Source organism: Streptomyces sp. NPDC053432 (genome assembly GCF_055585365.1).
This window is the reverse complement of record NZ_JBVJKF010000021.1, coordinates 1-112218: the sequence shown is the minus strand read 5'-3', so window position 1 is coordinate 112218 and position 112218 is coordinate 1. Positions and strand designations below refer to the sequence as shown.

Below are 112218 nucleotides of genomic sequence, written 5' to 3'. Positions count from 1 at the left end.
GCACCGCGTCCGTGGTGTACGGGCCGCCGCGCAGCCGGTCCTCGACCCGCCGCAGCCGCAGCGCGCGCGGCGTGGCCCCGGTGACCGCGATGCGCGGCCCGTCGGGGGTGATCCGTACGGCGGTGGCGGCGACCGGGTAGCGGGTGGCCCGGTCGGCGGTCTTCTCGAAGGCGCCGGCCCGTCCGGCGGCCGGCACCAGCAGCGCGGTGACGACGGTGGCGGCGGGGGCGCCGGTGGCGGCGAACTCCTCGGCGGTAACCGTCCTGCGCCCGCCGCGCCCGGCCAGCTCCACGGCCGCGTCGGCGGCGATGGCGGCGACCGGGAGGTCGGTGGCCCGCCCTCCCGCGGCGAGGTTGCCGCCGACGGTGCCGAGGTTGCGGACCTGTGGGTCGCCGTTGGCGCGGGCGGCGGCGGCCAGTTCGGGCGCCCCGGCCAGCACCAGGGGGTGCGCGGCGAGTTCGGCGAGGGTGGTGAGGGCGCCGATCCGCAGCCGGCGGCCGTCGGATTCGCTCTCGACGCCGCGCAGCTCCTCCAGGTGCCGTACGTCGACCAGCAGCCGGGCCCGCTCGGCGCCGGAGCGCAGTTCGGGCAGGAGGCTCTGGCCGCCGGCGAGCACCCGGGCGCCGCGGGTCCCGGCGAGCAGGGTGAGCGCCTCGTCGAGGCCGACGGGCCGGACGTAGTCGAACGCGGTGAGGATCACCGGGCTTCTCCTCTCAGGGCGCGCCAGACCTTCTCGGGGGTGAGGGGCATGTCGATGTGCCGGACGCCGAGGTCGCCGAGGGCGTCGACGACCGCGTTGACGACGGCGGCGGCGGGCGGCACGGTGGCGATCTCGCCGGCGCCCTTGGCGCCGAGCGGGTTGTGCGGGGTGGGCGTGACGGTCTTGTCGATGGTGAAGAAGGGCACGTCGGCGGCGCGCGGCAGGGCGTAGTGGTTCAGGTCGGAGCTGATCAGCTGCCCCTCCTCGCCGTATTCGGCGGCCTCCATGAGGGCCTGGCCGAGGCCGTGCACGATGCTTCCCTCGATCTGGCCGTGCACGATCTTCGGGTTGCCGATGTGGCCGGCGTCGTCGACGGCGGTGTAGGACACCACGTCGGTCTCGCCGGTGAGTTCGTCGATCTCGACGACCGCGACGTGCGTCCCGAAGGGGTAGTTGAAGTCCGGCGGGTCGAAGTGGGTGGTCTCGTCGAGGGCCGGTTCGATCTCGGGGGGCAGCCCCCAGCCGTACCACATGGCCATCGCGAGCTCGGCGAAGGTCTTGGCGTTCTCGGGGTTGCCCTCTTCGTGGACCCCGCCGCCCTCGTAGACGACCTTCTCCTCGGGGATGCCGAGGAAGACGGCCGCGGCCCGGACCAGCTTGGCCTTGATCTTGCGGGCGGTGAGGGCGACGGCGGGCGCGGCCATGCTGTAGGAGCGGGAGCCGTAGGTGCCCTGGCCGTACGGGGCCTTCTGCGTGTCGCCTTCGAGGACCTGGACGCTCGACGGGTCGATGCCCAGCTCGTCGGCGGCGACCTGCGCGAAGACGGTGGCGTGGCTCTGGCCCGTGGAGGCCGAGCCGACGGTGACGGTGACCTCGCCGGTCGGGTGGACGCGGATGTTCGCGCTCTCCCAGGTGCCGCCGAGCATGCCCTCCTGGGACATCCGGGTGGAGGGGCCCACCCCGCAGATCGCGACGTAGGTGGCGAGGCCGACGCCGAGGCGCTTGCCGCGGGTACGGGCCTCCGCCTTGCGGGCGGGCATGTCCGCGTAGCCGGCGAGCTCCAGGGCCTTGTCGAAGTTCGGCCGGTAGTTCCCGGAGTCGTAGGTCCAGCCGAGGCCGTTGTCGTACGGGAACTTCTCCTGCGGCACCAGGTTCTTGCGGCGGACGTCCGCCGGGTCCATGCCGATCTCGGAGGCGTACCGGTCGACGAGCCGTTCCATCAGGAAGGCGGCCTCGGCCCGCCCGCTGCCGCGCTGGGCGCCGAGCGGGACGGTGTTGGTGAAGGCGGCGTAGACCTCGCAGAAGGCGGCGGGGATGTCGTACATGCCGCTGATGGAGCGTCCCATCAGGGCGGTGGCGACGCCGGGGCCGATGGTGGAGGGGTACGCGCCGAGGTTGGCGTGGCTGGTGGCGCGCACAGCGGTGATGCGGCCGTCGCGGGTGCCGGCGAGGGTGACGTGCTGGCGGTGGTCGCGGCCCTGGACGGTGGAGTTCATCAGTCCGGTGCGGGTGTCGACCCATTTCACGGGCCGCCCGAGCGCCTTGGAGAGCAGCAGCACCAGTGCCATGTCGGGGTAGAGGTAGCCCTTGGTGCCGAAGCTGCCGCCGACGGTCGGGGCGATCACCCGGAGCTTGTTGAAGGGGATGCCGAGGACCAGCGCGGAGAGCAGGAACCGGTGGTTGTGCGGGCCCTGGGTGGAGGCGTACAGCGTGTACTCGCCGGTGGCGGGGTCGTAGTCGCCGACCGCGCCGCGGGGCTCGATGGGGCTGTTGATGGTCCGCTGGTTCACCAGGTCGAGCTCGACCGTGACCTCGGCGTCGGCGATGGCCGCGTCGGTGCGGTCCTTGTCGCCGCAGGTCCAGTACGCGTTCAGGTTGCCCGGAACGGCCTCGTGGAGCTGGGGCGCGCCCTCGGCGAGCGCCTCGTCGGCGCGGGTGACCACGGGCAGCGGCTCGTACTCGACGGAGATGGCGGCGAGCGCGGCGGCGGCCTGGCGCGGGGTCTCGGCGACGACCACGGCGATGGGGTCGCCGACGTGGCGCACGGCGTCGCCGGTGAGCACCGGGCGGGCGCCGGGAAGTCCGTAGGGGTGGGGCGGGAAGTGACTCTCGACGCCGCCGGGGATCCAGATGCACGGCAGCGGCATCACGTCGGTGAAGTCCGCGGCCGTGGCCACCTTGAGGACGCCGGGCATCTGCTCGGCGGCCTTGGTCTCGATGGACAGGATCTTCGCGTGGGCGACCGGGCTGCCCAGGATCGCCATGTGGGCGGTTCCCGGCAGGTCGATGTCGGCCACGTACGTCGCTTCGCCGCGCAGCAGCTGCGGATCCTCGCGGATGTCGAGGGGCTTGCCGAGCACGGTGTGTCCCGGGTCCGCCGGGACGTCGTGTCTGTCCGTGGAGACGGACTCCTGAGTCCGCTCCCCCGTCTCTGCGGTCATGTCCTCACACCTCCTGGCGGGCTGCGGCGGCTACGGCCTCGGCGGGCTCCTCGCCGCCGGCGGCGGCACAGGCGCGCTGCACACCGCGGACGACGCTGTGGTAGCCGGTGCACCGGCAGAGGTTTCCGGTCAGCCATTCGCGGATCTCGGGCTCGGTGGGGGTCCCGCCGCCGGCAGTGGAGTCGACGAGCTCGCCGAGCGCCATGACCATGCCGGGGGTGCAGAACCCGCACTGGGTGCCGTGCTCCTGGCGCAGTGCCTCCTGGAGGCCGGTGAGTTCACCGCCGGGGGTGGTGACGCCCTCGATGGTGGTGACCTCCGAGCCGGCGGCGGAGGCGGTGAGGATCAGGCAGCTCTTGACGGACTTGCCGTCGAGCCGGACCACGCAGGTGCCGCACTGGCCGGTGTCGCAGCCGACCTTGGTCCCGGTGAGGCCGAGGCCTTCGCGGAGCCGTTCCACGAGGAGTTCGTTCGGCTGCGCCGGGAACTGCTCGGATCTGCCGTTCACATTCAGTGTGATATCCATGCCAGCGCCTGCGCTTCCGTGAGCGGCCGGTTGAAGAGGGGCCCGCCGGGCTGCTGGAGAATTCCTCCGGAGTGCAGCGGGCCGGTGTCGACGGGGGCGAATCCCAGGTCCGAGATGATTCCCGCGACGATTTCCTTCGCTTTCACGTCGTCGCCCGCGGTGAAATGCGCCAGGCGCTCTCCGGGTGCGGTGCCGGCGACGGCGAGCGTTTCGAAATGCATGGTGTTGAGGGATTTCACGACCTGGGCGCCGGGATACCACTCGGCGACGAGATCGCTGGAGCCTCGGCCGCCGAGGTCGGCCGGGGTGCCGGGGCCGCCGAAGGCGTTGGTGGCGTCCACGAGGACCTTGTCCTGGACGACGTGCGGCGGCAGCAGCCCCCGTACGCCGTCGAACGGCACCATCAGGACCACCAGGTCGGCCCGGGCCGCGGCCTCGGCGGGGTGCGCCGCCGAGGCCGCCGGTCCCAGTTCCGCCAGGAGCGGGCCGAGGCTCCGGGGGCCCCGGGCGTTCGCGACCACGATCTCGTGGCCCGCGGCCACGAGGATCCTGGCGAGTGTGGAGCCGATCCGGCCGGCGCCGATGATGCCTGTCCGCATGTCGCTCCTAGGGAAAGGGGGCCGGGTTCCGGCGCCGGTCTCAGTCCATGCCGATCCAGACCGACTTGGTCTGGGTGTAGCTCTCGAGGGATTCGGGGCCGCACTCGCGGCCGTAGCCGGAGGCCTTGTAGCCGCCGTAGGGCACGGAGGGGTCGTACTGGTTGTAGCAATTCACCCAGACCGTGCCGGCCTTGATCTGCGAGGCGACCCGGTGGGCCCGGCGCAGGTCCTTGGTGTGGACTCCGGCGGCGAGGCCGTACGCGCTGTCGTTGGCGATGCGCACGGCGTCCTCCTCGCTGTCGAAGGGGATGATCGACAGGACGGGGCCGAAGATCTCCTCCTGCGCGATCCGCATGCCGTTGTCGACCCCGGTGAAGACGGTCGGCAGGAAGTACAGGCCCTGACTGGAGGCGCCCTCCGGGGTCCAGCCGGTGCCTCCGGTGCGCAGGACCGCGCCTTCCTTCTCGCCCACCTCGATGTAGGAGCTGACCTTCTCGAACTGTCCGCGGTGGGCCAGGGGCCCGAACAGGGTGGCCGGGTCGCGCGGGTCCCCGGGCTTGAGCGCGGCGGCCCTGCGGACGAGGCGTTCGACCAGTTCGTCGTGGATGGGGCGCTGGAGCAGCAGGCGGGAGCCGGCGGTGCAGATCTCGCCCTTGTTGTAGTAGATGCCGAAGAAGGCGAGTTCCTCGGCGGCGTCGAGGTCCGCGTCGGCGAAGACGATGTTGGCGGACTTCCCGCCGAGCTCCATCGTCACCTTCTTCAGGGTGCCGGCCGCCTTGCGGATGATGGACTGGCCGACGGCGGTGGAGCCGGTGAAGGCGATCTTGTCGATGTCCGGGTGGTCGGTGAGGGTCTCCCCCAGTTCCACGCCGGGACCGGTGATGACGTTCAGCACGCCGTCGGGTATTTCCGCCTCCTGGAACAGCTCCGCGATCTTCAGGGCGGTGAGCGGGGTGGCCGGGGAGGGCTTGTGGACCACCGTGTTGCCCGCCGCGAGGGCCGGCGCGATCTTCGTCATCGACAGCAGCAGCGGGAAGTTGAACGGGGTGATCGCGCAGACCACGCCGAGCGGTTCGCGCAGGGTGTAGGCGAGCTGCCCGCCGGCCGGGGCCCGCGAGGAGCCGTCGACGCGGGTGACGGCGCCGGCGTAGTAGTGCATGAGCTGGGCCGCCATGGGGGCGTCGACCGTGCTGGAGAAGGCGAACGGCTTGCCCATGTCCACGGTCTCCAGGAGGGCGATCTCCTCCAGGTCGCGTTCGATGAGCTCACCGACCCGGTTCAGCCGCAGCGCGCGCTCCTGGGCCGACAGTCTGCTCCACGGACCTTCCTCGTACGCCTTGCGGGCGGCGGCGACGGCCGCGTCCGCGTCGGCTGCGGTGGCCTGGGCCACCGGCACGATCTCCTGGCCGTCGACGGGGCTGATGTCCGGCTCGGTACGGCCGTCCTGGGCCGGGACCCAGGTGCCGCCGATGAACAACTTCCCGGGGTTGGCCAGGGGCTGGTCGCTGAGCGCGCGCTGTGTCATGGCTGCCTTCCGGATTCGGGTGCGGGGGGCTGGCGTCAGCCCTTCGCGAGCTGTGTCAGGAACGTCTCGGCGAGGGCCTTGGAGGAGTACGGGTTCTGGCCTGTCGTCAGCTTCCGGTCCACGACCACGTGCGAGTCCCAGATCACCTCGGCCTTCTCGTAGCGGGCGCCGAGCCTGGTGAGCTCGACCTCCAGGATCAGCGGGAGCCGGCCGGCCATGTTGGTGACCAGTTCCTCGCTGTGCGAGAAGGCCGTCATGCGGTAGCCCTCGAAGGGCCAGCGGCCTTCGCCGTCGCGCAGGGCGAGCAGCGAGGTGTGGCCGTGGCAGACGGTGGCCAGCGGCTTGTCCTGGGCGATGACCCAGCGCAGGATCTGGGCGAGTTCGTCGGACTTGGGCAGGTCGCCGATGGCTCCGTGGCCGCCGCTGACGTAGACGCCGTCGTAGTCGGCGATGTCCTTCTCGGTGAGGGACTCCAGGGCGAGGGGGGCCTTGAGCTGGGGGGTGTTCTCGATGACCCGGACGTACTCGGCGGCGTTGGCCGCGTCCTCGTCGGGCGAACCCTGGGGGCGGACCCACTGGAGGAACTGGGGGTCGATGCTCGTCCGGTCGACCGTCGGCGCCTGACCGCCGATGGTCGCGACGTCCACGGTGTGCCCGGCGGCCTTGAACAGCTGGTAGGGGACGACGAATTCCTCGGCCCAGAATCCCGAGGGGTGCTGTTCGCCGTCCAGCAGGTGGAGGGTGGCCTTGGCCGTCATGACGACGAGAATCTTCATGATTCTCTCCTTGTTCTGGATTCGCTGCCGATTCAACACGCCCCTCGCAAGGGGCGTAAGGGGACGACGTCAGGCCCGCGATACTTCGTCACGTGCGTCCAACGCCGAGATGATGGTGCGGAATTCACCGACCAGGGGGTGGTCGGGATGGGCTTCTGCGAATATGCGCTCCCCGTACAGCGCCGCCATTTCCGGCGAGTACGGAAGGATTCCGGCCAGCGGTGCCCCGTAGACCTCCTGCGCCCGCCGGCGGGCCCCTTCCCGGTCGACGCCGGCGGGGGCCATGCTCAGCACCAGGGTCCGCCGGCAGGGCAGGCGCCCGGCGAGGGCGATGGTCTCCTCGACTCCGGAGAGGTCGATCCGGTCCGCCCGCGCCATGATCATGAGTACGTCGGCGCTGGCCATGGCCGTCACCGACTCGTTGTTGAGCCCGGCGTGGGTGTCGAGGAGCAGCACGTCGAGGGCGAGGTGGCGGGCCAGCCGGTCGAAGCCCTCCGGGAGCATCCCCACGTCGTATCCGCTGGTCATGATCTCGCGCAGGGCGGCCGTCCCCGTGCGGGCCGGCACGACGTACAGTCCGCCGGGCCCGCCCGGGGCGCGCTCGGCGCCCACCTGCTGGGCCGCGGCCTCGATCTCGCAGCGGCCGAGGAGGTAGTCAGCCAGGGAGAAACCCGGTCCGAGCCGGAAGAGCAGGTCGAGGGTGGGTGACTGGATGTCGGTGTCCACCACCCCGACGCGGCGTCCTTCGGCCGCCAGGAGCAGCGCGAGGTTCGCCAGTACCGAGGACTTGCCCGTGCCACCTCGGTGCGAGTGCACCACGATGGTCCGGGTCATCAGGCCACCACCTGGAAGCCGGTGCCGTCCGCGTGCGGCCCCCGCGCCGCACGTGGCCGGTGGAGCGCCAGCATGGTGACGTCGTCGTGCTGTTCGGCGGTGCCGGTGTGCTCGCGGACCGCCCAGTCCATGCGGTCGACGACCTCCCTGCCGCTGGCCGGGGGGCCGGCGAGCAGTTCCAGCATGCGTTCGTCGCCGAGGAAGCGGCCCTGGGGGCAGCGTGCCTCGGGGACCCCGTCGGTGAAGACGAAGAGGGTGTCGCCCGGGTTCAGCTGGGCGTAGCCGAGGGTGTAGACGCAGTCGGGCAGGACTCCGACGGCGGGTCCGGTGATCTCCAGGGGGACGGGCGCGCTGCCGTCGGCGGGCAGTTTCAGGGGCGGGTTGTGGCCGCCGTTGATGTAGACGAGGCTGCCGGTGAGCGGGTCGAGCACCCCGAAGAAGAGGGTGGCGAAGTAGCCCTGCCGCAGGTGGTTGCGGGTGAGGTAGCCGTTGGTGGCGGTGACCGCGTTGAGCAGCGGGGTGGCGCCGACCACCGGGATGCGCCGGCTGCCTCCGGTGCGGCCGGCGACCAGGTGCTGGAGTCCGCTGTTCTCGGCGGTGTGCCGCAGCAGCGAGCGGATGAGGGCCATGAAGAGCGCGGCGCCGACCCCCTTGTCGCAGACGTCGGCGACGACGACGGCGAGCCGGCGGCCGCGGGATATCTCGAAGACGTCGTAGAAGTCCCCGGCGACCTGGCGGGCCGGCCGGAACCGTACGTCGATCTCCCACCCGTCCGGGACCGGCAGCCGTTCGGGCAGGAAGCCCGCCTGGATCTCCCGGCCGATCTCCAGTTCCTTCTCGTAGCCCATGAGCTCGGCGCGGGCGTCGGCCTCGCGCAGGGTGCGGCCGAGGCCGGCCCGCTCCGAGCAGCTGTGCAGGCGGGCCCCGACGAGGGCGGGCAGGAAGGGCGGTACGAGGTAGTCGTGCCCGAGCCGTACGTGTTCCTCCAGTGCGGCGAACTCCGACACGGTCCAGACGACCACGATGGGTTCTCCGGCCCAGCGGCGCAGCCGGCGCACGGCCATCCGTACGGACTCCCCGTCGGCCTCGGCAGGGGCGAGCAGTACGTCCGCGACGGGCAGCCGTTCCAGCGGGCCTTCGCGGAGCTCCTCGAGGGAGCGGGTGACGAGGTGCGCGTCCATCGTCCGCAGCGCGCCCCGCAGTTCGGGCGGCGGGGGCGGGTTCACGTCGAGGATGATCACGGTTGTGGAGGGCATGGGTCCGTCCCCTCAGCTCTCACGGTCAGCGTGCTGATGTTGCGGCCGTCCGTGCGTCTGTAGCCGAACCCGTCCACGCTGGTCAGCGCCAGGTGGATGCCGAGTCCGCCGATCCGCCGTTCCTCGGGGCGGACCCCGGGTGCGGGCGGGAGGCGGCCTTCGACGGGGTCGAAGGCGGGTGCGCCGTCCTCGATGACGATGCGCACCTCGCCCGGGCCGGAGCGGCCGCGGACGGTGATCCGTCCGTCGCCGCCCCGGTACCCGTGCATCACGATGTTCGTGGCCAGTTCGTCCACGGCCAGCCGGATCCGGTAGGCGGCGCCCTTGTCCAGGGCCGCCCGTCCGGCCAGCCGCAGGACGAAGGAGGCGATCTCGCCCAGTGCCCCCACCGTCGCGGGCACCTCCAGTACGGCGGTCTCCGTCGCCAGTTCGGCCATGTCGGTCACGGTGGTCACTCGTCGGCGAGGACGATGCTCCGGTCGAGTCCGGCCGTCCGGATGGTCCGGGAGACGGGCTCGATGGCGCCCACCACCCTGATCGTGACGTGGTCGGCGACCTTCTGCTGGGCGAAGACCAGGGAGCGCAGTCCGGCGCTGGCCATGTAGCCGACGCCGGCCATCCGGATCTCCACGGTGCTGGTGCCGTGCCCGGCGGCCTTCTCGATGGTCTGGTGGAAGTCCGGCGCGGTCTTGGCGTCCAGCTCGCCCGCCAGTTCGATCACGGTGGTGTCGCCGTCGATGCTCAGGGACACGGAAAGGGGCATCTCAGGTCTCCTTCTACTCGTCGGGATCGTTCGTGCGGCCGACCAGGATCACGACCGAGCGCGGGCCGATCAGGTACTTCCCGGCGTTGTCGAGCTCCTGCTCGGTGCCCGGAGTACGGATGTCGTGCGGCGCCTCGGCCCCGGTGTCGGCGAAGAGGTGCCAGCTGCGTCCGCCGGGCAGGGCGGGCAGTTCCAGGTCGTGGGACTCCCAGTGCGAGTTCATCGCCACGTACACGACGTCGTCGTCCCCGGTGCCGCAGCGGGCCACCGCCAGCAGCCGGCTCTCCTGCGACCAGTCGGGCTGCCAGGCCCGCTCCCCGTGCCAGCTGATGTCGGGCAGACCGAGGTTCTCCCGGATCCGGCCGGTGGGGTGGGAGGTCGCGCGCAGCTCCCGGTGGCGCTTGCGGAAGGCGATCATCTGGCGGGTGAAGCGGAGCAGTTCGGCGTTCTCGTCGACCTGGTCCCAGTCGAACCAGGACAGTTCGTTGTCCTGGCAGTACGTGTTGTTGTTGCCGCACTGGGTCCGCGCGACCTCGTCCCCGGACAGCAGCATCGGGATGCCCTGGCTGGTGAAGAGGATGGCGAGGGCGTTCTTCATCTGCCGGGTGCGCAGCGCGTTGATCTCCGGGTCGTCGGTCGGCCCTTCGGCTCCGCAGTTCCAGCTGTTGTTGTCGTTGGCGCCGTCGTTGTTGTTCTCGCCGTTGGCCTCGTTGTGCTTGTCGTTGTAGGAGACCAGGTCGGCGAGGGTGAAGCCGTCGTGTGCGGTCAGGAAGTTGACCGACGCGGCGGTCCCGCGGCTGGAGTAGAGGTCGGGCGAGCCGGCGATCCGGGTGGCGAGTTCGCCGGTGACGCCCGGGTCCCCCTTGAGGAAGCGGCGCACGGTGTCGCGGTACTTCCCGTTCCACTCGGCCCAGCGGCCGTACGCCGGGAAGTTGCCGACCTCGTAGAGGCCGCCGGCGTCCCAGGCCTCGGCGATGAGCTTGGTGTGCCGCAGGACCGGGTCGTAGGCGAGCAGTTCCAGCAGCGGCGGGTTGGGCAGCGGGGTGCCGTCCAGGTCCCGGCCGAGGATGGCGGCGAGGTCGAAGCGGAAGCCGTCGATGTGGTAGTCGGCGACCCAGTGGCGCAGGCAGTCGAGCACGTAGTTGCGCACGACGGGGTGGTTGCAGTTGACGGTGTTGCCGGTGCCGCTGAAGTTGAAGTAGTACCCCTCGGGCGTGAGCATGTAGTACGTGGCGTTGTCGAGGCCCTTGAAGGAGATCGTCGGGCCCTGCTCGTTGCCCTCGGCGGTGTGGTTGAAGACGACGTCGAGGATGACCTCGATGCCGGCCGCGTGCAGGTCCTTGATCAGGGTGCGGAACTCGTCGCCCTGCATCCCGTACCGCCCGGTGGCGGCGTAGCCGGCCTTCGGCGCGAAGAACGAGACGGTGTTGTAGCCCCAGTAGTCGAAGAGCCGCTCCCCCGTCTCGGGGTTGCTGCGCGGGTTGTCGCTCTCGTCGAACTCGAACACGGGCAGGAGCTCGATGCAGTTCACGCCGAGTTCCTTGAGGTACGGGATCTTCTCGCGCAGCCCGGCGAAGGTTCCGGGCGCGGTGACCCCCGAGTTGGGGTGCCGGGTGAAGCCGCGCACGTGGGCCTCGTAGACGACGAGGTCCTCGGCGGGGATGCCCAGCGGGGTGTCGTCGCCCCAGTCGAAGTCCTGGAGGCAGACGCGGGAGCGGTACTGGTAGCCGCGGCTGCGGTCCGGCTCCACGCCCCACACGTCGCGGCCGGCGATCAGCCGGGCGTAGGGGTCGGAGAGGACCTGGCGGGCGTCGAAGCGGTGGCCGGTGACCGGGTCGTAGGGGCCGTCGGCCCGGTACCCGTACTCGATGTTCTCGTGGTCGAGGCCGAAGACCGTCATGGCGAAGACGCTGCCGGTGCGGAACTCCTGGGGGAATTCCAGCTCGGCCATCGGCTCGGGCTCTCCGCGCTTGTAGATGACCAGGGTCATGGAGGTGGCCTGGTCGGAGAAGACGGAGAAGCTGACCCCGCCGGGGACCACGTTGGCCCCGAAGGGGAACGGTTTGCCGGCGCGGACGCGGTACCCGCCCACTTCGTGGGTCGGGTACGCGTCGACGCGCAGGACCTGCTCGGACCGGGTCTCGCTCATCGCGCCGCCTTGGCCTTGGCCTTGGCCGCCGCGGCCGCCGCCTCGCCGGTCTCGAAGAAGTCGAGGAAGCCGGTGGCCGACATGACGAACCGGACTTCCTCGCTCACCCCGTACAGGGTGACGGCGATGCCCGCGTGCTGGGCCTCGCGGTAGACGACGAGCAGGGTGCGCAGGCCGGCGCTGGAGACGTAGGTGACCGCCGTGAGGTCGATCCGCAGCGGCCTGCCCTCGCGGACCAGCGGCAGCAGCGACTGGAGCAGTGAGCCGGAGGTCTCGCTGTTGATCTCACCGGTGGCGACGAGCACGGTGCCCGTCTTGTTGCGGCGTTCCTTGACGTTGAGACTCATTGCTTGCATTCCCCTCTGGTTGGGGCGCCCCCCGTTGAGCGCGCGGTGAGCCCCCGTGGAACTACTGGGCCACGGGCCGGAGGCGGACCTTGACCTTGACCCGCCCCTGGACGTCGGGGAGGTGGACGGTCAGTTCGTCCGCGTCGAACTCCTCGTACGGCTTCTCGTCGATCTCCACGGACGCGATGCGCACGGAACCCGCCGGGAGCAGGTCGGGCGAGACGCGCAGGATCCGGTCGGGAAGGCCGGTCGGGTCGGGCTGGAAGTGGAAGTCCATCTCCCGGCCGTTGATGAGGAGGTTGTTGTAGACGGCGGCGAGGTAGCACAGCTCCGCCGAGTGGTACATGGACATCGAGTGGCTGCCCTTGAGCCGCTCGGTGCCGAGCAGGTACGGCGTGCCGCTGGCGAGCACGTTGAAGTAGACGGCTCCCTCGTCGTGGTCGAGGAAGAAGGTGTTGTAGAAGGACTGGGCCTGCCGGGCCTCGCGCAGGTTCGCCTCGCCGCCGACGGTGCCGCCCAGGATGAGGTAGGCGAGGATCGCCTGCTCCTGCTGCCACCAGGCCTTGCGGTCGTGCCAGGCGAATCGATACGCCTCCTGGTCGCCGGACTTGGTCCGCTCGACGACGTCGTACCAGCCGCCGCGCTGCAGGTCGCTGCCGACGGCCGGCATGATCTCGCCGATCTTCTTGGCGAGCTCCTCGTACGCCGGCTTGGCCTTCAGCGAGTTCATCCGCATCAGGTTCCAGGCGATCTTCAGGTTGTGGCCGACCACGGCCCGGTCCTGCTGCCAGCTGTGCGCCTTGTCGTGCGACCAGTCCCGGTGGAAGCGCTCCTGGACGAAGGGGCTGTTCTTGTAGTCCGGGAAGCGGTCCGCGATGGTGTCGAAGGTGTACTCCAGGAAGTCGGCGTACTTCTGGTCGCCGGTCGCCAGGTACAGGTTGATCAGGTACGCGGGCGCGTGGTCGCCGACCGAGTTCCAGTTCTTGCGCTCGGCGTTCTCGCCGAGGGACTCGTGGTCGGCGCTGAAGAGGATCGGGTCGATGTGCGAGTAGTAGCCGCCCTGCTCCGGGTCGAAGAAGAACTTGTCGAACAGCCGGATGGTGGCGTCCGCGTCGTTCTTGATCCGGACGTCGCCGGTGACCCGGTACGTCTGGATGGGGCCGGCCAGCGCGTAGATCTGCTCGTACATCGGGATCGCGTCGTAGTCGTCGGAGAACTCCGAGGTGAACAGCTTGCGTTCGGTGTCCCCGTCGACGCTGATGCCGTGGTACCAGAAGACCACGTCCTCCTCGCTGTCCACGACGCGCATGTGCTTGCGCAGGTACTCGGTGCCGCGCTCGGCGACCTCCAGGTACTCGTCCTTGCCGGTCAGCAGGTAGGCCGAGGCCATGCCGTAGACCAGGCGGGAGATGGTGTCGGTCTCCTGGACGTGGCTGGCGGTCTTGTCGCCGCCGAGCCGGATCTCGGTGCGGTACTCGGTGAAGTCCACCGGTCCGTCGCCGAACTGGGCCCGCTTGTAGAAGTCGGCCAGCGACTCGATCTGCTTGATCCACCAGCTGGGTTCCTCGAAGCGGTAGTCCTCGGCGCCGCGGCCGAGGAACACCAGGCGCTTGGCGTCGAAGCGCCCCCCGTGCTCGGGGTAGTGGATGCCGTACGCGAAGAGGAACCGGCCGGGCGAGAGCATCTCGTCGATGTGCCCGGATGCGTCGATGTAGGGCTCCTCCAGGTTGCGGACGAGCTCGGCGCTCGGGCCGCCGGCCAGCGAGACGTCGAACTCGCGGCCGTCGGAGGTCTTCAGCCGCAGGACGCGCGCCGCGGAGTCGAAGCGGACGACGTAGCCCGCGATGGTGTCGGAGAAGGAGAAGCTCACGGCGTCCGCCATGTCATGCACCGTCCTTGTCGTGAGAGCCGTCGTAAGAGCGGTCGTCCTCGTATCCCTGGCTGACCTCGACGATCACTCCGTCCGGATCGCGGAGCCAGACGGTCCGCCAGCCGCAGATGAAGTCGTCGAAGTCCAGCGGCCCCAGCGTCACGTCGGCCGCGTCGCCCAGCCGCGCCAGGAACGCGTCCACGTCGTCGGTCTGGAAGGCCAGGTGGCGCATCCGGCCGGGGGCCTGCGGCCCGTCGTCGTGGGCCGGGCGGGCCGGTTCGGCGGCGGCCGCGAAGAGCTCCAGGTACGCGTCCCCCTTGCGCAGGAACACGATCTCGGAGTCGCCCAGGTTCACCACCCGGGCCCGGGAGAATCCGAAGTACCGGGTGTAGAAGTCCTCGGTGGACTTCTGGTCCGTGCAGTTCAGGCCCACGTGCGACCAGCGCAGTCCGGCCGCCGCCATCAGGCGGCCCCCCTGCCCCGCCCGGCCGCGATCAGCTCGATGATCCGGCGGGCGAAGAGGTGGTGGTGGGCGCCGGTGCGGCCGGTGACGAGGTCGCCGTCGACGACCACGTCCTCGTCCACGTACTCGCCGCCCATGTTGCGGACGTCGCCGATGAGGTTGTTGTGGCAGACCACCTTGCGGCCGCGGATCTTGCCGGGGATCGAGGAGGCCAGCCACATGCCGTGGCAGATGATCCCCTTGAGGACCGTGGGCTCCTCGAAGGCCCGGCGCAGCAGCTCCGTGGCGGGGGCGAGCACGTCCACGTCCTCGGTGTAGCGCAGCCGGTCGGCCACCATGCCCGAGGGCACGATGATCGCCGCGTACCGGCGCAGCTCCTCGTCGCTCAGCCCCTCCAGGGACTTGTCGGCGGTGAACGGCGCCCGGTACTCGTGCCCGGAGAAGGTGATGGAGTCGTTGCCCCACAGCCGGGTCAGGAAGTCGACCTCGGCGCCCTCCTCCGCGAACCGGTGCTGGTAGTAGAAGATCTCCGGCTCGTAGAAGTCGCTCTCGACCAGGACCGCGATCCGGGTCCCGGTCAGCGCGCCCTCGCGCAGGACGGCGTCAGGCACGGGAGGCCCCCTTCAGGAAGTCCGCCGCGCGTTCGGCGATCATCGCGATGGCGGTGTGGCAGTTGCCCGACGGGACGGCGGGCATCACGCTCGCGTCGACGACGCGCAGGCCCTGCACGCCGTGCACGCGCAGCTCGGGGTCGACCACGGAGAGGTCGTCGACGCCCATGCGGCAGGAGCCGGCCTGGTGGTGGTAGCTCTCCGACTTCTGCTTCACGAAGCCGCGCAGCTCGGAGTCGCTGAGGTAGGCCGGGCCGGGCTGGAGCTCCTGCTTGTACCAGGGCGAGAAGGCCGAGGTCGCGAAGAGCTCCCGGGCGATCTTGACGCCCTGCACCATCCGCTCCAGGTCCCAGCGGTCGCCCAGGTAGTTCGGGTTGATCAGCGGGTGGGCCAGCGGGTCGGCGCTCGCCAGCCTGATCCAGCCGCGCGAGACCGGGCGTACGACACCCGGCAGGATGGACACGGTGTTCGGGTGGTCCTGGCCGACGATCACGTCGAACGGGACGTGCACGAAGGCGATCTGCAGGTCGGGCGCGGGCAGCCCGGGCCGGGAGGACAGGAACAGAGCGCTCTCCGAGAGGTTCTGCGTGGGCGGCGGGAGTTCCTGGGTGACCTCGGCCATCAGCCCGGTCAGCACGTGGTTGTGGAAGTTCTCGCCGACCCCTGGCAGGTCCGCGGTGACCCCGATGCCGTGCTCCCTGAGCTGGTGCGGGTGCCCGATCCCGGAGAGCAGCAGCAGCTTCGGGGACTCGATCGCCCCGGCGGCCACGATCACCTCCCTGCGGGCCCGTGCGGTGTGCGGGCCGGGCTCCGCGGGGGTGCTGTGGCCGTCCCGGACGGTCCGGCCGGGGAATTCCGGGGCGGGCTGGAGCTGCACGTACTCGACGCCCGTGCAGGTGTCCCCGTCGAAGAGCAGCCGGGTGCTCTGCGCGCTGGTGCGCAGGGTCAGGTTGGAGCGGTCGAGCGCGGGCTCCAGGTACGCGGCGAGGGTGCCCTGGCGGCGGCCGTCGGCCACGTCGATGTGGTGCCAGCCGGTGCCGAAGAGGCCGCGCCGGGGACCGTCGGTGTTGAAGTCGGCGATCTCCTGGTGGCCGAGCTCCACGGCCGCGTCGATGAAGGCGCGGGAGACCGGGTTGGGGGCGTGCCGGCCGGCGTTGGTGATGCGCTGCGGGCCCCGGGTGCCGGTGGTGGCGGCGGTGGCGTCCTCCTGGCCCTCCAGGAGGGAGAAGTACGGGAGCACGTCCTCGTACGCCCAGCCGGCCGCGCCCTGGTAGGCCCAGTTGTCGAAGTCCGAGGCGTGGCCCCGGATGTGCATCATGATGTAGAGGTTGCTGCTGCCGCCCGGGGCCTTGCCGCGCGGTTCGTAGGTGCGGCGGCCGTCGAGGCCGGGCTGCGGGGTGCTGGTGTAGCCCCAGTCGACGGGCCCGCCGAGCAGCTTGTACCAGGACGACGGGTCGTCCACCTCGGGCGGGATCCGGGAGCCGCCCGCCTCCAGGACGAGGACGGAGACGTCCGGGTCCTCGGAGAGCCGGTTCGCCAGCACGCTGCCAGCGGTGCCGGACCCCACGACGATGTAGTCGTACTCCTCTGCGCTCACGGGTCCCCCTCAGCCCTGGCTCAGGACCTGGAAGGGGGCCGTGTCGTGGAAGTTCGCCATGTAGGCGATCTTTCCGTCCACGATCCGGAAGAAGTTCATGACCTCGGCCTCGATGGCCTCGCCGGAGGCGCTGACCGCCGTCAGGTGCGAGACGGCCGCGGCCTTCTCCCCGCCGTCGTCGACGACGAAGTGCACGGGCTCGTTCCGGAAGACCCGGTACATGGTGCCCATGCCCTTCATCATCGAGCGCAGCACCTCCAGGCCCTCGATGCGCCCGGCGAGCTGCTCGTCCATGACCTGGTCGTCGGCGAACAGGTCGCACCAGCGGTCCCAGTCGCCGGCGTTGGCGTACTGGTAGTACTTCGTGAGGATCTCTCGCGGTTCCATGGCCTCGCTCACCCCTCTATCGGTCGCGTCGGGTGCCGTCCGGCGCGAAGGGCGCCCAGAACCGGCTGAAGGCGGCCGCCGTGTCGCCGAAGAGCCCGTCGCGGCCCTCGACGATCCGGCCGTCCCGCCACTTCATGAAGTGGAAGACCGGGTAGTCCATCCGCTCGTACGGCGACTCGCTCGCGGCGTCCGCGCCGTCGCGCAGGGCGACGTTGCGGCACACGTCCGCGCTGCAGTCCTCGCCCACGAGGACCGCCTCCAGGTCCATCCGGAAGGTGCCGCCGGTGAGTTTGTGGGTCTGCCCCATCAGCTCCAGGAAGGCGTCGAGGCTCTCGTACCATCCGGCCAGCGGGTGGTTGCCCGGCACCAGCCAGCGCAGGTCCTCGGAGTAGTACTCCAGGATGCGCGCCCGGTCGCCGGAGCCGAGGGCCGCGTAGGCCTCCCGGACCCGCTCCCGCGTCACTTCGGTCATCGTCGCTTCTCCTTCGCCGGCGGTCAGAGGGAGCCGGAACCGGGCATCGGAGCCAGGTCGTTGACGGTGTACTGCTTGATCAGCGGCCCGTCCGGGCCCGCCACCACCGTCCAGGTCTGGTCGGCGTCGAAGCCGAGCCATTCGCTGCGGGCGGCCGGCGGGTCCCAGATCTTGGCCTGCCAGTTGACGAGGACCCGGACGATGGCCCGGTCGCCCTCGATGACCGGCTCCACCTTCGTGACCGTGTGGACCTCGTCGAAGAACCGGTTGGTCACGGCCTCGTACCAGCGGCCGAAGCCCTGGTGGCCGAGGAAGGTGTCCTCGGGGACCTTGAACTCCAGGTCCTCGGTGATCAGGGCGAGCACCTGGTCCGCCGGCACGTGCCGGTCCAGTGCCACGTACCAGTCCTCGGCGAACCTGCGGATCGCGTCCTCGGTCAGCTGCCGCTCGGCGGGCATGCGGTCTCCTCCTGTCCGGTCGGGTGTGTCAGATCTGGATGTCGACGAGGAACGGTCCTGGGCGGGTCAGCATCCGGTTCACGGCCGCCACCGCCTCGTCCGGCTTCTCCACCCGCATCCCGCCGGCGCCCAGGGACCGGGCCAGCCCGGCGAAGTCGATCTCGGGGTGGGAGAGGTCGAAGGATCCGGGGAAGCCGTGCTGCGGGATGTCCCGCTCCCGCCAGTACTGGGCGATGTTGTCGTCCAGCAGCCGGTACTTGCGGTTGTTGCAGACCACGAACTTGGCGTCGATGCCGTGCCGGACCGCCGTCCACAGCGCCTGGTACGTGTACATCGACCCGCCGTCGCCGGCGAAGCCCACGACGAGCCGCTCCGGCCGGGCCAGCTTCGCGCCGACCGCCCCGGGGAAGCCCACGCCGAGCGAGCCGCCCCGGGTGAGGTGGTAGTCGCCCGGGCGTTCCGCGGGCAGGTACCGGGTGACCAGCGGGGAGGTGGTCAGCGCCTCGTCGAAGACGATCAGGTCCCCGCCGGTGCGCTCGGCCAGGGTCTTCAGGAAGACGGTCATCGGCGTGCCGTCGTCCTCCTGCGCCTGGGCCCGCACGGCTCGTGCCCGTTCCCTGGTCCGTACGTCGAGCCGGGCGGCCGCGGCGGCCCGCTGCTGCGGGGTGAGCCGCCGCTCCAGTACGCCGGCCAGCGCGCGCAGCGCCTGCCGCGGGTCGGCGGCCAGGCCCAGGTCCACCGGGTGGTTCTTGGCGATCTCGTAGGCGTTGAGGTCGATGTGGACGATCTTCGCGCCCGCCCGGAAGGGGTTCTCCAGTTCGGGGAACACCTCCGGGAAGACATAGGTGCCGACGATCAGGACCCCGTCGGCGTCCCCGATCAGCTCCTTGCTGTGCGGGCCGAACATGTGGCCCGTCTGGCCGCGCCGCAGCGGGTGCGAGGCCGCGATGTTGACCTCGGAGGAGTCGACCTCGTAGACGTCGGCGCCCAGCAGTTCGGCGACGGCCGCGAGTTCGCGCTGGGCCCCGGAGAGCGCCACCCCGTCGCCGACGAGGAGGACCGGGCGCTCGGCGGGGGCGAGCAGCTCGGCCGCCCTCCCCACCGAGGCCGGCGAGGGGGCCACGTCCGTGAGCGGCACCGTGGCGGGCAGCACGGGCTCGGAGTTGAGCTCGTCCAGCACGTCCATGGGCAGCGCCACGAACACGGGCCCGCGGGGCGGGGTGAGCGCGATCTTCACGGCTCGCCGGACGGTGCGCAGCACGGACCGCGGGTCGGTGACCCGGGTGGCGTACTTGGTCACCGGCTTCGCCATGGCCACCAGGTCGGAGGCCATCTGCGCGTCCATGGCGTCGTAGCGGACGCCGGCGTCACCGGCGACCACGACGAGCGGGGTGTGGCCGCGCAGCGACTGGTAGAGCATGCCGATGCCGTTGCCCAGCCCGACCCCCGAGTGCAGCTGGAGCAGGGCCGCGCCGCCGGTCGCCCGGGCGTACCCGTCGGCGATGCCGGCGGCCACGGTCTCCTGGAGGGCGAGGACGTAGGTGAAGTCCTCCGCCGCGTCGACCGCGTCGAGGAATCCCTGTTCCACCGTTCCCGGATTTCCGAACATCACATTCAGGCCGTCGGCCTTGAACTGCTCGATCAGCCTTTCCCGTCCCGGACTCGCCGGAGTGGCTTCGGCATTCATCGGACTCCCCTTGAAATCACCAGCCGTACCGGATGAGACCGTCCTCCAGGACTTCCACGATCTTCTGCCCCGTGAGATACGAATCGGGGGTCGAGCGGCCGGTGACGAACGGGAAGTCGACGATCACGGAAACCGGCTTTCCGAAATTGCCGTGGTACGCGCCGCGCGGGCCGGTGGCATCGCGCAGGATGTACTCCAGCGGGTACGGCGGCGGGCCCATGTTGAAGTCGGTACCGAGGAATCCGGTTCCGTCCTTGTAGTCGTACTCCTTGCAGTGGCCGGTCACGTGCTTGCCCCAGATGATGCTCTTGCGGTCGCTCCAGTCCCGGGCGAAGGCCAGGCAGGCGACGCCGTAGCACTCGGCGGCGACGACCTTGCCGGCCTTCTCGAAGGCCAGGATCAGGGCGTGCACGCGCTCGTTGTTGGCGAGGTCGGCGATGGGTCCGCTGCCGCCGACGATGAGGATCGCGTCGTACCCGGCGATGTCGGCGTCGAGCCTGTCCAGGTCGCGGTGGTACTGCTCCAGCTTCCGCAGGTAGCCCTCGTCGCTCGTGTACGGGCGCTCGGGGACCCACGCCTCGATGTCGAGCGGGGAGTCCAGCCGGCTGGACTGCTCGAACTCGCGGCCCAGCCGGGCGTTCTCCTCGGTGGTGACCGAGCGGCCCAGCGGGGGGTCGATGTAGTTCGCGTCGAGGCTCGGCGGAAGAGCGTGCGCACGCTTTCCGGTCGGCGTGGCGAATACGACCTCGTAGCCCCGCTCGTCGAACTTCGATACGGGGCCTATCAGTTCCTCGGCCCAGTAACCGTGTTCGGAGACAATGACCAGAATCTTTCTGCTCACGAATTCCTCCAGGCGCCGCCTGTTGTCGTTGGCGTCCACCACACTGGCCGCGCCCGGGGCATGCGTCAAAGCGTCGGTGTGCGACTTGGTGAGGTAGCGGCCATGGTCATCACGGCACTTCAGGAAGTCGCTCCGGGAGGTCATGAAGTCGATCCAGGACTACCTGACTTCGGCCGAATCCCTGAACCATCGCGGGGGCCGCGACCTATGGTCTGGACGCGCCGTCAATCACGGAATGCACGGGACACCGGCGCGAGGACGCGACGAGAAGGACGGGGACGATCGATGGACCTGTTGTGCACACACCTCGACCGGATACGTCCGGTGAAACCGGGCACCGAGGGCTGCGAGGAGTGCCTCGCCTCCGGTGACGGCTGGGTTCACCTGCGGATGTGCCTGAGCTGCGGTCACGTCGGCTGCTGCGACTCCTCGAAGAACCGTCACGCCACCCGCCACTACCGGGTCACCGAGCACCCCATCGCCGCCTCGCACGAGCCGGGCGAGGACTGGGCCTGGTGCTACGCCGACAAGCTGATGCTGGACCCGGCGTGAGCGCGGCCCCGGAGAGCGCGGCGGCCGTCACCTCCTCCGGCGCCGCCCCGGCCGAGCGCGCCGAGAACCGCAAGCCGGTCATCCTGGCCGTGGACGACGATCCGCAGGTGCTGCGCGCCGTCCGCCGCGACCTGCGCAGCGCCTACGGAGACCGCTACCGGGTGCTCGGCGCCTCGTCCGCGGCCGACGCCCTGAAGATCCTGGACTCGCTGGACGAGCGGGGCCACGACCCGGCGCTCTTCCTCGTCGACCAGCGGATGCCCGACGTCACGGGGGTGGAGTTCCTCCTCGAGGCCGTCAGCCGGTTCCCGGACGCGCGCCGGGTGCTGCTGACCGCGTACGCGGAGACCGACGCGGCGATCACCGCCATCAACCGGGTGCGGCTGGACTACTACCTGCTCAAACCGTGGGACCCTCCGCACGAGCGGCTGTTCCCGGTCCTGGACGACCTGCTGTCGGACTGGCTGGCCACCTACCGCCCGGCGTACGACGGGATCATCGTCGCCGGCCACCTGGTCTCCCCCGGCACCCACGCCGTCCGGGACTTCTTCACCCGCAACGGCCAGCCGTTCCGCTTCCTGAACGTCGAGCGGGACCCCGAGGCGCTGACCCTGATCGCCGCCGAGCCGGGCGGAGCGCTGCCCCTGGTCCGCTTCCCGGACGGGTCGGTGCTCTCGGCCCCCGGGGACACGGAGCTCGCCCAGCGGCTGGGGCTGGCCACCACCGCCTCCCGCCCGCACTACGAGTGCGTGATCGTCGGCGCGGGTCCCGCCGGCCTGGCGGCCGGGGTCTACTCGGCCTCGGAGGGCCTGTCGACGCTGATGCTGGACTCCCGCGCCCCGGGAGGCCAGGCCGGCACCTCCAGCCTGATCGAGAACTACCTCGGCTTCCCCTCGGGCCTCTCGGGCGGGGACCTCACCCGCCGCGCCACCATCCAGGCCTCCCGTTTCGGGGCGGAGATCCTGCACCCGGTCGAGGTGGTCTCGCTGACCCGGGACGACCCGGCGAAGGTCCTCACCCTGGCGGACGGTACGGAGATCAGCGCGGAGACGGTGCTCCTCGCCACCGGCGTCTCGTACAACCGACTGGAGGCGCCGGGCGCGGACCGCTTCGAGGGGGCCGGGCTCTACTACGGCGCGGCCACCACCGAGAGCTCGGCCTGCATCTCCCAGCACGTGTTCATCGTGGGCGGGGCCAACTCGGCCGGCCAGGCGGCGGTGCACTTCGCCAAGTACGCGGCGCGGGTGACGATCCTGGTGCGCGCGGCCTCGCTGGACGCGAGCATGTCCCGGTACCTCGTCGACGAGATCGACCGCACCCCGAACATCGAGGTCAGGGTCCGCACCACGGTGGTCCGGCTGGACGGCGCGGAGCACCTGGAGCGCATCACCCTCCACGACGCGGACACGGGCGCGGACACCGAGGTCCCGGCCCGTTTCATGTTCACCTTCATCGGCGCCCGCCCGCACACCGAGTGGCTCTCGGGGGTCGTGGAACGGGACGAGTACGGCTTCGTCCTCACGGGGTCGGACCTGATCGCCAACGGGGGCGAGCTGCCGGCCGAATGGAGCCTGGAACGCGCCCCCTACCCGCTGGAGACGAGCGTTCCGGGCGTCTTCGCGGCCGGTGACGTGCGGGCCCACTCGGTGAAGCGGGTCGCCTCGGGCGTCGGCGAGGGCGCGATGGCGGTCTCCCTCATCCACCGCTACCGCTCGATGGGCTGAGAGCGAACACCGGCCGGGGCCCTTGCGATCAAGGAGCGATCGGACGCAACGTTGATTACATGATTACAGCCGAACAGAGCGAAAAGCTCCGCGCGTGGTTCGCCGAGCGCCTGCCGGTGGACGTGTACGAGTCCCTCGTGTCGGTCACGGTCGACCGCGAGGAGATCACGGTCGTCGGCACCGTCCCGGCGAACGAATCGGTCGGGGAGTTCCGCGAGCGCACCCGCGAGCAGCGCATCGAGGTGGCGCGCGAGGCCGAGGAGCTCTACCGCCGCAAGGTGGCCTGGGGTGTGCGGTCCGGTGCGGAGACGGCCCTCTTCACGCACCTGGCCGTGCCCGTCATGACCCGGCTGCGCCAGTCCGAACGCCAGGTCCTCGACACCCTGGTCGCGGGCGGCGTGGCCCGCAGCCGGGCCGACGCGCTGGCCTGGTGCGTCCGCCTGGTCGGGCGGAACACCGACGAGTGGCTCTCCGAGCTGCGCGCGTCGCTGGACAAGGTGCAGCGGGTCCGCGCCCAGGGCCCCGACGTCGCCGAACCGGGCGACCCGGGTGAATCCGACTCCAGGAAGTCCGGTTCGGAATGACGGAATCACCCCACGACCGCCCATGATCGCGTAAGGCTGGCCCGGACCGACCACGAGGGAGAGGCACGCACCATGACCACGACCGTCGAATACATCCGCTACCGGATCGCCTTGGACGATCAGCAGGCCTTCGAAACCTCGTACGCGAGGGCGGCCGAGGCGCTGGCCGCCGCACCCGAGTGCATCGACTACGAACTCGCCCGCTGCGAGGAGGAGAAGGAGCGCTACATCCTGCGCATCCGCTGGACCTCGGTCGACGCCCACCTGAACGGCTTCCGCAAGGGCGAGCACTTCCCGGCCTTCTTCAGCGCGATCCGGCCGTACGTGACGGCGATCGAGGAGATGCAGCACTACACGGTGACCGATGTCGCGGGCACCGGAAAGGCCGCCGGACAGTCATGAGCACCACACCGTCGACACCCACCATCTACGAGTGGATGGGCGGAGCGGAGGCGATGAAACGCCTCACGGACGCCTTCTACGCGCACGCCCTGCAGGACGAGATCCTCGCCCCGGTCTTCGCGGGCATGGACTCCGAGCACCCCCAGCACGTCGCCGTCTGGCTGTCGGAGGTCTTCGGCGGCCCGGCGGACTACACCGCCCACCACGGCGGCCACCAGCACATGGCCACCAAGCACCTGGGCCGCGGCATCACGGAGAAGCAGCGCCGCCGCTGGGTGGACCTGCTGATGGACACGGCCGACGAGGTCGGACTCCCCACGGACCCGGAGTTCCGCGGGGTGTTCGCCTACTACATCGAGTGGGGCACCCGGATGGCCCTGATCTACTCGGGGCCCAATCCGCCCCCGGTGGACGCGGCCAAGATCCCGGTCTGGTCCTGGGGCCAGACCCCGCCCTGGATCCCCAAGGGCTGAAAGTCCGGTCACGTCCGCCCCGGACCCCTCCGGCCGGCCGCCTCAGCGCATGAACTTGTAGCGCCGAGGGGGCAGCCGCGGGGTCTGGGGCGGCATGCCTTCGGCGAGGAGCACGGTGAGCGGCACGGCCTCGGCCCCGTCACGCGGCTCCGCGCGCTGCCAGAACTCCACCGCCCCCTCCAGGATCTCCACGAACTTCGCCCAGTCCCCCGGCTCCGCCTCCGCGCAGCCCCGCCAGGACGTCACGGTCACCAGGCGTCCCGGCGCCTGCGGCAGCCACGAGAGGTCCCGCAGCACGTCGGCCAGCGCGTCCCAGTTCCCGCCGAACCACTCCGGCAGCCGCAGGGCCTCCTGGCAGCGCCGCATCAGCGCGGCCTTGCCGCGCACCCCGTCGAGGTCCAGCTCCATGACCGTCCAGCCGGCCTTCTCGGCGGCGTCGAGCGCCGGGGCCAGCGGCAGCGGCTCCAGGGAGGTGGACGGGGACAGGGGTGAGATCGGGCTCATCGGAGAACCGCCTTGAATGTGTCGTAGTGATCGTCTGTGTAGTAGAACTCGCCGCCCTGCCCCGTCACGATCCGCCGGGCGCCCCTGTCCGGCTCCCCCGGCGTCTTGACCGTGAACTCGTGGTAGTAGCCGCGCTTGCGCTTCGGCAGTGCCTTCTCGAAGTTGCCGAAGACCGTGCCGTCCTGGCGGTAGGGGTACGGCCCGCCCTTGTCGATGAGCAGGAGCACGTCCCGGGCCTGCTGCGGCAGCGCGTCGGCCCGTACGGTCGCCATCCCCTTGGCCCACGACGGGGCGGGTGCGGCACTGCCGGTGGCGGCGGCGGGCGCGGCGTTCGGACCGCCGCAGCCCGCCAGGCCGCCTACCAGCGCGGCGCCGAGGAACAAGGCCCCGAGCAGCCGCAGGAACGATCGGGGCGCGTTCCGGAGGATCATGCGCCGATCGTGCCAAATATCCGATTCGCTCGCGAATCGTCGGATGGCCCCGGAGGGCCTCAGAGGGCGGACATCTTGGTGTAAGGGCTCAGAACACGCTTCTGGACCGATCCGAAGTCGACGAGAACAGCGATCCCCTCCTCGATTCCGACGACACGGCCGAGGCCGTGCTCGTCGTGGGAAACCCGGTCGCCGACGGAGAACTGCCGGATGGGCTGTTCCTCGGGCGCCTTGAACGGGCTGGACGGCAAATGACGGCGAGGTACTGCAGATTTGGTCATCGGAACCAGTATGACCCCAGTCACCCGCGCCACGGGCCGCCGTTCGGATCTCGATTCAGGCACCATCCGTCCCGGCGCCCGCACCGGTCAGCCGTCCGGATCGGCCCGGTCCAGCGCCGGCCGGAGACCCGGGGCCGACTCGGTCAGCAGGTAGTCGGCGACGGCCGTGTCCGTGACCAGGCTGGTCACCAGACCCGACCGCAGCACCGCCCCGATCGCGGAGGCCTTGCGCAGCCCGCCCGCGATGGCCACCACCTCGGGGATCCGCCGCAGGCGGTCCGCCTCCACGGTGATGCACCGCTCGCCGAGGTCCCGGCCCACCCGCCGCCCCTCGGAGTCGAACAGGTGCGCCGACATCTCGGCCGCGACGCCGAGCGAGGCGTAGTGCGCCCGCTCCTCGTCCGTGAGCATGTCGTGGACGGTCGAGATGCCGGGCTCCCAGGAGCCGATGGAGACGGCCGCGACCGTCACCTTGTCGAAGTACTCGAACGCGCGCGCGATCCCGGTCTGGCTCCGCAGCGCCGCCGCGGTGGCCGGGTCCGGGAGCAGCATCGGCGCGTAGATCGGGTGCGCGTCCCCGCCGGAGACCTGCGCGGCCCGCCGTACGGCCTCCACCGAGCCGCGCTCCGCGGTCCCGGCGTCGTACACGCCGGTCAGCTGGACCACGGTGCACGGGGGCAGCCGGTGCAGGGAGGCGGCCATGTGGATCGTCGAGCGCCCCCAGGCCAGGCCGAGCACGTCGCCCTCGTTGACGAGCTCGCCCAGCAGGTCCGCGGCGACGGCACCCAGGTTCTCCGGGTCGGGGGCGTCCTCCGTCGCGTCGGCCGGGGACTCCACGACCACCGCGTGCCGCAGCCCGTACCGGGCGCGGAGCGCGTCGGAGCGCTCCGCGTCCAGCTCCGCGGGAACGCGGATCTCGATGCGTACGAGATCGCGTTCGAGGGCGGTCTCCAGGACCCGGGCCACCTTGAAGCGGCTCACGCCGAACTCCTCGGCGATCTGGATCTTGGACTTGCCCTCCAGGTAGAAGCGTCGCGCCATGGCCGCAGCCTGCACCAGCTCCGCGGGTCCCATCCGCAGGGCTGACCGTCCCGCCGAAGTTGCAGACACCGCGTTCTCCTCACTGCTGTTCACACTCTCGACTCGTCGTTCATCCTGTCAGATCCGACGGCCGTTGATCAGCCTGGACAGCTCCCGTTCACCGAGCCGTCCACCAAGCCTTCTCCTCAGTGGTCGCAGGCCCACGGCGCGGCCGCGATGGCCGTACCCGCCTGCTCACGCAGCGTGCGTACGGCGGCCGCCGGGTCGACCGCTCCGTATACGGCGCTGCCCGCGACGAAGACGTCGGCGCCGGCCTCGGCGCAGCGCTCGATGGTCGAGGCCGACACCCCGCCGTCGACCTGGAGCCAGATCTCCAGACCGTGCTTGGAGATCAGCTCACGGGTGCGGCGGATCTTGGGCAGCATGATGTCCAGAAAGGGCTGGCCGCCGAAGCCCGGCTCGACGGTCATGATCAGCAGCATGTCGAGCTCGGGGAGGATGTCCTCGTACTGCTCGATCGGCGTCGCGGGCTTGAGCGCCATGGAGGCGCGCGCGCCCTTGGCCCGGATCTCCCGCGCGAGACGCACGGGCGCGGCCGCGGCCTCGGCGTGGAAGGTCACCGAGCCCGCCCCGGCCTCCACGTACTGCGGGGCCCAGCGGTCCGGGTTCTCGATCATCAGGTGGAGGTCGAGCGGGGTGTCCGTGGCCCGGCTCAGGGATTCCACGACCGGTACGCCGAGGGTCAGGTTGGGGACGAAGTGGTTGTCCATGACGTCGACATGCAGCCAGTCGGCTCCCTCGACGGCCTTCGCCTCCTCGGCGAGGCGGGCGAAGTCGGCGGACAGGATGCTGGGAAAAATCTGGGCGGCCATGCCCCAAGCGTGCCATGCCACCGCGCGGTTCCGGCCACGACCCCGGAAGTCGGGATCGACTCGGCAGCGCTGCAGCGATACCGCAGAATATTCGGCTTGTCCTTGGAGATCGCCTTGCCGCCGTCGTCGGTCAGGCGGGCGGCGCGCCGCGCAGGTGGCGCAGCAGCCCCTCCAGCGCGGCCCAGCTCTCGGCGGTCTCGGCGTCGCCGAGTGCGTAGTAGTAGCCCGGCCGGGCCTGCGGACCCAGTCGCACCGGGCGTTCCTTGAGCGGCGTCCTCCTGGCGGTGTCCCGCCCCGCTTCCTGGACCTCCGCGGGGCCGAGTACGAAGGCGTACGGCAGTGGCGGGTTCTCGTAGTGGGGCGGGGTGCTCAGGTCCCGGCGTGCTGCGCGCAGCTGGCACAGCATGCTCGTGAGCCCGTACCGGGTCACCAGCTCCTCGGCCAGCCCCGGAAGCGCCTCCAGGGGGAGCGCCTCGTCAGAGCCGTAGCCCAAGGTGAGGGTGATGTCCTCCTCAACGCCCTCGGGGGTGCGGATCACGCGCAGGGTGGCGACCGCGGGCCGGTCCGGGGTGCCGACGACCACGGTCCAGGTGGACCGAGGGGCCCGCTCGTAGGCCAGCTCGGTCAGCTGGCGCCGCGACCACGTCAGGCCGGCGGGCTCCGAGGTCCCCCAGCCGGCCGGCAGGCCGCCCGTCAGCACCTGCCAGGCGGCCTCGAGCGCGCCGCCGAGGACGAGGTCCGCCGTGGGTCGGTGCCGGGTACGGAAGGAGACACTGAGCTGGCGTTCACCGGTCTGCGGGGCCTCTGCGAAGGTGTCCGCCACCCGCGTCTCGCCGTTCTCGCCCGGAGCGGGGCAGAAGGCGTCGTCCTGCCAGGTGAGGACGGCGCCCGTAAGCCCGTCGTAGTAGCCGCATCGCTCGTCCTGCACCACCCAGCGCGAGGGCATCGCCTGCAACAGCAGACGGGTGGGCGTGGAAAGGCGGCAGTGCGGCGGGGTGACGATCTGCAGGGATCGCTCGCTCTCCACGGTGGCCCGCAGCACCTCGGAGAGCCAGCTCGTCATGGGGACGACGGGGCGGTCCTGGAGGACGACGGCAGCCTTGTCGGTGAGCAAGTCGACGGCCGGCTGGGCGGCGGCGGGCACCGGCACGGCGGTGACGCCCGAGACGTCGACCGGGCAGGCCGCGCCGACGGTGCCCGGGGCGTCCGGCGGCCAGACCCGACCGCCAAGGAGCATGGTCAGGCGGGCGGCGAAGGCTCCGGCGAGCTGCTCGGCCTCTGGTACGCCGGCGGCGGCGCGGGCCTCGACCCACCACGCCGGACCGTCTCCCGACAGCTCGGCACCCGGCCCCAGCAGTCGTACCGCCTCGCTCCGCACCTGGAGCATCAGCGGGACTTCGATCGATACGAGCGGCCGGCCCTCGGCATCACAGAGCTGGACCACGGCGCCCTCTCCGGCGGACTCGACCAGAAGGTCGGGGCCGCCCGCGAGCAGGCCGGCCAGGACGCTCAGCGCGTCCGGCATGCGCTCGGTGAGCGCGATCACGTCCTTGGTCATGCCGTGTTCCTTGTCGTCATGTTCTCTCGTTGCCGAAGGTCAGCAGGCACTCGCCGAACCGTCGGCCTTCCGGGCCCTGCGCACGGGAGACGACGGGGACGGCATGGATCAGGGCAATCGGGGAGCAGCTGACGTCGAGCACGCTCATCACAGATGTTTCGTGCCTGACATCGTCCAGCAGCACCTTGAGGGTTTGTCTGTCGAACAACTGTTGGCGAGGCGCACCATGGCGCGGGGCCGTCCAGCCGCAGGGTGTCAGGTCCTGCTCGGCGCCCGCGCCCGCGAACTACGGGAACGTGTTGTCCTAGGAGAACCCTCCTCCGTCGGTCGGCTTCGCTGCGAACAAGTGGCTCCGCCCCGATTTCGGTGACGATCCGCCGCAGTACCTGCTTTCGCTCACCGGAGAACTCCCCCACGGAGATACCGGTCAGCTACTCATTTCGGGCCGGCAATGAGGAGTCGTCTGCCCAAGCCACCAAGGGCGTCCACACATCCGCCGCCGGACCGCCCACGCCCGATCGCGATCGGGGCGGGCGGCTGGGCAGGGTCTTCATGCCCCGAGGTGGTCGCGAACTCCGGCGAGCGGATCGCGACCGTGCTCCTGGGCGTACTCGCCGCGACGTGCTTCGGCCTTCTGCGGATTCGCCGCGCAGCAGTAGTCCCAGAAGTCGACCAGTACGCGGAACGCGTCGTCGAGCGTGTATTCGCCCTGGACGTGCTCGACGAAATAGTTCTCCACCCTCACGCCCTGCGGGCTGATGGTGACGGTGTGAGCATTGCCATCCAGGTCCTCCGGCGCGAATCCGGGATCGGCCTTGGCCTCGGCGACCAGGTCGATCGCTTCCAGAACGGACAGCGGTGAAAGTTGGATGTCAGCCGTGACCCACTGCCCCAGGATGTTCAGCTCGGCAGGGCCCGAGAAGGACGGCACTCCGAAGGCGTCCTCGACGTAGTACTTGGTGCGGATCACTGCTCTGTTCTCCTTCGTGCCTACTTGGGCATGAGCGGGTAAATGGTCTTCGCGTCACCGGTGATCGGGTCGAAATAGCCTTCGAAGGTGATGCCCTTCCAGTCTCCACGCCACTTGTTCGTGGCGGCGTCGACCACCCGGCCGTTCTCGAAGGACTTCTCCATGGCGCGCCTGACCTGCTTTTCCGTCCAACCTGGGGGGAAAAAGGTCGTCTTGGCTCGCTTCATCACCATCTCGCCGGTGCGCGGATCACGCATCCACACATTGCCCGTGGTCAGTCCCGTCTTGTGGTCGATCTCAATGATCCTGGGGACCTTCACCATGTAGGGGTTGAGATCCCGGCCACCGGGTCGGAAATGGTAACCGGACACCTTGGGGTTGCCATTGCGATCGTACTTGAGCTCTCCCTGGAGAACGTGCTCGAAGGTGTGCTCGGGGATTCGGCCGCCCTTCGGCAACGGAGGAAGCTCCTCCACCGTCGGCGGATCATCGGAAGGAGTGGTGGTGTCCCCGCTGTTACTCGACCCCGGATCCGTGTCCGGCTGACCCGCGGCGGGGTCGTGGGCCGGGTCACCGTGACCCGCCGGGTCATGGGCATCGCCGGCGTGACCGGAACCAGAGCCGAGACCCGCAGGCTCGTGCTGACCGGTGCCGTGGCCGCCGCCGAACGGGCCGTCGCCGCCGAGCCCCGCCCCGGAGCCGCCGCCGGTGGCGCCCCGGCCACCCTCGGCATCCCTGTGCGGTGTGCCGGGTCCGGCGCCGGAGGAGCCGGGCCCGCTGCCGTGGGACGGGACATGCGCGGTCGGGGGTTCCCCGGCGTGCCCGCCCGGCGCGTGGGATCCGCCGACGGGGCGGGTCGGATTCGTCGGGCGGCCCGTGGAGTTCTCCATTTGGCCGGGGCCGCCCGCGCCTTCGAGGACGCGTTCCCTGGCCGGGGCGGGCTCGTGGGTGTTGGGCAGGTCGTCCTTGTGGGGCTCCCTGACGGGTTCGGTGTCGGGGACGACGTTGCCGTGCTCGTCGCGGATGACGCCGTCGTGGCCGATGACGCGCTTGCGGCCCTGCGCGTCGACGTACTCGTGACCGGGCGGCGTTCTGTCACCGGCGCCGGCGGGGGGTCCGGTCGTGCCAGCCGGGTGCGGAGAGGTTCCACCGGGCATGTTGCGGGCCATGTCGTCGACGCCCGCTCTGCTCGCCTTCAGGCCCTCCATGAAGTCGCCGACTTTGATCTTGGTGATGTTCGCGGCCTTGCCGAGGTAGCTCATCGGGTCGACGAGCACGCCCACCTTGCCCACCCCAGTCGCGATCTCCGCACCCACGCCCAGCTTTCCGACCTTGCCCAGCCGGAGGAACGATCCTGCGCCGAGGGTCAGGACGTTGAACAGGACGGTCCCCCCCGCCCGCGCCGGATCCTTGTCCCACTCGTCCCACGCGACCAGCGACTTGCCGAAGTTGCGCAGGGCGGCCTTGCTCTTCTCCCGGTCGCTGTGGTCGACCGGGCCGAACATCTTGTCCATCGCCCAGTCGTAGGGCGTGATGATGTAGCCGCTGACACCGGCGAAGACGTCGCCGATACCCGACCAGGTCTTCTTGAAGGTGTCCATGTCGAAAACGTTGACCATGTGGCCGAGACCCTTGAGGGTGCCCCAGACACCGTCGACGAAGAAGCCCTTCAGGCCGCCGCCGACGTTGTCCTTCGTCCACTCCCACGCGGCCCGCAGGCCTGTGTACTCGCGCTCGTCGGCCGTCCCCCAAGGCGTCTCCTTGGCGTCCTTGACATCGCTCTCCCTGAAGCCGTACATGCCGGCTTTGTGCGAGCCGTCGTCGACGCCGAAGTGCGTGCCTCCCACCAGGGTGGTGATCTTGTTGGCCGCGTCGCGCTCGACGCCCTGAAACGCCACCCACGTCACGCCGACCTCGCGGACAAGACGCGCATTTTCGTCGATCTTGCCCTGGTCCTGCTGCCAGTCCTCGTCGTCCTTGTTGTCCGTGACGAACTTCTGTGCGTCCGCGCGGAGTTGCTTCATCTTGGCAACCAGCGGTCTGGCGGTCGTGGCGAAATTCGTCAGAGCACCGCTGACGGACTCCAGCTTCGTCGCGAACGCGTCCGCCTTGTCCCGCACGGGAATCGTCGAGTCGAGCAACTCCTCCTGCTCGGGGGCGTCGTAGACCGGATCCAACGCCTGAAAGGCATTGTGTACGTCCCTGCCGGTGTCGCGGATATTGGAGGCGGTCGCCTTGAGCGCGGCCGCGTGTGTCTCCAAGGTCTCCAGGTTGCCGGTGAAGGTGGGTATCTTCCCGACGTCGATCACTTCTTGGGACCTTTCAACTCTTCCGCGGTAGGAGCCTTGGAGTACTCCTCCTGCTTGTTCTTGGCCATCTGCAGGTCACCCTTGACGTACTCCTCAGTGGCCAGGCGGGCACCCGTGATGGACTTTCCCGTCCGGACGGGAAGGAACTTCAGTTCGTCTTCCGTTCGCTGCTGAAACTCGAGCAATGCCTGGGCCACGGGGCCGAACGCACCCTCCTTGGGCAGCTCGATCCCGCCAAGCACCATCGTTCCCGCCCACGTCGCGGCGCCGACCAGGCCATCGCTGTACGACGTGAACTCTTCCTCGAATTTGCCGCCTGCGTCGGCGGTCTTGCTCAGCACACCTGCAACGCCGTCCGGCTTGATGTCCCACGCAGACACGTTGTCCCCGTCTCCCGTCCAGCACAATGCCCCAACCCCGCAAGGATGATCCATTCCTATCAACCGGGCGTTGTGGTCTGCAAAGTGAATCAGGGGCACATTCCGGCTGCTGTTGCTGAGCGACGGTCTCCGCGGCGCCGACGGCGATCGCGCCCGTCGGTCCTTCCGCCATGTGAGCCCGGGCCGGTCCGGCCCCACAGCGAAGCCCCCGCGACGACGCGTCCGTCGCGGGGGCTTGCTGAACGTGGGGCCGACCGGGTTCAGGCAGTGCGGCGCAGCAGTGCCAGGTACATCGCGTCCGTGCCGTGCAGGTGTGGCCACAGCTGGACGTCCGGGCCGTCGCCCAGGGCCGGGACGCCCTCCATGAACGGGCGCGCGTCGACGAGTTCGGCGGCGACCGGCGAGGCGCCCGCGCCCCGCCCCTTCAGTACGTCGTCCACCACGATCCGGGTCTCCGCCAGGTGCGGGGAGCAGGTCGCGTAGCCGACCACGCCGCCGACCCGCACCGCGGACAGCGCCTCCCGCAGCAGCGCCCGCTGGAGCGGCGCGAAGCCCTCCAGGTCCTGTGGCCGCCGGCGCCAGCGGGCCTCCGGACGGCGGCGCAGCGCGCCGAGGCCGCTGCACGGCACGTCCATCAGCACCCGGTCGAAGGAGCCCGGCCGCCACGGGGGCCGGGTTCCGTCGGCGGCGATCACCTGGTACGGGCCGGGATTGCCCGCGAGGGCCTTCTCGACCAGCCGCGCCCGGTGCGGCTGCTTCTCGGAGGCCAGCAGGAACGCCCCGCGCTGCGCGGCCAGCGCCGCGAGCAGCGCCGCCTTGCCGCCGGGGCCCGCGCAGCCGTCGAGCCAGCGCTCGTCGCGGCCCTCGACCGGCACGGACGCCAGGGCCGTCGCCACGAGCTGGCTGCCCTCGTCCTGGACACCGGCGCGCCCGTCGCGCACGGCGTCCAGCGCGCCCGGCTCGCCGCCCTCGGCCATCCGTACCGCGTACGGGGACCAGCGTCCCGGCAGCGCGGAGTCCTCGCCGAGCGCTTCCAGCAGTTCCTCCGGCGTGGACCGGCCGGGGCGCGCGACCAGCGTCACCTCGGGCCGCTCGTTGTCGGCCTCCAGGAGGTCCTCGATCCCGGCGCGGCCGCCGCCCAGGGCGTCCCACAGCGCGCTCACGACCCAGCGCGGATGCGAGTGGTAGATCGCGAGGTGCTCCTCGGCGTCCTCTTCGTACGGCGGGGCGACGATCTCCAGCCACCCCTCCAGGTCGTGCGCGGCGATCTTCCGCAGCACCGCGTTGACGAACTTCGCCCGGCCGTCGCCGAGCACCACCCGGGCCAGCTCGACGCTGGCCGAGACGGCCGCGTGCGTGGGGATGCGGGTACCCAGCAGCTGGTGCGCGCCGAGCGAGAGCACGTCCAGTACCGGCGGGTCGACCTCCCGCAGCGGGCGGTCGATGCACGCCTTGATCACGGCGTCGTACGTGCCCTGGCGGCGCAGCGTCCCGTACACGAGCTCGGTGGCCAGCGCCGCGTCCCGGGCCTGGAAGTTCTCGTCCTGGCGGGCCTTGCGCAGCAGCGGCGGCAGCACGAGGTTGGCGTACGCGTCGCGCTCGTCCACTGCCCTCAGCACCTCGAAGGCCAGCATCCGTACCGGGTCCTTCTGGGGCCGCCGGTAGGGCTTGGCCTGCCGGGCGCCTGCGGCGTTGCTGCGACGGGGCTGGGGGGACTTCTCGCTCACGTGAAAGGTACTCCGGAGGTACGAGGCGCTGGTATGAGGTGCGGTGGGCCCTGCCGGGCCGCAGGACGGTCGGAATGCGGAGCGGGACACCGCGCGGCCGCGCGGTGTCCCGTCGGTGGTGCGCCGTCCGCGGGCGGGACGGCCGCTGCAGGACGGCACGGCCGGGGAGGCCCGCAGGCGAATCCCGGCTGGACTCAGCCTACGTCGGTCCCGCCCAGCCGCTCGCCGGGCGCGATCCGCACCCCGCGGGCCCAGTCGGCGCCCCGCATCGGCTTCTTGCCCTGGGGCTGCACCCACAGCAGCTCCACGGCATGCGAGCCGGTGCCGGCGTAGACGTTGTTCTTGGCCGGGGCGAGCTCGCCGGGCTCCAGGTCGGTGCGGTCGGTCACCAGGCCCAGGGAGATCACCTTGAGCCGCTCCCCGCGGAACACGGTCCACGCGCCCGGCGCCGGGGTGCAGCCGCGCACCACCCGGTCGGCGCGCATCGCGGGGGCCGTCCAGTCGATCCGGGCGTCCTCCACGGTGATCTTCGGGGCGAGGGAGATCCCGTCGGCGGGCTGGTCGACGGCGCGCAGGGTGCCGTCCTCGATGCCGTCCATGGTGGCGGCCAGCAGCCCGCTGCCGGCGAAGGCCAGGCGGGTCAGCAGGTCGCCGCTGGTGTCGGTCGGGCGGATCTCCTCGGTGAGGATCCCGTAGACCGGGCCGGAGTCCAGTCCCTCCTCGATCAGGAACGTGGAGGCGCCGGTGACCTGGTCCCCCGCCATGATCGAGTGCTGCACGGGCGCGGCTCCGCGCCAGGCCGGCAGCAGGGAGAAGTGCAGGTTGACCCACCCGTGCTTCGGGATGTCGAGGGCGCTCTTCGGGATCAGCGCCCCGTAGGCGACGACCGGGCAGCAGTCCGGGGCGATCTCGCGCAGCCGGGCCTGGAACTCGGGGTCGCGCGGCCGGACCGGCTTGAGGACCTCGATCCCGGCCTCCTCGGCGCGCTCGGCGACGGGGCTGGCGACGAGCCGCCGTCCGCGGCCGGCGGGGGCGTCGGGCCGGGTGATGACGGCGGCGACCTCGTGCCGCCCGGAGGCGATCAGGGCGTCCAGGGCCGGCACGGCGACCTCAGGAGTGCCTGCGAAGACGAGCTTCACCGGGGTCATACCTCATTTCTGGAGCTTGTCCGTAGGCGGCCACGAGGGCTGCCGGCAGCGCACCAGTCCGTGACTCCGCCCCCCGCTCGCGCGGCGAGCTTCCAGCCGGAAGGCTGCGGTCCAGCCCGAACCGACCCCTTACAGGGCGTGTCGAAACTACCACAGGCCGATCAGCCGCCTTCCAGGAGCGTGGCGGGGGGCGTACGTACACGCGCGCGCCTCTCGCATATGCCGACACGCCCCCACAGCGTGACCTGGTCGACGGGTGGCGCGTTGGTCAAAGGAGATTGACCAGTACGGGCCGCTTCGCGAACGGTGTCTGCGGCCCGATCCGCCCTTCAGCACCGGTTCGAGAGGCTTCTTCATGGCCGACCACGCCACCCACGACGCCCAAGCCCGGGCCAGCCTGCACCTGCTGGTGCGGGACATCGAGCGGGTTCGCCGCCAGGTGGATGCTCTGCGTACGCTGACCGCCCAGCTCGGCAACGTCTACCGCCCGCGCCGCTCCGGCCCCTCCACGGGATTCGTCGTCTACGGCCGGGCGCCCGCGCCGACCGTCCGCCTCGCGCAGGAGCTGCGGGACAGCGTCGAGACGCTGGTCACCGCCGCGGTGGACTTCGACCGCTCGCTCGGCTTCTCCTGGGACGCGGTCGGTTCGGCGCTGGGCGTCACGAAGCAGGCCGTGCACCGCCGGTACGGCGCGCGGCGCGCGCAGAGCGCGGAGGCCGCGGCCGCGGAGCCGCTGGCCGAGGGGACGACGACCCGGACCCTGGGGCCGCTGCCCACGATCCCCGCGGCCCGCTCGGTCCCGCCGCAGCCGCTGCGCGAGGGCTCCCCGGCCTTCCCGGGCCCCCGCAACGGCTGACCCCCTCCCGGGCCCCCGCCTACGGCTCACCGCCGGCCGGGCCCGCAGCCGCTGACCGCCGGGACGCCGACCCCCGACGGCCGCAGCCGACCCCTCCGACCCCGGCGCGCGCCCCCCACGCCCGCCGGGGTCGTTCCCTGCGGGGGCCTCTCCCCTACCCGCCCTTCCCCCGTTCCCCGGGCGCTGCCCGAACCCGCGCCTCAAACGCCGGCGAGGCTGAACCCCCGGGGCTCCGCCCCGAACCCCGATACGGCCGCTCCGCGCCCGCGCGCTCAAACGCCGCGCGGGCTGACTTCCCGCCCCACCCGCCGGCCCTACAGCCCGTCCGGCGTTTGAGGACCGGGGTCCGGGCGGAGCCCCGCCTTCCAGCCCGTCCGGCGTTTGAGGACCGGGGTCCGGGCGGAGCCCCGAGCCTTCCAGCCCGTCCGGCGTTTGAGGACCGGGTCCGGGCGGAGCCCGGGGAACGGGGGAAGGGCGGGGAGGGGACCAGCCCCGCGCAGCGGCACCCTGGCCCGCACCGACCAGCCGCACGCGGCAGCCGGCAACACCCCGGCAGCGCCCCTGGCGCCGCCACGGCAGCGGCCACCAACGGCAGGCCAGGAGCCCGGGCACCGCCCGCGTCAGCCGATGTCCGGCGGATCGATCCGCACCCGCACCGCATCCCCCGCGGGAACCCCCCGCGCCATCCGCACCGCCTGCGCCGCCTTCAGCGCGGCAGCCAGCGCCGCGCCACTGCCCGGCGGCACCCGGACCAGCGCCCGCTCCCCCGGCGACCGCTCTCCCCGCCGCCCCGGCACCGGCACCGGCCCCAGGACCTCCGCGTCCGCCGGCAGCCCCGCCTCGGCCAGGAAGGCCTCCACGGCCTCCCCCCGCCCGGCGACCGCCGCCATCCGCGACACCGGCGGGAACCCGAGCTGCGCCCGCTCCGCGAGCTCCCGCACCGCATGGCCCACCGGGTCCCACCGCACCAGCGCCTGCACCGGCCGCAGCGTCGGCTCGGCGACCACCACAACCTGCCCGTCGCTCCGGACCAGCGACGCCGCCGCGATCCAGCGCCGCAGCGCGTCCTCCCCGGCCCGCAGGTCGGGCCGGGTCAGCATGGCCCAGCCGTCGAGCAGGAGCGCCGCCGCGTACCCGGCGCCCGCCGCCACCGGCTCGGCCCCCGGCGTGGACACCACCAGCGCGGGCCGGTCCGGCACCTCGTCCAGGACGTGGTCGCGCCCGGAGGTCCGTACGGCGACGGCCGGGAAGGCCCGCCCCAGTTCCTCGGCCGTGCGCCGCGCGCCCACCACCTGGGCCCGCAGCCGGAAGGAGCCGCATTCCTCGCAGTGCCAGGACGGTTCGCCCCGCCCGCACCACCCGCAGTGCAGCTCCCGCTCGTCGGGGGCCTCCAGCGGCCCGGCGCAGACCGTGCAGCGGGCCGGTGTCCGGCACCGTTCGCAGGCCAGCCGGGGCACGTAGCCCCGCCGCGGCACCTGGACCAGTACGGGCCCGGCCCTGAGCCCCTCCCGTACGGTCTCCCACGCCAGGCTCGGCAGGCGAGCGGCCCGCGCGGCCTCGTCGCGGGCCAGCAGTTCGTCGCCCACGGTCCGGATCCGGGGCGCCCGGGCCCGTACCGTCTCGCGGTCGGCCGCCAGCGGCCGGGCCCAGCCGGACTCGACGAGCTGGGCGGCCTCCACCGTGCAGCTCGTACCGCCGACGAGGAAACCGCAGCCCTCGCTGACCGCGCGCAGCTCCAGCACCTCCCGTACGTGCGGAAAGGGGGCGTGGTCGTCGCTGTGGCTGGAGTCCCCGTCGTCCCAGATCGCCACCAGCCCGAGGTCGCGTACGGGTGCGAACATCGCGGCGCGGGTGCCGACGACGGCCCGCACCGAGCCCCGGCTGACCGCGAGCCACTGGCGGTAGCGCTTCTCGGGCCCGGACTCGGCGGTCAGCAGCGCGTGCCGTCCCTCGCCGAGCAGGGCGGTCAGGGCGGCGTCCACCCGCGCGGCGGTCCGGCCGTCGGGGACCACGGCCAGGGCCCCGCGGCCGGAGGCCAGTGCGGCGGCCATGGCCCGGGCCAGCTCGTCGGCCCAGCCGGGGCCGGGCAGCGCGGTCCACACGGCGCGGGGGGCGCCGCCGGTGGCGAGGGCGCGCAGGAAGGCGGGGCCCGACGCGTAGCTCTGCCAGCCCCCTGTCTCGGGCGCCGGGGGCGGGGGCAGCGGATCCGGGGAGGGCTTGGCCTCGGCGCGGGCGCTGCGCGCGGGCACCGCGAGCTGGAGGACGTCGGCCAGGCTGCCGGCGTACCGGTCGGCGACGGCCCGGGCGAGCGCGAGCAGGCGCGGGCCGAGGACGATCTCGGGCGAGACCACCTGGGCGAGGGCGGCCAGGGCCCCGTCGTAGTCGGACTCGGCGCGCCGCTCGACGATGAAGCCGTCGATGAGTCCGCCGCCCTCCCGGCGGCCGCCGTGGACCCGGTGGGAGCCCGCGCCGAACCGGACCCGGACGCGGACACCGGGCTGTGCGGCCTCGGCGAGCTCAGCGGGGACCGCGTAGTCGAAGAGCCGGTCGAGGTGGAGCACGCCCTTGTTCACCAGGACGCGGGCCACGGGCAGTTCCTCGGCGAGCGCGGCCCCGCGCCAGGTGCGCGGCTTGGCCTTGGGTGCCTTGGCCTTCGCCTCGGCGACCATCTCGCGGATGAGCGCGAGCTGTTCCGGCGGGCCGCCCGGGCCGTCTGCGACGGGTTCGTTCTCGCTGCTCACAGCAGCATTCTTACCAAAGGGCACCGACAATCCGGCGCCCTCGCCCTCCCTGGGGGTCCGGGCGGGAGCAGGCCGTGCGGGAGCAGACCGTGCGGGCGCCGTACAGGGCCCGCAACGCAGTACCGCCCCGGACCCAGCGGGTCCGGGGTGGTACGTGGAGCGGAGTGTGCCGCTTACAGACCGGCGGCGGCGCGCAGCGCGTCGACGCGGTCGGTGCGCTCCCAGGTGAAGTCCGGCAGCTCGCGGCCGAAGTGGCCGTAGGCGGCGGTCTGGGCGTAGATCGGGCGGAGCAGGTCCAGGTCGCGGATGATCGCGGCCGGACGCAGGTCGAAGACCTCGGAGATCGCTTCCTCGATCTTCTGGACCTCCACCTTGGCGGTGCCGAAGGTCTCGACGAACAGGCCGACGGGCTCGGCCTTGCCGATGGCGTACGCGACCTGGACCTCGCAGCGCGAGGCGAGACCGGCGGCGACCACGTTCTTCGCGACCCAGCGCATCGCGTAGGCGGCGGAACGGTCGACCTTCGACGGGTCCTTGCCGGAGAAGGCGCCGCCGCCGTGGCGGGCCATGCCGCCGTACGTGTCGATGATGATCTTGCGACCGGTGAGGCCGGCGTCGCCCATCGGGCCGCCGATCTCGAAGCGCCCGGTCGGGTTGACCAGCAGGCGGTAGCCCTCGGTGTCGAGCTTGATGCCGTCCTCGATCAGCTGGGCCAGCACGTGCTCGACGACGAACTCGCGGATGTCGGGAGCGAGGAGCGAGTCCAGGTCGATGTCCGACGCGTGCTGCGAGGAGACGACCACGGTGTCGAGGCGGACGGCCTTGTCACCGTCGTACTCGATGGTGACCTGGGTCTTGCCGTCGGGACGCAGGTACGGGATGGTCCCGTTCTTGCGGACCTCGGACAGCCGGCGGGAGAGCCGGTGCGCCAGGTGGATCGGGAGCGGCATCAGCTCGGGGGTCTCGTCGCAGGCGTAGCCGAACATCAGGCCCTGGTCGCCGGCGCCCTGCTTGTCGAGCTCGTCCTCGTCGCCCTCGACGCGGGTCTCGTGGGAGGTGTCGACGCCCTGCGCGATGTCCGGGGACTGCGCGCCGATGGAGACGGACACGCCGCAGGAGGCGCCGTCGAAGCCCTTCTTCGAGGAGTCGTAACCGATCTCCAGGATCTTCTCGCGGACGAGCTGCGCGATCGGGGCGTAGGCCTTCGTCGTCACCTCTCCCGCGATGTGCACGAGGCCGGTGGTGATCAGGGTCTCCACGGCGACGCGCGAGGTCGGGTCCTCGGTGAGGAGCGCGTCGAGGATCGTGTCGCTGATCTGGTCAGCGATCTTGTCGGGGTGGCCCTCGGTCACAGACTCCGAGGTGAACAGACGACGGGACACAACGCTCCCTGGGTTTGCAGCGGCTGCTGTCTGAGTCATTTGGCGGAACCACACCAGGGGCTGCGCCCGATCACGTTCCGAATGCAGTTTATCGGTTGCCACAGTCTGTCAGTCCACCCGTCTCGCCTTATGGGAGCCGTGTGAGCTGCGGCACTCCATTCTGTCCCAACGAAGGGGTGAGGAGAAGGGATCAGCTCAGGGCGCGCCGCGGCGCAGCCGTCCGGCGACCTGATCCCAAATCACCTCGGCCAGCGCTTCCTTGGGACCGTAAGGAACCTGCAGCTCAGAGCCGTCGGAACCCAGGACAACCGCCTCGTTCTCCTCGGAACCGAAGGTCTTCGCCTCGCCGACCTCATTGACGACGAGAAGATCACATCCCTTGCGCCGGAGCTTGGCGCGCCCGTTGGCGAGGACGTCGTCGGTCTCGGCGGCGAAACCCACCACGACCTGCCCCTCGCGGGCCCGGTCCGCCGAGATCTCCGCGAGGACGTCGGGGTTCCGTACGAGGGCGACCGGCGCGGGGTCCTCCCCGTCCTTCTTCTTGATCTTGCCGCCGGCGTACTCGGCGGGCCGGAAGTCCGCGACCGCCGCGGCCATCACCACCGCGTCGGCGTCGGCGGCCGCCTTGAGCACCGCCTCGCGCAGCTGCACGGCCGTCCCCACGCGTACGACGTCCACCCCGGCCGGGTCGGCCAGGGCGGTGTTCGCCGCGACGAGGGTGACGCGGGCGCCGCGGGCGACGGCGGTGCGGGCGAGCGCGTACCCCTGCTTGCCGGAGGAGCGGTTGCCGAGGAAGCGGACCGGGTCGAGCGGCTCCCGGGTGCCGCCCGCGCTGATGACCACGTGGCGGCCGGCCAGGTCCCGCTCGGCCGCACCGCCCCTGCGCAGGACCTGGCGGCACACCTCGAAGATCTCCTCGGGGTCGGGCAGCCGGCCCTTGCCGGTGTCCTTGCCGGTGAGCCGGCCGACGGCGGGCTCGATGACGACGGCGCCGCGCCGGCGCAGCGTCGCCACGTTCTCCTGGGTGGCGGGGTGCTCCCACATCTCGGTGTGCATGGCGGGGGCGAAGACCACCGGGCAGCGGGCGGTGAGCAGCGTGTTGGTGAGCAGGTCGTCCGCGAGCCCGTGGGCGGCCTTGGCCAGCATGTCGGCGGTGGCCGGGGCGACGACGACGAGGTCGGCGCCCTGTCCGATCCGCACGTGCGGGACCTCGTGGACGGATTCCCACACCTCGGTGGAGGCGGGGTTCCCCGACAGGGCGGCCCAGGTGGCCTCGCCGACGAAGTTCAGCGACGCCGCCGTGGGCACCACGCGCACGTCGTGCCCGGACTCGGTCAGCCGGCGCAGCAGCTCGCACGCCTTGTAGGCGGCGATCCCGCCGCTGACCCCCAGCACGACCTTCGGCTTGTCCACTGCTTCTCCCGTGATCGGTTGCGTCGGTACCCACGACACGTCGTACCTATGACACACCACAGGCCCGGCAGTCGTGCTGCCGGGCCTGTGGTGATGATGTCGCGTCTTACTGGGCCGGGGCCTCGATGGCCTCGGAGGTCAGCAGACCCGCGTTGATCTCGCGCAGTGCGATCGAGAGCGGCTTCTCGTGGACGTGGGTGTCAACGAGCGGGCCGACGTACTCCAGCAGGCCCTCACCGAGCTGCGAGTAGTACGCGTTGATCTGACGCGCCCGCTTGGCCGCGTAGATCACGAGGCTGTACTTCGAGTCCGTGGCCTCGAGCAGCTCGTCGATCGGCGGGTTGATGATGCCCTCGGGCGCGGTGATGGAAGAGGACACGCTCTACCTTCCGAAGATGGATAAAAGATCAGACAACTTCCATCAAGGCTAGCAGCTCACGCGCCACGTCCTCGACGGAGGTGTTGACCAGGGTGGTGTCGAACTCGGACTCGGCAGCCAGTTCGATCTTGGCGGTGTCGAGTCGGCGCTCGATCACCTCGGGCGATTCGGTGCCCCGGCCGGTGAGCCGGCGGACCAGCTCGTCCCAGCTCGGCGGGGCCAGGAAGACCAGCTGGGCTTCGGGCATCGACTCGCGGACGAGCCGTGCGCCCTGGAGGTCGATCTCCAGCAGTACCGGCTCGCCGTTGTCCAGGCGTTCCAGCACCGCGCCGCGGGGAGTGCCGTAGCGGTTGCCCGCGAACTCGGCCCACTCCAGCAGCTCGCCGTTGGCGATCAGCTTGTCGAACTCGTCGTCGTTGACGAAGAAGTACTGGACTCCGTGTCGCTCACCGGGCCGCGGCTTGCGGGTGGTGGCCGACACCGAGAGCCAGACCTCGGGGTGGACCTTGCGCATATGCGCGACGACCGTGCTCTTGCCGACCCCCGAAGGGCCGGAGAGCACGGTCAGCCGCGGACGAACCTCTGCTGCCATAGAGCGATTATCCAGGTTCTCGGGACTGCCTGAGAACGCCGGGAGAACTTCAGTCGACGCCTCAGGCGCCGGTGCTGCCGAACTCGCGCTCCAGAGAGGCGATCTGGTTGGAGCCGAGACCTCGGACACGCCGGGATTCGGAGATGCCGAGGCGCTCCATGATCTGCTTGGCGCGGACCTTGCCCACGCCGGGCAGGGACTCCAGCAGGGCGGAGACCTTCATCTTGCCGATGACGTCGTTCTCCTGCCCCGTCTTGATGACCTCCTGGAGGGAGGCGCCGGAGTGCTTGAGTCGATTCTTGACCTCGGCCCGCTCCCGGCGAGCCGCGGCGGCCTTTTCGAGCGCGGCTGCGCGCTGTTCAGGGGTAAGGGGCGGAAGAGCCACGCCTACGTCACCTCGGATGTCGAACTGTCGGATACGGACCAGTGGGTTACCCGAGGGCACCACACCAGGCGAGCTCCCGAACAGCGGTATTACTCGTTCGCTGCACGTTCACTCTGCTCGGAGACTAGCGGCCAAGGCCGCCTGAGTCAGCGAGAACGGACGAAAAGTCCTGGTCAGCCTCCACTGAACCGTACATCAAGGACATAACACCCCGGTTTTGTCCGATGAAGACCGTTCGATTTTCGTCAGGACGTACGACGGGCCCCGCCGCCGGGCCCTCGCCGGGACCTCAGGCGCCGGCCACGGCCTCGCGGATCTCGTCCGCGAAGGCGGCCGCGCTCGCGCGGAGGGCGGCCACGTCCGGTCCGTGCTTGAGAACGCCCCGCGACACGTTCGGCACGACGTTGCGCACGGCCGCGCCGAAGACCTTCGGAAGGTCCGCCGCGGTCGCGCCCTGCGCGCCCAGGCCCGGAGCCAGCAGCGGCCCGTTGATGTCCAGGTCGAAGGAGGACAGGTCCCCCAGCGTGGCGCCCACGACCGCTCCGAAGGAGCCCATCGGTTCCGCGCCCGCGTTCTCCGCCGCCAGGTGCGCCAGCATCGTCGCGCCGACGGAACGGCCGTCCTCGCGCACCGCCCGCTGGACCTCGGCCCCTTCCGGGTTCGAGGTCAGGGCCAGGACGAACAGGCCCGCCCCGGACGTCCGCGCCAGCTCCACCGCGGGCCGGAGCGAGCCGTAGCCCAGGTACGGGGAGACCGTCAGCGCGTCCGAGAAGAGCGGCGAGGCCGGGTCCAGGAAGGCGGAGGCGTACGCCGCCATGGTCGAGCCGATGTCGCCCCGCTTGGCGTCCATGACGACCAGCGTGCCGGCCGCGCGGGCGTCGGCCACGGTCTTCTCCAGCACCGCGACGCCCCGCGAGCCGAACCGCTCGAAGAAGGCCGCCTGCGGCTTGAACACGGCCACCGAGTCCGCCAGGGCCTCGACGACCGTGCGGGAGAACCGCTCCAGGCCCGCGATGTCGTCGCCCAGGCCCCACTGCTCCAGCAGCGCGGCGTGCGGGTCGATGCCCACGCACAGCGGGCCGCGGGTGTCCATCGCCTGGCGGAGGCGGGTGCCGAAGGGGGTCACAGGGCTCACTTCGCGGCCTTTCGGGTCTCCGCGCCCACCGCTTCGGCGAGCGTCGCGTACGGGCTGGCGGCCAGGCGCGCGGCCAGGCCCTTGTGGATGGCGCGGGCGTAGAACGGGCCCTCGTAGATGAAGGCGCTGTAGCCCTGGATCAGGGTGGCGCCCGCCAGGATGCGCTGCCAGGCGTCCTCGGCGTTCTCGATGCCCCCGACGCCCACCAGTACGATCCGGTCCCCCACGCGGGCGTACAGGCGCCTCAGGACCTCCAGGGAGCGTTCCTTGACGGGGGCGCCGGACAGGCCGCCGGTCTCCTTCACCAGGGACGGCGAGGACTTCAGCCCGAGGCCCTCGCGGGCGATGGTGGTGTTGGTGGCGATGATGCCGTCCAGACCGAGCTCCAGGGCCAGGTCGGCGACGGCGTCGACGTCCTCGTCCGCAAGGTCCGGGGCGATCTTGACCAGCAGCGGGACCCGTCGGTCCGTGACGACCCGGTCCGCCGCCTCCCGTACGGCGGTCAGCAGCGGGCGCAGCGACTCGGTCGCCTGGAGGTTGCGCAGGCCGGGCGTGTTGGGCGAGGAGACGTTCACGACGAGGTAGTCGGCGTGCCGGGCCAGGCGCTCGGTGGAGGTCACGTAGTCGCCGACGGCCTCCTCCTCGGGGACGACCTTGGTCTTGCCGATGTTGACGCCCACGACGGTCCTGAAGACGGGCGTACGGGCCGCCAGGCGCTGCGCGACGGCCGCCGAGCCCTCGTTGTTGAAGCCCATCCGGTTGATCAGCGCGCGGTCCGGCACGAGCCGGAAGAGGCGCTTCTTCGGGTTGCCGGGCTGGGCCTGGGCGGTGACGGTGCCGATCTCGACGTGGTCGAAGCCGAGCATGGACATGCCGTCGATGGCGACGGCGTTCTTGTCGAAGCCGGCCGCGAGGCCGAAGGGGCCGTGCATCCGCAGGCCGAGGGCCTCGGTGCGCAGCTCCTCGTAGCGGGGCGCAAGGGCGGCCGCGACGAAGGTGCGCAGGCCCGGGATGCGGGCTGCGAGGCGGATCCAGCGGAAGGCCATGTAGTGGGCCCGCTCCGGGTCCATCCGCTTGAAGACCAGGTTGAAGAACAGTTTGTACATCGTCCGAGAAATCCCTCTGCGCTCATGGGAAGGGGGACACCCGTCGCTGTCGCGAATCCGGTGTCCCCCTCCCTGGTACGGGCTGCTAGTCGCGGGCCGCGGTCAGGTGCTCCGCGTGCTCCTGGAGCGAGCGGACGCCCACGTCGCCGTGGTTGAGCGCGTCGATGCCCTGCACGGCCGCGGCGAGCGCCTGGACCGTGGTCAGGCACGGGACGCTGCGCGCCACGGCCGCCGTGCGGATCTCGTAGCCGTCGAGGCGGCCGCCGGTGCCGTACGGGGTGTTGACGATCAGGTCGACCTGGCCGTCGTGGATGAGCTGGACGATGGTCTTCTCGCCGTTCGGGCCCTCGCCCTCGCTGAGCTTGCGCACCACGGTGGCGTTGATGCCGTTGCGGCGCAGCACCTCGGCGGTGCCGGAGGTGGCGAGCAGCTCGAAGCCGTGGGCGACGAGCTCGCGCGCCGGGAAGATCATCGAGCGCTTGTCGCGGTTGGCGACGGAGATGAACGCGCGGCCCTTGGTGGGCAGCGGGCCGTAGGCGCCGGCCTGGGACTTGGCGTAGGCGGTGCCGAAGACGGCGTCGATGCCCATGACCTCGCCGGTGGAGCGCATCTCCGGGCCGAGGACGGTGTCCACGCCGCGGCCGTGGATGTCGCGGAAGCGCGACCACGGCATGACGGCCTCCTTGACGGAGATCGGCGCGTCGATCGGCAGGGTGCCGCCGTCGCCGGTCTTCGGCAGCAGGCCCTCGGCGCGCAGCTCGGCGATGGTGGTGCCGAGCGAGATGCGGGCGGCGGCCTTCGCGAGCGGGACCGCGGTCGCCTTCGAGGTGAAGGGGACGGTCCGGGAGGCGCGCGGGTTGGCCTCCAGGACGTAGAGGATGTCACCCGCCATCGCGAACTGGATGTTGATCAGGCCGCGGACGCCGACGCCCTTGGCGATGGCCTCGGTGGAGGCGCGCAGCCGCTTGATGTCGTAGCCGCCGAGGGTGATCGGGGGCAGGGCGCAGGCCGAGTCGCCGGAGTGGATGCCGGCTTCCTCGATGTGCTCCATGACGCCGCCGAGGTAGAGCTCGTGGCCGTCGTAGAGGGCGTCGACGTCGATCTCGATGGCGTCGTCGAGGAAGCGGTCGACCAGGACCGGCCGGGTGGGGCTGATCTCGGTGGACTCGGCGATGTACGACTCCAGGCGGGTCTCGTCGTAAACGATCTCCATGCCGCGGCCGCCGAGCACGTAGGACGGGCGGACGAGGACCGGGTAGCCGATCTCGTCGGCGATCGCCTTGGCGCCGGCGAAGGTGGTGGCGGTGCCGTGCTTGGGGGCCGGCAGGCCGGCGTCGGCGAGGACCTGGCCGAAGGCGCCGCGGTCCTCGGCGGCGTGGATCGCCTCCGGGGAGGTGCCGACGACGGGGACGCCGTTGTCCTTGAGGGCCTGGGCGAGACCCAGCGGGGTCTGGCCGCCGAGCTGGACGACGACGCCCGCGATCGGGCCCGCGAGGGACTCGGCGTGGACGATCTCCAGCACGTCCTCGAGCGTGAGCGGCTCGAAGTACAGGCGGTCGGAGGTGTCGTAGTCGGTGGAGACGGTCTCCGGGTTGCAGTTGACCATCACGGTCTCGTAGCCCGCGTCGCTGAGCGCGAAGGAGGCGTGGACGCAGGAGTAGTCGAACTCGATGCCCTGGCCGATGCGGTTCGGGCCGGAGCCCAGGATGATCACCGCGGGCTTCTCGCGCGGGGCGACCTCGGACTCCTCGTCGTAGGACGAGTAGAAGTACGGGGTCTTCGCGGCGAACTCGGCGGCGCAGGTGTCGACCGTCTTGTAGACCGGGCGGATGCCCAGCGCGTGGCGGACCTCGCGGACGACGTCCTCGCGCAGGCCGCGGATCTCGGCGATCTGGGCGTCGGAGAAGCCGTGCCGCTTGGCGTCGGCGAGCAGCTCGGGGTAGAGCTTTTCGGCGGCGGCCAGCTCGTCGGCGATCTCCTTGATCAGGAAGAGCTGGTCGACGAACCAGGGGTCGATCTTCGTGGACTCGAAGACCTCTTCCGGGGTGGCGCCGGCGCGGATGGCCTGCATGACGGTGTTGATGCGGCCGTCGGTCGGGCGGACGGCGGTGGCCAGGAGCTCCGCCTTGTCGCCGACGGGGCCGACGAAGGTGAACTGCGAGCCCTTCTTCTCCAGGGAGCGCAGGGCCTTCTGGAGGGCCTCGGTGAAGTTGCGGCCGATGGCCATGGCCTCGCCCACGGACTTCATGGTGGTGGTGAGGGTGGCGTCGGCGGCCGGGAACTTCTCGAAGGCGAAGCGCGGGGCCTTGACGACGACGTAGTCGAGGGTCGGCTCGAAGGAGGCCGGCGTCTTCTCGGTGATGTCGTTGGGGACCTCGTCGAGCGTGTAGCCGATGGCCAGCTTGGCGGCGATCTTGGCAATCGGGAAGCCGGTGGCCTTCGAAGCGAGCGCCGAGGAGCGGGAGACGCGCGGGTTCATCTCGATGACGATGACGCGGCCGTCGACCGGGTCGATCGCGAACTGGATGTTGCAGCCGCCGGTGTCGACGCCGACCTCGCGGATGATCGCGATGCCGATGTCGCGCAGCCGCTGGTACTCGCGGTCTGTGAGGGTCATCGCCGGGGCGACGGTGATCGAGTCACCGGTGTGGACGCCCATCGGGTCGAAGTTCTCGATGGAGCAGACGACGACCACGTTGTCCTTGGTGTCGCGCATCAGCTCCAGCTCGTACTCCTTCCAGCCGAGGATGGACTCCTCCAGGAGCACCTCGGTGGTCGGGGAGAGCGTCAGTCCCTGGCCGGCGATGCGGCGCAGCTCTTCCTCGTCGTGGGCGAAGCCGGAGCCGGCGCCGCCCATGGTGAAGGAGGGGCGCACGACGACGGGGTAGCCGCCGAGGGTGTCTACGCCCTTGATGACGTCGTCCATCGAGTGGCAGATGACCGAGCGGGCGGACTCGCCGTAGCCGATCTTGGCCTTGACGGCCTCGACGACGCCCTTGAAGAGGTCGCGGTCCTCGCCCTTGTTGATGGCCTCGACGTTGGCGCCGATGAGCTCGACGCCGTACTTCTCCAGCACACCCTGCTCGTGCATGGAGATGGCGGTGTTGAGCGCGGTCTGGCCGCCGAGGGTCGGCAGCAGCGCGTCGGGGCGCTCCTTCGCGATGATCTTCTCGACGAACTCGGGGGTGATCGGCTCGACGTACGTGGCGTCGGCGATCTCCGGGTCGGTCATGATCGTCGCCGGGTTGGAGTTCACCAGGATGACGCGCAGGCCCTCGGCCTTGAGGACGCGGCAGGCCTGGGTGCCGGAGTAGTCGAACTCGGCGGCCTGGCCGATGACGATCGGGCCGGAGCCGATGACCAGGACGGACTGGATATCGGTGCGCTTAGGCACGATCGGCCTCCATCAGGGCGGTGAAGCGGTCGAAGAGGTACGCGGCGTCGTGCGGTCCGGCGGCGGCCTCGGGGTGGTACTGAACGGAGAAGGCCGGCTGGTCGAGCAGCTGGAGGCCTTCCACGACGTTGTCGTTCAGGCAGACGTGGGAGACCTCGGCGCGGCCGTAGGCGGTCTCGGAGACCTTGTCGAGGGGCGCGTCGACGGCGAAGCCGTGGTTGTGCGCGGTGATCTCGACCTTGCCCGTGGTGCGGTCCTGCACCGGCTGGTTGATGCCGCGGTGGCCGTACTTCAGCTTGTAGGTGCCGAAGCCCAGCGCGCGGCCCAGGATCTGGTTGCCGAAGCAGATGCCGAAGAGCGGGGTCCTGCGGGCGAGGACGCCCTGCATGACGGAGACCGCGTGCTCGGCGGTGGCCGGGTCGCCCGGGCCGTTGGAGAAGAACACGCCGTCCGGGTTCACCGCGTACACGTCCTCGACGGTGGCGGTGGCGGGCAGCACGTGGACCTCGATGCCGCGCTCGGCCATCCGGTGCGGGGTCATGCCCTTGATGCCCAGGTCGACGGCGGCCACGGTGAACTTCTTCTCACCGATGGCGGGGACGACGTAGGCCTCCTTGGTGGCGACCTCGGCGGAGAGGTTCGCGCCCTTCATCTCGGGGGCCTGGCGGACCTTCGCGAGGAGCGTGCCGTCGTCGGCGACGGCGTTTCCGGAGAAGATGCCGACGCGCATGGCGCCGCGCTCGCGCAGGTGGCGGGTGAGCGCCCGGGTGTCGACGCCGCAGATGCCGACGACGCCCTGGTGGACGAGCTCCTCGTCCAGCGAGCGCCGGGAGCGCCAGTTGGAGGGGACGCGTGCGGGGTCGCGCACGACGTAGCCGGACACCCAGATGCGGGAGGACTCGGGGTCCTCGTCGTTGACACCGGTGTTGCCCACGTGCGGCGCCGTCATCACGACGACCTGCCGGTGGTACGACGGGTCGGTGAGGGTCTCCTGGTAGCCGGTCATGCCGGTGGAGAACACGGCCTCACCGAAGGTCTCGCCGTGAGCGCCGTAGGCGCGGCCCCGGAAGATCCGACCGTCCTCCAGGACGAGTACGGCGGGAGTTTTGTCTGCTCCCCTGGTGGAGGTCGTCATCGTTCGGCGCCTTCCGTCGTGATGGATTGGTTCATGTCATTGATGGCTTCGACCCAGGCCGCGTGTTCGGCCGCGCGGTCGGAGCGGAATCCGGAGTCGATCAGCTTGTCGCCGTGCGCCCAGGTGACGACGAGCAGTCCGCCCTCGGTGAGTACCTTGCCCGCGATTCCCTTGTCGAGGCGGGCGCCGCGCAGCTGCGCGGCCGGTACGAAGAAGTCGTTGGCACCCGGTCGGACCACGTCGAGGCCCGCGTCGGTGAGCGTGAGCTCCACCCGGCTGCGGACACCCAGGCCGTGGGCGACGATCCGGTCGAGCCACTGTCCGGCGGTGGTGGACCCGTGGTACCGGCCGGTCAGGGCCAGCCGGTGCGCGGGAAGACCGTCGGGGGCGGCGGGGAGCTCCGGCAGGTCGTTCTGCAGGGCTCCTCGCCATTTCCAGCCTTGCCGCATCAGCCAGTAGACGAAGGCGACGAAGACGGCCAGGCCGACGACCCACGCCATGCGGGCGCCGAAGCTGGTCACCTCCGCGGACTGCCGTTCGGCGGCCTCGGCGGCCAGTTGGATTACTGCAGGTGTCACGCCAGCGTCCCGTCCACGACCGTTGCCCGGCCCCGCAGGAAGGTGTGAGTGACGCGACCCGGCAGCTCACGGCCCTCGTAAGGCGTGTTGCGGCTGCGGGAGGCGAAGTGTGCGGGGTCCACGACACCACGGTACGAGGTATCGACCAAGGTCAGGTTCGCGGGTTCACCTGCCGAGACGGGACGGCCGTGGTTCTCCAGGCCGCCGATCCGGGCCGGGGCGAAGGACATGCGCTCGGCGACGCCCGCCCAGTCGAGCAGTCCGGTCTCCACCATCGTCTGCTGGACGACGGAGAGCGCGGTCTCCAGGCCCACCATTCCCATGGCGGCGGCGGCCCACTCGCAGTCCTTGTCCTCGTGCGGGTGCGGGGCGTGGTCGGTGGCGACGATGTCGATCGTGCCGTCGGCGAGCGCCTCGCGCAGGGCCAGGACGTCCTTCTCGGTGCGCAGCGGCGGGTTGACCTTGTAGACCGCGTTGTACGAGCGCACGAGCTCGTCGGTGAGGAGGAGGTGGTGCGGGGTGACCTCGGCGGTGACGTCGATGCCGCGGGACTTGGCCCAGCGGACGATCTCGACGGAGCCGGCGGTGGAGAGGTGGCAGATGTGGACGCGGGAGCCGACGTGCTCGGCGAGCAGGACGTCGCGGGCGATGATCGACTCCTCGGCGACGGCCGGCCAGCCGCCCAGTCCCAGCTCGGCGGAGACGACGCCCTCGTTCATCTGGGCGCCCTCGGTGAGGCGGGGCTCCTGGGCGTGCTGGGCGACGACGCCGCCGAAGGCCTTCACGTACTCCAGCGCGCGGCGCATGATCACGGCGTCGTCCACGCACTTGCCGTCGTCGGAGAAGACGGTGACGCGGGCGGCGGAGTCGTGCATGGCGCCCAGCTCGGAGAGCTGCTTGCCCTCCAGGCCGACGGTGACGGCGCCGATGGGCTGCACGTCGCAGTAGCCGGACTCCTTGCCCAGGCGCCAGACCTGCTCGACGACACCGGCGGTGTCGGCGACGGGGAAGGTGTTCGCCATGGCGAAGACGGCCGTGTAGCCGCCGCTCGCGGCGGCGCGGGTGCCGGTCAGGACGGTCTCGGAGTCCTCACGGCCGGGCTCGCGCAGGTGGGTGTGCAGGTCGACGAGACCGGGGAGGAGGACCTGGCCCTCCGCCTCGATGACCTGGGCGCCCTCCGCGGACAGGTCCGTGCCGACCTCGGCGATGGTCTCGCCGTCGATCAGGACGTCCTGCGTCTCGCCGCCGAGTACCTTCGCGCCACGGATCAGGATCTTGCTCATCTTTACTTGCTCTCCTCGATGCGGGGCGTGCTGGTGGTGGTGACGGCGGGCTCGGAGCCTCCGAGCAGCAGGTACAGGACTGCCATCCGGGTGGAGACGCCGTTGGCGACCTGCTCGACGGCCGTGCAGCGGTCGGAGTCGGCGACCTCGGCGGTGATCTCCATGCCGCGGTTCATCGGGCCGGGGTGCATCACGATGGCGTGCTCGGGCATCTTCGCCATGCGGTCGCCGTCGAGCCCGTACCGGCGGGAGTACTCGCGCTCGGTCGGGAAGAAGGCGGCGTTCATGCGTTCGCGCTGCACACGCAGCATCATCACAGCGTCGGACTTCGGCAGCACGTCGTCGAGGTTGTACGAGACCTCGCAGGGCCAGCTCTCGACGCCGATCGGGACCAGGGTCGGCGGGGCCACGACGGTGACCTCGGCGCCGAGGGTGTGCAGCAGCTGGACGTTGGAGCGGGCCACGCGGCTGTGCAGGACGTCGCCGACGATGGTGATCCGGCGGCCGTTCAGGTCCTTGCCGAGCCCGGCGTCGCGGCCGACGAGGCGGCGCCGCATGGTGAAGGCGTCCAGCAGGGCCTGGGTGGGGTGCTCGTGGGTGCCGTCGCCGGCGTTGATCACGGCGGAGTCGATCCAGCCGGAGGTGGCGAGCCGGTAGGGCGCGCCGGAGGCGTGGTGGCGGATGACGACCGCGTCGGCGCCCATGGCCTCCAGGGTCAGGGCGGTGTCCTTGAGGGATTCGCCCTTGGAAACCGAGGAACCCTTCGCGGAGAAGTTGATGACGTCGGCGGACAGCCGCTTGGCGGCCGCCTCGAAGGAGATCCGGGTGCGCGTCGAGTCCTCGAAGAAGAGGTTGACGACGGTCAGGCCGCGCAGGGTGGGCAGCTTCTTTATCGGCCGGTCGGCGACGCGGGCCATCTCCTCGGCGGTGTCGAGGATCAGGACGGCGTCGTCGCGCGTGAGATCGGCGGCCGAGATGAGATGGCGCTTCATCTGGATGGCTCCGTAGGTCAGGAGGGCGGGCTGGCCGGCTGGCCGGGTCCGGAGGATCCCGGTGGACAGCGCGGGGTCAGCGCGGTGGGCAAGGCAGGGTGCGGCGCGGGCCCCGGCCGGGGCCCGTCCGCTCGTACGGACTCAGTGCCCGGCTGCCTGGGCGGTCCGCTGGCCGAGCAGCACGGCGTCACGGCCGTCCTCCTCCTGGAGCTGGACCTTGACGATCTCCCGCAGCGACGTGGGGAGGTTCTTGCCGACGTAGTCGGCGCGGATCGGGAGTTCGCGGTGGCCGCGGTCGACGAGGACGGCGAGCTGTACGGCGCGGGGGCGGCCGAGGTCGCCGAGGGCGTCGAGGGCGGCGCGGATGGTGCGGCCGGAGAAGAGCACGTCGTCTACGAGGATGACGAGACGGCCGTCGATGTCGTCGCCGGGGATCTCGGTGCGGCCGATCGCGCGGGCGGGCTTCAGCCGCAGGTCGTCGCGGTACATCGTGATGTCGAGGGAGCCGACCGGGATCTTGGCACCGGTGATCTCTTCGAGCTTGGCGGCCAGCCGGCGGGCGAGGAAGACACCGCGGGTGGGGATGCCGAGGAGCACCACGTCGCCGGCGCCCTTGGCGCGTTCGACGATCTCGTGGGCGATACGGGTCAGGACCCGGGCGATGTCCTGCGCCTCCAGCACGGGGCGCATGACGTCAGTGTTCTGAGCGTCCATGAAAAGGACCTCCTTCTCCGCCTCACGGGACGGACCTTAAAGGACGTCTGATGTACGCCTCACACGGTACCAGGGGCTCGGAGCCGAACGGGCACCGGGCTGGGACGCGGGGGCGCGCACGGGGCTCCTGGGGCCCCTCTTAAGGGGGCGATGCCGACCATTCGGCTTGACGCACCCAAGTAACGCTGCGTAACCTCACAGTGAGTTACCAACCGCGCGGCGGAGCCGCACGTGGGCACGTTGTCCATATCGTCACAGCGTCACAGCGTCCGGGAGCGTTATGTCCAGCGAATACGCCAAACAGCTCGGGGCCAAGCTCCGCGCCATCCGCACCCAGCAGGGCCTCTCCCTCCACGGTGTCGAGGAGAAGTCGCAGGGCCGGTGGAAGGCCGTGGTGGTCGGGTCCTACGAGCGCGGGGACCGCGCCGTGACCGTCCAGCGCCTCGCAGAGCTGGCGGACTTCTACGGGGTTCCGGTGCAGGAGCTGCTGCCCGGCACCACTCCCGGCGGGGCCGCCGAGCCGCCGCCGAAGCTGCGTCTGGACCTGGAGCGCCTGGCGGGCGTGCCCGCCGAGAAGGCCGGCCCGCTCCAGCGTTACGCGGCCACGATCCAGAGCCAGCGCGGTGACTACAACGGCAAGGTGCTGTCGATCCGCCAGGACGACCTGCGCACGCTGGCCGTCATCTACGACCAGTCCCCCTCGGTCCTGACCGAGCAGCTGATCAGCTGGGGCGTCCTGGACGCGGATGCCCGTCGTGCGGTGGCACACGAGGACATCTAGTCCGGGCAGTCCCAGAAGAAACGTTTACCGGCGGGTGCCGGGAGTCCGAGAGGCTCCCGGCACCCGCCTTTTTCGTGGCGCGCTCTTCCATGGCACGGCCTCCGCGCCCGCCGCGAAAAAGCGGAGGGGCCGCAGCTTTCGCTGCGGCCCCTCCGCTCGATCCGAATGGACCCGTCCGAGGCTACTCGCCCCGGCGCAGGCTCGGCTTCAGGTCCTTGAACCGGGCCAGCAGCCCGTTGACGAACGCCGGGGAGTCGTCCGTCGAGAATTCCTTGGCCAGCTGGACGGCCTCGTCGATGGCCACGGCGTCCGGGGTGTCGTCCACCCAGATCAGCTCGTAGGCACCGAGCCGCAGGATGTTCCGGTCGGCGACCGGCATGCGGTCGAGCTCCCAGTCGACGGCGTAGGTGACGATCAGATCGTCGATGCGGTTCACCTTGTCGGCGTAACCCTCGACGAGATCCATCGTGAAGGCGCTGACCGGCGGCTGCCGGTCGTCCGACCGCGAGTGGCGGATCCAGTCCGCGAGGACCTCGCGCACGGGCACCCCGCGCTGGTCGGCCTCGAACAGGATCTGGAAAGCGCGCTTGCGCGCGTTGCTCCGGGCAGCCACGGTTAGCCGTTCACCCGGCCGAGGTAGGCGCTGGTGCGGGTGTCGACCTTGATCTTCTCGCCGGTGGTGACGAAGAGCGGGACCTGGATCTCGTGGCCGGTCTCCAGGCGGGCCGGCTTGGTGCCGCCGGTGGAGCGGTCGCCCTGGACGCCCGGGTCGGTGTGCTCGATGGTCAGCTCGACCGCGGCCGGGAGCTCGACGTAGAGCACCTCGCCCTCGTGCTGCGCGACGGAGGCGGTGAAGCCCTCGATGAGGAAGTTGGCGGCGTCGCCGACTGCCTTGCGGTCGACCATCAGCTGGTCGTAGGTCTGCATGTCCATGAAGACGAAGTAGTCGCCGTCCATGTAAGAGAACTGCATGTCGCGGCGGTCGATGGTGGCCGTCTCGACCTTCGTGCCGGCGTTGAACGTCTTGTCGACGACCTTGCCGGAGAGCACGTGCTTGAGCTTGGTGCGCACGAAGGCCGGGCCCTTGCCGGGCTTGACGTGCTGGAACTCGACGACGGACCAGAGCTGGTCACCGTCGAGCTTGAGCACCATGCCGTTCTTGAGGTCGTTCGTGGAAGCCACGGTTGCGGAATCTCCTGCACTGGAAGACCAGGGAGGCGCGCACTACCCGGCGGTGCGGGCTAGAGCGCGAGCAGCTCCTTGGTCGTAATGGTGAGTAGCTCGGGACCGCCGTCCGCCTCGGGGCGTACGACGAGCGTGTCATCGATCCGGACACCTCCCCGGCCCGGGAGGTGAACCCCCGGTTCGACGGTGACCGGCACGCAAGCGTCCAGTTTACCCATTGCCGTAGGTGCAAGCTGCGGGTCCTCGTCGATTTCGAGGCCGACACCGTGTCCGGTCCACGGAGCGAGGGCTTCCCCGTACCCGGCGGAGTCCAGTACGGAGCGCGCGGCGTGATCCACGTCGCGGTAGGCGGCCCCGGGCAGCAGGGCCTCGCGTCCGGCCCGCTGGGCCCTGAAGACGAGGTCGTACAGCTCGATCTGCCAGTCGGCGGGGGTGGTGCCGATCACGAAGGTACGGCCGATCTCGCACCGGTAGCCGCGGTAGTTGGCGCCGAGGCAGACGGAGAGGAAGTCGCCCTCCTCGACCCTGCGGTCGGAGGGGCGGTGCCGGGACCGGCCGGAGTGCGGCCCGGTGCCCACGGAGGTCCGGAAGGCGGGGCCGTCGGCCCCGTGGTCGACGAGGCGCCGCTCCAGCTCCAGGGCGAGGTGGCGTTCGGTGCGGCCGACCAGGATGGACTCCAGCAGCTCCCCGAGGGCCTGGTCGGCGATCTCGGCGGCGATCCGCAGGCAGGTGATCTCCTCCTCGTCCTTGACGAGGCGCTGCTGCTCCACGGCCGTCCCGAGGTCGGCGAGCCGCAGTCTCGGCGCGACGGAGCGCAGGGCGCGGTGGCGGCCGACGGTGAGGTGGTGCTCCTCCACCGCGAGGGAGTCGGCGCGGGCGGCCGCCGCCATGTCCGCGGCGGCCACGGCCGGGTCCCCGCCGGGGCCCGTCAGGACGGACAGCCGGAGGCCCTCGTCGACGCGGCCCTCGTCGGCCTCACCGGTGGGCGGGGAAGCGCAGAACAGCACGTCCTCGACCGGCCCTACGAGCAGCACGGCGCCCTGCGGGGACGCCCCGGCGAGGTAGCGGACGTTCGCCGGACGCGTGATCAGCGCGGCGGCGTTCCCCGCGGCGGCGCAGCGGTCACGGAGCAGGCCGCGGCGTGCGGCGTACACGTCTGACATGTCTTCGAGCCTACGAGCGCCCGGCGCATCCGGCCTGGTGAGCGCGTCCGTCCGCGCCGGCCCCCGCCGCCCCGCAGCCGCCGCACTGTCCGACCCCGTTCCGGGGACTCCGGCCCCGCGCCCCCGCGCCTCAAACGCCGGCGGGGCTGGTTTGCCTCGGCGGCGCCTCAAACACCGGCCGGGCTGGTCTGCCTCCGGCGGCGCCTCAAACGCCGGCGGGGCTGGTCTGCCTCGGCGGCGCCCCGAACACCGGGGGCGACTGGACTGCCTCGGCGGCGCCCCGAACACCGGGGGCGACTGGACTGCCTCGGCGGCGCCCCGAACACCTGGGGCGACTGGACTGCCTCGGCGGCGCCCCGAACACCGGGGGCTGGAACTGCCCTGCGGGCGTTCCAGCCCGTCAGGCTGGTCGGAACGGGGTGGAGCGCTTTGCAGGCCGAGGCCGGCCGAATCCAGCCCCGCCGGCGTTTGAGGCGCCGCCGGAGGCGGACCCGGCCCCGCCGGGCCTGGAGGCACCGTCCCGGCGGGCCCGGCCCCGCCGGGCCTGGAGGCACCGCCGAGGCGGGCGCGGCCCCGTCCGCCATGGAGGCGCTGGAGGCGGGCCCGGGCCCGTCGGGCTGGGGGGCGCCGGCGCAGGGGCGGGGGTGGGCGCTAGGCCAGCGCCCGCGCCAGCGCCTCGTCGAGGGCGCGGGCCGTGCCCTCGACGTCCAGGTGCGAGTTGTCGATGATCGGCAGGCCCGAGCCGTACCAGCCCGCCATCCGCCCGTGGATGCGGGCGACCTCCTCGTCCGAGAGGCGCCGGTTGCCGGAACGGGCCGCGTTGCGTTCCAGGACGATCTCCAGACCGGGCAGGAGGACGACGGGCAGCAGCGCCGGTCCCACGTGCCGCTTCCAGCCACCCAGGCCGACCACGGGCCGGTCGGGGAAGACGGCGTCGTCGAGGATGCAGGAGATCCCGTTGGCCAGGTAGTTGCGGGCGGCGAAGCCGCAGGTGCGGCGGGCCAGCCGGTACTGGGCCTCGGAGTGCTCGTTCCAGCCCGCCTGCGGATCGGCGAAGCCCGAGCACACCCATTCGCGGACGTCGTCGAGGCTGACGTGGGCGGTCGGCACGGGCCGGGTGCTCGCCCAGTGCCGGGCCACGGTGGTCTTGCCCGCGCCCGCCGGGCCGATCAGCAGCACGGCGAGGACGGCCCCGCCGGTGCTCGGCACGGCCGGCGGGAGCGGGATGTGCCCGGTCGCCTCCGGCACGGCCGACGACGGCGGTACCTGCGAGGGCGGCGGTACCTGCGAGGGCGGTCCCTGCGGGGGCGCGCCCGGGACCGGCGGGTGCTGGCCCGGGTGCGCCGGGTGCGCCGGGTGCGGCGGAAGGCCCGGGGGCGGGCCCGGCCAGCCTTGCGACGGAGGTATCGGGGGCTGCGGAGGCGTCGGCGGGTGGTGCCCCGCCTGCCCCCAGCCCGCGCCGCCGCCCGTTCCCTGGTGCATCCGCTGCCACTCCGTCTCGTTTCAGGCGACTGATGCGAGAACGTTATATGACGGCGGAGGCCGGGCCTCCCACTCGCACCCTCAGAGCGTGACTTCCTCCGCCAGCGCGCGCAGTGCCAGCCGGTACGAACCGAGGCCGAAGCCCGCCACCGTACCGGTCGCCACGGCCGCGATGACCGAGGTGTGCCGGAACTCCTCACGGGCGTACGGGTTCGAGATGTGCACCTCGATCAGCGGCGCGGTCCGCTGCGCCGCCGCGTCCCGCATGGCGTACGAGTAGTGCGTGAAGGCACCCGGGTTGATCACGACCGGGATCTTGCCGTCCGCCGCCTCGTGGAGCCACCGTACGATCTCGCCCTCGTCGTTGGTCTCGCGGACCTCGACGTCGAAGCCGAGCTCCTCGCCCAGCGAGCGGCAGCTCTCCACCAGCCCCGCGTACGAGGTGGCCCCGTACACGTCGGGCTCGCGGGAGCCGAGCCGGCCCAGGTTCGGCCCGTTCAGGACGAACACGCGACGGCTCACGCGGACACCTCGCCGTACGCGGCGATCAGGTGCGCCGGGTCGGGGCCCTCCAGGACGGTCGGCTTGCCCAGCCCGTCGAGGACGATGAAGCGCAGCAGGTTGCCGCGCGACTTCTTGTCGACCTGCATGGTCTGCAGCAGCTTGGGCCACTGGTCGCCGCGGTAGGTCAGCGGCAGGCCGACCGAGGCGAGGACCGTCTTGTGCCGGTCCGCCGTCGCGTCGTCGAGACGGCCCGCGAGGCGGCCCAGCTCGGCGGCGAAGACCATGCCGACGGAGACGGCCGCGCCGTGCCGCCACTTGTAGCGCTCGTTCTTCTCGATGGCGTGCGCGAGGGTGTGGCCGTAGTTGAGGATCTCGCGCAGCCCCGATTCCTTGAGGTCGCTGGAGACCACGTCGGCCTTGACCCGGATCGACCGCACGATCAGCTCGGAGGTGTGCGGACCGGCGGGCGTACGGGCCGCCTGCGGGTCCTCCTCGATCAGTTCGAGGATCTTCGGGTCGGAGATGAATCCGGCCTTGATGATCTCGGCGAGACCGCTGACGTAGTCGTTGACCGGCAGGGATTCCAGCGCCGCCAGGTCGCAGAGCACACCGGCCGGCGGGTGGAAGGAGCCCACCAGGTTCTTGCCCTCGGCGGTGTTGATGCCGGTCTTGCCGCCGACCGCGGCGTCCACCATCGCGAGGACGGTGGTCGGCACGGCGATCCAGCGCACCCCGCGCAGCCAGGTGGCCGCGACGAAGCCCGCGAGGTCGGTGGTGGCACCCCCGCCGACGCCGACGATGACGTCGGTGCGGGTGAAACCGGACTGGCCGAGCGCCTTCCAGCAGTACGCGGCCACCTCGGCGGTCTTGGCCTCCTCGGCGTTCGGCACCTGGATGGCGATCGCCTCGTAGCCCTGCTCGGCGAGGTCGTCGCGCAGCGCCTCGCCGGTCGAGGCCAGTGCCTCGGGGTGGATCACGGCGACCCGCTGGGCCTTCGTGCCGACGAGGGCTCCGAGCTCGCCGAGCAGCTGGTGCCCGACCAGCACCTCGTACGCGTCGTGGCCTGCGCTCGCGCCGACCTGGATCCGCGTCACCTGGTCCGTCATACGTCCTTCAACTCCAGAGCGTCGAGGACCGCCTGGGCGACCTCTTCGGGGGTGCGGTCGTCGGTTGCCACGACGACTCGCGCGACTTCGGTGTACAGGTGGCGCCGGGCCTCCATCAGCTCGCGCCACTGGCGGCGCGGGTTGACGGCGAGCAGCGGGCGCGCGGCGCCGAGGCCAACGCGCCGCACGGCCTCCTCGACGTCCATCGACAGGTAGACGACGGGCAGCCCGGACAGCAGCGCGCGGGTGCCCTCGTCGAGCACGGCGCCGCCGCCGAGGGCGAGCACCCCAGTGTGCCCGGCGAGGGCGGCGGCGACCGCCTCCCGCTCGAGCTCACGGAAGTACGGCTCGCCCTCGTCGACGAAGATGTCGGAGATCTCGCGGCCCTGGGCGGCGACGATGTCCGCGTCGGTGTCCCGGTAGGGGACGCCGAGCCGTTCGGCGAGCAGGCCGCCGACGGTGGACTTGCCGGAGCCCATGGGGCCGACGAGAACGACGAGCGGTCCGCCCGTCACCGGATCTGCAGGTTGTCGAGGTACGCCCGCACGTTGCGCCGGGTCTCGGGGACCGAGTCGCCGCCGAACTTCTCGACGACGGCGTCGGCCAGCACCAGGGCGACCATCGCCTCGGCGACAATGCCGGCGGCGGGGACGGCGCACACATCGGAGCGCTGGTGGTGGGCGACGGCCGCCTCACCGGTGGCGACGTCCACGGTGGCCAGTGCGCGGGGCACGGTCGCGATGGGCTTCATCGCGGCGCGGACGCGCAGCAGCTCGCCGGTGGTCAGGCCGCCCTCGGTGCCGCCGGCGCGGCCGGAGGTCCGCTTGAGGCCCTCGGGGGTGGAGACGATCTCGTCGTGGGCCTTCGAGCCGGGCACGCGGGCGAGCTCGAAGCCGTCGCCGACCTCGACGCCCTTGATGGCCTGGATGCCCATGAGCGCGCCGGCGAGGCGGGCGTCGAGGCGGCGGTCCCAGTGGACGTGCGAGCCGAGGCCGACGGGCACCCCGTAGGCCAGGACCTCGACCACGCCACCGAGGGTGTCGCCGTCCTTGTGGGCCTGGTCGATCTCGGCGACCATCGCCTTGCTCGCGTCGGCGTCGAGGCAGCGCACCGGGTCGGCGTCGAGCTTCTCGACGTCGGCGGGAGTCGGGTAGACGCCGTACGGGGCCTTGGCCGAGGCCAGTTCCACCACGTGCGAGACGATCTCGATGCCCGCGGCCTCCTTGAGGAAGGACCGGGCGATCGCGCCGAGGGCGACGCGGGCGGCCGTCTCACGGGCGCTGGCGCGCTCCAGGATCGGCCGGGCCTCGTCGAAGCCGTACTTCTGCATGCCGGCGAGATCGGCGTGGCCGGGCCGCGGGCGGGTCAGCGCCGCGTTGCGGCCGGTGTCCTTGAGCAGCGAGGGGTCGACCGGGTCGGCCGACATGACCGTCTCCCACTTGGGCCACTCGCTGTTGCCGACCATGACCGCGACGGGGGAACCGAGCGAGAGCCCGTGCCGCACACCGCCCAGGAAGGTGATCTCGTCCTGCTCGAACTTCATGCGGGCGCCGCGCCCATAACCGAGCCGGCGACGGGCCAGGTGGTCGGCCACCAGCTCAGTGGTGACCGGAACGCCGGCGGGAAGCCCCTCCAGCGTCGCTACCAGCGCCGGTCCGTGGGACTCCCCGGCGGTCAGCCAACGCAACCTGCTCAACGATGCTCCTCATGCTCGCGCCTGGTACAGCGATGGCGCGATCGGGTGCGCGGCCCTGACCCGCCGTACCCGATCCTCCCACGTCCGAGGGGGTTTGATGGGCCTCGGTCCAGCAATCGGACGCCTTGTCCGTCAGGCGGCCCGGGTGAAGCGGTCACGGAGCCACGTGACCGCCATCCACAGGGCCGCGGAACCGATGATTCCGAGGATGATCACCTGGACCGGCTCGGGGAGGCTGCCGAGCACCACTCTGAGCAGACCGCCGAGCAGGCGGGGGACGACGTCCCACTTCGACGCGAGCAGTTGCCCAGCGCCCGTCTCGTCCATGCCGCCCCCGTTACCGAATACGCAGGCGGGCAGCCTAACGGGCGGCCAGCGCCCGTTCTCCGGCGGCCCTCATGGCGGCGAGCGGGCCCGGGGTGCGGCCGGTCATCTGCTCGACCTGGAGCACGGCCTGGTGGACCAGCAGGTCGAGTCCTCCCACGACCTTGCCGCCGCGGCGGTCCCAGGCGGCCGCGAGGGCGGTGGGCCAGGGGTCGTACAGGACGTCGAAGAGGGTGCCCGCCCCTTCGGGCACGGACGCGGCCAGGGCGTCCGTCGTACCGGCGGGGGTGGTCGCGATCACCAGCGGCGCCGTCAGCGCCTCGGCGGCGTCGGACCAGTCGGCCGTGCGGACGGTGACGCCGAGGCGCTCGCCCCAGCGGCGCATCTCGTCGGCGCGGGCGCTGGAGCGGACGTACGCCGTGACCTCGCCGGTGCAGATCCGCGAGAGGGCGGCGAGCGCCGAGGAGGCGGTGGCCCCGGCACCGAGGACGGCGGCCGAGGGGACCTTCTCGACGCCGCGCTCGTGGAGCGCGGCGACGATCCCGGGGATGTCGGTGTTGTCCCCGAGGCGGCGGCCGTCCTTCGTGAGGACGACCGTGTTGACCGCCTCGACGGAGGCGGCGGTGTCGCTGATCCCGTCGAGGAGCGGGATGATCGCCCGCTTCAGCGGCATGGTCAGCGACAGCCCGGCCCACTCGGGGCCGAGTCCGGAGACGAACCCGGGGAGCGCGGCCTCGTCGATCTCGAAGCGGTCGTAGGACCAGTCGTCGAGGCCGAGCTCCTGGTAGGCGGCGCGGTGCAGCACCGGTGAGAGGGAGTGCTCGATGGGCGAACCCAGCACCGCGGCCCTTATGTGCGACATGTCCTGCTAACCGCCGTTCTTCTGCTTCTGCCGTTCCTGGAACTCGGCGACGAGCTTGAGGTGCTCGTCGTAGGTCTTGGTGAAGGTCGTCGTGTTGCCGTCGACCGACACGAAGAACATCCAGCCGCCATGGTCCGGGTTGAGCGTAGCGGTCAGCGCGTCCATGCCCGGGTTCCCGATCGGGCCGACGGGCAGTCCCTTGATGAAGTGCGTGTTGTAGGGGTTGTTGAACGCCTGGGCTTCCTTGAGGTTGAAGTTGATCTCGCTCTGGCCCTTGGCGTAGTTGTACGTCGAGTCGAACTCGATCTTCTGGTTCGTGACGTCGTTGGTCTTCTTCATGCGGTTGTAGACGACCTCGGACATCTTGCGGAAGTCGTCGTGGTTCTTGCCCTCGGCGTTGACGAGGCTGGCGACCGTGACCACCTGGAGCGGGTTCTCCAGGCCCAGTTCCTTGGCCTTGGCCTCGATGCCCAGCTCCGAGTACTTGGCGTTCGCGGTCTTGACCATTTCCTTGAGGAGGGACTCGGGGGTGCTGTCCTTCCTCAGGTCGTAGCGCATCGGGTACAGGAAGCCCTCGAGCGGGTCCATGAGCTTCGGGTTGTTGCCCGCCCAGGCCGGCAGTCCGAGGTTCTTGGCCTCGCGCAGGGCGATGTCCTTGGTGGTGCCCTCGGGTTTGCCCAGCTTCTTGTCGATCGCCTCGTACACCTTGGCGTTGCGCATGCCCTCGGTGACGGTGATGACGTTCAGCTTGCTGGGGTCGATCATCAGCGCGACGGCGGCCGCACCCGACATCTTCTTCTGCATCGGGTAGACGCCGGGCTGGATGGACTTGCCCTTGGGGTTGGCGCCCGCGGCGTCGACGAAGGCCTGGGCGCTGGCGACCACGCCGGCTTCCTTGAGGATGCGGCCCATCTGCCCGAGGCCCGCGCCCTTGGGGATCTCGACGTCGACGATCTCGCTGGTGCCTTCGCCCACGAAGTCCTCGGCGGCGCCGAACCTGTCCTTGATGAAGGTGTAGCCGTAGTACCCGCCGCCGCCGAGCACGCCGACGATGACGAGGGAGGCGAGGAGGCAGGCCGCGCCGCTGCGCTTCTTGGGCTTGCCGCCCTTGCCGCCCTTGGAACGGCCGCCGCGGCGCCCGCCGCCGGTGTCGTCCCCGTCCTCGCCGTCGCCGCCCCCGGCGAAGAAGGAGTCCTCCGGCTCCTCGTCCTGCTGCTCGGGGAGCTCAGGTTCGAGGTGGCGCTGGTTCGGGGGCTGCGGCGGCGGGTAGGCGTCGGCCGTCGTGTAGAGGTCCGGGCTCTCGCCGGGGTAACCGGCGGCGGACTGCTGGGCGTAGGGGTCCACCCCGGCGTAGGGGTCGGCCGGGGCCGTGGCGATGTACTGCTGCTGGCCGGTGTCCCAGCCCTGGGCGTCGTACACCGGCTGCTGCGGCTGGTGCGCCTGCTGCGGGTACTGGGGGTGCTGGACCTGCTGCGGCTGCTGGGCCTGCTGGGGGTACTGCGGGGCATAGCCCTGCTGCTGCTGGGGGTACTGCTGCTGCGGGTACTGCTGCTGGTACTGCGGGTCCTGGGCGTACTGCTGCTGCTCGCCGCCGTAGGGCACCTGTCCCTGCTGGGTCTGGTGCCCGGTCCATCCCTGGTCCCCGTACAGGGGGTCCGCGGGATGCCACGGTTCGGAGCCGTGGCCCCGTCCATACTCAGTCATCGGTCCCCTAGAGCCGCGAGACGAAAGCGACGGCTGTTCGAATGCCGTCTCATCGCGCGGAACGTTACCGTACCGCGATCAGACAACCACTTCGACGCACTCACCAGGCGGATTACCTGATACCCGTTCGGTCTCAAGAGCGTTCTGAAGGATCACCACAGCGGCCGCCTGGTCGATGACCGACCGGCCCTTCTTGGCGTTCTTCCCCGAGGCCCGCAGCCCCTGGGCGGCGGTGACCGTGGTCATCCGCTCGTCCACCAGACGGACCGTCACCGGCTTGATGCCCTTCGCGAGTTCGTTCGCGAAGGCCCGCACCTTGGCCGCGGCCGGCCCCTCCCGCCCGCTGAGCGAGCGGGGGAGGCCGACCACGACTTCGAGGGGCTCGTACTCCTCGACGAGCTGCCGCAGCCGCCGGTGGGCGAAGGGGATGTCCCGGCCCGGGACGGTTTCCACCGGTGTGGCGAGCACCCCGTCGGGGTCGCACGAGGCGACCCCGATCCGGGCGTCCCCGACGTCGATGGCGAGCCGGCGGCCGCGGCGCAGTGTCATCGTCAGGCCGTCTCTACGACGAGGCGCTCGACGGCGGCGATGGCCTCGGGCACGGCGGCCGGGTTCTGGCCGCCGCCCTGGGCGACGTCCGGCTTGCCGCCACCGCCGCCACCGAGGGTCTTGGCCGCCGTGCGCACCAGGTCACCGGCCTTGAGGCCGCGCTCGCGGGCCGCCTCGTTGGTGGCGATCACGGTCAGCGGACGGTCGTTCGCCACGGTGAAGAGGGCCACGACGGCCGGGCGGTCGCCCGGGATGCGGCCGCGGACGTCGAGGACCAGCTTGCGCAGGTCGTCGGCACCCGTGCCGTCCGGCACCTGGCCGACGACGAGGGCGACGCCGTGGATGTCCTGGGCGTTCTGGGCGAGACCGGCGGCGGCCTGGAGGACCTTCTCCGCGCGGAACTTCTCGATCTCCTTCTCGGCGTCCTTCAGCTTGCCGAGCATGGTGGCGATCTTCTCCGGCAGCTCCTCCGGACGGCCCTTGACCAGCTCCTGGAGCTGGGCGACGACCGTGTGCTCCTTGGCGAGGAAGTTGTAGGCGTCCACGCCGACGAGGGCCTCGACACGGCGCACGCCGGAGCCGATGGAGGACTCGCCGAGCAACTTCACCAGGCCGAGCTGGCTGGTGTTGCCGACGTGCGTGCCGCCGCACAGCTCCTTGGAGAAGTCGCCGATGGTGACGACGCGCACCCGCTCGCCGTACTTCTCGCCGAACTCGGCGATGGCGCCCTGCTTCTTCGCCTCGTCGATGCTCATGACCTCGGCGGTGACGTCCAGCTCGCGGGCGAGCACGTCGTTGATCTTCTGCTCCACGTCGGTCAGGACCGAGCCGGGAACGGCGTTCGGGGAACCGAAGTCGAAGCGGAAGCGGCCGGGCGAGTTCTCGGAGCCGGCCTGGGCGGCCGTCGGGCCGAGGGCGTCGCGCAGCGCCTGGTGGGTCAGGTGGGTGGCCGAGTGGGCGCGGGCGATGGCCCGGCGGCGGTTGACGTCGATGGCGGCGTACGCGGAGGCGCCCACCGTCACCTCGCCGACCTGCACGGAGCCCTTGTGCACGGAGACGCCCGGGACGGGCTGCTGCACGTCGCGGACGACGATGACGGCGCCCGAGTCGAGCTTGATGCGGCCCTGGTCGGCGAGCTGGCCGCCGCCCTCGGCGTAGAAGGGGGTGCGGTCGAGGACGACCTCGACCTCGTCGCCCTCGGAGGCGGCGGGCGCGGAGACGCCGTTGACCAGGAGGCCGACGATGGTGGACTCGCCCTGGTTGGTGGCGTAGCCGGTGAACTCGGTGGCGCCCGCTGTGTCGGCGATCTCGCGGTACGAGGAGACGTCGGCGTGGCCGGTCTTCTTGGCCTTGGCGTCGGCCTTGGCCCGGTCGCGCTGCTCCTGCATCAGGCGGCGGAAGCCGGACTCGTCCACGGACAGGCCCTGCTCGGCGGCCATCTCCAGGGTGAGGTCGATCGGGAAGCCCCAGGTGTCGTGGAGCAGGAACGCCTTCTCGCCGGAGAGGACCTTGCCGCCGACGGCCTTGGTCTCGGTGACGGCGGTGTCGAGGATGTTCGTGCCGCCCTTGAGGGCCTTGAGGAAGGCGGCCTCCTCCGCGAGCGCGACGGTCTCGATGCGCTTGCGGTCGGTGACGAGCTCCGGGTACTGCTGGCCCATCGTGTTGATCACGACGTCCACGAGGTCCTGCACGACGGCGCCGGTGGCGCCCATGAGGCGCATGTTGCGGATGGCGCGGCGCATGATGCGGCGCAGCACGTAGCCGCGGCCCTCGTTGCCGGGGGTGACGCCGTCGCCGATGAGCATGACGGAGGTGCGCATGTGGTCGGCGACGACGCGCATGGAAACGTCGGTGTCCTTCGCGGCGCCGTACCGCACGCCGGTCAGCTCGGTGGCCTTGTCCATGACCACGCGCAGCGTGTCGGTCTCGTACATGTTCTGCACGCCCTGCAGGATCATGGCGAGACGCTCGAGACCGAGACCGGTGTCGATGTTCTTCGACGGCAGGTCGCCGAGGATCGGGAAGTCTTCCTTGCCCTCGCCGGCGCCGCGCTCGTACTGCATGAAGACCAGGTTCCAGATCTCCACGTAGCGCTCGTCGTTGACGGCGGGGCCGCCCTCGACGCCGAACTCCGGACCGCGGTCGTAGTTGATCTCGGAGCACGGGCCGCAGGGACCCGGGACGCCCATGGACCAGAAGTTGTCCTTCTTGCCCAGGCGCTGGATGCGCTCGGCGGGCACGCCGATCACGTCGCGCCAGATCGTCTCGGCCTCGTCGTCGTCGAGGTAGACGGTGATCCAGAGCTTCTCGGGCTCCAGGCCGTAGCCGCCGTCCGCCACGGAGCTGGTGAGCAGCTCCCAGGCGTACTTGATGGCGCCTTCCTTGAAGTAGTCGCCGAAGGAGAAGTTGCCGCACATCTGGAAGAACGTGCCGTGGCGGGTGGTCTTGCCGACCTCTTCGATGTCCGGCGTGCGGACGCACTTCTGCACGCTGGTGGCGCGGGGGGCCGGGGGCTTGGTCTCGCCGAGGAAGTACGGCTTGAACGGGACCATGCCCGCGTTGACCAGCAGCAGAGTCGGGTCGTCCGCGATGAGCGACGCCGAAGGGACAACGGCGTGACCGCGCTCCTCGAAGAAGCTCAGCCAGCGGCGGCGGATTTCAGCCGACTCCATCAGTGGTCCTCATTCCGGTTGTACGAAAACTTCAGGGGGGTGGTCTTGTCGTTCTGGATGGCCCGCAGCCGCCGCGGCCCGGGGAGGGCGGTGACGTTGTCGGGCCGGTCGGGGTCCTGGTGCAGCCCCAGTGCGTCGTTCAGCTCGTCCTCGCGCTGCGACATTCCCGCTTTGACGTCGAGGGCGAAGTCCTTGAGGCGGTGTCCCGCCTCAAGGGCCTTGTCGGCGGCCTGTGCGGCGAGGCTCTCCGGCGTCAGCTTCTTCAGCTTGCGGTTGACCTTGGTGGTGGCCCACACGCCGGCGGCCGCGCCGGCGGTGAACCAGAAGGCTCGGCGGAACATCGGAGGTCTCAGCCCTTCTGCTTCCGGCGGCGCGGCGCCGGCACGGTACGGCCGACGATCACGTTACGTCGGGACGTCTTCTGCGGCGCGTCCTGCGGGGTCCTGCCCAGCGCCTTGCGGACGCCGTAGCCGAAGGCCGCGACCTTGACCAGCGGCCCGCCGAAGGCGGTGGCCACGGTGGAGGACAGTGCGGAGGCGTTGGAGGTGACCTCCTGGACGTCGCTCGCGATGGCGTCCACCCGGTCGAGCTGGGTGCGCGCGGAGCGGACGGTGGTGGAGGCGTCCGCCAGCAGCGGCACGGCCTGGTCGGTGACCTCGGCCACCAGCTTGGTGGCCGCCTTGAGCACCTGGGCCAGCCTCACCAGCACCACGGCGAGGAAGGAGACCAGGATCGCCCAGAAGACGGCCACGAGGATCCCGGCCACCTCTCCACCGGACACGTCACACCGCACTCTCGTCTGGACTTGAACTGCAAAAAGATTCGCCCTACGACCCTATCGCGCCCGCGATCCCCGGCAGTACCGGAATTCGGGGACCGGCGTGATCATCTTGTACGCAGCGCATCCGGGCCAGTACCCTCCGTGTCCCATGCGACAGGAGACGCGGGGCAATCTTCCCTCGGAGCTGGGCGGCTTGGTCGGCCGGGGTGCCGAACTCGACGCACTGGGGCGGCTTCTGGACTCCTCCCGGCTCGTGACCGTGACCGGGGTCGGCGGGGTGGGCAAATCGCGGCTGGTGGTGGCCGCGGCCCGGGCCGTCGCCGGGCCGGACGGCGGAGCGCCGCGGGAACGCTACTGCGACGGGGTCTGGCTGGCCGAGCTGGCCGCCGTACGGGATCCCGCGCTGCTGGAGATCGCCCTCTCCGAGGCGCTGGGCCTGACCGACCACACCACCCGGCCGCCCCGGACCGTGCTGGCCGAGTACCTGGCCGGGCGGCGGCTGCTCCTGGTCCTGGACGGCTTCGAGCAGCTGGTCGACGAGACGGCCGAGTTGGTGCGGGAACTGCTGCGCCGCTCCCCCGGCCTGCGGGTGCTCGCGGCCGGGCGGCGCCCGCTGGCCCTGGACGGGGAGCACGCCTTCCCCCTGGCCCCGCTCGACGCGGAGGCGTCGCTGGCCCTGCTCACCGCGCGGGCCTCCGCGGCGGACCCGGCGTTCCGGGTGACGGGGGCGGACCGGACGGCGCTGGCCGAGCTGTGCGTCCGCCTCGACGGGATCCCGCTCGCCCTGGAGCTGGCGGCCGCCCGGCTGCGGGTGCTGTCCCCCGCGCAGGTGCTGGCCCGGCTGGAGGACCGCTTCGCGCTGCTGACCGGCGGCGCGCGCGGGGTGCTCCCCCGGCACCGGGCGCTGCGCACCGCCATCGGCTGGAGCCACGAGCTGTGCACGCCCGCGGAGCGGCTGCTGTGGGCACGGCTCTCGGTCTTCGCCGGGCAGTTCGACCTCGATGCCGCCGAGTACGTGTGCGCGGGCCCCGACCTGCCGGTGGACGGCGTGCTCGACCTGGTCGGGGAGCTCCTGGCACAGTCCCTCCTGGTCCGGGAGGAGGGCCCGTCCGGGGTCCGCTACCGGATGCTGGAGACCGTACGGCTGTACGGAGCGGGGTGGCTGGAGTCGACGGGTGACACCGGGCGGCTGCGGCGGCGGCACCGGGACTGGTACATGGGCCTGGCGACGTGGTGCGAGACGGACTGGTTCAGCCCCCGCCAGGAGGAGGTCGCCGCCCTGGTGGAGGCGGAGCTGCCGAATCTGCGGCTCGCCCTGGAGTGCTGCCTGGACGAGCCGGAGGAGGCGCACCTCGGCCAGTACCTGGCGGGCACCCTGTGGTTCTACTGGGCGGGCTGCGGCCGGCTGACCGAGGGCAGGCACTGGCTGGACCGGAGCCTGGAGGACCGGCGCGGACCGGCGGAGGGCTACGAGCCCTCGCGGCTGAAGGCGCTGTGGGTGCTGGGCTACGTCTGCGCCCTCCAGGGGGACGCGGTGGCCGCCACGAGCGCCCTGTACGAGTGCCGGGACGGGGCGGCGCGCGGCGGCAACGCCCTGGCCGCCGCCTACGCGGTACACCGGCTCGGCTGTCTGGCGCTGGTCTCGGACGACATGGAGCGGGCCGGGGAGCTGCTGGGTTCGGCGCTGGAGCGCTACCGGGACGCGGGCGAGCTGAACAGCAACGTCCTGATGTGCCAGGTGGAACTGGGCATGGCGCTGGCCTTCCAGGGCGAGCCCGCGGGCGCGCTGTCCCTGTGCGAGGAGGTCCGGGAGATCTGCGAGGAGCGCGGGGAGCGCTGGACGAAGGCGTACGCCCTGTACGTACTCGCGTACGCGGCCCTGGACTCCGGAGCCACCGGGGAGGCGCGGCGGCTGCTGACCGAGTGCGTGGAGATCAACCACGCCTTCCACGACCTTGTGGGGCTGGTCCTGGCGCTGGAGCTGCTGGCCCTGGTCACCGTGGCGGAGGGGGACGCGGCCGAGGCGGCTCTGCTCCAGGGGGCGGCCGAGCCGCTGTGGGACGGGGTGGGGCTGCGGCTCTTCGGCTCGGGGTACTTCAACGCCCCGCGGCTGATGTGCCAGGAGCGGGCCGGCGAGGCGCTGGGCGCCGAGCGCTACGCGGCGTACGCGGCGGAAGGGCGCGAGCTCAGCCGCGAGGCGCTGGTGGGGCGCGCGCTGGAGGGGGAGGCGGGCGCGGGGCGGGAAAGCGGAAAACCCGCCGTCCCCCGGAGGGGACGGCGGGTTTCCACCAGCCTGTGAGGGCTACGCCTGCCGGAAGATCAGCGGGCGTAGTACTCGACGACGAGCTGCTCGTCGCAGATGACCGGGATTTCCTTGCGGTTCGGGTCGCGGTCCAGGCGGAAGGCCAGGGCCTTCAGGTTGACCTGCAGGTAACGGGGGGTCTCGCCCTCGCCTGCGTAGCCACCCTCACGGGCGACCTGGAACGGAACCTTCTCGCGGCTGCGCTCGCGCACGGTCACGACGTCGTCCGGGCGGACACGGAACGACGGCTTGTCGACCTTGCCACCGTTGACCTCGATGTGGCCGTGAACGACCATCTGGCGGGCCTGGTAGATGGTGCGGGCGATGCCCGAACGCAGGACCAGGGCGTCGAGGCGACGCTCGAGCTCGACGACCAGCGCCTCGCCCGTCTTGCCCTCGGCCTTCTTGGCGCGGTCGTACGCGCGGGCCATCTGACGCTCAGAGATGTCGTACTGAGCGCGCAGACGCTGCTTCTCGAGCAGACGGACCTTGTAGTCCGAGTTCTGCTTGCGGCCACGGCCGTGCTCGCCCGGCGGGTAGGGACGAGCCTCGAAGTACTTGACGGCCTTCGGGGTCAGCGCAATGCCGAGGGCACGCGACTTCTTGACCTTGGGTCGCTTCTGGTTCACGGGGAACCTACCTCCATGTAAGTTAGGTGAGGCTTACCTTAGCGAGGAGGACGTAATGTCTCGACCACATGGGATCCCCCTGCCCAGTGCGCGCCGCAGTTCGGATTCCAACGAAACAGAATCCGCTTGCGCCGACGATAGGCAAGGTCAGCCGCGTCCCAGGGAAGGCGTTCGGCAGCTCACCGGAGCCGAACGCGTACGAACCCTCGTAGAGTCCAACGCCTCAGTATCCCTCACGCTCGTCGGTGCTCGTGACGCGCACGGCAGCGACGAGTTCGGGACAGGGATGCCGGTCGCGCGGACCGTCACCCCGGACGGGGACGTGATTCTCCTTGTTTCCGGGGAATCCGCGGCTGCCAGGGCAGCCGCTCACGCCCAGGACGACGACCTCACCGCCGTGATCGAGATCACGGATGTGGCGCCGGTGTCCGTGCCACATCGTATCCGAGGCCGCGCCTGGCTGGCCGGGTGGCTGACCCCGGTGCGCGGGGACGACCGCGGGTCTTGCGCGGCGCTGCTCGCGGAGCGGCAGCCGGTGGGCGAGCTGCTGGGCCTCGCGGAGTCCCTGGACGCCCCGCACACCGGCCGCCCGGCGTGGACGCTGCTCCGCCTGGAGGTCGGTGAGATCTCGGTGGACGACCTGTGGGGCGCCGAACGCGTGGACCCCGACGACCTCGCCGCGGCCCTGCCGGACCCCCTGGCGGGCCACGAGGCGGAGCTCCTCCAGCACCTGCACGCCGCCCACGGTGACCGGCTCGGCGGACTGTCCGGCCTGCTGGGCCCGCGGGAGTCGGAGGGCATGAGGGCGGTCCCGCTCGCCCTGGACCGGCTGGGCCTGCGGGTCCGCTTCACGGGCGGCCCGGCCAGCTCCTTCGACGCCCGCTTCGACTTCCCTGAGCCCGTGGCGGACGTCTGCGGCCTGCGCCGGGCGATGCACACGCTGTTCTCCGCGGCCGCGCACTGAGGCCTCGCCGGGGGTGGCTCCCGTGTTGGGAGCCCGGACCGGGACTGCCCGCCCTCCCGGGCGGAACATGAAGCCCCTCCGCCGTTTGAGGAGCGCGGTCCGGGGCGGAACCCCGGGGACGGCGCCGCGGGCTCACGCGCCGCGCGGAGCGCGGTCCGGGGCGGAACCCAGGGGACGGCGCCGCGGGCTCACGCGCCGCGCAACCGCTCCCGGACCTTCTCCACCACGTCCGCGTAGCGGGCCTCGGCCCCGTACCGCGTCGGCTCGTAGTACCGCTTCCCGTGGACCTCGTCCGGCGCGTACTGCTGCGCGGCGATCGCTCCCGGCACGTCGTGCGGGTACACGTACCCCACCGCGTGCCCCAGCTTCGCCGCGCCCTTGTAGTGCCCGTCCCGCAGGTGCGCCGGCACGGACCCCGCCAGCCCGGCCCGGACGTCGGCCAGTGCCGCCCCGATCGCGGTCGTCGCGGTGTTCGACTTCGGGGCCAGCGCCAGCGCGATGGTGGCGTGGGACAGCGTCAGGGCGGCCTCCGGGAAGCCGATCATCGCCACCGCCTGGGCCGCCGCCACCGCGAGCGGCAGGGCCGTCGGGTCCGCCAGGCCGATGTCCTCGCTCGCCGAGATCATCAGGCGGCGCGCGATGAACCGCGGGTCCTCCCCGGCCTCGATCATCCGCGCGAGGTAGTGCAGCGCCGCGTCCACGTCCGAGCCGCGGATCGACTTGATCAGGGCGCTGGCCACGTCATAGTGCTGGTCGCCGTCCTTGTCGTAGCGGACCGCCGCCCGGTCGACGGCCTCCTCCACCGTCTGCAGGGAGATCTCGGCCTCGCCCTTGGCGATCGCGGACCCGGCTCCGGCCTCCAGCGCGGTCAGCGCCCGCCGCGCGTCGCCGCCGGCGATCCGCAGCAGGTGCGCCTCGGCGTCCGCCGGCAGGGTCACCGCCCCGCCGAGGCCACGCTCCTCCGTCAGCGCCCGGCGCATCAGCCCGCTCAGGTCCGCGTCCGTCAGCGGTTCCAGGGTGAGCAGCAGGGACCGCGACAGCAGCGGGGAGATGATCGAGAAGTACGGGTTCTCCGTCGTCGCGGCGATCAGCGTCACCCAGCGGTTCTCCACCGCGGGCAGGAGCGAGTCCTGCTGGGCCTTGCTGAAGCGGTGGATCTCGTCGAGGAAGAGGACGGTCTCCTTGCCGTAGCCGCCGGCCGCGCGCTTCGCGCCCTCGATGACGGCGCGGACCTCCTTCACGCCCGCGGTGATGGCCGACAGTTCCACGAAGCGCTTCTGCGTGGCCTGGCTGACCACGTACGCGAGCGTGGTCTTGCCGATGCCGGGCGGCCCCCAGAGGATCACCGACGAGGCACCGGCCGGTCCCCCGGCGCCCTCCCCCACCAGTCGGCGCAGCGGTGAGCCGGGCTTCAGGAGGTGCTGCTGGCCGACGACCTCGTCCAGGGTGCGCGGGCGCATGCGGACCGCGAGCGGGGAGCTGGACGGGTCCTTCTCCTGGCGGTCTTCGGCTGCGGCGGTGAAGAGGTCTGGTTCCACACAGGAAGCCTAAGCGAGGCCGCCGACACTCCTCCCGGGCCTCACGAGGTCCAGAAGTCCCACCAGCGGGTCAGGATCAGCATCCCGATGATCCCGACGTGCAGCACGGGCGGCACCCACGCGAACTCGTCGAGGAAGGACTTCAGCCAGCCCGGGGCCGGCAGCATCCCCTCGCGCACGTTGTGTGCCGTGACGTACCAGAACATGAAGATCGTGGCGACCCAGGCCAGGGAGCACCACAGGCACAGCGAGTTGATGTTGTACAGCGACTGGTACATCAGCCAGGCGCAGAAGACGACGCCGAAGAGCATGCCCGCGTTCAGCGTCAGCCAGTACCAGGGGCTGAACCGGGCGCCGGCCAGGATGCTCATGCCGACGCAGATCACGATGCCGTAGCAGACCAGTCCCAGCATCGGGTTGGGGAAGCCGAAGACGGCCGCCTGCTCGCTCTTCATGATGTTGCCGCAGGAGACGATCGGGTTGAGGCTGCAGCCCGGGGTGAAGTTCGGGTCCTCGAGCAGCTTGAACTTGTCGATCGTGATCACCCAGGCGGCGAGCAGCCCCATGGCTCCCGTGATCACCAGCAGCAGGGCGAGCGCCCGGCTGCCGCCGACGGTGGTCCTCGGGGAGGTGTCCGCGTCCGTGCCTCGTGCCGTCATACCGCCCGCTCCGCATCTGCAAGGTCAACAAGCACGGGTCATTGTGCCGTACGGCGCGGGGTCTCCACCGTTCGACCGGTATAAGGACCGCGCGGAACGGCGGAAGGGCGGGTTCGGGGAGGACTTCCCCGAACCCGCCCTTCCGGCGGTGTACGTCAGGCCAGGCGGGCCAGGACGGTGTCGACGAGCTCGGCGACGGGCACGGCTGCCTGCTCGCCGGACTCCATGTCCTTGAGCTGGACGACGCCCTCGGCGAGGTCGCGCTCACCGGCGACCACCGTGAACCGCGCCCCCGAGCGGTTGGCGTCCTTCATCGCACCCTTGAGGCCCTTGCCCCCGTACGAGAAGTCCGCCGCCACCCCGGCCTTGCGCAGCTCGGTGACCGCACCGAACAGCAGGCGCCGCGCCTCGGCGCCGATCGCCACGGCGAAGACGTCCGTCGTCGCCGGGATGTCGAGCTCCACGCCCTCCGCCTCCAGGGCGAGGACCGTACGGTCGACGCCGAGCGCCCAGCCGACCGACGGCAGGGCCGGTCCGCCGATCATCTCGGACAGGCCGTCGTAGCGGCCGCCGCCGCCGACCGCGGACTGGGAGCCCAGACCGTCGTGGACGAACTCGAAGGTGGTGCGGGTGTAGTAGTCCAGGCCGCGCACCAGCTTCTCGTCGTCCTCGAAGGCCACACCGGCGGCCGTGATCAGCTCACGGACCTCCTCGTGGTAGGCCTTGCAGCCGTCGCACAGGTAGTCGCGGAGCATCGGCGCGCCCACGAGCTGCTTCTGGACGTCGGCCCGCTTGTCGTCGAGGACGCGCAGCGGGTTGATCTCGGCCCGGCGGACGGTCTCCTCGTCGAGGTCGAGCCCGCGCAGGAAGGTCTGGAGCGCCTCCCGGTACACCGGGCGGCACTCCTTGTCGCCCAGCGAGTTCAGCAGGATCCGGAAGTTGCGCAGGCCGAGTGCGCGGTAGGCCTGGTCGGCCAGGATGATCAGTTCGGCGTCGAGGGCCGGGTCCTCGGCGCCGATGGCCTCGGCGCCGACCTGCGAGAAGTGGCGGTAGCGGCCCTTCTGCGGGCGCTCGTAGCGGTAGTACGAGCCGGAGTACCAGAGCTTGGCCGGCAGGTTGCCCTGCTTGTGCAGGCTCGCCTCCAGCGCCGCGCGCAGGACGGAGGCGGTGCCCTCCGGACGCAGGGCGAGCTGCGAGCCGCCCTTGGTCGTGAGGGTGAACATCTCCTTCGTGACGATGTCGGTGGACTCACCGACACCGCGGGCGAAGAGGTTCACGTCCTCGAATCCGGGCGTCTCGACGTAGCCGTAGCCGGCCTTCCGCAGCGGGGCGGAGATGGCCTCGCGGACCGCCAGGTACTTGGCCGAGTACGGCGGGATCAGGTCGTACGTGCCCTTGGGGGCCTTGAAGGTGCTCACGAAACTCTCGTCACATTCCTCGTCGTGGAGCGGCTGTCGGGTCCGCTGCCAGGCCGGCGGCGACCTCCCGCAGGTACGGGTTGGTCACGCGCTCGCGGCCGATGGTGGTCTGGGGACCGTGGCCGGACAGCACCACGGTCGAGTCGTCGAGCGGCAGGCACACGCGGGCCAGCGACTCGAGCATCTCGGCGTGGGAGCCGCCGGGCAGGTCGGTGCGTCCGATGGAGCCGGCGAAGAGCAGGTCACCCGAGAAGAAGACCGGCGGGATGTCCGCCAGCTCGGGCATCCGGAAGGTCACCGACCCCCTGGTATGCCCCGGCGCGTGCGCCACGGAGAAGTCCATGCCGGCCAGCTTCAGGCCCGCGCCGTCCGTCAGCTCGCGGACGTCGTCCGGCTCCCCCACGGTCAGCTCGCCCATGAGCGGCATCCCGATGGAGCGGCCCAGCGCCTTCTCCGGGTCGCTCATCATGTAGCGGTCCTCGGGGTGGATCCAGGCCGGTACGTCGTGTGCTCCGCACACCGGGACCACCGAGGCCACATGATCGATGTGGCCATGGGTCAGCACGACCGCGACGGGCTTGAGCCGATGCTTCCTGAGCGTCTCCTCGACACCCTGGGTGGCCTGGTGGCCCGGGTCGATGATGACGCACTCCTCACCGGCGGCGGGGGCGACCACGTAACAGTTGGTCCCCCAGGCCCCGGCGGGGAACCCGGCAATCAGCACGTTCGTCCTCAATCGTCGTCCGGCGGGAGCTTGCAGATCGGAATGCTGCTGATCAGAGCCTACCGGCGCCCTTCATCACACAGCCAACCCATATACGGTACGGGCTATCCAGGCCCGGACAGCGGTACCAGAGACGTACAAGGAGACGAACCCGGTGGTCACGAGCGATCAGCGGCGGCGACAGCTCGCCAGGGAGAAGTACGAGCGCCAGCAGAAGCGCCGGGCCGAGGCCCGGCAGAAGGCCCGCCGGCGCATGGCGGTGATCGGCGCGGCGGTGGCCGTGGTCGTCGCGACGCTGGTCGGCCTCATCGTCGGCGGCGTCTTCGACAGCGGCAAGAAGGACCAGGCGGCGGAGCCGTCGGCGACGCCGTCCGCGACGCCGACGCCCAAGCAGTCCCCGTCCCCCGGCATGGCCATCGACGAGAAGGCGAAGTACACCTTCGCCCTCAGGACGAGCGCGGGCGACATCGGGTTCTCGATGGACGCGGCGAAGACCCCGCAGACGGTGAATTCCTTCAAGTACCTCGCCGACAAGGGTTTCTTCGACAACACGAAGTGCCACCGGCTGACATCGGGCGGGATCTTCGTCCTCCAGTGCGGTGACCCGCAGGGCACCGGTATGGGCGGCCCCGGCTACAACATCCCGGACGAGAACCTGGACTCGCTGGGCAAGCCGAACGACCAGGGTCAGGTCGTCTACCCGGCGGGCACGGTGGCCATGGCCAACACCGGCCGGCCCGGCTCGGGCGGCAGCCAGTTCTTCCTGGTCTACAAGGACAGCCCGCTCGCGCCGTCGTACACCCCCTTCGGCAAGATCGACGCGGCGGGCATGAAGGTCCTCGAGGAGATCGCCAAGGCCGGTACGGCCGACGGCGGCCAGGACGGGGCGCCGAAGAACGAGGTCAAGATCGAGAAGGGCACCGTCACCCAGAACTGACGGAACCCGGCACCGGCCCGGCCGGCTTCCCCCGTTACGCCGATATTCCGTCGTGCGGGATGCGGACAGCCGGCCCGGCGGTCGCCTATGTTGGCGTTGTGCAGGGCGGGCGCTGCCCGCCCCAGGAAACTGTGGACGATGCCCGGGGGCGACCCCTCAAGGGCATCAGGTGGAGGAGGCGCTGTGAGCAGCGACCCGTGGGGCCGAGTCGACGAGACGGGCACCGTGTACGTGCGTACTTCCGACGGCGAGAAGGTCGTCGGCTCGTGGCAGGCGGGCACGCCTGAGGAGGCCCTGGCCTATTTCGAGCGCAAGTACGAGGGCCTGGTGGTCGAGATCGGCCTCCTCGAAAAGCGGGTGCGGACCACTGATCTGTCCGCCAAGGACGCGCAGACGGCGATCGACCACCTGCGGACGCAGGTCGACGAGCACCACGCCGTGGGCGACCTCGACGCCCTGCGCGTACGGCTGGACAAGCTGGTCGCCACCGTGGAGTCGCGGCGCGAGGAGCGCAAGGCCCAGAAGGCCAAGCAGGCGGACGAGGCCCGTACGGCCAAGGAAGCCCTGGTCGTCGAGGCCGAGCAGCTGGCCCAGAGCGACCAGTGGCGCAGCGCCGGCGAGCGGCTGCGCGCGCTGGTGGACATCTGGAAGGGCCTGCCCCGGCTGGACCGCAAGTCGGACGACGAGCTGTGGCACCGCTTCTCGCACGCCCGGTCGGCCTTCTCCAAGCGGCGCAAGGCGCACTTCGCCTCGCTGGACGCGCAGCGCGAGGACGCGCGCAAGGTGAAGGAGAGGCTGGTCGCGGAGGCCGAGTCGCTGTCGAAGTCGACCGACTGGGGTCCGACGGCCGCCCGCTACCGCGAGCTGATGGCGGACTGGAAGGCGGCGGGCCGGGCGCAGCGCGAGGCCGAGGACGACCTGTGGAACCGTTTCCGCGGTGCGCAGGACGTGTTCTTCGCGGCCCGCAGCGAGGTCTTCGCCGAGCGTGACGCCGAGCAGACGGAGAACCTGAAGCTGAAGGAGGAGCTGGCCGAGGAGGCCGAGAAGCTCGTCCCGGTGACGGACCTGAAGGCGGCCCGTGCCGCGTTCCGCTCCCTCAACGAGCGCTGGGAGGCCATCGGCCACGTGCCGCGGGACGCCCGGCCGAAGGTCGAGGGCCGGATGCACGCGGTGGAGCGGGCGATCCAGGAGGCCGAGGAGGGCGAGTGGCGCCGTACGAACCCGGAGGCGCGGGCGCGTGCGGCCGGTCTGACGGGTCAGCTCCAGGCGGCGGTCGACAAGCTGCGCACGCAGATCGACGCGGCCCGCGCAGCGGGCAACAACGCGAAGGCCGACAAGCTGGCACGTGAGCTGGAGGGCCGTCAGGCCCTGCTGGACCAGGCCCTGAAGGGCCTGGAGGAGTTCGGCGGCTGAAAGCCCGCCGGCAGACTGAAACCCCGCCGGCAAGAGGGCCCCGGTACGCGTCGTGCGTACCGGGGCCCTCCCGCGTTCTGCGGCTGCGCCCCTACGGCCGCCGGGCCGAGGTGACGCGGTAGACGTCGTACACGCCCTCCACACCCCGAACGGCCTTCAGGACGTGGCCCAGGTGCTTGGGGTCGCCCATCTCGAAGGTGAAGCGCGAGGTGGCCACCCGGTCGCGGGAGGTCTGGACCGCGGCCGACAGGATGTTGACGTGCTGGTCCGACAGGACGCGGGTGACGTCCGACAGGAGTCGGGAGCGGTCCAGCGCCTCCACCTGGATGGCGACGAGGAAGACCGAGGACTGGGTGGGCGCCCACTCGACCTCCAGCATCCGCTCGGGCTGCTGGGAGAGGGAGTCCACGTTGACGCAGTCCGCCCGGTGAACCGATACGCCACTGCCGCGCGTGACGAACCCGATGATCGGGTCGCCCGGCACCGGCGTGCAGCAGCGGGCCAGCTTGACCCACACGTCGTCGACGCCCTTGACCACGACACCCGGGTCGGCGTTGCTGCGCCGCTTGCTGCGGGCGCGCGCCGGCGGGATCGACTCCTCGATGTCCTCGCTGGCGGCGTCCTCGCCTCCGAGGGCCGCCACCAGTTTCTGGACGACGCCCTGCGCGGCCACGTGCCCTTCGCCGATGGCCGCGTACAGGGAGGAGATGTCGGGGTAGCGCATCTCGTGCGCGAGGGTGACGAGCGAGTCGCCGGTGAGGATGCGCTGGATGGGCAGGTTCTGCTTGCGCATGGCCCGCGCGATGGCGTCCTTGCCGTGCTCGATCGCCTCGTCGCGGCGCTCCTTGGAGAACCAGGCGCGGATCTTGTTGCGGGCCCGTGGGGATTTGACGAAGCCCAGCCAGTCGCGGGACGGTCCGGCGCCCTCCGCCTTGGAGGTGAAGACCTCGACGAGGTCACCGTTGTCGAGGGTGGACTCCAGCGGGACCAGGCGGCCGTTGACCCGGGCCCCTATGGTCCGGTGGCCGACCTCGGTGTGGACGGCGTACGCGAAGTCCACGGGGGTGGCGCCCGCCGGCAGCGCTATGACGTCGCCCTTGGGGGTGAAGACGAACACCTCGTTGCGGGAGAGGTCGAAGCGCAGCGAGTCGAGGAACTCGCCCGGGTCCTCGGTCTCCTTCTGCCAGTCGAGGAGCTGGCGCAGCCACGCCATGTCGTTGACGGTGTCCTGGCCTGCGCTGCCCTTGGCGGCCTGGGGCACGTCGGTGCGCACCTTCGAGGTGCCGGCGACGGTCTGCTGCTTGTACTTCCAGTGCGCGGCGATGCCGTACTCGGCGCGGCGGTGCATGTCGAAGGTGCGGATCTGCAGCTCGACGGGCTTGCCGTTGGGTCCGATGACCGTCGTGTGGAGCGACTGGTACATGTTGAACTTCGGCATCGCGATGTAGTCCTTGAACCGGCCGGGGACCGGATTCCATCGCGCGTGCACGGTGCCGAGGGCGGCGTAGCAGTCCCGGACGGTGTCCACCAGCACCCGGATGCCCACCAGGTCGTAGATCTCCGCGAAGTCACGGCCGCGGACGATCATCTTCTGGTAGACGCTGTAGTAGTGCTTGGGCCTGCCGGTGACGGTGGCCTTGATCCGGGCGGCTCTGAGGTCGACCATCACCTCGTCGGTGACGAGGGCGAGGTACTCGTCGCGCTTGGGGGCCCGCTCGGCGACGAGCCGGACGATCTCGTCGTACATCTTCGGGTAGAGGATCGCGAAGGCGAGGTCCTCCAGCTCCCACTTGATCGTGTTCATGCCCAGGCGGTGCGCCAGCGGGGCATAGATCTCGAGGGTCTCGCGGGCCTTCTTCTCCTGCTTCTCCCGCTTGAGGTAGCGCATGGTGCGCATGTTGTGGAGCCGGTCGGCGAGCTTGATGACCAGGACGCGCGGGTCCTTGGCCATGGCCACGACCATCTTGCGGACGGTCTCGGCCTGCGCGGCCTCGCCGAACTTCACCCGGTCGAGCTTGGTGACGCCGTCGACGAGCAGCGCCACGGCGTCGCCGAAGTCCCGGCGCAGGTCCTCCAGCCCGTACTCGGTGTCCTCGACGGTGTCGTGCAGCAGACCCGCCATCAGGGTGGCGGGGTCCATGCCGAGCTCGGCGAGGATGGTGGTCACCGCGAGCGGGTGGGTGATGTACGGATCGCCGCTCTTGCGCTTCTGACCGCGGTGCCAGCGCTCGGCGACCTGGTAGGCCTGTTCGAGCTGGCGCAGCGTCGACGTCTCGATCTTCGGGTCGTTGCTGCGGACTATGCGGAGCAGGGGCTCCAGCACCGGGTTGTACGCGTTCGAACGCTGCACGCCCAGCCGGGCCAGGCGGGCGCGCACCCGGTTGGAGGACCCGGCCGACTTCGCCGGCGCGGGCTTGACCGGCGGGACCGGCGGGGCCGGCGGGGGCGTGGCGGAGGCCGCCGGGGCCTGCTCGGCCTGCGGGTCGGGCTGCGCGGCGGAAAGTGGCTGGACCTCGTCTGGCAAGAGCGCTCCTAGCGGGATCCGGTGCCCGTGTGCGGTCCGGACAACCCATCGTAGCGAGGGTTCCGCTCGCCCGTTCCCCGAGACCACGCCTCGAACACCCCACCGCGAGTCCGCCGGCACCAGCCCCTCCGGCGATCGAGGAGCGGGGGTCCGCAGGCGGAGCCCCCGCGGCGGCGCCGCACGTGAAAGCGGCGGGCACCCGGGACGTCCCGGACACCCGCCGCTCCGCGAGCAGGGGTCGGACCACGATCGGTCAGACCACGATCAGCGCGTCCAGCGGAGCCCCCGCCAGGGAATCGGCCAGCTTGGCCCGTCCCGGGAGGAACGACAGCTCCATCAGGACCGCCACGCCGGCGACCTCGGCCCCGGCCCGCCGGATCAAGGACAGCGAGGCCTCGGCGGTGCCACCGGTGGCCAGGACGTCGTCGATGACCATGACCCGGTCACCCGCCGCCAGGTCCTCCGCGTGGACCTCGATCTCCGCGGTCCCGTACTCCAGGTCGTACGACTGGGCCAGCGTCGCCCCCGGCAGCTTGCCGGCCTTGCGCACCGGCACGAAGCCGATCCCGGCCTGGACCGCCACCGGGGCGGCGAGGATGAACCCCCGCGCCTCCAGGCCGACGATCTTCGTCGCCCCGCACCCCGCGGCCAGCTCCACCAGCACGTCCGTCAGCGCGGCGAACGCCTCCGGGTCCGCCAGCAGCGGGGTGATGTCCTTGAACATCACGCCCGGCTTCGGGTAGTCCGGCACGTCCTTGATGCGGCTGAGGAGCAGCTCCCGCACGGCCTCGGACACGTTCGCCGTCACCGGCGCCGCCCCGACCGGCCCTGGGCCACGACCTGCGGCTCGTCGCCGGAGTCGGTGCCCTCCTCCGCGGACTCGCCCTTGGCCGCCGCGGACGCCCGCTTCGCGAGCACCCGCTTCTTCAGGGCCTTCATCGCCGGCTCGCGCTCCTTCAGGTCCACGACCAGCGGGGTCGCGATGAAGATCGACGAGTAGGCACCGGCCGCGAGGCCGACGAACAGCGACAGCGAGATGTCGTTCAGCATGCCGGCGCCGAGGAAGCCGCCGCCGATGAAGAGCAGCGCGGCGACGGGGAGCAGCGCGACCACCGTGGTGTTGATCGAGCGGACCAGGGTGCCGTTGATGCTGCGGTTGGCGATCTCGCTGTAGGTGTAGCGGGTCTGCTTGGTGATGTCCTTCGAGCCCTCCTTGAGACCGTCGAAGACGACGACGGTGTCGTAGAGGGAGTAACCGAGGATCGTGAGCAGACCGATGACGGTGCCCGGCGTGACCTCGAAGCCGACGAGCGCGTACACGCCGACGGTGATGGTGAGGTCGTGGATCAGCGCGACCAGCGCCGCGACGGCCATCCGCCACTCGAAGGCGATGGCCAGGTAGATCACCACCAGGACCATGAAGATCGCGAGGCCCGTCCAGGCCTTGTTCGCGATCTGCTCGCCCCAGCTGGGACCGACCAGGTCCGCGTTGATGTCCGCCTCGGTGACCTTGAGGTCGGTGGCGAGCTCCTTCTTCACGTCGGCCGCGGCGTTGGTGTCCAGACCCGAGATCTGGATGCGCAGGCCGCCGGTGCCGAGCTCCTGGACGATCGCGTCGTGGCCCGAGGCCTTCTCCGCGGCCTCGGTCGCCTTGGCGACGGAGACGGCCGTCTTCGGGGTGGTGAAGACGGCACCGCCCTTGAACTCGATGCCCATGTTGAGGCCCTGAACGGCCAGGGCCACGATCGCCGTGATGGTGATCAGGATGGAAACGCCGTACCAGAGAAAGCGCTTGCCGACGAAGTCGTAGCCGACCTCACCGCGGTACAGCTTGGCGCCGAGATCTCCCAGCTTCGACATCTCACGCCTCCTTTGCGTCGACGGGGACGGGTGCGGAGCCACGGCGGGACCGGCGCAGCGGGGGCTTGGCGCCGAGCCGCTTCGGGTCGAGGCCGGACCACGGGTGACCGCTGGCGAAGAACTTCGTGCGGGCCAGCAGCGTCATGATCGGCTTGGTGAAGAGGAACACCACGACCACGTCGAGCAGGGTGGTCAGACCCAGGGTGAAGGCGAAGCCCTGCACCTTGCCGACGGTGACGATGAACAGCACCGCGGCCGCCAGGAACGACACGAAGTCGGAGACCAGGATGGTGCGGCGGGCGCGCGGCCAGGCACGCTCGACGGCCGGACGCAGGGTGCGGCCCTCGCGGATCTCGTCCCGGATGCGTTCGAAGTACACGATGAACGAGTCCGCCGTGATGCCGATCGCCACGATCGCACCGCAGACGGCGGGCAGGTTCAGCGCGAAGCCGATGCCCTTGCCGAGCAGCGCCATGATCGTGTAGGTGAGGATCGCGGAGACCATGAGGCTGACGATCGCGACGAGCGCCAGGCCCCGGTAGTAGACCACCAGGTAGATCACCACGAGGAGCAGGCCGATGGCGCCGGCGATCAGACCGGCCTTCAGCTGCTCGCCGCCGAGGGCGGCGGTGACGGTGGTGACGCTGTCCTCGCTGAAGGAGAGCGGCAGGGCGCCGTAGGAGAGCATGTTGCCCAGGTCCTGGGCGGACTGCTGGTTGAAGCCACCGGAGATCTGGGCGTTGCCGCCCAGGATCGCGCCGCTGACGGACGGGTCGGAGACGACGTCGCCGTCGAGCACGATCGCGAACTGGTTCTGCGGGGACTGCTTGGCCGCCAGCTCGCCGGTCACCTTGGCGAAGGCGTCGGCGCCCTTGTCGTTGAAGTTCATCGTGACGATCCAGGCGCCGGCCTGCTGGTCGATGACTCCCTTGGCGCTCTTGACGTCCTTGCCCTCGACGGCGGCGGGACCGAGGACCCACTTGCCCCAGGCGTTGCCGCGCTTGCCGCAGGCGAGCGTGGGCTCCTCGGGCTTGGCGCCCTTGATGGCCGCGCGCTGCTTCTCGTCGGTGCAGTCGAGCGCCGCGAACTTCGCCTGGAGGCCGGCGACGGCCGCGTCACCCGAAGGGGTGGGGGCCGGGGTCGCCGGCGGCGTCGCGGACGGGGTGGCCTTGCTGTCGTCTGCCTTCTTCGACTCGCTCGCCGAGGGCGAGGGGGTGGCGGACGGGGCCTTGAGGGCCTCGCTGACCGCGCGGCCCTGGGAAGTGGCGCTGGACGACGGGGTGGCCGACGGGGACTTGCTGCCCTCGGCCTTGGGAGCGCCGGAACCGCTCGCGGACGGGCTCGGGCTCTGCGTGCCCTCGGGAGCGGCGGGAGCGCCGTCCGCGAAGGCGAGGACCGGGCGGAAGTACAGCTGGGCGGTCGTACCGACCTGCTCGCGGGCCTGCTTCTCGTTCATCCCCTTCGGGATGTTCACGATGATGTGGTCACGGCCCTGCGTCTGGACCTCGGCCTCCGAGACGCCGAGACCGTTGACACGGCGCTCGATGATGCCGACCGCCGTGTTCATGTTGGTCTCGTTGATCGCGTCCGGCTTGCCGGGCTCGCTCTTGGCCTTGAGCGTGATGCTCGTGCCGCCGGCGAGGTCGATGCCGAGCCGGGGAGTCGTCTGCTTGGAGAGGAACATCCCCGCGGTGAGCGCCACCATCGCGATCAGGATGATCGCCAGGGCGCGCCCCGGCCTCCCCTGAGCCCCCGTGGGCCGCCGGCCCTTCTTCGGTGCTGCCACCTTGTCGTTTCTCCCTGTCCAACCGTCCCGCGCCGGGTCAGCGCGCGGACGGCCACGAAAATGTGTGGTGGGGACCCCTGCCCCCCGCAGAAGTGGGTCACTGACCAGGACCGCGACGGCCGCCGATCAGGCGCCTTCGCGGTCCCCGGCCGCGCGCTACTTCGCGTCGGCCTCGCCGTCGGCCTTGCCGTCCTTGGGCTCGTCCTTCTTGGGCTCGTCCTTCTTGCCCAGGTCGAGCTTGGGCGCCTCGTCCTCGGCGGGAGCCTCGGTGAGGGAAGAAGCGTCGTCCGGGACGACCGGCGAGTCCGTCGAGAGGCCGTCGCCGATGCCGTGGACGATGCGGTTGTACTCCGCGTCCTCCAGGACGGCACCGATGGCGTTCTTCGCGTAGATCGCGTGGACGCCGGGCGCCACCTCGAGGGTGACGGTGTCGTCGCCGATCTCCTTCACCGTGGCGTACATGCCGCCGATGGTGCGGACGCCGGTACCGGGCGTCATCTGGTCGCGCATCTGCGCGGCCTGGGCCTGCTTCTTCTTGGCGGAGCGGGTCATCAGGATCATCGCCCCGATGAGCACGATGAACGGGAGGAGTGTCACGAGATTCACGGGACGGAGTTCCTTCGCACGACCGCACGCGGACGGCGGCCTTTTCTACGGGGGTGGGCACACCGACCCGAAGGGTCGGCATCGGCGGAGTCTAGGCGAGTCCGCACCGATGGAACAACGCCCAGCATGGCACCGCAGTTCCTCGGGGGGCGAACCTCCGCGCCGTCAGGCCCCGAACAGGCCCTGTTGTCCACTTGATCCGCTCCCGCCGTGCTGCGGCGGGACAAGCCCCAGGTGAGCCCATGCGGCGGGGGTCGCGACCCGCCCCCGGGGGGTGCGCGCGAGCAGTCCTTCGCGTACGAGGAAGGGCTCGGCCACCTCCTCCACGGTCTCCCGCTCCTCACCGACGGCCACGGCGAGGGTGGACAGCCCGACGGGTCCGCCGCCGAACAGCTTGAGGAGCGCCTCCAGTACGGCCCGGTCGAGGCGGTCCAGCCCACGTCCGTCCACCTCGTACACCTGGAGGGCGGTTCCGGCCACCTCACGGGTGATCACTCCGTCGGCCCGCACCTGGGCGTAGTCGCGGACGCGGCGCAGCAGGCGGTTGGCGATACGGGGGGTACCGCGGGAGCGGCCGGCGATCTCGGCGGCGCCGGCGGGGTCGATCTCCACGTCGAGGAGGCCGGCGGAGCGGTGGATGACGCGTTCCAGCTCCTCCGGGGCGTAGAACTCCATGTGCCCGGTGAACCCGAACCGGTCGCGCAGCGGCGGCGGCAGCAGACCGGCCCGCGTGGTCGCCCCGACCAGCGTGAACGGCGGCAGCTCCAGGGGGATGGCGGTGGCGCCCGGCCCCTTGCCCACGATCACGTCGACGCGGAAGTCCTCCATGGCCATGTACAGCATCTCCTCGGCGGGCCGGGACATGCGGTGGATCTCGTCGAGGAAGAGGACCTCGCCCTCCTGGAGGGAGGAGAGGATGGCGGCGAGGTCGCCGGCGTGCTGGATGGCGGGGCCGGAGGTGATCCTGATGGGCGCGCCCATCTCGGCCGCGATGATCATCGAAAGCGTGGTCTTGCCGAGGCCGGGCGCGCCGGACAGCAGGACGTGGTCGGCGGTGGCTCCGCGCTGCCGGGCCGCCTTGAGGACGAGGTCCAGCTGCTGGCGGACCTTCTCCTGCCCGACGAACTCCCCGAGGTCCTTGGGCCGCAGTGCCGCCTCGACCGCGGTGTCCTCGCCGTCCGCCGCGGGCGCGACCAGCCGGTCCGGCTCGGCGGTGGTGCTGTCGTCGTCCCAGTTCACGGTGTCAGTCTGCCTTCTGCGTCTGTGCGGTGGTCGGTGCGGGGGCTGTGGCTGCGCGGGCTCCGTCCCCTACCCGCCCATTCTCCGTTTCCGGGGGCTCCGCCCCGGAGCCCCCGGGGAACGGTGGAAGAGGGGGTCCCCCGGGCGGAGTCCGGGGGAGGGTAGGGGACCGGCCCCGCGCAGCGGTACAGCGGGTCAGCGGGCCCGGTTCAGGGACTGGAGGGCGGCCCGCAGGAGCTGCGGTACGGGAGCCGAGCCACCGGCAGCGATGGCGGCCTCCGCCTGCGGCGTCACCGCCGACACCGCCTCCTCCGCATCGCGGGAGGCATAGCCGAGCCCGATCAGCGCGGCCGTGAGCTGCTCGGTCCAGGGCGCGGGCGCCGACGCGGCCGCGCGCTGGGCCCCGACCACGGGGGCGGCGGGCGCGCCCAGCTTGCCCTTGAGCTCCAGCAGCAGCTTCTGCGCGCCCTTGGGCCCGATGCCCGGCACCGCCGTCAGGGCCTTCGCGTCCCCTGCGGCGAAGGCCGCCCGCAGTGCGTCCGGGCTGTGCACCCCGAGCATCGCCTGGGCCACCCGGGGACCGACCCCGCTCGCGGTCTGGAGCAGCTCGAAGACCTGCCGCTCGTCGTCGTCGGCGAAGCCGTACAGGGTCAGGGAGTCCTCCCGGACCACCAGGGAGGTCGCCAGGCGGGCCGGCTCCCCCGTCCTCAGGCCCGCGATCGTGTTCGGGGTGCACTGCACGGCCATCCCCACTCCCCCGACCTCGATCACGGCCAGGGTGGGGGTGAGTGCGGCGACCGGGCCGCTGACGAAGGCGATCATCTACTTACGGCCTTTCGAGGCGTGCTGGGCGACCGCCCGCTGGAGGCGGTTCTGGGCGGGGGCCCGCCAGATGTGGCAGATGGCGAGGGCGAGGGCGTCGGCGGCGTCGGCGGGCTTCGGCGGCTCGGCGAGCCGCAGCAGCCGGGTCACCATGGATCCGACCTGCGCCTTGTCGGCCCGGCCGCTGCCGGTGACGGCGGCCTTGACCTCGCTGGGGGTGTGCAGGGCGACGGGTATCCCCCGGCGTGCGGCGCACAGCATGGCGACGGCGCTCGCCTGGGCGGTGCCCATCACGGTGGAGACGTTGTGCTGGCTGAAGACCCGCTCCACGGCGACGACGTCGGGCCGGTGCGTGTCGAGCCATTCCTCGATGCCCCGCTCGACGGCGACGAGCCGGTGGCCCAGCTCCGCGTCCGCGGGCGTCCGTACGACCCCCACGCCGAGCATGGTCAAGGGGCGGCCGGCGACCCCCTCGACCACGCCGACACCGCACCGCGTGAGCCCCGGGTCCACACCCAGTACGCGCACCGCACGCCCCCCTCTGCGCGATCACTGACATCGAAGAATCAGGCTATCGGGTGGCACTGACAAAGCGGCGGGCCGGCAGGACGTGTGTCCTGCCGGCCCGCCGAGAACGCCGAGCTCGCGGCAGCGCTACGCGTCGACCTTCTCCATGACCTCGTCCGAGACGTCGAAGTTGGCGAAGACGTTCTGCACGTCGTCGCTGTCCTCCAGCGCGTCGATCAGCTTGAAGATCTTGCGGGCGCCCTCTTCGTCGAGCTCGACCTGCATGGTCGGGACGAAGCTGGAGTCCGCCGAGTCGTAGTCGATGCCGGCTTCCTGGAGCGCGGTGCGGACCGCGACCAGGTCGGTGGCCTCGCTGATGATCTCCCAGGTGTCGCCGTTGTCGTTGACCTCTTCGGCACCGGCGTCCAGGACCGCGCCCAGGACGTCGTCCTCGGTGAGCTCGGCCTTGGGCAGCAGGATGACGCCCTTGCGGTTGAACAGGTACGACACCGAGCCCGGGTCGGCCATGGAGCCGCCGTTGCGGGTCATGGCGACGCGGACGTCGGAGGCGGCACGGTTGCGGTTGTCGGTGAGGCACTCGATGAGCACCGCGACACCGTTCGGGCCGTAGCCTTCGTACATGATCGTCTCGTAGTCGGCGCCGCCGGCTTCGAGGCCGCCGCCGCGCTTGACCGCGGAGTCGATGTTCTTGTTCGGGACCGACTGCTTCTTGGCCTTCTGAACGGCGTCGAAGAGCGTCGGGTTGCCGTCGATGTCGGCACCGCCCATACGGGCCGCGACCTCGATGTTCTTGATCAGCTTCGCGAAGAGCTTGCCGCGCTTGGCATCGATCACGGCCTTCTTGTGCTTCGTCGTAGCCCATTTAGAGTGGCCGGACATCCGCCTGTCTCCTTCGCGTAACCAACAGTGTTCGTCTCCGATCCTACCGGGACCGGGTCACAGCCCCGCGCGCACCATGTCGACGAAGTACGCGTGGACGCGGTCGTCGCCCGTCAGCTCGGGGTGGAACGAGGTCGCCAGGACGTTGCCCTGGCGGACGGCGACCGTGTGGCCGTCGTACGTCGCGAGCACCTCGGCGCCGCCGCCGACGGACTCGACCCAGGGCGCGCGGATGAAGACGCCCTCGACGGGTCCGCCCTCGATGCCGGCGAAGTCGATCTTGGCCTCGAAGGACTCGTTCTGCCGCCCGAAGGCGTTGCGGCGGACGATCATGTCGATGCCGCCCAGGGTCTCCTGGTCCTCACGGCCGTCCAGGAGCTTGTCCGCGAGCATGATCATGCCGGCGCAGGTGCCGTACACGGGCATGCCGGCGGCCACGCGCTCGCGCAGCGGCTCCAGCATGCCGAAGAGCACGGCGAGCTTCGACATGGTCGTGGACTCGCCACCGGGGATCACCAGGGCGTCGACCTCGGCGAGCTCCTCGGGACGCCGGACCGGCCTGGCCACGGCGTCCGCCGCGGCCAGGGCGATCAGGTGCTCCCGTACGTCGCCCTGGAGCGCCAGGACACCGATCACGGGGGTGTTCGTCATGTCGGGACTACCAGCCGCGGTTGGCGTAGCGCTCGGCCTCGGGCAGCGTGTCGCAGTTGATGCCGACCATGGCCTCGCCCAGGTTGCGGGAGGCGTCCGCGATGATCTTCGGGTCGTCGTAGAAGGTGGTGGCCTTCACGATGGCGGCGGCGCGCTTGGCCGGGTCGCCCGACTTGAAGATGCCGGAGCCGACGAAGACGCCCTCGGCGCCGAGCTGGCGCATCAGCGCGGCGTCGGCCGGGGTGGCGACGCCACCGGCGGAGAACAGCACGACCGGGAGCTTGCCGAGCTCGGCGACCTCCTTGACGAGCTCGTACGGGGCGCGCAGCTCCTTGGCGGCGGCGTACAGCTCGTTGTTGTCGAAGCCGCGCAGCTTGGCGATCTCGTTCTTGATCTGGCGCAGGTGGCGGACGGCCTCGACGACGTTGCCGGTGCCGGCCTCGCCCTTCGAGCGGATCATGGCCGCGCCCTCGGCGATGCGGCGCAGGGCCTCGCCCAGGTTGGTGGCGCCGCAGACGAAGGGGGTGGTGAACGCCCACTTGTCGGAGTGGTTGACCTCGTCGGCCGGGGTCAGGACCTCGGACTCGTCGATGTAGTCGACGCCGAGGGACTGCAGGACCTGGGCCTCGACGAAGTGGCCGATGCGGGACTTGGCCATGACGGGGATGGAGACGGCCTCGATGATCTCTTCGATCATGTTCGGGTCCGACATGCGCGCCACGCCGCCGTCCTTGCGGATGTCGGCGGGGACCCGCTCCAGGGCCATGACGGCCACGGCGCCGGCGTCCTCGGCGATCTTCGCCTGCTCGGCGTTGACCACGTCCATGATCACGCCGCCCTTGAGCTGCTCGGCCATGCCTCGCTTGACGCGCGAGGTGCCGATGGCCGACTCAGCGGACTGGGGAGTGGTGGGAAGCGTGCTCACGGAAATGACCTCACTCGAAGGGAATTCGGAAGGGGGCGGTTTCTACTGGCAGAGGAAACCCTGGCGGACCAGTCCACTGCAAGGGCCAATATGGAGCAGGTGGCTCCTCGACTGGTCCATTGCGGTCCATTGCGGCCTGTCGCGGCCCGGTGGGGATCTGCTAGTGCCGTGACCGGAAAGGTTTGCCGGGTCGCGTTGTCCGGTGCGGTGCATCGCAAGGCGGAGGGCCACGGCTCGTACTGGACGTACCGCCGTGGTCCGACAACGCGGCGAGGTGCCGTGCCGGGCAGCGCGACCCGGTGAACCCTTTCCGGTCACGGCACTAGGCGGGCCGGTCGGCGAGGTCGGCCGGGGGCTCGTCGTCCATCTCGAAGGCGAGCGGGAACGGGGCGTGCCCGGCCAGCCGGAACCATCGCACCTTGCGGTGCCTGCGCAGGGCTCGTGCGGCCCGTACGGCGTCGTTGTGGAACCGCCGCGCCATCGGCACCCGCCGCACGGCCGCCGCCAGGTCCTCCGCGGCCTCCACGCCCCCCGGTGCCGCCTTCAGCACTTCCACCTGGTCGGCGTCGGAGAACACCGCCCGCAGTGCCTGGCTGAGCTCGCTCTCGGCGACCTCCCGGTTCTCCTCCTCGGCCTGCCGGGCGGCGTGCGCGGCCTCGTACAGCACCAGGGAGGACGCGGGGTCCAGGGCCCCGGAGGTCGCCACCTCCAGCACCACGGAGGCCCGCCGCACGAGCTGCGCGTCGAGTGCGGCCCGCGAGGCGTCCATCCGCGAGTGCAGCCGGTCGAGCCGGCCTGCGGTCCAACTGAGGTAGACCCCGACCACTCCGAGAGCGAGGGCAATCCAGACAAGGGTTTCGATCACGGGCGGCGACACTACCGCTCCGCGGCGCCCCGCCGCCCATCAGCCCTGGCTGCGGCGCCGAACGCACCCTTAGGCTGCCTGATCATCACACCACTCGGGGGGATCATGGATTACGCGCGTTACCGCAGACCGTCGGCCTGGGTCCTGCTGGCACTGGCCGTCGTCCTCGTGGCGGTGGTCGGGATCGCCTTCCGCCAGGGCCGCGGCTCCGGCGGCCTCACCCTGCTCGCCGGGGTCGGTGAGTACCCCGTCGTACTGGGGTGGGTCGCCCTGGTCTCGCTGACCGGGGCCCTCCTGCTGGGGATGGCGAAGTCCACGGTGCGCCTCGTGCTGTGCACGACGCTGCTCGTCCTCGGCATCCCGTTCCTGCTCCTCGCGGGCCTCCTCTCGATGCTGGCCGGCCCGACCTGGGAGACGAAGAGCGAGGCGGCTCCCGGCCGGAGCGACCGGCGGCTCGTCGTGGAGCGGGGCACGGCCATGATCGACCCTCTCTGGTACGTCTACGTCGACCAGGGCACCTGGCCCATGCAGCGCCGCTGGGCCGTCGGCCACTTCAACGGCGACGACACGGACGACGAGCTGCGCGAGGCCGTGTGGACGGCCCCGGACCGGATCCGCATGACCACCGCCGGGGGCGAGGTCTTCGAGGTGACCGTCGCCCGCGGCGGGCGGCCCGACCGGGTCGCCTCCGCAGGCTGGTGAGCCGTCCCGCCCGTCAGGAGGACGGGTCGCGGGAGAAGCCCAGCCGGGTGCGGAGCGGGACGCGTTCGTCCGCGGCCACCGCCGCCGCGCCGTCCGTGACCGTCTCGTAGACCGCCAGGATGTCCGCCCCGACCGTGGACCAGTCGAAGCGGCGGACGTGGGCCGAGCCGCGGCTGCTGAGTTCCGCGCGGCGGGCCGGGTCGCGCAGGAGGGCGATGGCGCCTTCCGCGAGGGCGTCCGCGTTCTCGTTGGCGAAGAGGTCGCCCGCGCCGCCCTGGTCCAGGACCTGCGCGAAGGCGTCCAGGTCGGAGGCGAGCACCGCCGCGCCCGCCGAGAGGGCCTCGACCAGGATGATGCCGAAGCTCTCGCCGCCGGTGTTCGGGGCGACGTAGACGTCGACGCTGCGCAGCAGCCGCGCCTTGTCCTCGTCCGAGACCATGCCGAGGAACTCGACGCGGGAGCGGAGATCCACGGGCAGGGACGCCACCGCTTCCTCCTCGTCACCGCGGCCGGCCACCAGGAGGCGTACGTCCGGGCAGGCCTCCGCGATCTTCGGGAAGGCCGCCATCAGCACGGGCAGTCCCTTGCGGGGCTCGTCGATGCGGCCGATGAAGCCCAGGGTCTGCCCGGACCACTCGGGGTTCGGCTCCGCCTTGGCGAAGAAATCCACGTCGACGCCGTTGGGGATGACCACCGCGTCCCCGCCCAGGTGCTCGACCAGGGTGCGGCGCGCGTACTCGCTCACGGCGATCCGCGCGCTGATCTTCTCCAGCGCCGGCTGCAGGATCGGGTAGGCGGCGATCATCGCGCGCGAGCGCGGGTTCGAGGTGTGGAAGGTGGCCACGATCGGCCCCTGGGCCGCCCAGCAGGACAGCAGCCCCAGGGAGGGGGAGGCGGGCTCGTGGATGTGGATCACGTCGAAGGTGCCGTCGTGCAGCCAGCGGCGCACCCGGGCGGCGGAGAGGAACCCGAAGTTGAGTCGGGCGACGGAGCCGTTGTACGGGACGGGGACGGCCCGGCCGGCCGAGACCACGTAGGGCGGGAGCGGGGTCTCGTCGTCGGCCGGTGCCAGGACCGACACCTCGTGGCCGAGGCGGATCAGGTGCTCCGCCAGGTCGCGGATGTGGAACTGGACGCCGCCCGGCACGTCCCACGAGTACGGGCACACGATGCCGATCTTCACTACGGGCGCTCCTCCAGGTCGTCCAGCCACAGCCGCTGCAGCATGTGCCAGTCCTCCGGGTGCTCGGCGATGCCCCGGGCGAAGGCGTCCGCGAGCGCCTGCGTCATGGCGTCGGTCTTCTCGGCCCGGGTTCCGGTCCTCGGCACCTCCACCTCGGGGTGGATGCGGCCGTACATCTTCGGCGAGTCCCCGTAGTACAGGGTCACGGGGAGCAGGACCGCCCCCGTCTGCTGCGCCAGCAGCGCCGGCCCGGCCGGCATGCGCGCAGTCGAGCCGAAGAAGTCCACCTCGACCCCGGAGGCCGACAGGTCCCGGTCGGCGACCAGGCAGATCAGGCCGCCGGAGCGGAGCCGGCGGGCGAGGGTGCCGAAGGCGGCGCCGCCGCTGTGCGGCAGCACCTCCATGCCCAGGCTCTCCCGGTAGGCCACGAAGCGGTCGTAGAGGCTCTCGGGCTTGAGGCGTTCGGCGACCGTGGTGAAGGGGACGCCGAGGTGGCCGGTGACCCAGGCCCCGGCCAGGTCCCAGTTGGCCAGGTGCGGCAGGGCCGCGACGACCCCGCGCCCCGAGGCGATGGCCTCGCGCAGGATGTGGTCGTCCTTGAGCTGGACGTCCTCGCCGAACCGCTGCGGATCCATCGTGGGCAGCCGGAAGGACTCCATCCAGTACCGCATGTACGAGCGCATTCCGGCCCGCGACAGCTCGCGCAGCCGCTCGGGCGTGGCTTCCGGCACCACCCGGGCCAGGTTCGACTCCAGGCGCAGCACGCTCTTGCCGCGGCGCTTCCAGGCGTAGTCGGCGATGCGGCGGCCGAGGGCCACGGCGGCCGGCTCGGGCAGCTTCTTCACCCCGGCCCAGCCGAGCCCGTACACCGCGTCGACCAGCTTGTCCTGTGCCCTGCCCATCAGGCGGCACCGCCCTCGGCGGGCGAGGACGGTGAGGACGGGGAGGCCGCGTCTGCCTCCGCCGACTCGCGGCGCACGGTGACCACGCGCTGGATCAGCGTGATGAGCGAGCCCACCGCCACGATCCACAGCGCGATCGGCAGCAGCACCCCGATCCAGGAGGGCACGCCGAAGGTCTGCAGTCCGGACAGACCGGCCGCGACCAGCGAGATCACCAGGCGCTCGGCCCGTTCGACCAGGCCGTTGACGGCCACCGGCAGCCCGATCGACTCGCCGCGGGCCTTCGTGTAGGAGACCACCTGCCCGCTGGCCAGGCAGAAGATCGCGACCGCACACAGCGCGTTGTCGTTCCCGGACCCCGCGTACCAGAGCGCGAGGCCGCCGAAGATCGCCGCGTCCGCGACCCGGTCGAGGGTGGAGTCGAGGAAGGCGCCCCAGCGGCTGGAGATCCCGGCCTGGCGGGCCATGTTCCCGTCCACCAGGTCGGAGAAGACGAAGACGGTGATGGTGATGGTTCCCCAGAAGAACTCTCCCCGGGGGAAGAAGACCAGCGCTCCGGCCACCACTCCGGCGGTGCCGATCAGGGTCACCGCGTCCGGGCTCACCCCCCGCCGGAGCAGAAAAGCGGCGAATGGCGTGAGAACACGCGTGAAGAATGCACGCGCGTACTTGTTCAGCATGGCCTTCCCGGAGGGTCGCTGGGCCGCACGGCCACCACGGCCACCGGCTGGCCCATCGTAGCCAGCACGCCGCCCCGGGGACGCCGCGCACCCACCGGTTCCTTCCGCTTGTGGATCGCGCCGTGCCCGGCGACCCCCGCGGGGCCGCTCCGGGTACGACGTATGGACGCGGTGTGACAGCGGTGCAAAGCTCGAAGGACACCCACCTCCTCACCGTCACCACCGGGAGGCACGAGAATCATGGGAGCCACATCACACCAAGCCGGAGCCGCCGGCAGGGCACTGACGGCCGACCGGCCGAGCTCCATACGGAACGTCGTGCTGGTCGGCCACAGCGGATCCGGCAAGACCACACTGGTCGAAGCCCTGGCCCTGACCGCGGGAGCGGTCAACCGGGCGGGCCGCGTCGAGGACGGCGGGACCGTCTCCGACTACGACGAGATCGAGCACCGCCGACAACGCTCCGTCCAGCTCTCCCTCGTCCCCGTCGAATGGGGCGGGATCAAGATCAACATCTTGGACACCCCCGGATACGCCGACTTCGTCGGTGAGCTCAGGGCCGGTCTGCGCGCCGCGGACGCGGCCCTTTTCGTCGTCTCCGCCTCGGACGGCGTCGACGGCGCCACCCGCATGGTCTGGGACGAGTGCGAGGCCGTGGGCATGCCGCGCGCCATCGTCGTCACCCACCTGGAGGCCGCCCGCTCCGACTACACGCAGATGACCGCCGTCTGCGGCGAGATCTTCGGCGCCGACGACCCCGATGCCGTCATTCCCCTCTACCTGCCCCTGCACGGCCCCGCCGGGGCCGACGGCCACGCCCCCGTCACCGGCCTGCTCGGCCTGCTCTCCCAGCGCGTGTACGAGTACTCCTCCGGCTCCCGCGTGGAACGCGACCCCGATCCGCAGGAGCGCGCCCTCATCGAGGGCGCCCGCTCCCGCCTGATCGAGGGGATCATCGCCGAGAGCGAGGACGAGAGCCTCATGGACCGCTATCTGGGCGGCGAGGACATCGACGTCAAGACCCTCGTGGACGACCTGGAGCGGGCCGTCGCCCGCGGCACCTTCCACCCCGTCCTGATGGCGGCCCCCGCCGTCGAGGGGGCCAAGCAGGGCCTGGGCACCGTGGAGCTCCTCGAACTGATCACCGGCGGCTTCCCCACTCCCTCGGAACGCCCCGCCGTGAACGTCACCGCCCCGGACGGCTCCCCCCGCCCCGCCGTCACCTGCGATCCGGACGGGCCGCTCGTCGCCGAGGTCGTCAAGACCTCCTCCGACCCGTACGTCGGCCGCGTCTCCCTGGTCCGCGTCTTCTCCGGCACCCTGCGCCCCGAGGCGACCGTGCACGTCAGCGGTCACGGCCTGGAGGACCGGGGCCATGAGGACCACGATGTCGACGAGAAGATCGGCGCCCTGAGCTCCCCCTTCGGCAAACAGCAGCGCGTCCTGAACCACTGCATCGCCGGCGACCTGGCCTGCGTGGCCAAACTCACCCGCGCGGAGACCGGCGACACCCTCTCCGCCAAGGACGACCCGCTCCTCATGGAGCCCTGGACCATGCCCGACCCGCTGCTCCCCCTCGCCATCGAGGCCCACAGCAAGGCCGACGAGGACAAGCTCTCCCAGGGCCTGGCCCGGCTCGTCGCCGAGGACCCGACGATGCGGCTGGAGCAGAACCCGCACACCCACCAGGTCGTCCTGTGGTGCCTGGGCGAGGCCCACCAGGACCTCGCCCTGGAGCGGCTGCGCACCCGGTACGGCGTCCAGGTCGACGCCGTACCGCACAAGGTGAGCCTGCGCGAGACCTTCGGCGGCAAGGCCGCAGGACGCGGCCGGCACGTCAAGCAATCCGGCGGCCACGGCCAGTTCGCGATCTGCGAGATCGAGGTCGAGCCGCTCCCGCCGGGCAGCGGCATCGAGTTCGTGGACAAGGTGGTCGGTGGCGCGGTGCCCCGCCAGTTCATCCCGTCCGTGGAGAAGGGCGTACGGACGCAGGCCGCGCGCGGGGTGGCCGCGGGCTATCCGCTGGTCGACGTGCGCATCACCCTCCTCGACGGCAAGGCGCACTCGGTGGACTCCTCCGACGCCGCCTTCCAGACGGCCGGCGCGCTGGCCCTGCGGGAGGCCGCCGCCGAGGCCCGGATCGACCTGCTCGAACCGGTCGCCGAGCTCGCGATCCTGGTACCGGACGAGTACGTCGGCCCGGTCATGAGCGATCTCGCGGGCCGCCGCGGCCGGGTCGTCGGCACCGACCAGGCCGGTCCCGGGCGCACCCGGGTCCGCGCCGAGATCCCCGAGATCGAGATCGGCCGGTACGCGGTCGAGCTGCGCTCCGTGTCGCACGGTACGGGCCGCTTCGCCCGGGCCTACGCCCGGCACGAGCCGATGCCGCCACAGATCGCGGACAAGGTGCGCGAACAGACCGAGAAGGGAAGCAAGCTGACATAGTGTCGGGAAGGGCCGCCCGCCAACCCGCTTGCGGTGGGCGGCATTTCCCTGTCCCATGACCATGGGGCGGGATCCGCCGATAGGCTCGTCGGCGCACCAAAGAGCACGAACGCACAGCGATGGGGGCAGCGGTGGCGGACGACGGATTCGACTTCAGGCCCGGAGCGCAGATTCCTCTCCAGGGCGGTGGCGGGCAGACGGCGGCGACCAACGCGCTGGCCTCGGCCGCGTACCGCGACGGCGGCGGTGACACGAAACTGGCGACGATCCTCACCGCCAACAGCGAGAACCACCCCGCCACGGTCAAGCCCGGCAAGATATCGCTCTTCGAACCCAACCTCGGCGAGGCCTTCTGCCGGGCCGTGGAGGCCCGCACCCTGGGCGCCGGCCGCAAGCCGCTCATCCAGTCCTTCGGGGCCGACCCGCAGACGGTCGTCGAGCACTGCCTGGCGGCCACCCGCATCCGCAAGGAGCGCGACAGCAAGCTCCGGCTGATCATGCTGGTCTGCGGTGTGCTGTTCCTGCCGGGGCTGCTGCTGTGGCTGGGGCTCTTCCAGCTCCGCAAGACGCTCGCCGACAGCGAGGGCAAGCGCGCGTCGTGGATGGGCACGGCGATCCTGGTCGGCATCGCCGTGGTGGTGGCGGTGCTGATGTTCCGGCTGCCGCTCACCGGCTTCCTCGGCCTCTACCTGCGCGGCATGGTGATCGCCCCGGCGCTGGGCTGGCTGCTCGCCCGCCGGCTGTGCGAGTCGACCGCCGCGGACCTGCGCTCCCGCTGGGACGGGCTGCTGGCCGGTGACGGGATCGGCGCGAAGATCCCGGAGGCCGTGCCGGGCAACCCCGACGAGAAGGCCCGCGAGGACCTGCGCCACCAGCTCGCCAAGCTGACCGCCGAGGACCGGAGCAACCAGGTCTTCTACGCGGGGCCCAAGGGCATCCTCGGCATGGGCACCCGCTGGGGCAGCTGGCAGATGGCCGAGGAGCTGGCGCCCATGACCGACGGCGCCGAGATCCACCCCTTCCGCAGCTGGGACGTCATACGCGCGATCGACACCCAGCTCCGCAAGCTGGAGCGCGGCCCCCTGCACACCGGAGGCTTCCCGACCGCCGCCATCCAGCACTGGATCGTCACGCCGATCGGCGAGGGCGCCGCAGAGGTGGCCCGCCCCTCCGGCGAGAACATCGACAACTTCCTGATCAAGCCGCACGAGATCACCCGGATCTGCAACGAGCAGCAGTTCAGCTCCGGCAACCGGCACTACCTGGGCATCCAGTACCCGCTCTGGGACGGCCAGCTCGTCATCAACATGCTGGTCACGGTCACCGTGCTCTACAAGACGCTGCGCGTGGACGTCACCGCGCACGCGCTGGGCCCCGTGCACGGCCTGTTCACGACGAAGTCGAAGGCCCCGGTGGTGGAGGTCCCCAAGAGCATCCGCTTCTGGGAGACCGTCGAGCGCCCGCAGCCGCTGGTGGACGCCAGCGAGGTCGTACGCCTCGCCGTCCGGGCCCCGCTGACCTGGTTCCCGCCGGTCCTGGACTACCTCGGCGGGAAGCTGGTCCTGCCCGAGCCCTTCGGCATCCGGCACGTCTGGGCCGGCTCGATGTGGCGCCACCGCTTCATGGCCGACGACGCCCTGCGCACGGTGGCCCCGGTGCTCCGCGCGGTCCACGCCGCGACGTTCAAGGTCCTCGAGGAGAACGGCGTCGACATCGACCGCTTCACCAACCGCTCCTCGATCATGAGCGGCCTCATCCAGGAGCCGGCCCCGCGCAAGGCCGACGTCTACGACGCGTAGGCGGGGCGCCCGGTTAGGCTGAAGTGATCCCCCGAGGAGGCAGCATGACGGAGCGCAAACCGCCTGGCGTGGACGTCGAGTCCTGGGTGGACCGGCAGATCAGGGAGGCCGCCGACCGCGGCGAGTTCGAGGAGCTGCCGGGCTTCGGCAAGCCGCTGGCCTCGCTGGACGCGCCCTACGACGAGATGTGGTGGATCAAGGGGAAGATGCACCGCGAGGGCTTCGCCGCGCTGCCGCCCGCGCTGGCGCTGCGCAAGGAGGCCGAGGACGCGCTGGCGGCGGCCCGCGCGGCCCGCTCCGAGCGGCAGGTGCGGGCGATCCTCACCGGGATCAACGAGAAGATCGCCGCGGCCCTGTGCATGCCGCCGCAGGGCCCGCCGCTGAACCTGGCCGAGTACGACGTCGAGGACGTGCTGGAGCAGTGGCGCGCGGCGCACGCCGCCTGAGCGCTCCGCCGCACCCGCCGCCCTCCGCGCGCCGCCGTCCGAGGGTCAGTCCGTGGGCCAGGCGTCCGCGAGCATCTGCCGGGTGTCCGCGAGGAGCTGCGGCAGGACGCGGGTGTGGCCGACGATCGGCATGAAGTTCGTGTCCCCGCCCCAGCGGGGCACGATGTGCTGGTGCAGGTGCGCGGCGATGCCGGCCCCCGCCGCGCTGCCCTGGTTCATGCCGATGTTGAAGCCGTGCGCCCCCGAGGCCTTGCGCAGCGCGACCATGGCCCGCTTGGTGAGGTCCGCCAGCTCGGCGGTCTCGAGGGCGTCCAGATCGGTGTAGTCGGCGACGTGCCGGTACGGGACGACCATCAGGTGCCCGCCGTTGTAGGGGTACAGGTTGAGCACCGCGTAGACGTGCTTGCCGCGGGCGACGACGAGCCCGTCCGTGTCCGACATCTCCGGAATCCCGCAGAAGGGACACCCGTCCCCGGCCTCGGGGCCGGTGGGCTTGTTCTCGCCCTGGATGTAGGCCATCCGATGCGGGGTCCACAGGCGCTGGAACCCGTCATGCGTACCAACGCCGTTCTGCTGCTCCGGCTCACTCGTCATGGCGGCAAGCATATGACCTTGCCGGTACGGACGGAGAAGGCCCCCGGAAAGTGATCACTTTCCGGGGGCCCTTCGGGTCGTGCGGGTCCGTCAGACCTGGACGCGGTCCGCGACGACCTTGGCCAGCTTGGCCAGCGCCTCGGCCTTCGGGATGCCGTTCTCCTGCGAACCGTCGCGGTAGCGGAAGGAGACGGTGCCCGCCGCCATGTCCTCGTCACCGACGATGATCATGAACGGGACCTTGAGCTTCTGGTGGTTGCGGATCTTCTTCTGCATGCGGTCGGAGGAGGCGTCCACCTCGACCCGCAGGCCCTGCTTCTTCGCCTCGGCGGCGAACTCCTGCAGGTACTCCACGTGCCCGTCGCCGATCGGGATGCCGACCGCCTGGACCGGGGCCAGCCACGGCGGCATGGCGCCCGCGTAGTGCTCCAGCAGTACGGCGAAGAACCGCTCGATCGAGCCGAACAGCGCACGGTGGATCATGACCGGCCGCTGGCGGGTGCCGTCGGGCGCGGTGTACTCCAGGTTGAAGCGCTCCGGCAGGTTGAAGTCGAGCTGCACGGTCGACATCTGCCAGGTACGGCCGATGGCGTCGCGCGCCTGCACGGAGATCTTCGGGCCGTAGAAGGCCGCGCCGCCCGGGTCGGGGGTCAGCGGGAGGCCCTGCTTCTCGGCGACCTGCTGGAGGACGGCGGTCGCCTCCTCCCACACCTCGTCCGAGCCGACGAACTTCTCCGGGTCCTTGGTGGACAGCTCCAGGTAGAAGTCGGTCAGACCGTAGTCGCGCAGCAGGTTCAGCACGAAGGTGAGCGTGCGGTCGAGCTCCTCCGCCATCTGCTCACGGGTGCAGTAGATGTGCGCGTCGTCCTGGGTGAAACCGCGGGCGCGGGTCAGGCCGTGCACCACACCGGACTTCTCGTACCGGTACACGGTGCCGAACTCGAAGAGGCGCAGCGGCAGTTCACGGTAGGAGCGGCCGCGCGCGTCGAAGATCAGGTTGTGCATCGGGCAGTTCATGGGCTTGAGGTAGTAGTCGGTACCACCGTCGAGCTGCATGGGGGGGTACATGCCCTCCGCGTACCAGTCCAGGTGGCCGCTCTTCTCGAAGAGGGCGCCCTTGGTGGCGTGCGGGGAGTAGACGAACTCGTAGCCCTCCTCCTCGTGCCGGCGGCGCGAGTAGTCCTCCATGGTCCGGCGGATGATGCCGCCGCGCGGGTGGAAGACGGCGAGGCCGGAGCCGATCTCGTCCGGGACGGAGAAGAGGTCGAGCTCGTTGCCGAGCTTGCGGTGGTCGCGCTTCTCGGCCTCGGCGAGGAAGTCGAGGTGCGCCTTCAGCTCGTCCTTCGACGGCCACGCGGTGCCGTAGATGCGCTGGAGCATCGGGTTCTTCTCGCTGCCGCGCCAGTAGGCGGCCGCGTTGCGCATGAGCTTGAACGCCGGGATGTTGCGGGTGGTGGGCAGGTGGGGACCGCGGCAGAGGTCCTTCCAGCACAGCTCGCCGGTCTTCGCGTCGAGGTTGTCGTAGATGGTCAGCTCGCCGCCGCCCACCTCGACGTTCGCGCCGTCGTCGGTCGACGCGGAGCCCTTGATGCCGATGAGCTCCAGCTTGTACGGCTCGTCGGCGAGCTCCTCGCGGGCCGCCTCGTCGGTGACCACGCGGCGGGCGAAGCGCTGGCCGCGCTTCTGGATCTCCTGCATCTTCTTCTCGATGGCCTTGAGGTCATCGGGGGTGAAGGGCTTGGCGACGTCGAAGTCGTAGTAGAAGCCGTCCCGGACCGGCGGGCCGATGCCCAGCTTGGCCTCGGGGAAGAGCTCCTGCACGGCCTGCGCCATGACGTGCGCGGTCGAGTGGCGCAGGATGTTCAGGCCGTCCTCGGAGGAGATCTCCACCGGCTCGACGGTCTCGCCGTCCTTCACCTCGTAGCTGAGGTCCTTGAGCTCGCCCGCGACGCGCGCGGCGACGATGGTGCGCTCGCCGGCGAAGAGCTCCGCCGCCGTAGTGCCCGTGGCCACCACGCGCTCGTCCCGCTCGGAATCGCGTTGGATGATCACACGGACGTCTGACACCGGTCTCTCCTGACTCAGGGGGTGCGCTAGCGAACACTGCGCGCCTGAATCGTACCGAGCGGAGCGGCCGCGCCGCTAAACGGTTACCGGGGGCCGCTCGGGTGGCGGCCGCGGGTAGCGTGATCGGCATGCGGACACGACTGCTGGACCTGGGCGACGACGACGTCGCGGAGGCGGTGCACCGGATCGGGCGGGCCGCGTACGCGGTGGAGGCGGAGATCATCGGCTTCGACGGCATACCGGCGCTGCGCGAGAGCCTCGCCGAGATGCGGGCGCGGGAGCTGAGCTGGGTCGGCGCCTTGGCCGGGGGCGGGGAGATCGTCGGCTTCATCGCGTGGGAGGAAGCCGGCGTCGGGGGCCTGTGTGTGGACCGGCTCTGCGTGGACCCCGGCTGGTTCCGCCGGGGTGTCGCGTCGCTGCTGCTGGGCCGGGTGCCGGACGACCGCCCCGTCACGGTGTCGACGGGAGCGGACAACGCGCCCGCCGTGGCGCTGTACGAGCGGTTCGGCTTCGCCCGCGGCGAGGACTTCTCCCCCGTCCCCGGCCTGCGCATGGCTTCCTTCTCCCGCCCGGGGCCGGGCACGCCGTAGGGCCTCCTGGGGCCCGGGCCTGCCGGACCGCCGCCGGGAGGCGCCCCGGGCATGGCCGACTACTCGTCCGACGGGTCGAAGGTCGTGTCCAGGGACTTCATCAGCCGGTCCCGCTCGACCTCGTCCAGCGGTACCGGGGTCACCTCAGCCGCGTGGGTCAGCCGCCGGAACCCGCCCCGGCGGTGGAGGCGGCCCGTCAGCCTGATCGGCAGGCCGACCAGGTGGGCGTGGCCCGCGACCCGGTACGACTCCTCGTCCAGCTCCGCCCGGACCGAGGCGAGGTCCGCCCCGGCGAGGACCCGCAGCCGGACCGTCCCGCCGCCGCCCGGTGCCGAGCGCCGCATCCGTACGACCGTGCCCACGATCCGGACCGTGACGGCCGGCTCGTCTTGGGTGTAGCGGGCGGCGGCCTCCCTCAGTACCGGGAGGTCGCCCGGGGAGAACTCCACGGGCTCCGGCCGGGCCGCGCATCCCGCGGGGACCCCGGCGGCCGGTGCCCACGCGAGCGTGACCCGGGCCCCCTCAGCACCCCGGACCAGGGCGATGAGCCCGTCCGCGAGCTCCCGGCTGACCCCGGCCTCCACGGCCGCGTCGAAGGCCTCCATGCCGCCGGTGGCCCGCCGGTAGTCCACGGCCTCGCGGGCCGCGTGCAGGGCGTGGTGCAGCCGCTTCACCGTGCCCCGGCCCCCGTCCACCGGCACGTACGCGGTGAGCCTGCGGCCCCCCGGTGAAGGGCCGACCAGCACCCCGTCCAGCGCCCGTTCGGCCTGGCCGCGGTGGCGGGCTCCGTAGTAGCCGGCCCGCGCCCGGTCCGCCAGCGCCCCGGCCAGCAGCAGCCGCCGGGCCGCCGAGCGCAGCTGCTCCTGCGCCGTCCAGTCGGCCTCGCCCTGGAGCCCCTGCGGCCCCTCCGGGATCTCCCGCTCCCAGCGGACCTCGTCGCTGGGCACGCTCAGCCCGTACAGCACCTCGCGCGCCGAGGGCAGCCCGCTGCGCGAGAGGGCGGTGAGCGCCTCCTCCAGCAGGTCCGCGCAGTCGGGGAAGGTGCGGTTCTCGGGGACGAGCAGGCTCGTGCCCGCGCCGGCCGGGGGCGTCCAGCGGCCGTACCGCCCGGCGGCCCCGCCGCGCCGCAGCCAGCCGTGCCGGTGCAGGAGGGCGCCGAGGACCGCGGGGTCGACCTGTCCGGGGTCGGGCACGGCGGGGTCGTTGAAACCGGGCGGCGGCAGCGGTTCGAGGTGCGGCGGGTTCCAGTGCATCAGGGTGTCCCTCCCGACCCGACCCGGGTCATGATCTCGCACAGCGCACGGTCGTCGAAGATCCGCGTGGTCGGGATCCGTACGGTGGTCCGGCGCCGGCCGGTCACGGGGTGTCCCGCGAGGTTGGTCCAGTAGCAGCAGTGCCGCAGGTCGAGCCGGTCGTGCCCGGCGGCGAGCCACTGCTCGCGCTCCCGGGGGACCAGCATCACGACGAGGATCTTGTGGACGGCGACCGGGGTGCGGGCCAGCTTCACCAGGTGCTCGTTGTCGAGGGTGAAGGAGAAGGTGGGCCCGGCCGGCCGGGGCGGTATCTGGTAGGTCGCCTTGAGCTGCACCTTGATGGTGACCTCGTCGTCGACGACGTGCTCGGGGGCACCGTGGCTGACGTGCCAGTCGATCCCGTTGTCCGGAAAGGGCTGTGAGAGCGAGCAGCCGGCGGCGGCCGCGACGGCGTGCAGGTATCCCACCTGGAGGGTCTCCATGCAGGCGGTGGTGGCGAGCGTGCCGCGCAGCGGTCCGGTCGGCGCACCGGACCGTCCCTGCAGCACCCCGCCCTGTTCGGGCTGCGCGAGCGCCATGGCCGGCTCCCCATGCCTTCCGGGCTCTGCCGTCTGTGGTGGGTGGGGTGACGACCGGTCATGTGTGCGGTCCCCCAAGGGTGTTGTCTCCGTACCAGGGCCACCGCAAACGGCGTACGCGCCGAAGAGCACGGGTATCACCATGCGGGCGAAGGTGGCGTGATCCGAGTGCGCCCCATCCGCCGACCGGGGACGAGGAGTTCGCCATGACACGCTGGTACGAGGGCCCGCTGGCCGCATTCGACACGGAGACCACCGGAGTGGACGTCGAGCAGGACCGGATCGTGTCCGCCGCGCTCATCGTCCAGGAGTGTGCGGGGGGCCGGATCCGCACCACGCGCTGGCTGGTCAATCCCGGGATCCCGGTGCCCCCGGGCGCCACGGAAGTGCACGGGCTGACCGACGAGCACCTCCAGCGCAACGGCCGCTGGCCGGCGCCGGTGGTGGAGGAGATAGCCCGGGCGCTGGGTGAGCAGCAGGTGGCGGGGCGCCCGGTGGTGGTGATGAACGCTCCCTTCGATCTGACGCTCCTGGACCGGGAGTTGCGCCGCCACCGGGCCTCCTCGCTGGCCCGGTACCTGGACAACCGGCCGCTGACGGTGCTGGATCCGCGCGTCCTGGACAAGCACCTGGACCGGTACCGCAAGGGTCGCCGAACGCTGACGGACCTGTGCGAGCACTACGGCATCGAGCTGGAGGGCGCCCACGACGCGGCGGCCGACGCGCAGGCCTCGCTGGAGCTCGTACGGGCGGTGGGCCGCCGGTTCGCGGCCCGCCTGGAGCGGCTGACCCCGGCGGAGCTGCATACGCTGCAGGCGGTGTGGCACGCGGCACAGGCGCGCGGTCTGCAGGCGTGGTTCGCGCGCCAGGGGACGCCGGAGCCGGTGGACCCGCACTGGCCGCTGCGGCCGGACCTGTCGACGGCGGCCTAGCCCCGAAAATGCGGAAGGCCGGTCCGTGGATAAGACGGACCGGCCTGTCCCGGTGGGCGATACTGGGATCGAACCAGTGACCCCTTCGGTGTGAACGAAGTGCTCTCCCGCTGAGCTAATCGCCCGGGAACGCACTGAACAATACAGAAGACTTGGGGACGGTTCAAACCGCCTCCGGGCGCCCTGCCAGCAGCGCCTCCAGGCCATGCCGTCCGGCCCGCATCATCAGGGCGTGGTTGAGCCGGAACACCGGCCGCCCCGGCAGCGCGAGCCGGCGCATCACGGGCTGGCGCACCTCGACCTCCTGCTCGTAGAGGGCCCGGGTGCGCGGAGCGCCCCCGGCGGCGCTCCGGGGCCGTACGGTCCAGCGCGCCCAGCCGTCGAGATCACCTCGCAGGGCCACCTCCAGGACCCGCCGCCGGGGGTCGCGCAGCAGCTGGGTGGCGGTGACGTGGAGGGACCAGGGCAGCAGCGAGCGGATGGTCGCGGTGCCGCTGCGCTCGTCGAGCTCCTCGACCCGGCGGATCTGGGGCCACCACCGCGGGTAGTCGCCGGGGAGTTCCAGTACGGCGAAGACCCGCGCGGGCGGGGCGTCGAGGTCCCACACGCTGCGGAAGCGGTAGCGGTTCCAGCGGTCCCAGCGGCTGCGGTCCATGGATCCAGTGTGGCGCGCGGCGGGTGCGCACGGGTGCGGTTCGCGCGTACTCAGGGCACATCTGAGTACGTACGCCCATGTCCTGACCGCGTGACCGGCGCCACACTCCGGATATGAACACGCCCCTGCCGCCGGCCGAGGAGCTGGCGCTCATCGACCGCGAGTTGGTCCAACTCGACTCCCGTCGCCAGTACTTGCTGGCCCGCAGGGACTGGCTGCTGCGCCTGCTGTACGCGGCGGGGCCGCCGCCCTCGCCGGCCGCCGCGGGCTTCTCCCCGGGATCGACTCCGGTGTCCGGGCCCGCGAAGGACGCTTCGGCGCCGAGTGCGCAGAACGTGCTCCTCACCCTCGGCGCCGTCCTGCTGGCCGTGGCCGCGCTGGCGTTCACGCTGGTCAGCTGGGGCTCGCTCGGGATCGCCGGCCGCTGCGCGGTGCTGGGCGCGGTGACCGCCGCGGCGCTCGCCGCGCCCGTGCCGCTGCTGCGGCGGGGGCTGCGTTCGACGGCGGAGTCCGTCGCGGCGGTGGGGCTGCTGCTCACCGTGCTGGACGCGTACGCGCTGTACGTCGTCGCCGCCCCGGAGGTCGACCCCCGGGCCTGGACGGCGGGGGCCGCCGCGGTGCTGGCGGCGGCGTGGGCCGGCTACGGGGCGGCCCTGCGCGGGCTGCGGATCCCGCTGCCCGCGGCGGTGCTGGCGGCGCAGCTCCCGCTGCCGCTGGCTGCGCTGGCCGCGCAGGCGGGCCCGCTGGAGCTCGCCTGGGCGCTGCTGGCGACGGCCGCGCTGGACGCGGCGCTCGCCCTGCGGCTGCGCTGGGCGGCGCTGCCGGCGGCCGTGCTGGGCCCGGGGGCGCTGCTGACGGGCGTGTCCGAGTCCTGGTCGGCGGCTTCGGCGGCCGCGGCTCTGGCTCCGGCGGCGCTGCTGCTGGCGGGCGCGGCCCTCGGGGTGGCGGCGGCCTGGCGGGAGCCGCGCGCGGGGGCGGCGGCCGTGGTGGGCGGCCTGGCGGGGGTGGCGGCGCTGGGGGGCGTGGCCCGGCCGGAGCTGTCCCCCGCCTGGGCGGTGGTGGCGTACCTGCTGGTCGCACTGGCCCTGGTGGCGACCGTACGGGCCCACGCGCTCCCGGCGCCGGTCCGGCACGGGCTCGCCCGGGCCGGGGCGGGGGTGGCCGCCCTGGCGGCGCTGCTGTCCGCGGCTCCGGCGGCGGCGGCGCTGGCGGCCCGGGCCGGGGTCCTGGCGGAGGTGTGGGCGGGGACGACCCCGGGCGCCGGTCCGTCCGGGACGGGGGCGGCGCCCGCGGTGGCGCTGCTGCTGACGGCGGGGGCCGCCTGGTGGCTGTCGCGGACACTGTCGCGCCCGGAGCCGGCGGCGGTGGCGGCGGTGCTGGCGTGGGCGGGGCTGTTCACGGCCCCGGTGCTGCTCGGTCTCCCCGTGGCGGCCGTGTTCGCGACGCAGCTGGCGGTGACGGGCGCGGCCGGGGTGCTCGCGCTGCGGGCGCCGGCCATGGCGACGGGTGCGGCGGCGGGCATCTGCGCGCTGGCAGGGGCCGTGAACGTGTCCCTGGGCGCGCTGGACGGCCGTACGGCGACCTTTGCGGTGTGGGGGCTGCTGTGCATGCTCGGCGCGGCTGCGGCGGCGTACGGGCCCGCGCCGCGCTGGGCCCGTGCCGGGGCGGCGGTCTGCGCGGTCGGCCATGCCACGGGGCTGCTGGCGGCCTCGGCGGCGCTGGCGGACCTGGCGGTGGTGTGGTGGGCGCTGCCGGTGCTCGCGGCCCCGGCAGCAGTGGCCGCGCTCGGGCCCCGGCTGGGCGGTGTCCGGCTGCCCGTGGAGATCGCGGCGGGCGTGGCGGGCACCATGGCGGTGGCCCTGTCGGCCGGGCGGGCGGGGACGCTGGCGCTGGTCCTGGCGCTGCTCGGGACGGTCTGCGCGGGGGCGGCGGTCCGGCCGGAGCGGCGCGTGCTGGGCTGGGCGGCGGGGGCGCTGTTCGTGGCGGCGGCCTGGGTCCGGCTGGCCGATGCCGGAGTCACGGCGCCGGAGGCCTACAGCCTGCCGGTGACGCTCCCGGCCCTGGCGGTGGGCGTGCTGCGGCGGCGCAGGGATCCCGCGAGCTCGTCCTGGACGGCGTACGGTCCCGGGCTGTCGGCCACGCTGTTGCCGAGCCTGCTGGCGGCCTGGGCGGATCCGGAGTGGGTGCGCCCGTTGCTGCTGGGGCTGGCGGCCCTGGCGGTGACCCTCACGGGTGCCCGGCGGCGGCTGCAGGCGCCGCTGCTGCTGGGCGGCGCGGTGCTGGCGGTGGTGGCGCTGCACGAGCTGGCCCCGTACGTGGTGCAGGTGGCGGGGGCGCTGCCGCGCTGGGTGCCGCCGGCGATGGCGGGACTGCTGCTGCTCGCGGTGGGCGCGACCTACGAGAGGCGGCTGCGCGACGCGCGCCGGCTGCGGGACGCGATCGGCCGGCTGGCGTGACACCGGCGGGCCGGGCGGGGAAACACCCGAGGCCCGGAGACTGTGAAGTCTCCGGGCCTCGGGTCCGGGTGGGCGATACTGGGTTCGAACCAGTGACCCCTTCGGTGTGAACGAAGTGCTCTCCCACTGAGCTAATCGCCCGGACGCACCGCAAACATTACCGCATGTCAGCGGTGCCCCCTGACCATCACTGGTCCTTGATGTTCCAGGGCAGGACGAGCCCGTACTTCCACAGGTAGAAACCGATCAGCGCGGCCGCGATGGCGAGGCCCACGCTGGTCAGGATGATGTTGCGGCGGCGGACCTTCGGGTCGAGTGCCTTCTGGGCCGCCTCGGTCACCTTGCGCTTGGTCCAGCGCAGCACGAGGTGGGCCCAGGCGAACTCGGTGGCCCAGATCGCCAGGCCCGCGAAGATCGCCACCCAGCCCGGGCCGGGCAGTACGAGCATCGCGATGCCCGCGCCGATGACGGCCAGGCCGACGACGAAGACGCCGACCTGCCAGCTCAGGTGCAGGCTGCGGTTGGCCTTGATGAAGGCGGGTGCCTTCGACACGTGCGGCGTCTCTTCGGCGCCGTCGCCGTCGGCCGCCGCGCCGGTTCCGGTCGGCTCTGCGGGCTTGCCCGTCTCGTGGTCACTCCCCGTATTCATGGAGTCGAATCTACCCGAGGGGCAAGCACACGTGAACGGCGGTTTGGATCCGCCGTCCGAGGGACCCAGAGGTCCGCAAAACGGTCAGAGGGGTTTACAACGGCACCGTAGGTGGCATGTCGATTTCGCCGACGTGCGAATCCCCGAGCGCACACTGAGCGAAAGGCCCTGGCGCTTATGAACACCACGGTCAGCTGCGAGCTGCACCTGCGCCTCGTTGTGTCGAGCGAGTCCTCACTGCCTGTTCCCGCGGGCCTGCGGTATGACACGGCCGACCCCTACGCCGTGCACGCCACCTTCCACACCGGCGCCGAGGAGACGGTCGAATGGGTGTTCGCCCGCGACCTCCTCGCAGAGGGCCTCCACCGGCCCACCGGAACCGGAGACGTCCGCGTCTGGCCGTCCCGCAGCCACGGTCAGGGGGTCGTCTGCATCGCCCTGAGCTCACCGGAGGGAGAAGCACTGCTCGAAGCACCCGCCCGAGCACTGGAGTCATTCCTCAAGCGGACGGATGCCGCGGTCCCACCGGGGACCGAACACCGGCACTTCGACCTCGACAAGGAGCTCTCCCACATCCTGGCCGAGAGCTGAGCCAGCCCTACACCCGCGCGACACCGTCCGACTCGGGGCGACGGTGTGTGCCGGACAACCGCATACGACGTGCCGGCGCTGTCCCCGCGGGAGCCACCCGCGTGGACGGCGCCGTTGCGCGTCCGGGGGCCACGCCTGCGACGCGGAGCACCCCTTTTGGAGGAACCCGCTAGAGTCGGCCCCCAGCGACGGCAGAGGTCGTCGCCGCAGGCCCGGCCCTTGAGGGAGACCACCGTGCAGATCCCCCACGACACCCGTCGCGCGCTCGACGTCGTCGTCGCGCTGGTGAACACCTCGGCCGAGGCGGATCAGCCCGACGCGCTCGCGGACCTCGGTGCGCTGCGCGCCTTCGTCCAGGAGCACTCGATCAGCGACGTCGGCGAGCTCGGCGACCGCGACCTCGCGGGCGTGCGGACGGTGCGCGGCAAGTTCGCCCAGGTCTTCGCCGCACCGGACCCGCGCACCGCGTCCGCGCTGATCAACGAGCTGGTGGCGACGGCGGGCACCACCCCGCGGCTGACCGACCACGACGGCTACGACTGGCACGTGCACTACTTCGCGCCGGGCGCGTCGGTGGGCGACCACCTGGCGGCCGACGGCGGCATGGCCCTGGCCTTCATCGTGGTCTCCGGGGAGCAGGAGCGGCTGCGCCGCTGCGAGGCCCCGGACTGCCGGCGCGCCTTCGTGGACCTCTCCCGCAACCGCTCCCGGCGCTACTGCGACAGCCGCACCTGCGGGAACCGGCTGCACGTGGCGGCGTACCGGGCCCGTCGCAAGGGGGCCGACACGGGACCCTCAGAGCAGGAAGAGATCGTGCACGGCGGCCAGCAGCAGCAGGACGCCGATCACCGCTAGGAAGATCATCAACGGCGGCTGGGACAGGGCGAAGAGGCAGCCTCTCGGCTCCTCGGCAACGGAGGCGGGCGCCGGCGCGGGAACCGTCGGCTCACCCTGCGATGTCTCGAGCATGTCGGGGCGATGATGGCGCAGCGCACCGCCGGCGACCCTTCAACACGCCAATGTCCGTGCGGGAGTTCGCCCGATCTCGTGGATCACGCCGGGATCCGGGGACTTCGGCTCAGATGCCGTGCTTCTTCAGGATGGCCTCGATGTCCGAGAAGTCGTCCCCGGCGGCGGGGGCCGGCGGCTTCCGGGCACCGGCGGCGCCCCCGGTTCCGAGGGAGGGCGCGGAGGCGGCCGGGGCGACGGCCCCGGGAGCGCGGCCGGCCTTCTTCCCCAGGCCGCGGCGTTCGACGGCGCGGGTGGTGAACAGGAGCAGCCAGGCCAGCCCGAGGAGCCCGAAGCCGATCCAGACGGTCGGGTCGAAGGCGATCCCGGACACCCACTCCACCAGGCCGGTCAGCACGAGGGCGACCGGCACCAGCGAGTACGCGGCGATCCGCGTGGCGGCCAGGAACCGCTTGCGGTAGGCGGTCACCGCGGCGATGCCCAGCCCCGCCGCGGACACCGCGGAACAAATGGTCTCGGCGAGCATGCGGTCCTCCGGCTGTTCGACGGCTGGGCGATCTGTCCCATCCATCGTGCACCGGCCCCCGCCCCGGCGGCCAGGCCCGGGGCCGCCGCCGGGCGGATCTCCGGGACATCTCGGGGTCGCGCCTCATCCCTGGGGACCGGGTCCGGGGGGAACGGGCGCGTCCGGGGGCTGGGAGACTGGGGACATGACCGATTCCGTGATCCTCGACGTCTGGTGCGAACTCCAGTGCCCCGACTGCCACAGCGCGCTGGACGACGTGCGCGCCCTGCGGGCCCGCTACGGCGACCGGATGGACATCCGGCTGCGCCATTTCCCGCTGGAGAAGCACAAGCACGCCTTCGCCGCGGCACAGGCCGCCGAGGAGGCCCTGGAACAGGGGAACGGCTGGCCCTACGCGGAGGCCGTACTGGCCAGGACCGCTGAGCTGGCCGAGCGCGGCGAGTCGGTGCTGCTGGACGTGGCGCGTGAACTAGGCCTGGACGTCGAGGAGTTCGACACCGCCCTGATCGACGGGCGGCACATCCTGATCGTCGACGCCGACCAGGCCGAGGGCAAGGCGATCGGCGTGACCGGCACCCCGACGTACGTGATCGACGGCGAGCGCCTCGATGGCGGCAAGAGCCAGGAGGGCCTGCGCGCACGTATCGAGGAGATCGCCGACCGCCTGCTGGCGGAGTCCGCCGGGGCCTAGACGAGTAAGTCCGAAGTCCTGGTCAGTGGTCGTAGGCGATCAGTGATCGTGTGATCGGTGTTCCGGTGGCCCGGTTGTGCCAGATCGCC

General features: G+C 71.5%; 111 protein-coding genes and 2 tRNA genes (1 of these 113 only partly in view). 21 read left to right on the top strand and 92 right to left on the bottom strand.

The window, feature by feature from the left end; genetic code table 11:
* From ACZ6Y1_RS29120 to ACZ6Y1_RS29020, 21 genes are all read right to left on the bottom strand, one after another.
* Positions 1-700: the 5' portion of an FAD binding domain-containing protein gene (locus ACZ6Y1_RS29120; RefSeq protein WP_469636281.1), read on the bottom strand. The gene continues 131 nt to the left of window position 1, outside the view; the window shows 700 of its 831 coding nt (coding positions 1-700); its start codon is at positions 698-700; the stop codon falls past the left edge of the window.
* Entirely contained in the window at positions 697-3141 is a 2445-nt protein-coding gene (locus ACZ6Y1_RS29115; protein ID WP_469636278.1) for a xanthine dehydrogenase family protein molybdopterin-binding subunit, read from the bottom strand. Before ACZ6Y1_RS29115 ends, ACZ6Y1_RS29120 begins: the two co-directional genes overlap by 4 nt.
* Before the next feature lie 4 nt (positions 3142-3145).
* Complete coding sequence (locus tag ACZ6Y1_RS29110; protein ID WP_469636275.1) at positions 3146-3649, bottom strand: (2Fe-2S)-binding protein; 504 nt, start codon at positions 3647-3649, stop codon at positions 3146-3148.
* A 2-nt stretch (positions 3650-3651) separates the two neighbouring features.
* Positions 3652-4266, bottom strand: coding sequence for an NADPH-dependent F420 reductase (locus tag ACZ6Y1_RS29105; protein ID WP_469636272.1), 615 nt, complete (start codon positions 4264-4266; stop codon positions 3652-3654).
* 40 nt (positions 4267-4306) lie between these two features.
* Positions 4307-5791 (bottom strand): aldehyde dehydrogenase family protein, encoded by a 1485-nt coding sequence (locus ACZ6Y1_RS29100; protein WP_469636269.1) that lies wholly within the window; start codon positions 5789-5791, stop codon positions 4307-4309.
* Positions 5792-5826: 35 nt separating this feature from the next.
* Positions 5827-6567 (bottom strand): type 1 glutamine amidotransferase domain-containing protein, encoded by a 741-nt coding sequence (locus ACZ6Y1_RS29095; protein ID WP_469636265.1) that lies wholly within the window; start codon positions 6565-6567, stop codon positions 5827-5829.
* A gap of 69 nt (positions 6568-6636) precedes the next feature.
* Entirely contained in the window at positions 6637-7401 is a 765-nt protein-coding gene (locus ACZ6Y1_RS29090) for a MinD/ParA family ATP-binding protein (protein ID WP_469636262.1), read from the bottom strand.
* Positions 7401-8657: a PP2C family protein-serine/threonine phosphatase gene (locus ACZ6Y1_RS29085; RefSeq protein WP_469636259.1), complete on the bottom strand. Its 1257-nt coding sequence runs from the start codon at positions 8655-8657 to the stop codon at positions 7401-7403. Before ACZ6Y1_RS29085 ends, ACZ6Y1_RS29090 begins: the two co-directional genes overlap by 1 nt.
* Positions 8639-9094: an ATP-binding protein gene (locus ACZ6Y1_RS29080; protein WP_469636371.1), complete on the bottom strand. Its 456-nt coding sequence runs from the start codon at positions 9092-9094 to the stop codon at positions 8639-8641. Before ACZ6Y1_RS29080 ends, ACZ6Y1_RS29085 begins: the two co-directional genes overlap by 19 nt.
* A 14-nt stretch (positions 9095-9108) precedes the next feature.
* A complete protein-coding gene (locus tag ACZ6Y1_RS29075) occupies positions 9109-9420 on the bottom strand; it encodes an STAS domain-containing protein (protein WP_469636256.1) in 312 nt (103 codons plus the stop codon).
* A 13-nt stretch (positions 9421-9433) separates the two neighbouring features.
* The gene (gene glgX / locus ACZ6Y1_RS29070; protein WP_469636251.1) at positions 9434-11569 is read right to left on the bottom strand and encodes a glycogen debranching protein GlgX; all 2136 of its coding nucleotides are present in this window, start codon (positions 11567-11569) and stop codon (positions 9434-9436) included.
* Positions 11566-11916 carry an STAS domain-containing protein gene (locus tag ACZ6Y1_RS29065; RefSeq protein WP_469636248.1) on the bottom strand — a complete coding sequence of 117 codons (351 nt, stop codon included), beginning with the start codon at positions 11914-11916 and terminating at the stop codon, positions 11566-11568. Before ACZ6Y1_RS29065 ends, glgX begins: the two co-directional genes overlap by 4 nt.
* 61 nt (positions 11917-11977) lie before the next feature.
* Positions 11978-13798 (bottom strand): AGE family epimerase/isomerase, encoded by a 1821-nt coding sequence (locus tag ACZ6Y1_RS29060; RefSeq protein ID WP_469636245.1) that lies wholly within the window; start codon positions 13796-13798, stop codon positions 11978-11980.
* A gap of 1 nt (position 13799) precedes the next feature.
* Entirely contained in the window at positions 13800-14249 is a 450-nt protein-coding gene (locus ACZ6Y1_RS29055) for a VOC family protein (protein WP_469636242.1), read from the bottom strand.
* On the bottom strand, positions 14249-14860 hold the full coding sequence (locus ACZ6Y1_RS29050; RefSeq protein ID WP_469636239.1) for a DJ-1/PfpI family protein: 612 nt from the start codon (positions 14858-14860) through the stop codon (positions 14249-14251). Before ACZ6Y1_RS29050 ends, ACZ6Y1_RS29055 begins: the two co-directional genes overlap by 1 nt.
* The gene (locus ACZ6Y1_RS29045) at positions 14853-16457 is read right to left on the bottom strand and encodes a GMC family oxidoreductase (protein ID WP_469636236.1); all 1605 of its coding nucleotides are present in this window, start codon (positions 16455-16457) and stop codon (positions 14853-14855) included. The genes ACZ6Y1_RS29050 and ACZ6Y1_RS29045 overlap by 8 nt, the downstream gene beginning before the upstream one ends.
* 9 nt (positions 16458-16466) lie before the next feature.
* The gene (locus ACZ6Y1_RS29040) at positions 16467-16844 is read right to left on the bottom strand and encodes a nuclear transport factor 2 family protein (protein WP_469636233.1); all 378 of its coding nucleotides are present in this window, start codon (positions 16842-16844) and stop codon (positions 16467-16469) included.
* Positions 16845-16860: 16 nt separating this feature from the next.
* Positions 16861-17316: a nuclear transport factor 2 family protein gene (locus ACZ6Y1_RS29035; protein WP_469636230.1), complete on the bottom strand. Its 456-nt coding sequence runs from the start codon at positions 17314-17316 to the stop codon at positions 16861-16863.
* 23 nt (positions 17317-17339) lie between these two features.
* On the bottom strand, positions 17340-17774 hold the full coding sequence (locus tag ACZ6Y1_RS29030) for a nuclear transport factor 2 family protein (RefSeq protein ID WP_469636225.1): 435 nt from the start codon (positions 17772-17774) through the stop codon (positions 17340-17342).
* A gap of 28 nt (positions 17775-17802) precedes the next feature.
* The gene (locus tag ACZ6Y1_RS29025; protein WP_469636222.1) at positions 17803-19461 is read right to left on the bottom strand and encodes a thiamine pyrophosphate-binding protein; all 1659 of its coding nucleotides are present in this window, start codon (positions 19459-19461) and stop codon (positions 17803-17805) included.
* Positions 19462-19477: 16 nt separating this feature from the next.
* Positions 19478-20302, bottom strand: coding sequence for a type 1 glutamine amidotransferase domain-containing protein (locus ACZ6Y1_RS29020; RefSeq protein WP_469636368.1), 825 nt, complete (start codon positions 20300-20302; stop codon positions 19478-19480).
* 285 nt (positions 20303-20587) lie between these two features.
* Between ACZ6Y1_RS29020 and ACZ6Y1_RS29015 the strand changes: the two genes are divergently transcribed.
* The 5 genes from ACZ6Y1_RS29015 (at position 20588) to ACZ6Y1_RS28995 (ending at position 24037) form a co-directional block, all read left to right on the top strand.
* Entirely contained in the window at positions 20588-20854 is a 267-nt protein-coding gene (locus tag ACZ6Y1_RS29015; RefSeq protein WP_469636219.1) for a UBP-type zinc finger domain-containing protein, read from the top strand.
* Positions 20851-22578 carry an FAD-dependent oxidoreductase gene (locus tag ACZ6Y1_RS29010; RefSeq protein WP_469636216.1) on the top strand — a complete coding sequence of 576 codons (1728 nt, stop codon included), beginning with the start codon at positions 20851-20853 and terminating at the stop codon, positions 22576-22578. The genes ACZ6Y1_RS29015 and ACZ6Y1_RS29010 overlap by 4 nt, the downstream gene beginning before the upstream one ends.
* Before the next feature lie 59 nt (positions 22579-22637).
* A complete protein-coding gene (locus ACZ6Y1_RS29005) occupies positions 22638-23162 on the top strand; it encodes a hypothetical protein (protein WP_469636213.1) in 525 nt (174 codons plus the stop codon).
* Between the two features lie 72 nt (positions 23163-23234).
* Positions 23235-23564 carry a putative quinol monooxygenase gene (locus tag ACZ6Y1_RS29000; RefSeq protein WP_376657680.1) on the top strand — a complete coding sequence of 110 codons (330 nt, stop codon included), beginning with the start codon at positions 23235-23237 and terminating at the stop codon, positions 23562-23564.
* Positions 23561-24037, top strand: a complete 477-nt coding sequence (locus ACZ6Y1_RS28995) for a group II truncated hemoglobin (RefSeq protein ID WP_469636210.1) — start codon at positions 23561-23563, stop codon at positions 24035-24037. Before ACZ6Y1_RS29000 ends, ACZ6Y1_RS28995 begins: the two co-directional genes overlap by 4 nt.
* Positions 24038-24079: 42 nt before the next feature.
* Here the strand turns inward: ACZ6Y1_RS28995 and ACZ6Y1_RS28990 are convergent, their stop codons facing one another.
* From ACZ6Y1_RS28990 to fmt, 12 genes are all read right to left on the bottom strand, one after another.
* Positions 24080-24541 (bottom strand): barstar family protein, encoded by a 462-nt coding sequence (locus tag ACZ6Y1_RS28990; RefSeq protein ID WP_469636206.1) that lies wholly within the window; start codon positions 24539-24541, stop codon positions 24080-24082.
* Complete coding sequence (locus tag ACZ6Y1_RS28985) at positions 24538-24972, bottom strand: guanyl-specific ribonuclease (protein WP_469636203.1); 435 nt, start codon at positions 24970-24972, stop codon at positions 24538-24540. The genes ACZ6Y1_RS28990 and ACZ6Y1_RS28985 overlap by 4 nt, the downstream gene beginning before the upstream one ends.
* Positions 24973-25031: 59 nt before the next feature.
* The gene (locus tag ACZ6Y1_RS28980) at positions 25032-25253 is read right to left on the bottom strand and encodes a CarD family transcriptional regulator (protein ID WP_384746843.1); all 222 of its coding nucleotides are present in this window, start codon (positions 25251-25253) and stop codon (positions 25032-25034) included.
* A gap of 87 nt (positions 25254-25340) precedes the next feature.
* The gene (locus ACZ6Y1_RS28975) at positions 25341-26327 is read right to left on the bottom strand and encodes a sugar-binding transcriptional regulator (RefSeq protein ID WP_469636365.1); all 987 of its coding nucleotides are present in this window, start codon (positions 26325-26327) and stop codon (positions 25341-25343) included.
* 152 nt (positions 26328-26479) lie between these two features.
* A complete protein-coding gene (gene rpe, locus ACZ6Y1_RS28970) occupies positions 26480-27166 on the bottom strand; it encodes a ribulose-phosphate 3-epimerase (RefSeq protein WP_469636198.1) in 687 nt (228 codons plus the stop codon).
* A gap of 130 nt (positions 27167-27296) precedes the next feature.
* On the bottom strand, positions 27297-28724 hold the full coding sequence (locus ACZ6Y1_RS28965; protein WP_469636195.1) for a DUF6177 family protein: 1428 nt from the start codon (positions 28722-28724) through the stop codon (positions 27297-27299).
* Between the two features lie 16 nt (positions 28725-28740).
* Positions 28741-28872, bottom strand: a complete 132-nt coding sequence (locus tag ACZ6Y1_RS28960; RefSeq protein WP_469636192.1) for a hypothetical protein — start codon at positions 28870-28872, stop codon at positions 28741-28743.
* A 402-nt stretch (positions 28873-29274) separates the two neighbouring features.
* Positions 29275-29694, bottom strand: coding sequence for a hypothetical protein (locus ACZ6Y1_RS28955; RefSeq protein ID WP_469636189.1), 420 nt, complete (start codon positions 29692-29694; stop codon positions 29275-29277).
* 20 nt (positions 29695-29714) lie between these two features.
* Positions 29715-32003, bottom strand: coding sequence for an EndoU domain-containing protein (locus ACZ6Y1_RS28950; protein WP_469636186.1), 2289 nt, complete (start codon positions 32001-32003; stop codon positions 29715-29717).
* Positions 32000-32383: a DUF6507 family protein gene (locus tag ACZ6Y1_RS28945; protein WP_469636183.1), complete on the bottom strand. Its 384-nt coding sequence runs from the start codon at positions 32381-32383 to the stop codon at positions 32000-32002. Before ACZ6Y1_RS28945 ends, ACZ6Y1_RS28950 begins: the two co-directional genes overlap by 4 nt.
* A gap of 260 nt (positions 32384-32643) precedes the next feature.
* The gene (locus ACZ6Y1_RS28940; RefSeq protein WP_469636180.1) at positions 32644-34110 is read right to left on the bottom strand and encodes an RsmB/NOP family class I SAM-dependent RNA methyltransferase; all 1467 of its coding nucleotides are present in this window, start codon (positions 34108-34110) and stop codon (positions 32644-32646) included.
* Positions 34111-34304: 194 nt separating this feature from the next.
* Entirely contained in the window at positions 34305-35249 is a 945-nt protein-coding gene (gene fmt / locus ACZ6Y1_RS28935) for a methionyl-tRNA formyltransferase (RefSeq protein WP_469636361.1), read from the bottom strand.
* 364 nt (positions 35250-35613) lie between these two features.
* Between fmt and ACZ6Y1_RS28930 the strand changes: the two genes are divergently transcribed.
* Positions 35614-36114, top strand: coding sequence for a hypothetical protein (locus tag ACZ6Y1_RS28930; protein WP_469636175.1), 501 nt, complete (start codon positions 35614-35616; stop codon positions 36112-36114).
* A 620-nt stretch (positions 36115-36734) separates the two neighbouring features.
* Here ACZ6Y1_RS28930 and ACZ6Y1_RS28925 read toward each other — a convergent pair.
* The 14 genes from ACZ6Y1_RS28925 to pyrR all read right to left on the bottom strand — a co-directional run bounded on the left by ACZ6Y1_RS28925 (position 36735) and on the right by pyrR (position 53343).
* Entirely contained in the window at positions 36735-38855 is a 2121-nt protein-coding gene (locus tag ACZ6Y1_RS28925) for a primosomal protein N' (RefSeq protein WP_469636173.1), read from the bottom strand.
* Positions 38856-39028: 173 nt separating this feature from the next.
* Positions 39029-40237, bottom strand: a complete 1209-nt coding sequence (gene metK / locus ACZ6Y1_RS28920) for a methionine adenosyltransferase (RefSeq protein WP_469636170.1) — start codon at positions 40235-40237, stop codon at positions 39029-39031.
* 195 nt (positions 40238-40432) lie between these two features.
* Complete coding sequence (gene coaBC / locus ACZ6Y1_RS28915; RefSeq protein ID WP_469636167.1) at positions 40433-41650, bottom strand: bifunctional phosphopantothenoylcysteine decarboxylase/phosphopantothenate--cysteine ligase CoaBC; 1218 nt, start codon at positions 41648-41650, stop codon at positions 40433-40435.
* Positions 41651-41756: 106 nt separating this feature from the next.
* Complete coding sequence (gene rpoZ, locus ACZ6Y1_RS28910; protein WP_004948662.1) at positions 41757-42029, bottom strand: DNA-directed RNA polymerase subunit omega; 273 nt, start codon at positions 42027-42029, stop codon at positions 41757-41759.
* 28 nt (positions 42030-42057) lie between these two features.
* Complete coding sequence (gene gmk, locus ACZ6Y1_RS28905) at positions 42058-42621, bottom strand: guanylate kinase (protein WP_376662360.1); 564 nt, start codon at positions 42619-42621, stop codon at positions 42058-42060.
* Positions 42622-42682: 61 nt separating this feature from the next.
* Complete coding sequence (locus ACZ6Y1_RS28900; RefSeq protein ID WP_030008746.1) at positions 42683-43006, bottom strand: integration host factor; 324 nt, start codon at positions 43004-43006, stop codon at positions 42683-42685.
* Positions 43007-43295: 289 nt separating this feature from the next.
* Complete coding sequence (gene pyrF / locus ACZ6Y1_RS28895; RefSeq protein ID WP_469636162.1) at positions 43296-44141, bottom strand: orotidine-5'-phosphate decarboxylase; 846 nt, start codon at positions 44139-44141, stop codon at positions 43296-43298.
* Positions 44138-45247 carry a quinone-dependent dihydroorotate dehydrogenase gene (locus tag ACZ6Y1_RS28890; RefSeq protein WP_469636159.1) on the bottom strand — a complete coding sequence of 370 codons (1110 nt, stop codon included), beginning with the start codon at positions 45245-45247 and terminating at the stop codon, positions 44138-44140. The genes pyrF and ACZ6Y1_RS28890 overlap by 4 nt, the downstream gene beginning before the upstream one ends.
* A gap of 85 nt (positions 45248-45332) precedes the next feature.
* The gene (gene carB, locus ACZ6Y1_RS28885; protein ID WP_469636156.1) at positions 45333-48641 is read right to left on the bottom strand and encodes a carbamoyl-phosphate synthase large subunit; all 3309 of its coding nucleotides are present in this window, start codon (positions 48639-48641) and stop codon (positions 45333-45335) included.
* The gene (carA, locus tag ACZ6Y1_RS28880; RefSeq protein WP_469636153.1) at positions 48634-49776 is read right to left on the bottom strand and encodes a glutamine-hydrolyzing carbamoyl-phosphate synthase small subunit; all 1143 of its coding nucleotides are present in this window, start codon (positions 49774-49776) and stop codon (positions 48634-48636) included. The genes carB and carA overlap by 8 nt, the downstream gene beginning before the upstream one ends.
* Positions 49773-50354, bottom strand: a complete 582-nt coding sequence (locus tag ACZ6Y1_RS28875; RefSeq protein WP_469636150.1) for a PH-like domain-containing protein — start codon at positions 50352-50354, stop codon at positions 49773-49775. Before ACZ6Y1_RS28875 ends, carA begins: the two co-directional genes overlap by 4 nt.
* A complete protein-coding gene (locus tag ACZ6Y1_RS28870) occupies positions 50351-51637 on the bottom strand; it encodes a dihydroorotase (RefSeq protein WP_469636146.1) in 1287 nt (428 codons plus the stop codon). Before ACZ6Y1_RS28870 ends, ACZ6Y1_RS28875 begins: the two co-directional genes overlap by 4 nt.
* Positions 51638-51639: 2 nt before the next feature.
* Complete coding sequence (locus ACZ6Y1_RS28865) at positions 51640-52629, bottom strand: aspartate carbamoyltransferase catalytic subunit (protein ID WP_403876176.1); 990 nt, start codon at positions 52627-52629, stop codon at positions 51640-51642.
* Positions 52630-52770: 141 nt separating this feature from the next.
* Positions 52771-53343, bottom strand: a complete 573-nt coding sequence (gene pyrR, locus ACZ6Y1_RS28860; protein ID WP_469636143.1) for a bifunctional pyr operon transcriptional regulator/uracil phosphoribosyltransferase PyrR — start codon at positions 53341-53343, stop codon at positions 52771-52773.
* A 280-nt stretch (positions 53344-53623) separates the two neighbouring features.
* Between pyrR and bldD the strand changes: the two genes are divergently transcribed.
* Entirely contained in the window at positions 53624-54124 is a 501-nt protein-coding gene (gene bldD / locus ACZ6Y1_RS28855; protein WP_007263032.1) for a transcriptional regulator BldD, read from the top strand.
* Between the two features lie 181 nt (positions 54125-54305).
* On the opposite strand, the gene nusB is transcribed toward bldD, so the two are convergent.
* The 15 genes from nusB to ACZ6Y1_RS28780 form a co-directional block, all read right to left on the bottom strand.
* On the bottom strand, positions 54306-54737 hold the full coding sequence (nusB, locus tag ACZ6Y1_RS28850) for a transcription antitermination factor NusB (protein ID WP_384759241.1): 432 nt from the start codon (positions 54735-54737) through the stop codon (positions 54306-54308).
* Between the two features lie 2 nt (positions 54738-54739).
* Positions 54740-55306: an elongation factor P gene (gene efp / locus ACZ6Y1_RS28845; protein ID WP_469636138.1), complete on the bottom strand. Its 567-nt coding sequence runs from the start codon at positions 55304-55306 to the stop codon at positions 54740-54742.
* Positions 55307-55365: 59 nt separating this feature from the next.
* On the bottom strand, positions 55366-56472 hold the full coding sequence (locus tag ACZ6Y1_RS28840; RefSeq protein ID WP_469636135.1) for a M24 family metallopeptidase: 1107 nt from the start codon (positions 56470-56472) through the stop codon (positions 55366-55368).
* Between the two features lie 651 nt (positions 56473-57123).
* Positions 57124-57954 (bottom strand): AAA family ATPase, encoded by an 831-nt coding sequence (locus ACZ6Y1_RS28835; RefSeq protein ID WP_469636132.1) that lies wholly within the window; start codon positions 57952-57954, stop codon positions 57124-57126.
* 81 nt (positions 57955-58035) lie between these two features.
* Positions 58036-58476: a type II 3-dehydroquinate dehydratase gene (aroQ, locus tag ACZ6Y1_RS28830; RefSeq protein ID WP_469636130.1), complete on the bottom strand. Its 441-nt coding sequence runs from the start codon at positions 58474-58476 to the stop codon at positions 58036-58038.
* On the bottom strand, positions 58473-59564 hold the full coding sequence (gene aroB, locus ACZ6Y1_RS28825; protein WP_469636127.1) for a 3-dehydroquinate synthase: 1092 nt from the start codon (positions 59562-59564) through the stop codon (positions 58473-58475). Before aroB ends, aroQ begins: the two co-directional genes overlap by 4 nt.
* The gene (locus ACZ6Y1_RS28820) at positions 59561-60079 is read right to left on the bottom strand and encodes a shikimate kinase (RefSeq protein ID WP_384748847.1); all 519 of its coding nucleotides are present in this window, start codon (positions 60077-60079) and stop codon (positions 59561-59563) included. The genes aroB and ACZ6Y1_RS28820 overlap by 4 nt, the downstream gene beginning before the upstream one ends.
* Complete coding sequence (gene aroC, locus ACZ6Y1_RS28815) at positions 60076-61260, bottom strand: chorismate synthase (RefSeq protein WP_469636123.1); 1185 nt, start codon at positions 61258-61260, stop codon at positions 60076-60078. Before aroC ends, ACZ6Y1_RS28820 begins: the two co-directional genes overlap by 4 nt.
* Positions 61261-61392: 132 nt before the next feature.
* Positions 61393-61587 (bottom strand): hypothetical protein, encoded by a 195-nt coding sequence (locus ACZ6Y1_RS28810; protein WP_469636120.1) that lies wholly within the window; start codon positions 61585-61587, stop codon positions 61393-61395.
* Between the two features lie 34 nt (positions 61588-61621).
* Positions 61622-62446, bottom strand: coding sequence for a shikimate dehydrogenase (locus tag ACZ6Y1_RS28805; RefSeq protein ID WP_469636117.1), 825 nt, complete (start codon positions 62444-62446; stop codon positions 61622-61624).
* Positions 62447-62452: 6 nt separating this feature from the next.
* Complete coding sequence (gene mltG, locus ACZ6Y1_RS28800; protein WP_469636115.1) at positions 62453-64150, bottom strand: endolytic transglycosylase MltG; 1698 nt, start codon at positions 64148-64150, stop codon at positions 62453-62455.
* A gap of 78 nt (positions 64151-64228) precedes the next feature.
* Positions 64229-64699, bottom strand: coding sequence for a Holliday junction resolvase RuvX (gene ruvX, locus ACZ6Y1_RS28795; protein WP_150256582.1), 471 nt, complete (start codon positions 64697-64699; stop codon positions 64229-64231).
* 2 nt (positions 64700-64701) lie between these two features.
* Entirely contained in the window at positions 64702-67371 is a 2670-nt protein-coding gene (gene alaS, locus ACZ6Y1_RS28790) for an alanine--tRNA ligase (RefSeq protein ID WP_469636111.1), read from the bottom strand.
* Positions 67371-67712 carry a DUF6167 family protein gene (locus ACZ6Y1_RS28785; RefSeq protein WP_469636108.1) on the bottom strand — a complete coding sequence of 114 codons (342 nt, stop codon included), beginning with the start codon at positions 67710-67712 and terminating at the stop codon, positions 67371-67373. The genes alaS and ACZ6Y1_RS28785 overlap by 1 nt, the downstream gene beginning before the upstream one ends.
* Before the next feature lie 8 nt (positions 67713-67720).
* Positions 67721-68152, bottom strand: a complete 432-nt coding sequence (locus tag ACZ6Y1_RS28780; protein ID WP_469636106.1) for a DUF948 domain-containing protein — start codon at positions 68150-68152, stop codon at positions 67721-67723.
* Positions 68153-68300: 148 nt separating this feature from the next.
* On the opposite strand from ACZ6Y1_RS28780, the gene ACZ6Y1_RS28775 reads away from it, so the two are divergent.
* Entirely contained in the window at positions 68301-70451 is a 2151-nt protein-coding gene (locus ACZ6Y1_RS28775) for an ATP-binding protein (RefSeq protein WP_469636102.1), read from the top strand.
* Positions 70452-70471: 20 nt separating this feature from the next.
* Here the strand turns inward: ACZ6Y1_RS28775 and rpsD are convergent, their stop codons facing one another.
* A complete protein-coding gene (gene rpsD, locus ACZ6Y1_RS28770) occupies positions 70472-71083 on the bottom strand; it encodes a 30S ribosomal protein S4 (RefSeq protein ID WP_150520470.1) in 612 nt (203 codons plus the stop codon).
* A 55-nt stretch (positions 71084-71138) separates the two neighbouring features.
* Between rpsD and ACZ6Y1_RS28765 the strand changes: the two genes are divergently transcribed.
* Positions 71139-72047 carry a DUF2470 domain-containing protein gene (locus ACZ6Y1_RS28765; protein ID WP_469636097.1) on the top strand — a complete coding sequence of 303 codons (909 nt, stop codon included), beginning with the start codon at positions 71139-71141 and terminating at the stop codon, positions 72045-72047.
* A gap of 188 nt (positions 72048-72235) precedes the next feature.
* Here ACZ6Y1_RS28765 and ACZ6Y1_RS28760 read toward each other — a convergent pair whose 3' ends face one another.
* The 4 genes from ACZ6Y1_RS28760 to ACZ6Y1_RS28745 form a co-directional block, all read right to left on the bottom strand.
* On the bottom strand, positions 72236-73585 hold the full coding sequence (locus ACZ6Y1_RS28760) for a replication-associated recombination protein A (protein ID WP_469636094.1): 1350 nt from the start codon (positions 73583-73585) through the stop codon (positions 72236-72238).
* A 41-nt stretch (positions 73586-73626) separates the two neighbouring features.
* Positions 73627-74244: a vitamin K epoxide reductase family protein gene (locus ACZ6Y1_RS28755; RefSeq protein WP_469636091.1), complete on the bottom strand. Its 618-nt coding sequence runs from the start codon at positions 74242-74244 to the stop codon at positions 73627-73629.
* A gap of 155 nt (positions 74245-74399) precedes the next feature.
* On the bottom strand, positions 74400-75662 hold the full coding sequence (gene hisS, locus ACZ6Y1_RS28750; protein ID WP_469636088.1) for a histidine--tRNA ligase: 1263 nt from the start codon (positions 75660-75662) through the stop codon (positions 74400-74402).
* Positions 75663-75672: 10 nt separating this feature from the next.
* Positions 75673-76386, bottom strand: a complete 714-nt coding sequence (locus ACZ6Y1_RS28745; RefSeq protein ID WP_469636085.1) for an MBL fold metallo-hydrolase — start codon at positions 76384-76386, stop codon at positions 75673-75675.
* Positions 76387-76540: 154 nt separating this feature from the next.
* On the opposite strand from ACZ6Y1_RS28745, the gene ACZ6Y1_RS28740 reads away from it, so the two are divergent.
* Positions 76541-77323, top strand: a complete 783-nt coding sequence (locus ACZ6Y1_RS28740; protein WP_469636082.1) for a peptidylprolyl isomerase — start codon at positions 76541-76543, stop codon at positions 77321-77323.
* A gap of 183 nt (positions 77324-77506) precedes the next feature.
* Entirely contained in the window at positions 77507-78736 is a 1230-nt protein-coding gene (locus tag ACZ6Y1_RS28735; protein WP_469636079.1) for a DUF349 domain-containing protein, read from the top strand.
* Between the two features lie 91 nt (positions 78737-78827).
* Here the strand turns inward: ACZ6Y1_RS28735 and ACZ6Y1_RS28730 are convergent, their stop codons facing one another.
* The 12 genes from ACZ6Y1_RS28730 to ACZ6Y1_RS28675 form a co-directional block, all read right to left on the bottom strand.
* Positions 78828-81260: a RelA/SpoT family protein gene (locus ACZ6Y1_RS28730; protein WP_469636076.1), complete on the bottom strand. Its 2433-nt coding sequence runs from the start codon at positions 81258-81260 to the stop codon at positions 78828-78830.
* A 253-nt stretch (positions 81261-81513) separates the two neighbouring features.
* A complete protein-coding gene (locus ACZ6Y1_RS28725) occupies positions 81514-82068 on the bottom strand; it encodes an adenine phosphoribosyltransferase (RefSeq protein WP_469636073.1) in 555 nt (184 codons plus the stop codon).
* A complete protein-coding gene (secF, locus tag ACZ6Y1_RS28720; protein ID WP_469636070.1) occupies positions 82065-83120 on the bottom strand; it encodes a protein translocase subunit SecF in 1056 nt (351 codons plus the stop codon). The genes ACZ6Y1_RS28725 and secF overlap by 4 nt, the downstream gene beginning before the upstream one ends.
* 1 nt (position 83121) lies before the next feature.
* Positions 83122-84906, bottom strand: coding sequence for a protein translocase subunit SecD (gene secD / locus ACZ6Y1_RS28715; protein WP_469636067.1), 1785 nt, complete (start codon positions 84904-84906; stop codon positions 83122-83124).
* A 156-nt stretch (positions 84907-85062) separates the two neighbouring features.
* Complete coding sequence (yajC, locus tag ACZ6Y1_RS28710) at positions 85063-85512, bottom strand: preprotein translocase subunit YajC (RefSeq protein WP_469636064.1); 450 nt, start codon at positions 85510-85512, stop codon at positions 85063-85065.
* 165 nt (positions 85513-85677) lie between these two features.
* The gene (gene ruvB, locus ACZ6Y1_RS28705; RefSeq protein ID WP_469636061.1) at positions 85678-86751 is read right to left on the bottom strand and encodes a Holliday junction branch migration DNA helicase RuvB; all 1074 of its coding nucleotides are present in this window, start codon (positions 86749-86751) and stop codon (positions 85678-85680) included.
* A gap of 195 nt (positions 86752-86946) precedes the next feature.
* Positions 86947-87573: a Holliday junction branch migration protein RuvA gene (gene ruvA, locus ACZ6Y1_RS28700; RefSeq protein ID WP_469636058.1), complete on the bottom strand. Its 627-nt coding sequence runs from the start codon at positions 87571-87573 to the stop codon at positions 86947-86949.
* Entirely contained in the window at positions 87574-88101 is a 528-nt protein-coding gene (gene ruvC / locus ACZ6Y1_RS28695; protein WP_469636055.1) for a crossover junction endodeoxyribonuclease RuvC, read from the bottom strand.
* A 126-nt stretch (positions 88102-88227) separates the two neighbouring features.
* Positions 88228-88980: a YebC/PmpR family DNA-binding transcriptional regulator gene (locus ACZ6Y1_RS28690; RefSeq protein WP_469636052.1), complete on the bottom strand. Its 753-nt coding sequence runs from the start codon at positions 88978-88980 to the stop codon at positions 88228-88230.
* 57 nt (positions 88981-89037) lie between these two features.
* Positions 89038-89631 (bottom strand): pyridoxal 5'-phosphate synthase glutaminase subunit PdxT, encoded by a 594-nt coding sequence (gene pdxT / locus ACZ6Y1_RS28685; RefSeq protein ID WP_469636049.1) that lies wholly within the window; start codon positions 89629-89631, stop codon positions 89038-89040.
* Positions 89632-89638: 7 nt separating this feature from the next.
* Positions 89639-90556, bottom strand: a complete 918-nt coding sequence (gene pdxS, locus ACZ6Y1_RS28680) for a pyridoxal 5'-phosphate synthase lyase subunit PdxS (protein WP_365033999.1) — start codon at positions 90554-90556, stop codon at positions 89639-89641.
* Positions 90557-90878: 322 nt separating this feature from the next.
* Positions 90879-91421, bottom strand: coding sequence for a LemA family protein (locus ACZ6Y1_RS28675; protein ID WP_376659693.1), 543 nt, complete (start codon positions 91419-91421; stop codon positions 90879-90881).
* 105 nt (positions 91422-91526) lie between these two features.
* Between ACZ6Y1_RS28675 and ACZ6Y1_RS28670 the strand changes: the two genes are divergently transcribed.
* On the top strand, positions 91527-92123 hold the full coding sequence (locus ACZ6Y1_RS28670) for a hypothetical protein (protein WP_469636043.1): 597 nt from the start codon (positions 91527-91529) through the stop codon (positions 92121-92123).
* 13 nt (positions 92124-92136) lie between these two features.
* Here the strand turns inward: ACZ6Y1_RS28670 and ACZ6Y1_RS28665 are convergent, their stop codons facing one another.
* Genes ACZ6Y1_RS28665 through pgsA form a run of 3 tightly spaced genes read right to left on the bottom strand, consistent with a single transcriptional unit; the run spans position 92137 to position 94888 of the window.
* Positions 92137-93306, bottom strand: a complete 1170-nt coding sequence (locus tag ACZ6Y1_RS28665) for a glycosyltransferase family 4 protein (RefSeq protein ID WP_469636040.1) — start codon at positions 93304-93306, stop codon at positions 92137-92139.
* Positions 93306-94208 (bottom strand): phosphatidylinositol mannoside acyltransferase, encoded by a 903-nt coding sequence (locus tag ACZ6Y1_RS28660; protein ID WP_469636035.1) that lies wholly within the window; start codon positions 94206-94208, stop codon positions 93306-93308. The genes ACZ6Y1_RS28665 and ACZ6Y1_RS28660 overlap by 1 nt, the downstream gene beginning before the upstream one ends.
* Positions 94208-94888 carry a phosphatidylinositol phosphate synthase gene (gene pgsA, locus ACZ6Y1_RS28655; protein WP_469636032.1) on the bottom strand — a complete coding sequence of 227 codons (681 nt, stop codon included), beginning with the start codon at positions 94886-94888 and terminating at the stop codon, positions 94208-94210. The genes ACZ6Y1_RS28660 and pgsA overlap by 1 nt, the downstream gene beginning before the upstream one ends.
* A 240-nt stretch (positions 94889-95128) precedes the next feature.
* Between pgsA and ACZ6Y1_RS28650 the strand changes: the two genes are divergently transcribed.
* The 3 genes from ACZ6Y1_RS28650 to ACZ6Y1_RS28640 all read left to right on the top strand — a co-directional run bounded on the left by ACZ6Y1_RS28650 (position 95129) and on the right by ACZ6Y1_RS28640 (position 99578).
* A complete protein-coding gene (locus ACZ6Y1_RS28650; protein WP_469636029.1) occupies positions 95129-97333 on the top strand; it encodes an elongation factor G-like protein EF-G2 in 2205 nt (734 codons plus the stop codon).
* Between the two features lie 131 nt (positions 97334-97464).
* On the top strand, positions 97465-99132 hold the full coding sequence (locus tag ACZ6Y1_RS28645; RefSeq protein WP_469636026.1) for a hypothetical protein: 1668 nt from the start codon (positions 97465-97467) through the stop codon (positions 99130-99132).
* Positions 99133-99176: 44 nt separating this feature from the next.
* Positions 99177-99578 carry a DnaJ family domain-containing protein gene (locus ACZ6Y1_RS28640; protein WP_469636023.1) on the top strand — a complete coding sequence of 134 codons (402 nt, stop codon included), beginning with the start codon at positions 99177-99179 and terminating at the stop codon, positions 99576-99578.
* Between the two features lie 45 nt (positions 99579-99623).
* Here the strand turns inward: ACZ6Y1_RS28640 and ACZ6Y1_RS28635 are convergent, their stop codons facing one another.
* Together ACZ6Y1_RS28635 and thrS are read right to left on the bottom strand one after the other, a co-directional pair.
* Complete coding sequence (locus ACZ6Y1_RS28635; RefSeq protein WP_469636020.1) at positions 99624-100184, bottom strand: HIT family protein; 561 nt, start codon at positions 100182-100184, stop codon at positions 99624-99626.
* A gap of 78 nt (positions 100185-100262) precedes the next feature.
* A complete protein-coding gene (gene thrS / locus ACZ6Y1_RS28630) occupies positions 100263-102239 on the bottom strand; it encodes a threonine--tRNA ligase (RefSeq protein WP_469636016.1) in 1977 nt (658 codons plus the stop codon).
* Positions 102240-102367: 128 nt separating this feature from the next.
* Here thrS and ACZ6Y1_RS28625 point away from each other — a divergent pair, with 128 nt between their 5' ends.
* Entirely contained in the window at positions 102368-102829 is a 462-nt protein-coding gene (locus ACZ6Y1_RS28625; RefSeq protein WP_469636013.1) for a GNAT family N-acetyltransferase, read from the top strand.
* Positions 102830-102888: 59 nt separating this feature from the next.
* Here ACZ6Y1_RS28625 and ACZ6Y1_RS28620 read toward each other — a convergent pair whose 3' ends face one another.
* Both ACZ6Y1_RS28620 and ACZ6Y1_RS28615 read right to left on the bottom strand, forming a co-directional pair.
* Complete coding sequence (locus ACZ6Y1_RS28620) at positions 102889-104082, bottom strand: hypothetical protein (protein WP_469636010.1); 1194 nt, start codon at positions 104080-104082, stop codon at positions 102889-102891.
* Positions 104082-104660 carry a DUF4365 domain-containing protein gene (locus tag ACZ6Y1_RS28615; protein ID WP_469636006.1) on the bottom strand — a complete coding sequence of 193 codons (579 nt, stop codon included), beginning with the start codon at positions 104658-104660 and terminating at the stop codon, positions 104082-104084. The genes ACZ6Y1_RS28620 and ACZ6Y1_RS28615 overlap by 1 nt, the downstream gene beginning before the upstream one ends.
* 206 nt (positions 104661-104866) lie before the next feature.
* Between ACZ6Y1_RS28615 and ACZ6Y1_RS28610 the strand changes: the two genes are divergently transcribed.
* A complete protein-coding gene (locus tag ACZ6Y1_RS28610) occupies positions 104867-105592 on the top strand; it encodes a 3'-5' exonuclease (protein WP_376659680.1) in 726 nt (241 codons plus the stop codon).
* 53 nt (positions 105593-105645) lie between these two features.
* Here the strand turns inward: ACZ6Y1_RS28610 and ACZ6Y1_RS28605 are convergent.
* Together ACZ6Y1_RS28605 and ACZ6Y1_RS28600 are read right to left on the bottom strand one after the other, a co-directional pair.
* Positions 105646-105717, bottom strand: a tRNA-Val gene (locus tag ACZ6Y1_RS28605).
* Between the two features lie 38 nt (positions 105718-105755).
* On the bottom strand, positions 105756-106247 hold the full coding sequence (locus ACZ6Y1_RS28600; RefSeq protein ID WP_469636003.1) for an SRPBCC family protein: 492 nt from the start codon (positions 106245-106247) through the stop codon (positions 105756-105758).
* A gap of 113 nt (positions 106248-106360) precedes the next feature.
* Between ACZ6Y1_RS28600 and ACZ6Y1_RS28595 the strand changes: the two genes are divergently transcribed.
* On the top strand, positions 106361-108703 hold the full coding sequence (locus ACZ6Y1_RS28595) for an SCO7613 C-terminal domain-containing membrane protein (protein WP_469636000.1): 2343 nt from the start codon (positions 106361-106363) through the stop codon (positions 108701-108703).
* Between the two features lie 69 nt (positions 108704-108772).
* Here ACZ6Y1_RS28595 and ACZ6Y1_RS28590 read toward each other — a convergent pair.
* Together ACZ6Y1_RS28590 and ACZ6Y1_RS28585 are read right to left on the bottom strand one after the other, a co-directional pair.
* A tRNA-Val gene (locus ACZ6Y1_RS28590) sits at positions 108773-108844 on the bottom strand.
* Between the two features lie 46 nt (positions 108845-108890).
* Positions 108891-109352: a TIGR02611 family protein gene (locus ACZ6Y1_RS28585; RefSeq protein ID WP_469635997.1), complete on the bottom strand. Its 462-nt coding sequence runs from the start codon at positions 109350-109352 to the stop codon at positions 108891-108893.
* 177 nt (positions 109353-109529) lie between these two features.
* Here ACZ6Y1_RS28585 and ACZ6Y1_RS28580 point away from each other — a divergent pair, with 177 nt between their 5' ends.
* Positions 109530-109943, top strand: coding sequence for an SsgA family sporulation/cell division regulator (locus ACZ6Y1_RS28580; protein ID WP_030011909.1), 414 nt, complete (start codon positions 109530-109532; stop codon positions 109941-109943).
* Between the two features lie 234 nt (positions 109944-110177).
* On the top strand, positions 110178-110798 hold the full coding sequence (locus ACZ6Y1_RS28575; RefSeq protein ID WP_469635994.1) for a CGNR zinc finger domain-containing protein: 621 nt from the start codon (positions 110178-110180) through the stop codon (positions 110796-110798).
* Here ACZ6Y1_RS28575 and ACZ6Y1_RS28570 read toward each other — a convergent pair.
* The gene (locus ACZ6Y1_RS28570; RefSeq protein ID WP_384756314.1) at positions 110739-110912 is read right to left on the bottom strand and encodes a hypothetical protein; all 174 of its coding nucleotides are present in this window, start codon (positions 110910-110912) and stop codon (positions 110739-110741) included. The genes ACZ6Y1_RS28575 and ACZ6Y1_RS28570 overlap by 60 nt on opposite strands.
* 109 nt (positions 110913-111021) lie before the next feature.
* On the bottom strand, positions 111022-111438 hold the full coding sequence (locus tag ACZ6Y1_RS28565; RefSeq protein WP_469635990.1) for a hypothetical protein: 417 nt from the start codon (positions 111436-111438) through the stop codon (positions 111022-111024).
* A 184-nt stretch (positions 111439-111622) separates the two neighbouring features.
* Here ACZ6Y1_RS28565 and ACZ6Y1_RS28560 point away from each other — a divergent pair, with 184 nt between their 5' ends.
* The gene (locus tag ACZ6Y1_RS28560; protein WP_469635986.1) at positions 111623-112129 is read left to right on the top strand and encodes a DsbA family protein; all 507 of its coding nucleotides are present in this window, start codon (positions 111623-111625) and stop codon (positions 112127-112129) included.
* Positions 112130-112218 lie beyond the last annotated feature (89 nt).

Bases quoted from the DNA above. Each gene is read 5' to 3' on its own strand.
- pdxT (WP_469636049.1), bottom strand. From the start codon at position 89,631: ATGACGAACACCCCCGTGATCGGTGTCCTGGCGCTCCAGGGCGACGTA.
- ACZ6Y1_RS29005 (WP_469636213.1), top strand. From the start codon at position 22,638: ATGATTACAGCCGAACAGAGCGAAAAGCTCCGCGCGTGGTTCGCCGAG.
- ruvA (WP_469636058.1), bottom strand. From the start codon at position 87,573: ATGATCGCCTTCGTCAGCGGCCCGGTCGCCGCACTCACCCCCACCCTG.
- ACZ6Y1_RS28625 (WP_469636013.1), top strand. From the start codon at position 102,368: ATGCGGACACGACTGCTGGACCTGGGCGACGACGACGTCGCGGAGGCG.
- secF (WP_469636070.1), bottom strand. From the start codon at position 83,120: ATGTCGAAGCTGGGAGATCTCGGCGCCAAGCTGTACCGCGGTGAGGTC.
- carA (WP_469636153.1), bottom strand. From the start codon at position 49,776: ATGACGACCTCCACCAGGGGAGCAGACAAAACTCCCGCCGTACTCGTC.
- ACZ6Y1_RS28570 (WP_384756314.1), bottom strand. From the start codon at position 110,912: ATGCTCGAGACATCGCAGGGTGAGCCGACGGTTCCCGCGCCGGCGCCC.
- ACZ6Y1_RS28985 (WP_469636203.1), bottom strand. From the start codon at position 24,972: ATGATCCTCCGGAACGCGCCCCGATCGTTCCTGCGGCTGCTCGGGGCC.
- ACZ6Y1_RS29060 (WP_469636245.1), bottom strand. From the start codon at position 13,798: ATGGCGGACGCCGTGAGCTTCTCCTTCTCCGACACCATCGCGGGCTAC.
- ACZ6Y1_RS28690 (WP_469636052.1), bottom strand. From the start codon at position 88,980: ATGTCCGGCCACTCTAAATGGGCTACGACGAAGCACAAGAAGGCCGTG.
- ACZ6Y1_RS28660 (WP_469636035.1), bottom strand. From the start codon at position 94,208: ATGGGCAGGGCACAGGACAAGCTGGTCGACGCGGTGTACGGGCTCGGC.
- ACZ6Y1_RS29105 (WP_469636272.1), bottom strand. From the start codon at position 4,266: ATGCGGACAGGCATCATCGGCGCCGGCCGGATCGGCTCCACACTCGCC.
- ACZ6Y1_RS29015 (WP_469636219.1), top strand. From the start codon at position 20,588: ATGGACCTGTTGTGCACACACCTCGACCGGATACGTCCGGTGAAACCG.
- ACZ6Y1_RS28610 (WP_376659680.1), top strand. From the start codon at position 104,867: ATGACACGCTGGTACGAGGGCCCGCTGGCCGCATTCGACACGGAGACC.
- ACZ6Y1_RS28620 (WP_469636010.1), bottom strand. From the start codon at position 104,082: ATGCACTGGAACCCGCCGCACCTCGAACCGCTGCCGCCGCCCGGTTTC.
- ACZ6Y1_RS29065 (WP_469636248.1), bottom strand. From the start codon at position 11,916: ATGAGTCTCAACGTCAAGGAACGCCGCAACAAGACGGGCACCGTGCTC.
- pyrR (WP_469636143.1), bottom strand. From the start codon at position 53,343: ATGGACGCTCAGAACACTGACGTCATGCGCCCCGTGCTGGAGGCGCAG.
- ACZ6Y1_RS28980 (WP_384746843.1), bottom strand. From the start codon at position 25,253: ATGACCAAATCTGCAGTACCTCGCCGTCATTTGCCGTCCAGCCCGTTC.
- ACZ6Y1_RS28840 (WP_469636135.1), bottom strand. From the start codon at position 56,472: ATGTCAGACGTGTACGCCGCACGCCGCGGCCTGCTCCGTGACCGCTGC.
- rpe (WP_469636198.1), bottom strand. From the start codon at position 27,166: ATGGCCGCCCAGATTTTTCCCAGCATCCTGTCCGCCGACTTCGCCCGC.
- ACZ6Y1_RS28650 (WP_469636029.1), top strand. From the start codon at position 95,129: ATGGGAGCCACATCACACCAAGCCGGAGCCGCCGGCAGGGCACTGACG.
- gmk (WP_376662360.1), bottom strand. From the start codon at position 42,621: ATGGCAGCAGAGGTTCGTCCGCGGCTGACCGTGCTCTCCGGCCCTTCG.
- ACZ6Y1_RS28870 (WP_469636146.1), bottom strand. From the start codon at position 51,637: ATGAGCAAGATCCTGATCCGTGGCGCGAAGGTACTCGGCGGCGAGACG.
- ACZ6Y1_RS28890 (WP_469636159.1), bottom strand. From the start codon at position 45,247: ATGTACAAACTGTTCTTCAACCTGGTCTTCAAGCGGATGGACCCGGAG.
- glgX (WP_469636251.1), bottom strand. From the start codon at position 11,569: ATGAGCGAGACCCGGTCCGAGCAGGTCCTGCGCGTCGACGCGTACCCG.
- ACZ6Y1_RS28565 (WP_469635990.1), bottom strand. From the start codon at position 111,438: ATGCTCGCCGAGACCATTTGTTCCGCGGTGTCCGCGGCGGGGCTGGGC.
- ACZ6Y1_RS29035 (WP_469636230.1), bottom strand. From the start codon at position 17,316: ATGACCGAAGTGACGCGGGAGCGGGTCCGGGAGGCCTACGCGGCCCTC.
- ACZ6Y1_RS28600 (WP_469636003.1), bottom strand. From the start codon at position 106,247: ATGGACCGCAGCCGCTGGGACCGCTGGAACCGCTACCGCTTCCGCAGC.
- ACZ6Y1_RS28775 (WP_469636102.1), top strand. From the start codon at position 68,301: ATGCGACAGGAGACGCGGGGCAATCTTCCCTCGGAGCTGGGCGGCTTG.
- ACZ6Y1_RS29030 (WP_469636225.1), bottom strand. From the start codon at position 17,774: ATGCCCGCCGAGCGGCAGCTGACCGAGGACGCGATCCGCAGGTTCGCC.
- ACZ6Y1_RS28580 (WP_030011909.1), top strand. From the start codon at position 109,530: ATGAACACCACGGTCAGCTGCGAGCTGCACCTGCGCCTCGTTGTGTCG.
- ACZ6Y1_RS29000 (WP_376657680.1), top strand. From the start codon at position 23,235: ATGACCACGACCGTCGAATACATCCGCTACCGGATCGCCTTGGACGAT.
- ACZ6Y1_RS28975 (WP_469636365.1), bottom strand. From the start codon at position 26,327: ATGGGACCCGCGGAGCTGGTGCAGGCTGCGGCCATGGCGCGACGCTTC.
- ACZ6Y1_RS28635 (WP_469636020.1), bottom strand. From the start codon at position 100,184: ATGCTTGCCGCCATGACGAGTGAGCCGGAGCAGCAGAACGGCGTTGGT.
- ACZ6Y1_RS29055 (WP_469636242.1), bottom strand. From the start codon at position 14,249: ATGGCGGCGGCCGGACTGCGCTGGTCGCACGTGGGCCTGAACTGCACG.
- ACZ6Y1_RS28995 (WP_469636210.1), top strand. From the start codon at position 23,561: ATGAGCACCACACCGTCGACACCCACCATCTACGAGTGGATGGGCGGA.
- ACZ6Y1_RS28965 (WP_469636195.1), bottom strand. From the start codon at position 28,724: ATGACCAAGGACGTGATCGCGCTCACCGAGCGCATGCCGGACGCGCTG.
- ACZ6Y1_RS29040 (WP_469636233.1), bottom strand. From the start codon at position 16,844: ATGGAACCGCGAGAGATCCTCACGAAGTACTACCAGTACGCCAACGCC.
- ACZ6Y1_RS28990 (WP_469636206.1), bottom strand. From the start codon at position 24,541: ATGAGCCCGATCTCACCCCTGTCCCCGTCCACCTCCCTGGAGCCGCTG.
- ACZ6Y1_RS28560 (WP_469635986.1), top strand. From the start codon at position 111,623: ATGACCGATTCCGTGATCCTCGACGTCTGGTGCGAACTCCAGTGCCCC.
- ACZ6Y1_RS29025 (WP_469636222.1), bottom strand. From the start codon at position 19,461: ATGAATGCCGAAGCCACTCCGGCGAGTCCGGGACGGGAAAGGCTGATC.
- ACZ6Y1_RS29085 (WP_469636259.1), bottom strand. From the start codon at position 8,657: ATGCCCTCCACAACCGTGATCATCCTCGACGTGAACCCGCCCCCGCCG.
- ACZ6Y1_RS28670 (WP_469636043.1), top strand. From the start codon at position 91,527: ATGGATTACGCGCGTTACCGCAGACCGTCGGCCTGGGTCCTGCTGGCA.
- ACZ6Y1_RS28930 (WP_469636175.1), top strand. From the start codon at position 35,614: ATGGCCGACCACGCCACCCACGACGCCCAAGCCCGGGCCAGCCTGCAC.
- ACZ6Y1_RS28615 (WP_469636006.1), bottom strand. From the start codon at position 104,660: ATGGCGCTCGCGCAGCCCGAACAGGGCGGGGTGCTGCAGGGACGGTCC.
- ACZ6Y1_RS28865 (WP_403876176.1), bottom strand. From the start codon at position 52,629: ATGAAGCGCCATCTCATCTCGGCCGCCGATCTCACGCGCGACGACGCC.
- ACZ6Y1_RS28585 (WP_469635997.1), bottom strand. From the start codon at position 109,352: ATGAATACGGGGAGTGACCACGAGACGGGCAAGCCCGCAGAGCCGACC.
- ACZ6Y1_RS28755 (WP_469636091.1), bottom strand. From the start codon at position 74,244: ATGACGGCACGAGGCACGGACGCGGACACCTCCCCGAGGACCACCGTC.
- ruvX (WP_150256582.1), bottom strand. From the start codon at position 64,699: ATGACACTGCGCCGCGGCCGCCGGCTCGCCATCGACGTCGGGGACGCC.
- ACZ6Y1_RS28595 (WP_469636000.1), top strand. From the start codon at position 106,361: ATGAACACGCCCCTGCCGCCGGCCGAGGAGCTGGCGCTCATCGACCGC.
- ACZ6Y1_RS29100 (WP_469636269.1), bottom strand. From the start codon at position 5,791: ATGACACAGCGCGCGCTCAGCGACCAGCCCCTGGCCAACCCCGGGAAG.
- ACZ6Y1_RS29115 (WP_469636278.1), bottom strand. From the start codon at position 3,141: ATGACCGCAGAGACGGGGGAGCGGACTCAGGAGTCCGTCTCCACGGAC.
- aroB (WP_469636127.1), bottom strand. From the start codon at position 59,564: ATGACGGACCAGGTGACGCGGATCCAGGTCGGCGCGAGCGCAGGCCAC.
- ACZ6Y1_RS29080 (WP_469636371.1), bottom strand. From the start codon at position 9,094: ATGGCCGAACTGGCGACGGAGACCGCCGTACTGGAGGTGCCCGCGACG.
- alaS (WP_469636111.1), bottom strand. From the start codon at position 67,371: ATGGAGTCGGCTGAAATCCGCCGCCGCTGGCTGAGCTTCTTCGAGGAG.
- mltG (WP_469636115.1), bottom strand. From the start codon at position 64,150: ATGACTGAGTATGGACGGGGCCACGGCTCCGAACCGTGGCATCCCGCG.
- ACZ6Y1_RS28810 (WP_469636120.1), bottom strand. From the start codon at position 61,587: ATGGACGAGACGGGCGCTGGGCAACTGCTCGCGTCGAAGTGGGACGTC.
- ACZ6Y1_RS28960 (WP_469636192.1), bottom strand. From the start codon at position 28,872: ATGAGCGTGCTCGACGTCAGCTGCTCCCCGATTGCCCTGATCCATGCC.
- ACZ6Y1_RS28835 (WP_469636132.1), bottom strand. From the start codon at position 57,954: ATGCACCAGGGAACGGGCGGCGGCGCGGGCTGGGGGCAGGCGGGGCAC.
- ACZ6Y1_RS29090 (WP_469636262.1), bottom strand. From the start codon at position 7,401: ATGACCCGGACCATCGTGGTGCACTCGCACCGAGGTGGCACGGGCAAG.
- pgsA (WP_469636032.1), bottom strand. From the start codon at position 94,888: ATGCTGAACAAGTACGCGCGTGCATTCTTCACGCGTGTTCTCACGCCA.
- ACZ6Y1_RS29095 (WP_469636265.1), bottom strand. From the start codon at position 6,567: ATGAAGATTCTCGTCGTCATGACGGCCAAGGCCACCCTCCACCTGCTG.
- ACZ6Y1_RS28805 (WP_469636117.1), bottom strand. From the start codon at position 62,446: ATGTCGCACATAAGGGCCGCGGTGCTGGGTTCGCCCATCGAGCACTCC.
- ACZ6Y1_RS28640 (WP_469636023.1), top strand. From the start codon at position 99,177: ATGACGGAGCGCAAACCGCCTGGCGTGGACGTCGAGTCCTGGGTGGAC.
- ACZ6Y1_RS28785 (WP_469636108.1), bottom strand. From the start codon at position 67,712: ATGTTCCGCCGAGCCTTCTGGTTCACCGCCGGCGCGGCCGCCGGCGTG.
- bldD (WP_007263032.1), top strand. From the start codon at position 53,624: ATGTCCAGCGAATACGCCAAACAGCTCGGGGCCAAGCTCCGCGCCATC.
- ACZ6Y1_RS29075 (WP_469636256.1), bottom strand. From the start codon at position 9,420: ATGCCCCTTTCCGTGTCCCTGAGCATCGACGGCGACACCACCGTGATC.
- ACZ6Y1_RS28765 (WP_469636097.1), top strand. From the start codon at position 71,139: ATGTCTCGACCACATGGGATCCCCCTGCCCAGTGCGCGCCGCAGTTCG.